Below are 112477 nucleotides of genomic sequence, written 5' to 3' on the forward strand. Positions count from 1 at the left end.
TGTAGGTGCGGCGCATGTAGGCGAGGAGATCGGCGATCTGGCCGTCGTCGAGGGCGCCGGCATAGCCCGGCATGATCGGTCCGCGCTCGCCTTCCGGCGCCGGGATGCCGTTGAGGACGACGTTGATCGGATTGGCCGGTGTCGGACCGGAGATCGCGGTGGAATGGTCGAGGCGCAGGCCGCCGTAGGGCAGTGGGCGCCCGGCGTCGTGGCAGGTCGAGCAGGCGGCGGCATAGATCGCGGCGCCCCGGTCGGATGGGTCGTGCGCGACCGGCACGCTCTGGCTGCCGGCCGACGGGACCACGGCGCCCGGCGAATGGGTCGTCGCCTCGGCCGTCAGAGCCTCGGCGCGCTGCCGCCGCTCGGGCGACGGCTCACCCATCAACGAGACGATGTAGGTCGCGATGGCGCGGGACTCGGCCTCGGGCAGCGTGCCGAGATTGGCGTTCACCGGCGCCATCGGCCCGCGTGCCACGCCGTGCCGGGCCTCCCAGCCCTTGTGCAGGTAGTGGGTCAGGCTGTCGACGTCCCACGGGATCGGCGCGGGAGAGGCTCCATTCAGGGCGTAGGCCGTCCAGCCTTCGGACTCGCCGCCCGCCAGATGGTCGTCGCCGCGCTTCTCGGCGCCCAGAAGGTTGCGCGGCGAATGGCAGGCGCTGCAATGGCCGAGGCCCTCGGCGAGATAGGCGCCGCGGTTCCACACGTCGTCCTCTGCGGGATCGGCTTCGAACGTGCCCTCGCGGAAGAACAGGAGCTTCCAGCCGGCCAGCACCAGGCGCACGTTGAGCGGGAATGGGAGTTCGTTCGGCGGCGGTTCGGCGATCACCGGCTCGCGCGTCATCAGGTAGGCGTAGAGCGCGCGGTTGTCGGCGTCCGAGACCCGCGTGAAATGGTCGTAGGGAAAGGCGGGATAGAGGTGCCGCCCCTCCCGGTCGACGCCCTCGCGCATCGAGCGCGTGAAGGCCGCCTCGCTCCAGCGGCCGATCCCGGTCTCGGGGTCCGGGGTGATGTTGGTCGCATAGATCGTGCCGAAGGGCGTCGGCAGCGGCAGTCCGCCTGCGAAAGGCTTGCCGCCCGGCGCGGTGTGGCAGACCACGCAGTTTCCGACCGCCGCCAAGTCCGCCCCCTGTTTCACCAGCGCGGGCTCGAACCCTTCTCTCGAGGCGCTTTCGACGGGGGCGATCTCGCTTTCCCACGCATAGGCCGTGAAGCCGACCGCGCCGACGACGATGATGGCAAGGAGGCCGAGGCCGGCGTGGCGCAGTTTCATCGGCGGCTCGATTTCAGGCACCGCCAGATTGGAAGCGCTACAAACGATCAGCTAGCGGGATGCCGCTCCCCTCCAAGGCCCGGCCGCGACAGACTGCGTGTGCGGCCATTCAATAAAAGGAGAAAGCGGCCGCTACCGGCGCGCCGCACCAGCGCCGATCACCCTTGTGCGACGAGATGCCCCTCGCCCACATCCGTCAGCACCAGGCGCGCCGGCGGGTCGCCTGCCCGGCGCACCGCGCTCGGAATGTCGCCGACGAGGCGCGGGAAAGCGCCGCGGCGGCGCGCGGGGTCGGGGACCGGCACGGCCTCGATCAGCCGCCGCGTGTAGGCATGGCGCGGATCGCCGAAGATCTGCGCGGCCGTTCCGGTCTCGACGATCTGGCCGAGATACATCACGGCCACCCGATCGGAGATGTTCTCGACCACGGCCATGTCGTGACTGATGAAGAGGTAGGCGATGCCGAACTCGGCCTGAAGCTCCTTCAGGAGCTCGAGCACGCGCTTCTGCACCGACACGTCGAGCGCCGACACGCTCTCGTCGGCGATGATGAGTTTCGGCCGAAGCGCCAGCGCGCGGGCGATGCAGATGCGCTGGCGCTGGCCGCCCGAGAATTGATGGGGGTAGCGGCGCATCGCGTCCGGCTGAAGGCCGACGCGCTCGAACAGGGCCGCGACGCGCTCGCGGCGCTCAGTGGCGGACCCGATGCCGTGGACCGCCAGCGGTTCGGCGACGAGATCGCCGGCCCGCCAGCGCGGGTCGAGCGAGGCGAACGGGTCCTGGAAGATCATCTGGACGTCGCGGCGCAGCGCCTTGCGCTCCGACGTCGACAGGTCCTGCCCCGACCGGCCGCCGACCGCGAGGTGCCCTTCGTAGGGCACGAGCCCGGCGATCGCCTTGGCGGTGGTGGACTTGCCGCAGCCGCTCTCGCCGACGAGGCTGAGCGTCGCGCCCGCCGGCACGTCGAACGAGATGCCGGCGACCGCATGGACCTCGGCGACCGTTCGGCCCAGCAGGCCACCCTTCAGGGGAAAGCGCACCTGAAGATCGCGAACTTCGGCGACGGGGGCCTGTGGCGCGACGGTCCTGCGGCCGCTACCGTCGCCCATGCGCGGCACGGCGGCGAGAAGCGCGCGGGTGTAATCCTCCTTCGGCGCGGCAAAGAGGGGCGCGACGGCCCCCGCCTCGACTTCCCGCCCCTGCCGCATGACGACGACCCGGTCGGCCATCTCGGCGACGACGCCCATGTCGTGGGTGATCAGGATCAGCGCAGTGCCGCGCGTCGCCTGGATTTCCTTGAGAAGACCGAGGACCTGCGCCTGGATCGTCACGTCGAGCGCCGTGGTAGGCTCGTCGGCAATCAGGACATCGGGCTCGAGCGCCAGCGCCATCGCGATCATCACGCGCTGGCGCATGCCGCCGGACAATTCGTGCGGATACTGCCCCATCCGCCGCTCGGCCTCGGGGATGCGCACGGCCTGCAACGCTTCCAGCGCCAGGCGTCTCGCCTCGGCGGCGGACACGTCGCGATGCGCGTCGATCGCCTCGACAAGCTGGCGCCCGACGGTGAGCACCGGGTTCAGCGAGGTCATCGGCTCCTGGAAGATCATCGCGATCCGGTCGCCGCGCACGCGCCGCATCCGGCTCTCGGACGCTTCGGTCAGGTCCTCCTCGCCGAGACGGATCGAACCGGCCGCGACCACCGGCCCCGGCTGCGGCAGAAGGCCCATGATCGCGAGCGAGGTCAGCGACTTGCCCGAACCGGACTCGCCCGCGATGCAGAGCGTCTCGCCGCGTGCAAGGTCGAAGGACAGCGCCTCGACCAGCACGCGCGCCCGCGCGCCCTCCCCGACCGAGATCGTGAGGTTTCGGACCGAGAGCACCGAGGCGGCGGCCGCGGCCACCGCCTCGCGCGGCAGGACCTTGCCCATCATCACTCGAACACGACCCTCGGGAAGTAGAACGAGACGACCCAGTTCGGCATGTCGACGATCTCGGAGATGCGAAGATCGCCGCAGGTCGAGACGAGCATATAGGCGTCGACCGGGTTGAGGTTGTAGCGCTGCGCCAGAAGCTCCACCATGTCGGCGACCGCCTGCCGCGCGCCGGTCATCAGGTCCGGGCCGACGCCCGTCGTCACCTCGTAGCCCTTGGCGTCGAGATGGCGCGTGACGGGACCCGGCGTCGTGAACCGGGGCATGGCGAGATTGGCGCCCTTCAGGAGGTCGAGCGTCAGCACCGCGTTCATCGGGCTTTCGATCGCCGTGCCGCACACCTCGCCGTCGCCCTGCGCGGCGTGGGTGTCACCGACGGAGAAGAGCGCGCCCGCGACCTCGACCGGCAGGTAGAGCGTGGTGCCGGCCGAAAGATCGCGGATGTCGAGATTGCCGCCGACGCGGCGCGGGGGCACCACCGAATGGTGCCCCGGCTCGGCCAGCGCATTGCCGATCGTGCCGGCGAAGGGCTTCAGCGGCACCCGCCCGTGCTGGCCGAAGGCGGCCGGCTCGAGCGAGTTCGGGTCATAGGTCCAGATCGTCAGCGCCGGATCGGTGAACTGGTCCGCCAGGAGGCCGAAGCCCGGAATGTTGGCGGTCCAGCCGAAGCCGGACGGCTTGAAGCCCTCGATCGTCACCTTCAGCGCGTCGCCCGGCTCCGCGCCCTCGACGAAGATTGGCCCCGAGACCGGGTTGATCTTCGAGAAGTCGAGAGCGGTGACGCTCTCGACGGTCGAATCCGGCGTCAGCTGGCCGGCCGAGGAGTCCCGGCACTCGAACTCGATGGTCGCGCCCGGCGCCACGCGCAGCGCCGGTTCGAACGAGTTGTCCCAGCCGAAATGATGCTGCCGGCCATGGATCGTGTAGTCGCACGCCTTGCACATCTCACTTGGTCTCGACGTAGCGGTAGTTCATCGGGGTGTTGACCGGGTCGATGTAGAGCGCGTCGTCGCCGCCCATCCGGGCCGAGCGCATGGTGTAGCGCTTTTCGTTGAACACCGGCACCCAAGGGGCATCGGCCATGACGCCCTTGTAGACCTCGCCCCAGGCGCTCGCCCGCTCAGCAGCCTTCGCCGGATCGACCATCGCGTCGGCGGCGGCCGCCTTCTCGTCGAGCGCCTCGTTGCAGTACTTCGCCCAGTTCCAGCCGCCGTCCGCCGCGCCCGCGCAGCCGAGGATCGGACCGTAGAAGTTCGACGGGTCGGGGAAGTCGGCGATCCAGGCCATGCCGCCCGACCAGATCATCGGCGCGCCCTCGGCCGAGCCGCCGGCGGCGATGACGTTGGCCTGCGCGAGGCTCTGGAGCGAGGCCTTGATGCCGATGGCGGCGAGATCCTGCTGGATCGCCTGCGCGATGCGCGGCTGCGGGTCGACATTGGCGACGAAGAGCTCGGTCTCGAAGCCGCCTTCATGACCCGCCTCGGCCAGGAGCTTCTTGGCGGCCTCGACGTCGTACTTGTAGCCCTCGAAATTCTGGATGTAGCCGGGCATCGTCGGCGGCAGCGGTTGGTTGGCGGGCGTCGCGCGGCCGTTGATGATCTGGACGATGCGGTCCTTGTTGATCGCCATGTTAACGGCCTGGCGAACCTTCAGGTTGTCGAAGGGCGCGGCCTTGGTGTTCATGGTGATGTAGCCGGTGTGGAGCTGCACGCCCTCGACCACCTGCGCGGCCTCGGCCGGATTGCCCATCACCTCGCGGAACTTGGCCGGCGGGATGCCGTCGCCCGGCACGTCGACCTCGCCGTTCTGCACACGCAGGAGCGAGACCACCGGCTCCTGGCCGATCTCGAAGGTGATGCCGCCGAGCTTGGGCGCGCCTTCGCGGTAGTAGTCCGGGTTCTTCTCGAGGACCAGACGCTGGCCAAGCGTCCACTCGGCGAGTTTGAAGGCCCCGGTGCCGACCGGGTTGCGCCCGAAGTCGGCGCCCGACTTCTCGACCTCCTCCCGCGGCACGATGAAGGAAAAGTTCAGCGCCATCACCGACAGGAAGGTCGCGTCGGGGCGCGACAGCGTCACCTGCACCGTCTTCGGGTCGAGGATCTTCACGCCCGACAGCTCGGTGGCCGTGCCGCCCTGCATCGCCTCGAAGCCCTCGATCGAGCCGAGGAAGCCTGCGCCCGGCGACTGGGTGGCCGGGTTCACCGTGCGCTCGAACGAGTATTTCACGTCCTCGGCCGTCATCGCGCGGCCGTTATGGAATTTGACGCCGTCGCGCAGCTTGAAGGTGAAGACCTTGCCGTCCGGCGAGATCTCGTAGGACTCCGCCAGACCCGGCCGCAGCTTGGCGGTGCCGGGCTCGTAGTCCATCAGCCCGTCGAAGATCGCCTTGATCATCGAGAAGTTCTGCCAGTCGTAGCCGATCGCGGGATCGAGCGTCGCGATGTCGTCCTTGTAGGTGACGGTGATCGTGTCGCCGTCCTGCGCAAGCGCCACCATCGGCGCGGACAGGACGGCGGCGGAGATGGCGAGCGCTGCGGCGCCGCGCTTGAGACGAGCGAGCATGAGCGGGCTTCCTTTCACTGGAGCTTGATGCGGGGGTCGACGAAGGGGGCGACGAGATCGGCCACGAGGTTGCCGATCACGATGGCGAGGGCGGAGACGAGCGTGACGCCCATGATGATCGGCAGGTCGACGCGCTGGATCGCCTGCCAGGCAAGCTGCCCGATGCCCGGCCAGCCGAAGACGCTCTCCACCACCACGATGCCGCTCATGAAGAGGCCGATGTCGATGCCGATCATCGCGATGATCGGCAGGATGGCGTTGGGCAGCGCGTGGCGCAGGAGAATGGTCCAGCGCTTCAGGCCCTTGGCGCGGGCGGTGCGCATGTAGTCCTGGCGCAGGACGTCCACCATCGAGGAGCGCATCATCCGCGCGTACCAGCCGGCGCCGAGGATGCCGAGCGTCAGCGCCGGCAGCACGAGATGGGAGACGGTGCCGTAGCCGCCGATCGGAAACCAGCCGAGCTTGACGGCGAAGACGTAGAGGAGAAGCAGCCCGACCACGAACTGCGGCGCCGAGACGGTGACGAAGGACGTCACCATCAGCGCGTGGTCGCTCGCCCGCCCGCGCCGCACGGCGGCCAGGATGCCCATCGTCAGGCCGAGCACGAGTTCGCAGACGATCGCGGCCAGCATGAGGAGGAGGCTGGCGGGAAGCCGCGCCCAGATGAGGTCCGCCACCTCCGAGCGCTGAAGGTAGGAGCGCCCGAGGTCGCCCTGCACGAGGTTGCCGAGATAGCGCGCATACTGGATGAAGAACGGCTGGTCGAGCCCGAGCTGGCTGCGAATGTTGGCGACCTGCGCGGCGGTCGCCGTGCGACCCGCGATCTGCCGCGCCGGGTCGGCCGGCAAGAGGTAGAGAAGCACGAAGGTGATGAGGCTGACGCCGATCAGGATGAGGACGGCCTGCACGAGCCGCCGCGCGAGATAGACCGCCATCAGCCGCGCCCCTCTTCGGTCGGGTCGAGCGCATCACGCAGCGCGTCGCCGACGAGGTTGAAGGCGAGCGCGAGAAGGAGGATCGCCGCGCCCGGGAAGAAGACCAGCCAGGGGGCCGCCTGGAAGTAGGTCTGGTTCTCGAAGATGATGTTGCCCCACGAGGCGTCCGGCGGCTGCACCCCGACGCCGAGGAAGGAGAGCGTCGCCTCGAGGAGAACCGTCGTCGAGATGCCGAGCGTGCCGTAGACGATGACCGTCGAGGTGAGGTGCGGCAGAACGTGCCGGAACAGGATGCGCGAGGAACTGGCGCCGAGCGTCACCTCGGCCTGGATGAACTCGCGCTCGGCGAGCGAGCGCGTCTCGGAATAGACGACGCGCGCCACCTGCACCCAGTTCACGAGCGCGATGACGAGCGCGACGATCCAGAGGCTCGGCCGCAGCACGGCGGCGAGGCAGATCGCCAGAAGCAGCGCCGGGAACGCCATCATCAGGTCGGTGAAGCGCATCAGGAGGGAGCCGACGACGCCGCGATAGTAGCCGGCGACGACGCCCACCAGCGTCCCGATGACGAGCGCCGCCCCGTTGGCGACGATGCCGATGACGAGCGAGTTGCGCGCGCCGTAGAGGAGGCGCGAGAAGAGGTCGCGGCCGAGAAGGTCGGTGCCGAGCCAGTAGGTCGCCGACGGCGGCAGCGGCGAGCCTTCGAGCGACAGGCCGTCGAAGAACTGCTCGTTCGGGTCGAACGGGGCGATCATCGGCGCGAAGATCGCGGCCAGCACCACGACCGCGATGACGACGAGGCCGAGGACGCCGAGCTTGCGCGACAGGAGGCGCTTCAGGACGCCCTCGCCGCCGACCGGCGCGGAGGGCGGGACTGCCGAGGTGTCAGGCGAGACGAGGACGCTCATCCGAGGCCTCCGTGGTCTTGAGTTCGACGATGCGGCGGGCGGCGTCCTCGAGGCTGACCTGCCAGCCCATGGCGAGCGCGCGAAGCTGCGCATAGGCCTGCTCCTCGCCGATGCCGGCCCCCGACAGCGCGACGACGGCGCGCACGATGGTCTGGCGCTCGCCGATGCGCCGGCGAAGCGAGGCGATCTCCTCGCTGAGCCGCCGCCGCTCGTCGAAGGCGCGCCGCGCGATCAGGAGCGCCGAGTAGACGCCCGCGTTGCCGACGGGTTTGACGATCTGCGCGTCAGCCTGCAGCGACAGCGCCCATTCGATGCGCCCCGGCGCTTCCGAACCGATCAGGGCGACGAGCGGCATCGGCGCCTCGCCGGCCTTCCAAGGAAACTGCTCGTCGAAGCCGTGGTCGACGTCGAAGAACAGGAAGTCCGCACCGGCGGCGGTCGCGGGGAGATCGGGCCAGGCCTGCTCGACCTCGAGGCCGATCGCGCCGAGCTGGCGGATCAGGACCTCGACCGAGGCGTGCTCGCGATGGAGGACGACGGCCCTGGCGCCGCCGAGATGGGGAATGCGCGCGCGCCGGGTCATTTCACCAGCCTCAGCGAGGGCCGGAAGGTGGCCACCGGATCGTAGTGCGACAGGTAGGGGTCGGGCTCGACGCGCCCGCGGCTTTCCTCCAGCACCTCGAACCCTTCGCCGCGCACGCGGGCGATCCGAACGGGCAGCGCCGTGTGCTGCGTCAGCGGATCGACGCGGATGGGCCCGAGCGCCGTCTGACGGATGCCTGCCCCCATCGCACGGCGGACCGCCGACGGCTCGTCCGTGCCTACGGCCTCGATCGCGTCGGCGAGCACGGTGACCGCGGCATGGGCCGCCGCCTCGAAGGACGAGCGGGGTCCCGGCGCGCCATCGTGGACGAAGGGAAGCGAGGAGAGGTGCCCGTCGCCAAAGGGCGCGATGGAGGGCAGTTCCGCCTCGGTCAGGTTGCACGAGACGATCGGGCGCCGCTCGGGCCGGAAGCGCTCGTCATCGCGCCCGAGCGCCGCATAGGCCTCATAGAACGCATAGGAGGACGGGCCGATCAGGTTGTTGAGAACGAAGTCCGGCGCGGTCGCGCGGATCTCGGCGACGAGCCGGCCGACGTCGGTGTCGCCGAGCGCGAGGTAGCGCTCGCCCCTCACCTCTCCGCCGGCATCGGCCACGAGATCGCGGGCGATGCGGTTCATCTCCCAGCCCCAGATGTAGTTCGAACCGACGAGAAAGGCGTCGCGCCCGTATCGCGCGGCGACATGCGCCACGAGCGGCACGAGGTGCTGGTTGGGCGCGGCGTTCAGGTAGACGACGTGCTCGTTCGCCTCGAAACCCTCGTAAGGCGCGGGGTACCAGAGCAGGCCACCGTGCTTTTCCAGAACCGGAATGACGTCCTTCCGGCTCCAGGAGGTGATGCAGCCGACGACGTGGCGCACGCCCTCGGTGACGAGGAGATCGGCGCAGAGCGGTGCATAGGCTTCGATCCGTCCGGCCGGATCGCGCTCGGCAACGCGGAAGCGGATGCGCCGCGCGGGATCGGCATTGACCGCCTCGATCGCCCCCATCGCGCCCTCGCTGCATGCCTCGCCGAGCCGGTCATAGCTGCCGGAGCGGGAGAACAGGACGCCGATGTCGATGGGTTGTTTCAAGTCCGCAGTTCCCGAAACGAAAAAGCCCCGCAGGCGCGCCGCGATGCCGGAGGGGCGTCGCGTCGGACCGACGGGGCTCGAATGCCGTCCGGCAGGCAAGGCCGGTATGTCCCGTGATCCTGCGACAGGATCACGACGACGTCAACCACTTTGATGAGAACGAAGGCCTGCCTATTTTATAGGCAGAGTGGTAGACGACCGTCGCACGGCGGATATCGCCGAGAGGATTGGTGAGCGTGCCACGGCGCCGGTCCCTGCACAACTCGGCAAGCCCCAAGCCCGGCGCCGTGATCCACGCCTGTCGTCATAGCGAGGCTTGACCGCCCCTTGCCCGGTTTGCTCTACGAAGACCAATTATGGGACCTCATCTCGATCTCGTCGCCAGCGACACGCGCGTGCCGGCCAAGGTGGATTTCGTCGTCGTCGGCGGCGGCATCATCGGGGCGGCGGCCGCTCTTCATCTTGTCGAGGCCGGCCATTCCGTCGTCCTGTGCGAAAAGGGCCAGGTGGCCGGCGAGCAGTCCAGCCGCAACTGGGGCTGGTGCCGGCAGGCCGGGCGCGACGAGCGCGAGGTGCCGCTCATCGTCGAGAGCCTGCACCTGTGGCGCAGGATGGCTGAGATGGTGGGCGCCGATGTCGGCTTTCGCCAGCACGGCACACTCTTCGTCGCCGAGACCGCCGAAGAGGAAGCCTCGTTCGAGGCCTGGGCCCGGATGGCCCGGCCGCAGGGTGTCGACGCCGAGATCCTGACGGGCGCGCGCCTGCGCGAGGTGACGCGCGACGCGCCGCTGCGCCAGCGCCTCGGCCTCTTCGTCGCCAGCGACGGCCGGGCCGAACCTCAGCTCGCCGTCCCGGCCATCGTGCGCGCCGCCAAGGCCAAAGGCCTGACCGTTCTCGCGCCCTCGGCCGTCACCAGCGTCGAGCGGTCGGGCGGACGGGTCGATGCCGTCCTTACCGAGCACGGGCGAATCGAATGTTCCGGCGTTCTCGTGGCGGCCGGCGCTTGGTCCAGCGCCTTCTGCCGCAGCCTTGGCCTGCGCCTGCCGCAGCTGAAGGTCCTCGGCTCCGTGTGCCGCACGTCGGCGGTCGAGGGTGGCCCCGAGGCCTCGATCTGGATCGACAAGATCGGCGTCCGCAAGCGCCTCGACGGCGGCTACACGATCGCCGACAGCTCGACCTACGATGCGCCGCTGACGCCCGACAGCCTCCGCTTCCTGCGCGAGTTCGCGCCGATGCTGCGCCAGCAGGGTCGCGGCATCCGTCCGCACATCGCGCTCCAGTCCTTCCGCGAGACGCTGGCGCCTCGATCCTATACCGGCGCGCGGATGCTCGACCCCCGACCCCGCGCCGGCGACGGAGGGGCCCTTCTGCGAAAGGCCGCCGGCTTCTTTCCGGCGCTCGGCGGCGCGCGGATCCTCCAGCGCTGGGCCGGCTATATCGACGTCACCCCCGACGCGATCCCCTATATCGACCGGATCGAGGCCGATCCCAACGTCGTTGTGGCGACCGGCTTCTCGGGCCACGGCTTCGGCATCGGGCCGGGGGCGGGACGCCTCGCCGCCGAGGTGCTGACCGGCCGCCCGACGGTGGTCGGCACGGAGGATTACGCGATCCCGCGCTTTTCCGACCTCAGCCGCATCAAGCTCGGCACCGCCGTCTGAGGGCGGCTGGGCGGGCGCGGTAGCCCGCCGAGTCGCACCCGCCTCTCGTCAGAAGCGGTACTTCAGGCCGATCTCGCCGACATGGCTGGTGTCGATGTCGGAGCTGGTGCCGTAGGAATAGCGGCCGGTGAGCGACAGGCGATCGGTCAGGCCCGCATCGGCGCCGACACCCGCCACGAAACCGCGGGCGGCCAGATCGTCGAGCGCGCTGGAGCGTGCGCGGGTGATGCCGCCGGTGATCGCCGCCGAAACGCGCGCGTCGTCCTCGGTGAGGATGTCCTCGTAGCCGATGCGGCCGGTCAGCGCGAGCGGACGCCCGCCGAGATCGGTGACATAGCCGAGGTGCAGGTTCGCCGAGCCGAGCAGCGCGTTGCGCTGCGTGTCGCCATAGACGATTTCGGCCGCCGCGCCGCTCTCGGCATAGCCGTCCGCGTCGGAATAGAGATAGTCGAGCCCGAGCGCGGGCGTGATCGTGAAGGCGCCGGCCTGGAAACCGTACCCGGCCTCGAGGCCGATATTGGCCGACACGCCGTTGGTGTCCGTGCCGCGATTGGTGACGGTCGAGACCAGCGTGCGCCGGTCGAGATCCTCGTAGTCGTGATGCGCGACGCCGCCCGACAGGGTGACGTAGGCCGGGCCGAACAGCGCGGTGGCGTAGAGGTCGGCGGCGAAGGACAAGGTGTCGTAGGTGAGGCGCGCATCGTCCACCTCGCCGGCCGCGGCCGACAGCGCGCCGCCGATCAGGACCCGGTCGTTGAGGCGATGGTCGTAGCCGATGCGGACCGAGCCGTTGTCGAAGCGATAGTCTCGCGCGCCATCGCGCTCGAAGCGGCTGCCGCCGAGCGAGACGTAGAGGTCGGAGAACGGCACGGCGATTGCCGCGTCCGAGCCGGTGGCCGGCGGCGGCAGGCGAAGCGCTGCGACGCGGGCCCGGTCGCGCACCGCCTCGTTCGCGCTCATGCGGTCGAGCAGCGCGGTCTCCATCAGCGAGCCGACCGCCGCGGCGGTGGTTCCGACCGACAGGTAGTCCTCGACGAGCTGAGAGAACAGGCGGTGGACGCCGGTCGTCGGATGGATGCCGTCCCAGTAGAGATAAGTGTTCTGGACGCTCGCGGGCGCGGCCGCGCAGGCCGGCGTCGACAGGCAGGCGTCGCGGGTGTTGAGGATGCCGAAACGTGCCGGATCGCTGGCGACCAGCGCCCCGAGGCGCTGGACGTCGACGAGGACGACGTCGGTGTTCGGCAGCGCCGTTGCGACCTGCGTCACGCCGGCCCGCAGCGCGGTGTTGAAGGCGTTGGTGGCGAGCGTTCCGGCCACCGACCCCTGGAGCGTGCCCGAAAAGGCCGGCGTCGCGCCGATGTCGGGTAGGTTGAGAACGGCGACCGTGGGCGCGCCGAGACGACCGAGGCGGGCGAGCGAGGCGGCGACATCACCGGCCGACGCCACGGCTTCGGCGCCGACCAGCGCGGCGGTCGCGCCGGGCGTGTTGATCTCGTGGATGATGTTGTTGGCGCCGCCGAAGAGGGTGACGACGTCGCTCGCGCCGAAGCGCCCGTCCTGCAGTTCGAACGCGTCGATCTGCGCGGGGATTCCCGGCGGCAGCAGGCCGTCCAGACGATCGGTGCGGGCGTTGCCGAACGCATAGTTCTGCGACAGCTCGGGATTGATCCGCACGCCCGCCAGGGTCGCCGCGCCCGCCTGCTGCATCGGACCGCCGTTGAGGTATTCGGTGAAGACCGGCCCGTTCGAGAAGCGACCGGCGAAGTAGGGCGGCGATGCGGGCCGGCCGGTCAGAAGGTAGAGGTTGCCGTTGTCGGACAAGGAGTCGCCGAAGCTGATGACGGGCCCGGCGACCTGCGCCAGCGCGGGCAGCGCGGTACCGGCGACGAGAAGCGCGGTGGTGGCGGCCAGAACGGCCCGGCAATCGATACGGCTCATGCGTAACGTCCCCCTCCGGCAGGCCCCCGCAGCCGGTCCGACGGGAGCATGCAAGACGGCGCGGTGCGGCGACAGCGGATTGTGAAAACACCCCGTGCCGCAAGGCCCGATTGTGGCGGCCCTGTGGCCGCGCCGCCGCAGGCTTTCCCCGCTGCGGCAGCTCGGCTTCGCTTAGCGACGGCGCAACACCATGCCGCCATGTTGCAGCGTATCGGCGTCGACGAAGTCGCCGTCGGCGGTGAAGCCGGTGTCGTCCCAGTACTCGATATGGGTGCCCGATACCTCGTACCGTCCCCGATAGTCGCTCTCGCGCGTGCCGCGCGCTTCGTCGTAGCGACCGTTCGGGAGAAGCTCGTGGCGCACGTGGCCGTCGTCGGTCACCCACAGGCCGACATAGGGATGGCTCTGGTCCGGCATGCCGGCCTCCTCGGCATGAGACGGAAGGACGGACGCCGCGAGGGCGGCGCCCGCAAGGACGAGCCGGCGCATCAGTGCGCCGACCGGAGCGGGCGCACGACCACCTCGCTGACGTCGACGTCCGCCGGCTGCTCCAGTGCGAAGCGCACCGCGCGGCCGATGGCGTCCGGTTTGAGCGCGATCGAGCGATAGCTCTCCATCAGCGTCGCCGCGTCGCGGTCGGTGATGGTGGAGGCGAGTTCGCTCTCGACGACGCCCGGATGGATGCAGGTCACGCGGATGTCCTGCCGCTCCTGCCGCAGCCCGTCCGAGATGGCGCGCACCGCGAACTTGGTCGCGCAGTAGACCGCGGCCGTCGGCGACACGGCGAGCGCACCGATCGAGGCGATGTTGACGACGTGGCCGGAGCCGCGCGCCGTCATCTCCGGCAGGACGGCCGCGATGCCGTAGAGGACGCCCTTCACGTTGACGTCGATCATCCGGTCCCACTCGTCGACCTTCAGCGCGGCGAGCGGCGACAGCGGCATGACGCCGGCATTGTTGACGATCGCATCGACCCGGCCGAAGGCGGCACGTCCGGCCTCGGCGAAGGCCGCGACGTCGGCGCGGTCGGTGACGTCGAGGCGGCGGTTCGCCACGCGCGCACCGGTGCGGCGGAGTTCGTCGGCGAGCGCATCCAGCCGATCGGTTCGGCGGGCCCCCAGCATCAGCGTGGCGCCGGCGCCGGCAAGTTCACGCGCGATGCCTTCGCCAATGCCGGAGGAGGCGCCGGTGATGAGAACGACCTTATCGAGAGCCATGGGTGATGTCCTTTCAGAAGGGGGATGGACCGCGCCGGATCCGGCTCGGACGCCGTCAGGAGCGGTTGCCAGGGAGATAGACCCGCGCCATTGTCGCCAGAAGCCGGCTTCTGCTTCACGCGCTGGTAAGGCGAACTCACCAATGCGGGACGACCTCAACACCCTCGCCGTCTTCGCGGTCATCGCCGAGGAGACGAGCCTGCGCGCCGCCGCCGATCGCCTCGGCGTCACGCGGTCGGCGATCAGCCAGTCGCTCCGTCGTCTCGAGGCCGAACTCGGCGTGTTGCTGGTGCGCCGCACGACCCGGAGCATGAGCCTGACCGAGGAAGGCGAGCGGCTGCGCGACGAGATCGCGCCCGCGATCGCCGACATGCGCGCCGCGCTGGACGGCGTGCGGGCCCATCGCGCCAAGGTGCGCGGTCAGTTGCGGCTGGCCGTCTCGTCGATCGCCGAAGGCGTGCTCTCGGGTTCACTGCTGGCGAGCTTCTCGGCGGCCCATCCGGCGGTTCAGCTCGACGTCCTCGTCACCGACGAGGAGTTCGACATCGTCGCCGAAGGGTTCGATGCCGGGGTGCGGCTCGGCGAGGTGATCGAAGCGGACATGATCGCCGTGCCCGTGTCCGGCGATCAGCGACAGGTCGCGGTCGCGACACCCGGCTACCTCGCAAGAGCCGGCGCGCCGGCTCACCCGCGCGAGCTGGTCAACCATCGCTGCATCGGCTGGCGCCCGGCACCACGCGCCGCGCCCTATCGCTGGGAGTTCACGGAGGACGGGCGCGATTTCGCGGTCGCGGTCGAGCCCGAGATCACCACGAACGACATGCGCCTGATGGTGCAGCTGGCGCGGGCCGGCGCGGGTATCTGCTTCGGCATGGAGGAGACGTTCCAGGCCGATCTGGCGAGCGGCGTCCTCGTCCCGGTTCTGGAGCCCTTCTGATCGTCGTTTCCGGGCTTCTTCCTCTACTACCCCAGCCGACGTAACATGCCGCCGCGCCTGCGCGCCTTCGTCGACCACCTCGCGCAGCATCGCCGGGCGCAGCGCTGAAGACACCCCGCTGCGCTGGCCCGAAAACTTTTATACCCACCGGTAAATTATCCCGTTGACAGGGCGCGGATGAAGCCTTAGCTCTTTCCATACCGATCGGTAATGAACCGAAGGGGTCGCGGTTTCCAAGAATCGCCGGTCCTCTCGCGTCGACCGACGGCATTCGAAGCCGGCGCATTCCGCGGCCGGCAGGGAGAGGTCGCGCGTCCTGCGTTGCGCCTCTTCGATCCCGCACCGCGAACCCGCCAAGCCCGCGCACCCTCCCATGTCGCGGCAGCGGACACTTGCGCCCCAATTTCTGGAGATCGTTCCATGCCCCGCCTTCTTCTCTCTGCCTCTGCCGCACTCCTCCTGTCCGCCGGCTTCGCGTCCGCCGCCGATCTCGTCCCCGGCTCCGATCTCGGCGTCCGCGACGCCCAGGCCGTCGCGGACCATTCGGTCGTGACCGGCCGCGCCGGCGCGCGCGACCGTTCGGAAAGCTCCTACGGCTACCAGGGCGGCCGGACGGTGCGTTCGCAGTCCTTCGTGCCGGCCGGCGACGCCGGGACCGGCGAGGCCCGCGTGACGGCCGGCTTCGCCCGCGGCGGCGCCATCGTCCCGGGTTCCGACAGCTTCTGACGAAGCGGCCGCCGGCGGCGTTCCCGCGGCCGTCCGGCGGCCCCCTCGCCTCTCGCCTTTCCGCCTCGATGAAGGAAGTCCCATGTCCAAACTTCATGTCGTCCTGAACGGCATCGCCGCCGTCATGGCCAGCCTCGTCGCGGCAGCCTTCGCCTTCACCTTCCTGGGGCTGGGCGTGATCGCGCACGAACCGCGACCGGCGGCCGGGGCCGAAACCACACAGGCCTCGCCCCCGCCCGCCGTGCCGGCCTCGGTCGCCCGCGTCGAGCGCCGCCCGGTCGAGCTCTGGTCCCGCCATTCCGGCCGCCTCGAGGCCGTGGAGCGGGTCGATATCCGCTCGCGCGTCGCGGGGGCGGTGCTCGCCACCCATTTCTCGGAGGGTGCGCTGGTCGAGAAGGGCGCGCTCCTCGTCACCATCGATCCCGAGCCCTACCGGACCGCCGTCGAGCGGGCCCGGTCGGACATCCAGGCGGCACAAGCGCGACTAGCCTTCGCCGTCGGTGAACGCGATCGCGGCGCTCAGTTGCAGGGCAACCGGACCATCGCCGGTTCGGAATACGAGCGCCGGGTGCAGGCCGCAGCGGAAGCCGAGGCCCAACTCGCCGCCGCCGCCGCGACCCTGCGCAGCGCCGAGCTCGACCTCTCCTACACCGAAATCCGCGCACCGGTTTCCGGGCGGATCGGCCGCCTCCTCGTCACCAGCGGCAACCTCGTGTCCGCCGGAGCCGCCTCGCCGGTCCTCGCCCGCATGGTGTCGGTCGACCCGATCTACGCCACGATCGATGCCGACGAGGCGAGCGTGCAGCGCCTCCTCCAGTCGGCTGGCGGCATGGACGGGCTCCAACACGTTCCGGCCCGGCTCGATCGCGAGGCCGGCGAGAGCGTCGAGGGTCACATTCAGTTCGTCGATCCGACCGTCGACCCCGCCAACGGGACCGTCGGCATCCGCGTCGCCTTTCCGAACGCCGACGGTACGCTGATGCCCGGCCAGTTCGCCAAGGTCCGGCTCGGTGAGCCGCGCTCGGAGCCGGCGATCCTCGTGTCCGAGCGGGCGGTCGGCACCGACCAGGACAAGCGCTACGTGCTGGTGGTCGACGACACGGACACGGTCGAATATCGCGAGGTCCGCCTTGGCGCCGCCACCGGCGACATGCGCGTCGTCGAGAGCGGCCTCGCTGCCGACGAGCGCGTCGTCGTCAACGGCCTGCAGCGTCTGCGCCCCGGCGCGAAGGTCGCCCCCCAGATGGTCTCGATGGAGACCGGCCGCAGCCTCGACCGGCAGGCCAGCGCGGACGGCCCCGCCACGCGCTGACCCCGAGGCCCCCGGCGGAGTGTCTCCCGCTCCCCCGGGGCCGCCCCTCGTCCATCCACTTCGAAAGCGTAAGCCCGTGAACATTTCCCGGTTCTTCGTGGACCGTCCCGTCTTCGCGGGCGTCCTGTCCGTCATGATCTTCCTTGGCGGCCTCCTGTCCATCTTCGCGCTGCCGATCTCGGAATATCCCGAGGTCGTGCCGCCCTCGGTCGTCGTGCGCGCCGCCTATCCCGGCGCCAACCCGGCCGTGATCGCCGAGACCGTGGCGACGCCGCTCGAGGAGCAGATCAACGGCGTCGAGGACATGCTCTACATGTCGAGCCAGGCGACGACGGACGGCACGCTGCAGCTCACCGTCACCTTCCGCATTGGCACCGATCCCGACCAGGCGCAGCAGCTCGTCCAGAACCGCGTCGCGCAGGCCGAGCCGCGCCTGCCCGAAGAGGTCCGCCGCCTCGGCGTGTCGGTGGTGAAGTCCTCGCCCGACCTCATGCTGGTCGTTCACCTCACCTCGCCCAACGGGCGCTACGACCTCACCTATCTTCGCAACTACGCCCTTCTCAACGTACGCGACCGCCTCGCGCGCATCGACGGCATGGGTCAGGTCCAGCTCTTCGGCTCGGGCGACTATTCCATGCGCATCTGGCTCGACCCCGAGAAGACCGCCGCCCGCGGCCTGTCGGCGAACGACGTCGTGACCGCGATCCGCGAGCAGAACGTGCAGGCCGCGGCCGGCGTCATCGGCGCCTCGCCGAGCGTCGCCGGCGTCGAGTTCCAGCTGTCCGTCAACGCGCAAGGGCGCCTGCGGGACGTCGAGGAGTTCGCCGACATCATCGTGCGCACCGACCCCGAAACGGGCGCGATCACGCGCATTCGCGACATCGGCCGCGTCGAGCTCGGCGCCTCGGAATACGCCCTGCGCTCGCTCCTTTCCAACGAGCCGGCGGTCGCCATCCCCGTCTTTCAGGCGCCCGGCTCCAATGCCATTGCGATCGCCGACGAGGTGCGTCGCACCATGGCCGAGATCAAGCAAACGATGCCGGACGGCGTCGACTACGAGATCGTCTACGACACGACCCAGTTCGTGCGCGCCTCGATCGAGGCCGTGGTCGACACGCTGCTCGAAGCCGTGGTGCTGGTCGTGATCGTCGTCGTGGTCTTCCTTCAGACCTGGCGCGCCTCGATCATCCCGCTTCTGGCCGTGCCGGTCTCGATCGTCGGCACCTTCGCGGTGATGCATCTCCTCGGCTTCTCGATCAACGCGCTGTCGCTCTTCGGCCTCGTCTTGGCGATCGGCATCGTGGTGGACGATGCGATCGTCGTCGTCGAGAACGTCGAGCGCAACATCGAGAACGGCCTTTCCCCGCGCGAGGCGACCTATCAGGCGATGCGCGAGGTATCGGGGCCGATCGTCGCGATCGCGCTGGTGCTCGTCGCCGTGTTCGTGCCGCTCGCCTTCATCTCGGGACTCACCGGCCAGTTCTACCGGCAGTTCGCGCTGACGCTGGCGATCTCGACCGTCATCTCGGCCTTCAACTCGCTCACCCTGTCGCCGGCGCTCGCCGCCCTCCTCCTGCGGGGCCACGATGCGCCGAAGGATCGTCTGACGCGCGTCCTCGACGGCGCGCTCGGCTGGTTCTTCCGCGGCTTCAACCGCTTCTTCGGCGCCTCGTCGCGCCGCTACGGCAACGGGCTGGGACGCCTGATCACCCGCAAGGGCATGATGCTCGGCGTCTATATCGTGCTCGTCGCGCTGACGGTCGTGCTGTTCCAGAAGGTGCCCGGCGGCTTCGTGCCCGCGCAGGACAAGCAGTATCTCGTCGGCTTCGCGCAGCTGCCCGACGGCGCCTCGCTCGACCGCACCGAAGCCGTAGCGAAGCGCATGGGCGAGATCGCCCTGAAGACGCCCGGCGTCGAATCGACGATCGCCTTCCCGGGCCTATCGATCAACGGCTTCACCAACTCGTCGAACGCCGCGGTCGTCTTCCTGACGCTCGCCCCGTTCGAGGACCGCAAGACGCCGGAGCTCTCGGCCGGCGCCATCGCGCAGTCGCTGAACGGCCAGTTCGCCGGAATCGAGGAGGCTTTCACCGCGATCTTCCCGCCGCCGCCCGTCCAGGGCCTCGGCACCATCGGCGGCTTCAAGCTGCAGATCGAGGACCGCTCCGGCCAGGGCTACAAGGCGCTGGACGACGTGGTGAAGGGCTTCCTCGCCAAGGCCTATCAAGCGCCCGAACTGACCGGCATGTTCACCGGCTACGGCATCGACGTGCCCCAGCTCTTCGCCGATGTCGACCGCGCGCGCGCCCGGCAGCTGAACGTGCCGATTACCGAGATCTTCAACACGCTGCAGATCTATCTCGGCTCGCTCTACGTCAACGACTTCAACGAGTTCGGCCGCACCTACTCGGTGCGGGTCCAGGCCGACGCGCCCTATCGCGCAAGGGCCGAGGACATCGGCCGCCTCAAGGTCCGCTCGACCACGGGCGAGATGATCCCCCTGTCGGCGCTCCTGTCGGTCGACACGGTGGCCGGGCCGGAACGGGCGCTGCGCTACAACGGGTTCCTCGCCGCCGACGTCAACGGCAACGCCGCGCCCGGCTTCTCGTCGGGACAGGCACAGGCCGCGGTGGAGCGGATCGCCGCGGAGACACTGACGCCGGGCTTCGCCTTCGAGTGGACCGAGCTGACCTACCAGGAGATCATCGCGGGCAATTCCGGCATCGTGATCTTCCCGCTGGCGCTGCTCCTCGTCTTCCTCGTGCTCGCCGCACAGTACGAAAGCCTGACGCTGCCGATCGCGATCCTCCTGATCGTGCCGGCCGGCCTGTTCTCGGCGCTGGCGGGCATCTGGCTGACGGCGGGCGACAACAACATCTTCACCCAGATCGGCCTGATCGTGCTCGTCGGCCTGTCGGCGAAGAACGCCATCCTGATCGTCGAGTTCGCGCGCGAACTCGAAGCCGAGGGGCGCAGCCCGCGCGAGGCGGCGATCGAGGCGGCGCGGCTGCGCCTGCGGCCGATCCTGATGACCTCGCTCGCCTTCATCATGGGCGTCCTGCCGCTGGTCCTGTCGACCGGCGCCGGTGCCGAGATGCGCTCGGCGATGGGTGTCGCGGTCTTCTCCGGCATGCTCGGCGTCACCGTGTTCGGCCTGTTCCTGACGCCCTTGTTCTACGTCCTCGTGCGCCGGGGCGCGCGCAAGCCGGCAGCCGCCGGGCGGGAGCCGCACGCCGTCCTCCCCCACGCCTCCTGAGGCGCGGAGGCCCAAGCGCTCGCTCGTCAGCCCACGCGGGCGAAGAAGGCGAGCGCCTCGCGGATGCTGCCGGGGATCGAGCCCATATGGTCGCCCGGCACGACGCGATGTTCGGCCGTCTGCCCGGCGGCGCGGGCGCGCGCCACGGTCAGGTCGATCGCGCCGCTCGACCGCGTCTCGCCGTCGCCGTGCGACATGAGGATCGGGCAGCGGAAGCCGGAGGCGAAGCACACGGCCGAGCGCATCTCGACCTCGCGGGGGTCGGCGATGTCGAACGGCACCTCGTCGGCGAAACGCCGGAAGAAGGTGCGCGTGTCGGGGGACGCCGACAGGGCGGCCGCCGCACGAAAATCGCCGGCGAGCGCGCCGAGAAGCGTCAGCGTGCCGCCGATGCTGTGGCCGCTGATGTAGACGCGCTCCGGATCGACGTCGGGGCGTGCTCGCAGAACGGCGGCTGCGGCGAGCACGTCGTCGGTCTCGTCGTAAAAGGCCGAGAAGTCGCCAAGCTGCCCGTTCTCGCCGCGCATCGTGGGCATCAGCGCATGAAAGCCCGCGGCCACGTAGGGTGCGGCAAGGTCCTGCCAGTGACCGTGCCAGATCGCGTTGCCGCCGTGGAGCACGAGGACGGCCGGCTTGCGCGCCGAAGCATCGCCCGGCGGACTCGCCCAGGCGACGAGCTCGCGCGGGCCCGACGGGTAGCTGAGCGCCACTGCGCCGTCCGGGGCCGTCAGCGGATCGCCTTCGTCAGGTGCTGGTCCACGCTGAAGAAGCTTGGTCCGGAAGCCGGCGCGGGCCGCTCGGTAGTCGCTGCCGAGAAGCGGCGGGTCGGAGAGAGGCTCCGGCGTCGCGGCGTGGGCGGACGCGAGGCCGAGGGGCGCGAGCGCCATGGCGGCGAGGAGGGAACGACGATCGAGAACCATGGGTGCACTCCCGAGATCGGAGCGGAGCCTACGCCCGATCGGAGCGGCTGGGTAGCCGCCCGGCCCCGCGGTCAATCGGCGCGCAGGAGGCCCGAGCAGAGCTGCCGGAAGGCGTCGACGGCCTTGCCGAGGACCGCGCGCGGATCCTCCGCCGCCGCGATCCAGAGCGCCGCGTTGAGAGCCGCGCCGTTGATCAGCCTCGCTGCGGCCTCCGGGTCGACGGGCTTCACGACACGCGCGGCGATCAGGTCCTCCAGGGTGCGGATCGTCGTTCGCAGGCAGCTGTCCTGCGAGGGCCAGCGCGAGGGATCTCCGAGCACGGCGGGCCCGTCGAGAAGCACGATCCGCTGCACCTCGGGCTCCAACGCCAGCTCGATATAGGCGATGCCCTCGGCGAGCAGCGCCTCGAAACCGCCACCGACGGCGGCCGCGTCGCGCTTCGCCCGCTCTGCCATCTCGCCGTCGATCTGGTCGACCACGGCCTGAAGCAGGCCCTTCTTGTCGCCGAAGTTGTGGTAGAGCGCACCGCGCGTCAGGCCCGCCTGCGCGGTAAGCTCGTCCATCGACGCCGCCGCATAGCCCTTCTCGGCAAAGGCCGCGCGCGCGGCCGCGATCAGCCTGGCGCGCGTCGCTTCCATCTGTTCCGCCCGTCGACCCGCTGCCGCCATCGCGAATGCTCTCCCGCCCGAGCGCTTGACATACGTCGCGTATGTATGCGACCAATTCACATACGCCGCGTATATCAAATGCGCGGGAGGAAGTGAAGCGCGCGCAAGCGCCTCCACGCCCGCTCCTCCTTATCTATGTCAGGAACCGACCCATGCTTCAGCGCCAGGCCATCATTCCCGCCAACCGCCACGCCCTCTACGACGCCCATCGCTATTCTGCGGCCATCCGCTCGGGCGACCTCCTGTTCGTGTCGGGTCAGGTCGGCAGCCGCGAGGACGGCTCGCCCGAGCCCGACTTCGAGGCGCAGGTCCGGCAGGCCTTCACCAACCTCGCCAACGTCCTCGCCGCCGCCGGCTGCACCTTCGGCGACGTGATCGACGTCACCACCTTCCACACCGACCCGGAAGCGCAGTTCGAGGCGATCATGAAAGTGCGCGACGGCGTGATCGGCGCGGCGCCCTATCCCAACTGGACGGCGGTCGGCGTCACGTGGCTGGCGGGCTTCGACTTCGAGATCAAGGTGATCGCGCGCGTGCCGGCAAGTGCCTGACGCGGCGGCTCAGACGGCCTGCCGCAGGTCTCTGACGTCTCGATCCTCGGCGAGAACCTCGCCGAGGATGCGGGCGACGAGTTCGGCATGGGCCGTCACCTGCGGCAACCCCATCAACTCGCCGAACGTGCCGCGTGCCAGCGGCCCGGCGATGAGAAGACCCGGCACGACCGCGCCGTCGCGCCCGATGGCGCGGTGGGCGGCATCGACCCGCAGCCCGAGGCCGACGCGGTCGAGATCGACCAGTCCTGCCTCGTAGAGGGAGCGGACCGGCTCGCGGTCCACGACGGCGCGGTGAGCGGGCCCGGTCGTGTTGACGACGACGTCGAAGCGCCCCGTCTCGACGGCTCGCCGGCCGCGCGGCCGCCACGCGACGTGGAGCCCGTCCGCCTCGGGCCGGGAGGAGACGAGCGAAGCGGCGACGAGGCGAAAGCGGCCCTCGCCGTCCAGACGGTCGAGAACATCAGCCACCTGCGGCGCGATGCGGAACCGGTGCACATCCCAGAAGCTGCGCAGTCGATGCACCACACGGCGTCGCTCGGCCTCCGGCAGCGCGCCCCAGATTGCCGCCCCGTCGCCGCGCAGGGCATCGAGAACGGCGTGCCAGCTGATCCCCTGCCCCGTCGCCTCCGCGATCGCCTGCCGGGCGCGGCGGATGAGTTCGCTCGCCGTGCGGGCGGGGACGGACGTAAAGTCCCCGAACGGCTCGACCGCCGACGGGGCATGGCCGCGCGAGCGCAGTCCGTTGCGCGACAGCATCAGGATCGGGCCGCGATGCCCGCGCCGGTCGAGCGAGGCCACCATGTCGGCGGCCGTCAGCCCGCTGCCGACGACGAGGACACGCGCGTCCGACGGCACGCCATCCAGCGCGTCCGGCTCGCCGGGATCGGCGACCAAGCGCGGATCGCCGGCGAGAGGCCGCAGCGCAGCCGGCACCGCCGGCGGCGGATGCGTCGTCGCCACGACGAGGAGATCGGCTTGGAGCGAGCCGTCCGCGAGAGCGACGTCGAACGTCCCGTCGGCGCGGCGCGCGATCGCCTCGGCCGCGGTGCGGCGATGGACGATCCGGCCGCTCGCGACGAAGGGCGCGAGGGCGTCGGCGACGTAGCGCCCGAAGAGGCCCCGCTGCGGAAAGGCCTGGCCCGACGCGATCACGGCGTCCGGGTCGTCCGCGATAGTGCCGGTCGTCCGGAGCCAGCGTGCGAAGGCGTCCGGGTCCTGCGTGTCGAGGCTCATCCGGTCGGCGGGCACGTTGATGCGATGGGCGGGATCGCGCGTCCCATAGGCGAGCCCCGCCCCCAGGACCTCGCGCGGCTCGACGACGACGATTTGCGCCCGCCGCCCCGCCGGGGACCGCGCGAGATGGTAGGCGACGGCCGCGCCGGTGAAGCCGCCGCCGATGATCGCAATCGTCGTCACGACTGGCTGGCGATCCGCGTCGGGCGGCTGTCGCCGGCGATCGTCTCGCCGAAGGGCCCGGTGTTGACCCCGGCCGAGCGCGTGCGCAGCGGATGGTTCAAAGGCAGGCGCGGCAGGACGAGCTCGGCGAAGCGATAGACTTCCTCCAAATGCGGGTAGCCCGACAGGATGAAGCTGTCGATGCCGAGGCGGCGGTACTCGTCGATGCGCTCGGCCACCGTGTCGGGGTCGCCCACCAGCGCCGTGCCGGCGCCGCCGCGCACGAGGCCGACGCCCGCCCAGAGGTTCGGGCTGACCTCCAGCTTGTCGCGGCGGCCGCCGTGGAGGCGGCTCATGCGGGCCTGGCCGACCGAGTCCATGCGCGAGAACACCTCCTGCGCCTGCGCGATCGTCGCGTCGTCGAGGCGGCTGATCAGGTCGTCGGCCGCTTCCCAGGCCTTGGTCGTCGTCTCGCGGACGATCACGTGGAGGCGGATGCCGAAGGAGACCTCGCGCCCCTTCTTCTCCGCCAGCGCCCGCACGGTCTGGATCTTCTCGGCGACGAGCGCCGGAGGCTCGCCCCAGGTCAGATACTTGTCGATCTGTTCGGCCGCGACGTCGTTAGCCGCTTCCGACGAGCCGCCGAAATAGAGCGGCGGATAGGGGGTCTGGATCGGCGGAAAGAGCAGCCGGCCGTCCGAGATGCGGAAGTGCTTGCCTTCGTGATCCACCGTCTCGCCTGCGAGCACGCGCTTGTAGATATCGAGGAACTCGCGCGTCACCTCGTAGCGCTCGGCATGGCTGAGGAAGATGCCGTCGCCGCCGTTCTCCTTCGGATCGCCGCCGGTCACGACATTGATCAGGAGCCGGCCGTTGGAGATCCGGTCGAGCGTCGCCGTCATGCGCGCGGCGAGCGTCGGGGACTGGAGGCCGGGACGCACGGCCACGAGAAAGCGCAGCCGCTCCGTCAGCGGCGCGAGCGCCGAGGCGATCACCCAGGAATCCTCGCAGGAGCGACCGGTCGGCAGCAGCGCGCCGTAATAGCCGAGCTGATCGGCGCCCTGCGCGATCTGCTTGAGATACAGAAGATCGACGGCGCGGCCGCCCTCGCTGGTGCCGAGATAGCGGCTGTCACCGTGCGTCGGCAGGAACCAGAGGACGTTGATCGCGTCGGGAATGGAAAGGGGCATGGGCTCGGGACCTTTTTCGATCGATGCGCCGGGCGTCAGACGGCCGCGCGATAGGCGCCGTAGCGGCCATGGCTGTAGACGAGCGGATCGCCCGCCCCGAGGCGCACGGCTCGTACCGCGCCGAAGACCAGCGCATGGCTATGATGCTCGATGATCCGCTCGACCTCGCAGTCGACCACCGCAAGCGCACCTTCCAGAAGGCTTGCGCCGGTTTCGAGGATGGTCCAGTCGGCGCCGAGATAGCGGTCGGCGCCCTTCGCCCCGCCGCGCCCGGCGAAGCGGTCGGCGATGCCCTCGTGGTGTGCCGCCAGGAGGTTGACGCCGTAGTGGCCGAAGCGGCGGACCACCGGAAGCGTCGAGGACGAGAGGTTGAGCGAGACCAGCATGGTCTCCGGCTCCATCGACAGGGAATGGGCCGAGGTGACGGTGGCGCCCGTCCGATCCGCGCCGGTGCCGGCGGTGATGACGCAGACACCGCCGACGAGATGACGCATCGCATCCTTCAGGCCGGGCTCGATCGGGGGCACGGCGAGCCCGCCGGCGAGGGAATGGCTGAGGATGAAGGGAGCGGTGACGGACATCACGAGACCTCAAGCGACAGATGGGAGGAGGGCACAGCGGCAGCCGCCGTGCGCGCGGACAGATGGGAGGACACGCCGGCATGACGCGCGGTCAGGCGATCGCCCTCGCCCAAAAGGCGGCGGCGCAGCGTGCCCTCGGCATAGGCGGTCTTGTAGCGACCCCTCGCCTGCAGGGCGGGAACCACGAAGCGGCAGACATCGTGCCAGCATTCGGGCACGACGGTTCGGGTCAGGTTGAACCCGTCGATCTCGCCCTCGTCGACCCAGCGCGCCATCTCGGCCGCGACCGTGTCGCCCGAACCGACAAGGAGCGGATAGCGGCCGCCGAGCTTCAGCCCGTCGAGAAGCTGGCGCTTCGATAGGCCCTTGCGGCGCGCCGCAGCGGTGGTCGACTGGATGGCGTTGGTCGGGCCGTAGGCGATCTCGTCGTCCGGGCCGTAGCGCGAGAAATCGATGCCGCTGCCGGCGGCGAAATGCGCAAGGCCCGCCTCCGGGCTGGCATGGGCGACGTAGTCGAGAAGTCGCTCCTCGGCCTCGGCGTCCGTCGCGCCGGTGACGACGCTGAGGCCGACGAAGATGCGGATGTCGTCAACCCGGCGCCCGGCCGAGACCACGGCCGCGCGAAGCTCGCGCGCGGTGCGGCGCGCGGCCTCCGGGTCGGACGCCGAGATGAACACGCATTCGGCATGGCGCGCGGCGAAGCGCTGTCCCCGGCCCGAAGTGCCCGCCTGGAAAAGGACCGGCGTGCGCTGCGGCGAGGGCTCCGACAGGTGATAGCCCCGCCCTTGGTAGTACGGGCCTTCGTGCCGGATCTCGTGGATCGCGGCGGGGTCGGCGAAGACGCGCGCCGACTTGTCGCGGCGCACGGCGTCCTCGTCCCAGCTCGTTTCCCAGAGCTTGTAGAGGAAGTCGAGATAGTCGTCCGCCCGGTCGTAGCGCTCGTCGTGCTCGGCCATGGCGTCGCGCCCGACCGCGCGCGCCGCACTGTCGAGATAGCCGGTGACGATGTTCCAGCCGATCCGCCCGTCCGTCAGGTGATCGAGCGTCGAGAAGCGGCGCGCGAAGGTGTAGGGGTGTTCGACCGCCGTGTTGACAGTGACGCCGAAGCCGAGATGCTCGGTGACGGCGGCCATCGCCGGCACCAGCAGCGTCGGGTCGTTCACCGGCAACTGGATCGCTTCGCGCGCCGTCAGGTCGATCGAGCCGCCATAGACGTCGTAGACGCCGACGATATCGGCGATGAACACGGCATCGAAGAGACCGGCCTCCAGCGTACGCGCGAGTTCGGTCCAGTAGCCGATCGTCGTGTAGTCCTGCGACCGGTCGCGCGGGTGCGTCCACAGGCCGTGGTTGATGTGGCCGACGCAGTTCATCGTGAACGCGTTCAAAAGGATCTCTTTGCGGGCCGTCATGCCGTTTGCTCCTCGGGTCGCGCCGCGGCGCGAGAAGCAACGGTGCGCAGGAAAGTTATGGTCGCAGGCGCTCTTCCGCCACGTCGAGAGGCCGAGAACGGGGTCGCCGCGACGGACGCGGGCGGGTGGAAGCGGATCATCGCCGTGTCCCTCCTCAGCGAGTGCGCAGGCGGCGGACGGCGACATCGCCCGCGAACTGCACCACCGAGACCAGCGCCACTAGGATGACGATGACGACCAGCATCAACGTCGTGTCGAAGCGCTGGTAGCCGTAGCGGATCGCGAGATCCCCGAGCCCTCCGGCCCCGACCGCGCCGGCCATGGCCGACGCGCCGATCATGGTGACGAGCGTCACCGTGAAGCCGCCGACAAGGCCCGGCAGCGCTTCGGGCAGGAGAACGTGGTGGATGATGTGCCGCCGCCGGCATCCCATCGCCTGCGCCGCCTCGATCAGACCGGCGTCCACCTCGCGTAGCGATACTTCCGCGATGCGCGCGAAGAAGGGCGTCGCCGAGATCGACAGCGGGACGATCGCCGCCCAGACGCCGATCGTGGTGCCGGTGAGAAACCGCGTCAGCGGCAGGAGCGCGACGAGAAGCACGATGAAGGGCGTCGCACGGAAGCCGTTGACGATCGACGACAGGACGCGGTGCGCCACGGGGGCGGCGGCGATGCCGCCGGGCGCCGAGAGGACGAGGAACAGGGCCAGCGGAACGCCGGCCAGAAGTGCGATCCCCGCCGAGATGCCGACCATCGAGAGCGTGTCGAGAAACGCCTGCTGGAGGCGTGTGATCATCGCGTCAGACATAGCCGAGAACCTTCGCCTGCGTGTTCGGGATGGCGTTCAGATCGAGCCGTCCGGCGCCAAGCCTGACGGCCAGGAGGAGGCGCCCTTGCGTGTGGCCGCCGATCCGCTCGAGTGCCGCGTCGACGAGGCGAAGGCTGCCGGGGAAGCGCGCGGCGAGGAGCGCGAGATCGGGCTCCGCCGCGCCGAGATAGCGAAGTTCGACCAGCGCCTCCTCGTCGTCCGTACCGCGCGGCTCGGGCGTCAGGCGTGCCGCGAGATCATCCGGCAGGCCGCGCGTCAGCGGCGCCAGCAGCGCCTTCGTCGCCGGATGGGCCGGTCGCCCGAAGACCTGCCAGACCGGCCCGGTCTCGGCGACCTCGCCGCGGTCGAGCACCAGCACGCGGTCGCAGATCTCGCGGATCACGCTCATCTCGTGGGTGATCAGGATGATCGTGAGCCCGAGCGTGCGGTTGATGTCTTTCAGGAGCGACAGGATCTGCAGCGTCGTCTCGGGATCGAGCGCCGACGTCGCCTCGTCGCAGAGAAGGATCTCGGGGCCGGACACCAGCGCCCGCGCGATGCCGACGCGCTGCTTCTGACCGCCCGACAGGCGTGAGGGATAGACGCTCTCCTTGCCCTCGAGGCCGACCAGCGCCAGCACCTCGGCGACGCGCCGGTCGATCTCGGCACGCGGGGCGCCGGCGACGCGCAGCGGCAGGGCGACGTTCTCGCGCACCGTCTTGGCCGAGAGGAGGTTGAAGTGCTGGAACACCATGCCGACCCGGCGCCGGAAGGCGACCAGCGCGTCGGTGCCGAGCGCGGCGACATCCTCGCCGTCGACGAGGACGCGGCCCTCGGTCGGCTCCTCCAGCCGGTTCACCAGCCGCAAGAGGCTCGACTTGCCGGCACCGGACCGACCGATGATCCCGAACACGGAGCCCTCGGACACCTCGACGTCGATGCCGCCGAGCGCCCTGACGTCGCCGGACGCGGCGCGATAGGTCTTGCCGACGCCCTCGAAGCGCACCGAACCGGCGCGACGCCCGACGAGGGGGCGCTCCACCGTCCTCGATGCCTCGCGTGCGACCGGGGGAAGCGAAGCGGCAAAGCCCGATCGGGCGAGGGGAAGGGCGAGTTCGGACATGGCGAAACCTTCGGATCGGAACCGGGACAAGGCGGTGGGCCGGGCTCTCAGTTCTCCCAGGCGATCGTGTAGAGCTTCGGATCGTTGGCGAACGCCGTGCCGATCGCCTCGCGCACCCGGGGCGAGGTCTGGAAGATCTTCACGAACCGCGCGATGTCCGGGTCCGCGGCGCGGTCCTTGGCGACCACGAAGCGGATCGCGAACTGGCGGTCGTCGATGCCGGAATAGATGAGGCCGCTCGCCGGATCGAAGGCCTTGGCCGCGACGATGAAGTGCGGATAGCCGAGCGCGAGGTCGACGTCGCCGGTGACGCGCACGAGTTGCGGCCCCTCGACTTCGGTGAAGCTGAGGTTCTTCGGGTTCTCGACGATGTCGTCGAGCGTGCCCTTGAAGCCGACGCCGTCCTTCAGCTTGATGAGGCCCGCCTTTTCCAGAAGCAGCAGGCCGCGCCCCTGGTTCACCGGATCGTTGGCGATGGCGACCGTTCCGTTCTCGGGGATCTCGTCGAAGCTTTTATGCTTCAGCGAATAGAGCCCGATATTGGCGAGCGTGCCGGTGCCCACCTCGGCGAACTCGTAGCCGCGCTCGGCCACGGCGTTGTCGAGGAAGGGCTTGTGCTGGAAGTAGTTGACGTCGATGTCGCCGGCCGCAAGCGCGATGTTGGGCGTCGTCCAGTCCGAGAACTCGACCACCTCGACGTCGAGCCCCTCGGCCTTCGCCTCCTCGGCGGCCGCCGCCACGGAATCGGCATAGGCGCCCGGCGTGACGCCGACCTTGAGCGCGTCGGCATGAGCCAAGGAGGACAGCCCGAGGACGGCGGTGGCGATGCTGGCGAGAAGAAGCGTCTTCATGGGTTCCGGGCTCGAGCTTGCGTTGAGTGGCATCAGCCCGCGCCGTGCTGACGGCGTCGAACATGCCATCAGGGTAAGCCTTCAATATCTACCGACAAAGTATATTATTCTGTTTCCGTCGGACGGGACGGATTCCTTTTTCGGCGTTCTGAACCTCTCGGCGTCGGAGGGATGCAGCAAGCTCCAGGTGCCGCAGCGGGGCTGACGGTGGATCGCCGCGGACGGCCGGGCGAGGCCGGCTTCGACCCGGTCCACCGGCTGTACGAGCCTACGGAAACCGCGCACATACGCGCGAACTCGACGCCTGCGGCTCTAATGTCGGACGAGAACGGTGCGACCCTCGATCCGCAACATCGACCGACCCGCTTCGTGCTCCCGAGCGTCCGATCGACTGCCCGAAATTTGCGTCCCGGCCATCGAAATGAATAAAATCTACCTGTGAAGTAGATAATAGCCGCGTAAGCTTTCAGGCATCCAGCGACCTGAGGGGTTCCGCTCATGACCGTCCGCATTCTCGGCATCTCCGGCAGCGTCCGCCGCCCGTCGCGCACCACGACGCTGGTGGCGCAGCTGACCCGTCGCATCGCCGGTCCTCTCGGCGGAACGGGCGAGGTGATCGAACTCGTCGACGCCGCGCCCCACCTCCTCTCGGCGCTGGAGCGCGATGCGCTCGGCGAGATCGGGCAGGACCTGATCAACCGGATCGAGACCGCCGATGCGCTGGTCGTCGGCACACCGGTCTATCGGGCCTCCTATACCGGCGCTCTCAAGCACCTCTTCGATCTCGTCGATCACCGGGCCCTCTCGGCTCGGCCGGTCGTCCTCGCCGCGACGGGCGGCAGCACGCTGCATGGCCTCGTGACCGAGCACCAGCTTCGCCCGCTCCTTTCCTTCTTCGGCGCGCTGACGCTGCCGACGACGCTCTACGCCACCGAGGCAGACTTCGAGAACTTCGCGCTCACCGACCCCGCCATCGCCGCGCGCGTCGAGCGCGCCGCGCGCGAGGCCGCTCAGTTGATCGAGGCGCAGCGTCGCGTTTCGACCACCCATCCCGCCCCGATCGCCATCGGCGGCTGATCCAACCGTTCCGCCAGGGAGAACCGACATGAGCCATTCCGTCGACAACCAGCCCACGAAGTTCGCCTACTGGGTGCCGAACGTGTCCGGCGGCCTCGTGATCTCGAACATCGAGCAGCGCACTAGCCACGACCCGCAATACAACGTCGAGCTGGCGCAGGTCGCCGAGGCCGCGGGCTTCGACTACGCCCTCAGCCAAATCCGCTTCACGGCCGGCTACGGCGCCGACGAGCAGCACGAGAGCGTCTCGTTCAGCCACCATCTCCTGGCGCACACTACGCGCCTCAAGGTCATCGCGGCCATCCTTCCCGGCCCCTGGAACCCGGCGCTGGCGGCCAAGCAGATCTCGACGATCAACATCCTCACCGGCGGACGCGTCGCCGTGAACATCGTGTCCGGCTGGTTCCGTGGCGAGTTCCATGCGATCGGCGAGCACTGGCTCGACCACGACGAGCGCTACCGCCGGTCGGAAGAGTTCATCCGCGCTCTGCGGGGAATCTGGACCGAGGACGCCTTCACCCTCCGCGGCGACTTCTACCGCTTCAACGATTATTCGCTGAAGCCGAAACCCGTCGATCCGCAGCCGGAAATCTTCCAGGGCGGCTCGTCGCGCGCCGCGCGCGACATGGCCGCGCGCGTGTCGGACTGGTACTTCACCAACGGCAACACGCCGGAAGGGCTCGCTGCGCAGGTCGAGGATATCCGGGCCAAGGCCGCCGAGAACGGCCGGTCGGTGAAGGTCGGCATCAACGCCTTCGCGATCGTGCGCGACACCGAGGAAGAAGCGCTGGCGGTGCGCGACGAGATCGTCGCCAAGGCGAACCCGGACGCCGTCCACGCCTTCGGCCACGAGGTGAAGAACGCCGGCAAGGCCTCGCCCGAGGGCGAAGGCAACTGGGCGAAGTCCACCTTTGCTGATCTCGTCCAGTACAATGACGGCTTCCGCTCCAACCTGATCGGCACGCCGCTCCAGGTCGCCGAGCGCATCGTGGCTCTCAAGCGGGCGGGCGCCGACCTGATCCTCCTCGGCTTCCTCCACTTCAAGGAAGAGGTCGAATACTTCGGCCGCACCGTGATCCCGCTGGTGCGCGAGCTCGAGGCTGCGGGCGAGGCCCGGGCCATCGCGGCCGAATAGCCCCCCACCGGCCGCCGCGAGGGCGGCCGTCTCCCTCCCATCGTCAGGACCACCGAGATGACGGCTTTCCTTCTGGACGCCGCGCAGGGCTTGCCTGCGCCGTCCGACCAGTCCGGCGCGCGGGCCGAACCTCAGGCCGCACTCATGGAGCGCGGCGGCGCGGCGCTCGCCCTGTCCGGCATTTCACTGTCGTTCGGCGGCGTCAGCGCCCTGTCGGGCATCGACCTTGCCGTGCGTCCCGGCGAGATCCGCGCGATCATCGGCCCGAACGGCGCCGGCAAGAGCTCGCTCGTCAACGTCCTCAGCGGCCTCTACCGGCCCGACCGCGGCGAGATCGCGATCGGCGGCGCGAGATTCGCCCGCGTGCCGGCCGGCCGCCTGGCGCATCTCGGGGTCGCGCGGACCTTCCAGAACCTTGCGCTGTTTCGCGGCCTGTCGGTGCGCGACAACGTCGCCACCGGGCTCGCGCATCGCCGCCGCGCCACCTGGCTCGGCAACGTCCTCGGGACGCCCGGCTCGCGCCGCGACGCGCGCGCCGTGGCGTGGGCGGTCGACGAGGTGCTGACGGAGCTGCGGCTCGGCGCGATCGCCGATCGGCCGGCCGGCGCCCTGCCCTACGGCCTCCAGAAGCGGATCGAGCTTGCCCGCGCGCTCGTCGCGCGGCCGAAGGTCCTGATCCTCGATGAGCCGATGGCCGGCATGACCGCGACGGAGAAGGCCGAGATAGCCGCCGACATCCGGTCGGCCCATGCCCGCCTCGGCTGCACGATCGTCCTCATTGAGCACGACGTCGGCATCGTCATGAGCCTGTCCGATCGCGTCGCGGTTCTCGATTACGGGCGCAAGATCGCCGACGGCACGCCAGACGCCGTCTCGACCGATCCCGCGGTCATCGACGCCTATCTCGGCACCGTCCACGCGGAGGCCGCGTGATGACCGACGGCTTCGACTGGCTGTTCTTCACCGAAGTGCTCGTCGGCGGGCTCCTGTCCGGCGTCATGTACGCCCTCGTCGCGATCGGCTTCGTCCTGATCTACAAGACGTCCGGCGTCCTGAACTTCGCGCAAGGGGCGATGCTCCTCTTCTCGGCGCTGACCTTTGTCAGCCTGGTGGAGCGCGGCGTGCCCTTCGCCCTCTCGCTCGTCGCCACGCTCCTCGTGATGGCGCTTCTCGGACTTGCGATCGAGCGCACGGTCCTGCGACCGCTCACCAACCGACCGCCGATCACCCTGTTCATGGCGACGCTCGGCCTGTCCTACGTGATCGAGGGTGCCGCGCAGCTCCTCTGGGGCACGCAGGTCCACGCCCTCGACCTCGGGATCGAGGACCTGCCCTTCGATGTCGGCGGCGTCTTCGTCTCGCAGTTCGATCTCTTCGCCGCCGCGACGGCCGCGACACTGGTCGCCGCCCTCATCGCCTTCTTTCGATGGACCCGCGTCGGGCTCGGCTTCCGGGCCGTGGCCGACGACACCTACGCCGCGCTCGCGGTCGGGCTGAAGCTGCCCGTGATCTGGGCGAGCGTATGGACGGCGGCGGGCGTCGTCGCCCTCGTCGCGGGGCTTCTCTGGGGCGCGCGCCTCGGCGTCCAGTTCTCGCTGTCGCTGGTGGTGCTGAAGGCCCTGCCCGTCCTCGTCCTGGGCGGCTTCGACTCGATCCTCGGCGCGATCGTCGGCGGCCTCCTGATCGGCGCCGGCGAGAAGCTCGCGGAGGTCTATCTCGGCGAATATTTCGGCGGCGGCATCGAAAGCTGGTTCGCCTATTTCGTCGCCCTCGCCTTCCTTCTGGTTCGTCCCGGCGGCCTCTTCGGCAAACCGGTGGTGGAGAGGTATTGACCCATGTCCACCATCGCCCCAGCTAGCGCCTCGATCGGCCAGCCCGCGGTCCGACCCCGCCTGCAGGTCCCCCTCCTTCCGCTCGCCGCCCTCGCCATCGCCTACGGCGTCCTGCCGTTCGTCGGCACCGACTATCTCTTCGACGCCCTCCTCACCCCGTTCCTGGCGCTCAGCCTCGCCGCGCTCGGGCTGAACCTCCTGACCGGATATGCCGGGCAGCTCTCGCTCGGCTCGGCGGCCTTCATGGCGGTCGGCGCGTTCGCCGCGTTCAACGTCGACCTGCGGGTCCCCGGCCTGCCCATCCTCGCCTCGATCTTGCTCGGCGGCCTTGCCGCCGCGGCCGTCGGCCTCGTCTTCGGCCTGCCGAGCCTACGCCTGCGCGGGTTCTATCTCGCGGTCTCGACGCTCGCCGCGCAGTTCTTCGTCGCCTGGGCGCTGACGAAATTCGGCTGGTTCTCCAACGACAGCCCATCCGGCGTCATCGACGCGCCGGCGCTGCGGGTCGCCGGATACACGTTCGCCTCGCCCGTCGAGCGCTACCTCTTCGCCCTGACGCTCGTCGCCGGCCTGACTGCCGTCGCGTGGCGGTTGGTTAACTCGGCCATCGGTCGCGATTTCATCGCCGTGCGCGACGACGAGACGGCGGCCCGCATTATCGGCGTGCCGGTGCTGCGCACCAAGCTCCTCGCCTTCGCCCTGTCGTCCTTCGTGATCGGCGTCGCCGGCGCGCTCTGGGCCTTCGCCTACCTGCGCACCGTGGAGCCGCACGGTTTCAACCTCGACCGATCGTTCCAGATCCTCTTCATCGTCATCATCGGCGGGCTCGCGACCCTTCGCGGCGCCTTCCTCGGGGCGGCGCTCATCGTCGTCTTCCCGCTTCTCCTGTCGCGCGCCGGCCAGGCCCTCTTCGGCGGCGTCTTCGACAGCGGCGCGCTGGAGATGACGCAGCGGATGATCCTCGGGGCGCTCATCATCGCCTTCCTGATCCTCGAGCCGAACGGCCTCGCCGCTCTCCTCGACCGCCTGACACGGCGCCAGCGCCCGTCCGCCTGACGCCCCACCGACAAACCCGAACAACAACGGAGCCGGAGCGGTGTCGCTTCGGACCACAGCTGGAGTCTGCCCCATGACAAGCCTCAAACGCCTGCGCACCGCGGCCCTCGCCACCGCGCTCGCCCTTTCCGCGGTCGGCCTCGCCGTTCCCAGCCATGCGCGCGCCGACGAGCAGAATTTCCCGCTCCAGAGCTATCGCGTCGGCCCCTATGCCGCCGGCGGCACCGGCTTCTTCGGCGGCTTCATCGACTACCTCAATCTCATCAACACGCGCGACGGCGGCGTGAACGGCGTCAAGCTCACCTGGTCGGAGGGCGAGACGCAGTACGAGGTGGAGAAGGGCGTCGAGGTCTACGAGCGCCTGAAGAACGAGCCGAACATCGCCGCCTGGAACCCGCTCTCGGTCGGCATCGCCTACGCGATGATCGACCGGATCACGCAGGACAAGGTGCCGCTCGTCACCATCAACCACGGCCGCACGGACAGCACCGACGGCCGCGTGTTCCCCTACGTGTTCCCGCTTCTCCTCAACCCCTACAGCGAGACGTCGGGCATCGTGAACTACATCGCCTCCAAGGAGGGCGGGCTCGACAAGCTGAAGGGCAAGAAGATCGCCGTCCTCTATCACGGCTCGCCCTACGGCAAGGAGACGATCCCGATCTACGAGCTGCTCGCCGAGAAATACGGCTTCACGCTGACGCAGATCGAGGTGCCTCACCCCGGCAACGAGCAGCAGGCGCAGTGGCTGACGATCCGGCGCGCCAAGCCCGACTACGTCGTCCTGCGCGGCTGGGGCGTGATGAACCCGGTGGCGCTGAAGACCGCGCAGAAGACCGGCTTCCCGGTCGACCACATCGTCGGCAACGTCTGGTCGAACTCGGAGGAGGACGTGAAGCCGGCGGGCGACGCCGCTAAGGGCTACACCGCGATCACCACGCAGGCCTCGGGCAACAGCTATCCCGTGGTGCAGGAGATCGTGCGCACGCTCTACGACAAGGGCGAAGGCAACCTCGCCGACAAGGAGCGCATCGGCTCGGTCTACCACAACCTCGGCATCGTGAACGGCATCCTCAACGTCGAGGCCATCCGCATCGCTCAAGAGAAGTTCGGCCAGCGCACGCTGACGGGCGACGAGGTACGCTGGGGCTTCGAGCACCTGCAGCTCGATCCCGCCCGCGTCGAGGCGCTGGGCGCCAAAGACCTCTTCCACTCGATCAACGTCACCTGGGACAACCACGAGGGCGACGGCTACGTGACCTTCCAGCAGTGGGACGGCGCCAGGTGGAACGTCGTCTCCGACTGGATCGCGCCGGATTGGGCGCTGCTTCGCCCGATCATCGAGAAGTCCGCCGAAGCCTATGCCGCCGAGAAGGGCATCACCCTGCGCACCGCCGCCGACGCCGAGACCGTGGCGAGCGGCAAGCAGGCGGCCGCGCAGTAAGGCGCCGCGGGGAGCCGCGCCGCCCGCGGCTCCCCCTCTTTCGAACCACCGGAGGCCCGCATGTCCGCTGCCGCACCGCCGATCCTCGCGCTCGAGGCGCTCCACGCCGTCTACGACGCGTCGATCCTCGCCCTCTCCGGCGTCTCGCTCGCTGTCGGACATGGCGAGATCGTCGCGATCCTCGGCTCGAACGGGGCCGGAAAGTCGACCATCCTGAAGGCGGTCTCGCGCCTCCTCAAGGCCGAGCGCGGGCGGCTGACGGACGGGCGCATCCTCTTCGAGGGCGAGGACACCGCGTCGCTCTCGCCGGGCGATCTCGTGCGACGCGGGCTCGTGCCGGTGCTGGAGGGGCGCCACTGCTTCAAGTCGCTCACCGTCGAGGAGAACCTCGTGACCGGCGCGATCGGCCGCGGGTCCTCGCGGAGCCAGACGGCCGAGGATCTCGCCCGCGTCTATGCGACCTTCCCGCGCCTTGCCGAGAAGCGTCGGCTCGCCGCCGGGCTCGTGTCGGGCGGCGAGCAGCAGATGGTGGCGATCGGCCGCGCCCTGATGGGGCGCCCCCGCCTCCTTGTCCTCGACGAGCCGTCGATGGGTCTGGCGCCCAAGGTCGTCGAGACGATCTTCGCCGCGCTCACCGAACTCAACCGCCGCGACGGACTGTCGATCCTCGTCGCGGAGCAGAACTCGGCGGTCGCGCTCCGCCATGCCGATCGTGCGGTCGTCATCGAGCACGGCGCATCCGTCCTCGCGGGCACCGCCGCCGAGCTTCGCGCCCGCGACGACATCCGCGCCTTCTATCTCGGCCTCGGGTCCGCCGCCCCGGCCACCGCACCCCATCCCTGATTTTTGACGACAAGGAGCCGATCCATGACGATCGCCGGACAGAAGATCGAAGCCGCCGGACAAGCCGTTCCGGGCGTGCCGCGCCCGACCGCGCCCGCCCACATCATCGGGGACGACGCGGAGGCCATCGCGGTCGCCCACGCGATCGCCGAGCGCATCCGCCCCGGCGCCGCCCGGCGCGATGCCGAGCGCATCTGGCCGGTCGAGGAACTCGACGCCTATTCGCAGTCCGGCCTCTGGTCGATCAACGTGCCCAAAGCCTTCGGCGGCCCCGAGGTCTCCTACGCGACGCTCGCCAAGGTGATCGAGATCGTCTCGGCCGCCGATCCGTCGATCGGCCAGATCACGCAGAACCATCTCGGCGTCGTGGCCGCGATCCGCACCGTCTCCGACGAGGCGCAGAAGGCGCTTCTCTTCTCCGAGGTCCTGAAGGGCGTGCGCTTCGGCAATGCCTTCTCCGAGTTCGGCTCCAAGCGCGCGGCCGACTTCGAGACGCGGTTCGTCGATGCCGGCGACCACGTGGTCGTGACGGGTCGCAAGTTCTATTCGAGCGGCGCCCTCCTTGCCCATCTCGTGCCGATCGTGGCGCTCGATGAGGAGGGTCGCGCCTGGTACGCCATCGCCGACCGCAACGCCGAGGGCCTCACCGTGATCGACGACTGGTCCGCCTTCGGCCAGCGCACCACCCTGTCGGGCACCGTCATCCTCGACGTGGTGAAGGTGCCGAAGACCCATCTCGTGCCGGGCTACAAGGGCTACGAGGTGCCGACGGCCGACGGCGCGATCTTCCAGATCATCCAGGTCGCCGTGGACACCGGCATCGCGCGTGCCGCGATCGAGGACACGATCGACTTCGTGCGCACGAAGTCGCGCGCCTGGATCGATTCCGGCCTGGAGCGGGCCTCCGACGATCCCTATACGATCCAGGCCGTCGGCTCGCTGACCGTGCGCCTCCACGCCGCGCAGGCGCTGCAGGACCTGGCCGGCCACGCGGTGGACCGCGCGGTGGCAAACCCGACCGCCGAGAGCGTCGCGGCGGCGCAAATCGCGACGGCCGAGGCCAAGATCCTGTCGACCGAGATTGCGATCGAGGCCACCAACAAGCTGTTCGAGCTCGCCGGCACGCGCTCGACGCTCGCCGAGCACGGCCTCGACCGCCACTGGCGCAATGCCCGCACCCACACGCTGCACGACCCGGTGCGCTGGAAATACGCGATCGTCGGCCAGCACGCCCTCAACGGCGTCAACCCGCCGCTCCACGCCTGGAGCTGATCGCCTCCCTTTCGAAGGATTGTCCCATGTCGGAACACAGCTATAAGCTCGTCGAAGTGGTCGGCTCCTCGCCGGTCTCGATCGAGGATGCGATCTCGAACGCGATCGGCGACGCCTCGCGGTCGCTGCGGCACATCCGCTGGTTCGAGGTCGTCGAGACCCGCGGCCATGTCGAGGACGGAAAGGTCGCCCATTATCAGGTGACGCTGAAGATCGGTTTCACCCTCGAGAGCTGACGGCGCCAAGGCCCGCCGTCACAGCCATCCAACGGAGCGTTCCATGCCCGAATCCCGCTTCGCCTTCGTCAAGGCGCAGTGGCACGCCGACATCGTCGACCGTGCGCTTCTCGGCTTCACCGAGATCATCCCGTCCACCCAGGTCGACGTCTTCGACGTGCCCGGCGCCTTCGAACTGCCGCTGATGGCGCGCGATCTCGCCGCGACCGGCCGCTACGACGCGGTCGCGGCCGCCGCGCTCGTCGTCGATGGCGGCATCTATCGCCACGACTTCGTGGCGCAGGCGGTCGTCGACGGGCTGATGCGCGCGGGGCTCGACACCGGCGTGCCGGTGCTGTCGGTCTCGCTGACGCCGCATCACTACCAGGAAACCGACCACCACCGCGGCATCTTCCAGGCGCATTTCGTCGAGAAGGGCCGCGAGGCGGCGCGGGCGGCACTCGCGATCGTCGCGCAGCGTCGGCGGCTCGCCGCCTCGCCGCGCGACGTCGCCCCCTTGCGCGAGGTCGGCCGCTAGACGCTCGCGGCCGGGCGCCCGGCCGGTTGCACGGACGCCCGGCATCGCTACATCCGGTCCGGCAACGAGGCCGCCAACCTTTCGAGGACCAACCCGATGAGCGATCCCGCCGCGACCGAATTTGCCGCTTGGCGCGAGCGGCGGCTCGCCGATCTGGCGCGGCCCGACGGCTGGCTCAACATCGTCGGCCGCTATCCCTTGGAGAACGGCACGTTCCGCATCGGAGCCGCGCCGGACAACGACATCGTGCTGCCGGCCGGCCCCGCCGAGGTCGGCACGCTGACGCAGGACGACACGGGCGTGCGCTTCCAAGCCACGGGAGACGCTCAGGAGCAGCGCCTCGCCCTGTCGAAGTCGGCGCCGCCGCGCTTTTCGAGCGGCAACCTCCTTCTCGAGGTCACGACGCTGAACGGCGAGAACGCGCTTCGCGTGCGCGACACGACGCCGATCGAGGGTGAGCGCCTGCCCCGTCTGACGGCGTTTGCCTACGATCCGTCCTGGCGGATCGTCGCCCGGTGGGAGCGGCTCGACGCGCCGCATTCGGTCGAGATCGACACGAGCCGCAGCATCCGCACCGAGGTCGAGGCGACGCACCGTGCTGTGTTCGAGCGGGAGGGCGAGCGATATGAGCTTCTGGCCACGCACGGCACGCCCGAGCGCCCGCAGTTCGTCTTCCGCGACGCGACGGCCAGGACCAGCGAGACCTATCCCGCCGCGCGCTTCCTGTTCGGCGAGGACGTCGCGGACGACACCATCGTCCTCGACTTCAACCACGCCGTCAGCCCGCCTTGCGCCTTCACCGACTTCGCGGTCTGCCCGCTGCCCCCGCCCGGCAACGTCCTGCCGATCCGCATCGAGGCCGGCGAGCACGCCCCGGCGGCGCACGGAACCGCGCCGAAAGCGGGATACGCAACGGAAGACGACCGATGAAGATCACCTTCTACGCCCATGCGAGCTTCCGGCTGGAAGCGGACGGCCTTGCGGTCGTCACCGACCCCTATACGCCGGCGCCCGGCAACAGCGGCTTCGACCGCATCGACGAGCCGGCCGACATCGTCCTGATGAGTTCGGCGACCGACCGCTTCCATTCCGATCCAAGCCATGTCCTTGGAAACCCGGCGGTGGTCAACGCGCTGGAACTGCCGCCGGAGGGCGCGGTGGTGAAGGGGCTCGCCGTGCGCTCGTTCCCGGCCTACGAAAGCCTGACCTTCGACTTCCGGAAGGAATTCAACCGCGATCCCGATGCCAACGCGCTCTACCTCTTCGAGCTCGGCGGCATCCGGGTCCTCCACATGGGCGACATCGGCAACCCGGTGGCGGACGAGCATCTCGAGGCGCTGGCCGGCAAGGTCGATCTCCTGTTCGCGCTGACCGGCGAGCATGCGACGATCGCGCTCGACGATCTCGACCGTGCGATCGAGCGCATCCGTCCCGGCGCGATCATCCCCATGCACTACTACAGCGCCAAGGGCGTGCTTGCGATCGAGCCGGTGGAGCGCTTCCTCGATCGCTTCCCAAGCGATCGCGTGCACCGCGTGGGGTCCAGCAGCATGGACCTGACCCGCGACATGCTGCACGCGGAGGCGCCGCCGGTCTTCGTTCTCGAGCAGTCTCGCTGACGCGCGTCAGGCGGTGTCCGCCTGGGGCATCCGGGATCGGGCCAGCGACAGGACGACGGCACCGGCGATCCCCGAGGCGACCGACCCCAGAAGCACGCCGAGCTTCACCTCGTCCTGCAGCAGCGGATCGGTCGGAAAGGCGAGAAGGCCGATGAAGAGGCTCATCGTGAAGCCGATGCCGCACAGGAGCGAAACGCCGTAGACCTGAACCCAGGTCGCCCGCTCCGGCAGGCTCGCCCAGCGCGCCTTGACCGCCAGGGCGACGAGCCCGAACACGCCGATCTGCTTGCCGAGGAAGAGGCCCGCCGCGACGCCGAGCGGCACCGGATCGAGAAGCGCCGAGGGGCTGAAACCCGCGAACGAGACGCCCGCATTGGCGAAGCCGAAGATCGGGACGATCGCGAAAGCGACCCATGGCTGGATGGCGTGCTCCAGCTTCAGGAGCGGCGGCTCGTACTCCTGCAGCCCCGGCGTCTCGACGACGAGCGGAATGGTCAGCGCCAGGATGACGCCGGCAAGCGTCGCGTGGATGCCCGACAGGAAGACGAGCCCCCAAAGCACCGCGCCGAGCGCGAGATACGGCAGAAGACGCGTCACCCCGGCCCGGTTCAGGCCGACGAGGACCGCGACGACGACCGCCGCGCCGGCGAGCGCCGCGATGTTGAGATCGGCGGTGTAGAAGAAGGCGATGATGAGGACGGCGCCAAGATCGTCGATGATGGCGAGAGCCGTCAGGAACACTTTGAGCGAAAGCGGCACGCGCTTGCCGAGGAGCGACAGGACGCCGAGCGCGAAGGCGATGTCGGTCGCGGCGGGAATGGCCCATCCGCCGATGCTCTGCGGGGACGCGGCGTTGAAGGCGACATAGATGAGGGCGGGCGCAGCCATGCCGCCGAGCGCGGCGAGACCCGGAAGCGCGCGCGCCTGCCAGGTCGACAACTGCCCGCCGACGACCTCGCGCTTGATCTCGAGTCCGACCAGCAGGAAGAACACGGCCATCAGCGCGTCGTTGATCCAGTGGAGGACCGAAAGCCCTCCAACATATACGTGCAGGGCCTCGAAATAGGCGGGAGCGGCAGGCGAGTTCGCAATGATCAGCGCCAGCGCCGCGGCGGCCATCAGGACGAGGCCGCCCGCAGCCTCGCTGCCCATAAAGCGGCGTAGGAGACCGGACGGGCGAAGGCTGCGGCTGTCGGCGACGGGCGGAGAGGACATGGCTCTGCGATCCTTCTTGCGAAAGGTTGATCCAGTTCTCCGTCGGTTTTGGGAAGCCCAGGGCGCACGCAGCACACGCCTCTGACCGCCAAGATAGGTCGGTTTGCCGGCCGTGGCCAGCAAAACCGGTGGTGATCGGCCGGAAATCGGCTCGGGCGACGCGCTACCAGCCCATCGTGCCCGGACCGCCCTTGAACGGGCCGGCGACCTTCGAGGTGATCCAGCCGCCGTAGAAGGGTCCGGGTTGCGGCGTCACCGTCTCGCCGTCGACGAGACATCGGTCGAAGGGCCGCGCATAGAAGGCGACGTGATCGCGTAGCACCTCGAAGGCCGGCGTCGGCGCCGCGTAGCTCCAGCCAACCGAGGCGAGCACCTCCCCGTCGACGACCACGTCCCAGTAGGTCGCGGCGCCCTTCCATTCGCAGATGGACCGCCCGGCGCCACGGCGAAGGATGCCGGGCGCGATGTCCTCGACCGGGATGTAGTAGGTCGGCGGATGGCTGGTCTCGAGCGTGCGCACGGTGCGGCGGCTGTCGGCGATGCGCCGGCCCCTGTGCTCGATGACGACGTGGGCGCTGCACCGTTCCGCGATCGCGGGGCGCGGATAGTCCCAGACGCTTTCCTGGCCGTCGCGGGTCGGGTCGGGTGTCGGTCTCATGATCTCTCCCATCGCAAGGCCAGTCGCTGAAGGCGCGGGCGCACGCGCAGGAAGCCCCGGTACAGCACCTCCAGCACCGCCAACGCCGGGCGGCTGCGGAACACGAGCCCGAGCGGACGCAAGGCAGGAATGGCGCGCCACATGGCAGCGAAGGCTGCCGCGCCGCTGAGGATGCGCCCGTCCTCGCGCGCATGGAAGCGGGCGAGAAGCTCGGCCCGGTCGATCGGACAGTCGGCCCCCTCGCCGGCTGCGGCGTCGACGAAGCGGATCGCACCGCGCCGGTCGAGACGCCGCATCAGCGCGATCTCGCGCCGGCACAGAGGGCACGAGCCGTCGTGCCAGACCGTGAGTTCGCTCATCGCACCTCGCAGGCGTCGAGGACGTCGGGGATCGCCGAGCGCAGCCGGGAGTAGCCGCGCGTCGCGTGCGGCCAGGCCGCCTCGTCCCAGCGGCGCCGGATGCGCAGGCAGTCCGCCGGCAGCGCGGCGGCGCTCGGCCCGACGGGCGCCCACGGGGTGACGACCGGCAGGCCACCGGCCCAGCCGTCGTCCAGCGCGACCACCGGACAGTCGAACCGGGCCGCAGCCCGCTGAAGGCCGTCCTCCAGCGCCACGCGATCGGCCGCCCTCACCGGATCGGCCGCGCCGTCGCCATGCGCGAGGAGTCCGGCCACCCGCCCGACGCGGCCGAGGGGAAGCGTCTCAGGCGTCAGATCGTCGAGGTGGAGAAGCAGCGCGACCTCGCCCGCAGGCGCCTTGTCGGCCGCCGGCAAGGGTACCTCCGCGGGTGTGCGGTCCTCTTCGAGCGACGCCGGATTCTCGTCGAGCCCCTTGGCCTCGAACCGCCCGTCGGTGTAGCGGCGGATGTTCTCGGCCCGCGCGACATAGTGCTTGCCGCGCGTGTGGAGCCCGGCCACCCAGCGCCAAGAGAGAGTGTTGCTCGCCGGATCGCCGTCGAGGAGATGGCGCATGAAGAAGTCCGCCCCGAGCGCCCAGGGCAGGCGGAGCGTGAAGATCCAGATCGAGGCGAACCACATGCGCGTGTGGTTGTGCAGCCAGTTCGTCTCGACGAGCTCGCGCGCCCAGGCGTCGAAGCAGTCGATGCCCGTGCGCCCCTCGATGGCGGCCGCGTGGGCCCGTCGCAGACCGGCTTCCGCGTCGAGCCGCTCCTGCCCGGCCCGCGCGAGCGCCAGACAATCGCTCCAGATGCCGGGATGCGTCTCGAGATAGCCCTTGAAGTAGGTTCGCCAGAACACCTCGGAGACGAACTTCTCGGCACCCCGCTCGCCGAGCGCGGAGCGCGCTGCCGCGACCACCTCCCGCTCGTCCAGCAGCCGCCGGCGGAGGAAGGGCGACAGGGCCGAGGTCGTCGGCTGGGCATCGGGACCGCGGTCGGTGTTGCGCATCGCGGCGTAGCTTGGTGCATCCTCGCGCAGGAAGGCGTCGAGGCGTTCGAGGCCGGCCGGCCGGGTGAGAAGGGTCGGTGCGTTCATGCCGCCGCTAGATGGCAATCCACGCCGCGCCGTCGATGCGACCGATGCGCCGATGCCCACTCCCCTTTTCAGGTCCAGTAGAGGATCCGCATCGCGGGAAGACGTGCGGCGATCTCGGTCTCGAAGAAGCGTTTCAGGGCGCCCATGGTCGGCGCGTCGTAGACCTGCTTCACGGCGCCGAAGCGCGTCCGCTTCTCGCGCCGGTGGGCGCCGCTCATGTCGAGGTCGGACCCCGGATACCAGCTGTCGAGCACCGCCTTTGATCCCGGCGTGTAGCGATGGGTGATGAGTTCCACGGTCGGATCGGCCGTCGCCGGAAGGTCGCCGAGCACGGCGGCGATGTCGCCGATCAGACCGCCATAGGCGTCCTGCCATCCGTCGGCGGCGATGATCGGCGCGATCGTGAGCCCGATCGGATAGCCGGCCTCGGCCATGCGTCGCAGCGCCTGAAGGCGCTCCGCGACGCGGCTGGTGCCGCCCTCGAACCGCGCGAAGGCGGCCGGGTTCAACGAGGCGCGCATGCGCGTGCGGCCGCGATGGTCGAGGTCGAGCAGCGGATCGACGGAGGCGAACTTGGTGGTGAAGCGCAGCTGGACGGGCGCCTCCCAGCGCCCGAACGACGAGATGAGCGCGGACAGCGACCCCGTGACCGGCTCGATCGCCAGCGGATCGGTGTAGCAGGACGCCTCGAACGTCGTGCCCTCGGCGGCGCGCTCCGCACTGCGCGACGTCACCGCGCCCTGCCCGAGATAAGCCGGCAGCGCCGCGACGATCTCGTCGAGATTGGCATAGACGCGCGTGATCGGAGGCCCCTTCAGCGAGCCGGCGAGATAGCAGTAGCTGCAATGGGCGGGGCAGCCTTCCGCCAGATCGACCCGCCAGTCGGCGCTCGGCGCGATCGGCTGGAGGCGAAGCTTCGAGGGCGGCGCGACGACGACCGCGAGCGTCGACTTCGCCCGGGCATAGGCCTTGCGCGCGTCCTCGCCGCGATCGACGGGGAGACGGTCGGAGCGAAGCCGCTCGACGGCGATCCCTATGGCCTCCGCCCGCTCGGCGATCGATCGGCCGTGGCGATGCGCCAGAGCCGAGGCCGTGACGAGAACCCGTCTCGGACGCCAGATCGGGGTGGAACGCCGCGAGGGGCGCGGATCGTGCAGCATCCCCACCAACGCGCCGGGGCGCCGCGCGTTCATCGCGTCCGCTGCGGCCGATCGCGCACGGCGACAACGGTCGATCGGAATGTCGGGGACCGCGCTGATCGTTGTGGCGATGGTGGGGCCCGACGTCTAATCTGCCCCGCTTGCGGCAATGCTGCAGGACGCGCCGGGGAGCTGGGAAACCCCGTGCGCCGCCCGGCGACACGGGCGTGAGGTTGCGGGGGAGGTTCATGGACGATCACGGGCGGGCCGGTGCCCCGACGCTTCGCGATGTCGCCCGGCGGGCCGCGGTGAGTCTTGCCACCGCCGACCGGGTCGTGAACCGGCGGCCGGGCGTGCGCGCGGCGACGATCGAGCGCGTCGAGGCGGCGGTCCGCGAGCTCGGGTTCGAGCGCCATGCCGGTGCGGCGGCCCTCGCCCGGCGCTCGGGCTTCCACGTGACCGCGATCCTGCCGCGCTTTGCCAATCCGTTCGTCGCCGGGCTCGCCGAGGACCTGAGCGAAGCCTGCCGCGCCGAGGGACAGCGCCGCCTGACGCTTGAACTCGACGAGGTCGACCGTTTCTCGCCCGCCATCCTGGTGGACGCGCTGGCGAGGGCCGCGCACGAGGCCGACGCCGTGATCACGATGGGGCTCGACGACCCCCGCGTCGCCGAGGCCATCGACGCGGCCGTCGCCGGCGGCGTGCCGGTGGTCACGCTGGTGTCGGATGTGCCGGGATCGAAGCGCCATCGCTATGTCGGCATCGACAACCGGGCGGCCGGGCGTGTTGCGGCGACGATCATCGGGCGGTTCGCCGCCGATCCTACGGGACAGGTCCTCGTGGTTCTGGGCTCGCAGAACCTGCGCGACCATCGCGACCGGCTGGAAGGCTTCCGCGCGGCCCTCCGAGAAGGCTTTCCCGGCATGAGCGTCTCGGCCGTCCTCGAAGGCGCCGACGACATCGATCGGACGCGCGCGGTCGTCCACGATGCGCTGGCGGCGGGCGCAAACCCTTGTGCGATCTACAACGCGGGGGCCGGTTCGTCGGGCGTCGCCGCGGCGATCCGGGCGGCGGGGATCGCGCCCGTCGTGATCGGCCATGAACTGACCGCGGAGACGCGCCCCCTCCTCGAGGCGGGCATCCTCGACGCCCTCATCGTGCAGGATCCGGGGCACGAGGCGCGCTCGGCCGTGCGCAGCCTGATGGCGGCGCTGACCGGCACCGCGCTCAACGAGAACCAGGAGCGCATCCGCATCGAGGTCCTCTTCCCCGACAACCTGCCATAGGCCGTGTTGCCACCTGCCGTCAGTTGGGTTACCCAAGTCGAGGAGATTTGAGGTACGTAGCTCAAGACGGCGGGAACGGTGGCGGCGCTGCCGCCCGGATGCGGGAAGGCGGGCTCGCGAGGCACCGGATGGAGGTCCGGTCGCGATGCTCGCAGCGATGCACATCCAAGACGTCGCCGACGCGGCCCTGGCCGGGGAGCCGGACTTCAAGACGACGGAACAGGGTTGCCGGGGGAGGACGGATCGCGGGATCCGGCATCGGCACCCAACACGGGAGACACACGATGAACCGCAGAACCATGCTTCTGGCCGCGACCATGCTCGGGCTCGGCCTCGCGACGCTCGGTGCGTCGGCGCAGGACAAGGGCACCGTCGGCGTCCTGATGCCGACGAAGTCCTCGCAGCGCTGGATCCAGGACGGCGACAACATCGTCAAGCAGCTGCAGGAGCGCGGCTACAAGACCGACCTGCAGTATGCCGAGGACGACATCCCGACGCAGATCAGCCAGCTCGAGAACATGGTGGCCGCCGGCGTCCAGTCGCTGGTGATCGCCTCGATCGACGGCACGACGCTGACGGACGTGCTGCAGCAGGCGCACGACAAGGGCATCAAGGTCATCGCCTACGACCGCCTGATCCGCAACTCGCCGAACGTCGACTATTACACCACCTTCGACAACTTCAAGGTCGGCGTCCTGCAGGCGACCTCGATCGCCGACAAGCTCGACCTGAAGGGCGGCAAGGGCCCCTATGCCATCGAGCTCTTCGGCGGCTCGCCGGACGACAACAACGCCTTCTTCTTCTACAACGGCGCGATGAGCGTGCTGCAGCCCTACATCGACAGCGGCAAGCTGGTGGTGACGTCGGGCGAGATGGGCATGGACAAGATCGGTACCCTGCGCTGGGATCCGGCGGTCGCCCAGGCCCGCATGGAGAACCTCCTGTCGTCCTATTACGGCAGCAAGCAGATCGACGCCGTCCTGTCGCCCAACGACAGCCTCGCGATCGGCATCATCTCGGCGCTCACCGCCAACGGCTACGGCGGCAGCGGCAAGCCGATGCCGGTGATCTCCGGCCAGGACGCCGACCTGCCGTCGGTGAAGGCGATCCTGGCGGGCGAGCAGTACTCCACCGTCTTCAAGGACACCCGCGACCTCGCCAAGGTCACCGTCGACATGATCGACGCGATCGGCCAGGGCAAGGAGCCGGTCGTCAACGACACCAAGACCTACGAGAACGGGGTGAAGGTGGTGCCCGCCAACCTCCTGACGCCGGTGCTCGTGACCAAGGACGACATCCAGAAGACGATCGTCGAGAGCGGCTACTACACGGCCGACCAGCTGAAGTAAGCCACACGCACAGAGCAAGAGGACGCCCGTCGATCCTGTCGGCGGGCGTCCTTGCGACCGCCCCCCTTATTTCGGGGTCCTGCGAGCGATTGGCCGCACGGCGCGGGGCGCGACTTTGGCCGAGGCGTCCCCATCTCCCCTGCGATGACGGAACCGACGATCCGACGTGGCCGCAGCGATCGTTCGCCTCGCGGCGCGCCGGGCTCGATCGGACAGTGCAGGATGAGGAAGCGATGAGCGGGTGGGACAACGGTTCGAAGGGCCGGTCGGTGCCGAGCGGTCGTCTGTCGCGGCTCGGACAGTTCGGGCGGCTGGCGGGCGGGATCGCCGGCGGCATGCTCGCCGAAGGGGCCAGGCGCCTCGCGGACGGCCAGCGTCCGAGGGTCGGCGACATGCTGCTGACGCCCGGCAATCTCGTGCGCGTCGCCGACCGCCTGTCGCACCTTCGCGGCGCGGCCATGAAGCTCGGCCAGATGATCTCGCTGGATGCGGGCGACACGCTGCCGCCGGAACTCTCCGAGATCATGGCGCGGCTGCGCGCCGAGGCCGACCCGATGCCGCGCGTCCAGCTCGAGCGGGTGCTGACCGCCGAGTGGGGTCGCGAGTGGCGCATCCGCTTCGAGCGCTTCGACGACCGTCCGATCGCCGCCGCCTCGATCGGACAGGTGCATCGCGCGCGCACGCTCGACGGCCGCGATCTGGCGATCAAGGTCCAGTATCCCGGCGTGCGCGGCAGCATCGACGCGGACGTCGACAACGTCGCGACGCTTCTGCGCGTCTCCGGCCTCCTGCCGCCGCAACTCGACATCACCGCCCTTCTCGCCGAGGCGAAGGCGCAGTTGCACGAGGAAACCGACTACCGGCGGGAGGGCGCTGAGATGGAGGCCTACGGCCGCCTTCTGGACGGCAGCGACGCCTTCATCGTGCCGACCGTCGCCGCCGACTTCACGACCGACAACGTGCTGGCCATGTCGTTCATCGAAGGCGTGCCGATCGAGACGACCGCGGGACGCTCGCAGGAGGAGCTCAATCGTATCGCCGCCCGCCTCATCGGCCTGACGCTCGACGAACTCTTCCGCTTCGGGCGGATGCAGACCGATCCGAATTTCGCCAATTTCCGCTACCAGCCGGAGACCGGCCGGATCGTGCTTCTCGATTTCGGTGCCGTGCGCCCGGTCACGGCCGAGACGTCCGAGGCCTACCGCAGGCTTCTGGCCGCAGGACTGTCCGGGGATCGCGCGGCGGTGAAGCGCGCCGCGGTCGAGGCCGGCTTCCTCGGCGAGGCGGCGGTGCAGCGCCACGCGGATCTCGTCGACCGCATCATCGACCTCATCGTGACGGAAGCCTCGCGCGCGGGGCCGTTCGACTTCGCGGACCGACGTCTCGTCCCGATCATCCGCGAGCATGCGACCGTGATGGCGAGCGACCGGGCGACCTGGCACATCCCGCCGACCGACACGCTCTTCGTCCAGCGCAAGGTCAGCGGCATGGCGCTGCTCGCGGCACGCCTCGAAGCGAGGGTCGACGTTCGCTCGATGGTGTCGGCCTATCTCTGACAGGCCGGCCGACACGCCCTAGAGCACGGCCTCCTGCTTGCGCCGCCACTGCGAGGGCAGCGCCCACCAGGGCACCCAAGGCTGGTCGTGGTGCTCGTGGTGATAGCCGAAGTGGAAGCAGGACAGGAGCGAGGCGAGGTAGCCGAACTCGTTGGAGCGCGCGTTGTGGCCGTCCACGAAGCCGCTCTCCTCGTGGCGATGCGGGCGGAACGTCCCGAAGTAGAAGAGCTGGATCGACGACAGGAGCGAGGGCATGCCGTAGAACAGGACGACGTTGGCGACCGACGCCCCGAAGACGACGATGTAGAGCGTCACGACGGTGCTGACGAAGAGGATCGACCGTCGGCCGAAGTAGCGCATGAAGAAGGTGCGGAACCACGGCCAGAAGCGGTCGGGCTCGTCCGCGAAGAAGTCGGGGTCGTCGATCGTGCCCGGCGCGTCGTGATGGGCCATGTGGGCGGCGCGGATGCGCGCCCAGGCGAAGCCCGCATAGATCGTCAGGATGAACGTGCCGATCGCCGCGTTCAGCCGTGGCCATCCCGGAACCAGCGAGCCATGCATGGCATCGTGCGCCACGATGAAGAGGCCGACGGTGAGCCAGCACTGCAGGGCGACGATCAGCGGGACGAGCGGCGCGGTTGCCCAGTCGAGCTTCAGAAAAAACACTGCGCCGAAATGGATGGTCAGCCAGGCAACGAGGATCACGGCCGCAAGGGTCAGTCCGATCGCGGCCTGGAACGGGCGAAGCGCCGGGCGCGCGGACGCGGCCGGGGCGCGCCGGGCGATCGCGTTCATCTCGGTCAGGGCGGTGTCTTCGTGCATCACGCTCAACCTACCTCGCTCGCCCCGCCCGAACAGCGCCATGCGACACCATGCCGGCCGAATGCGGCTGTTTCCGGGGCATCGGCTCCCGCGTCCTGCCACTGGACGGCGCGGGAGGGAAGCCGATTTCCTACGGCCCGGGCGCTGCGATCACGACGCTGCGAGCCGCAGCCACGGATCCGCGCCGTTGCCGCGCCGCCTCCTGTGGCGATAGGGCGCGATCGGGAAATGCTTGGCAGCGGCGCGGTCCCTTGCCATACCCTAGCCCCGTTCGGCATCGACAGACATGTGGGACCTCACCAGCGAAACGGCCATGACCCTCGACATCCTCTTGTATGCCCTGATCGCCCTGGTGACCGTCGTCGCGATGGAGGGGTTCGCCTGGGGCGCCCACAAATACGTCATGCACGGGCGCAGCGGCTGGGGCTGGCACAAATCGCACCACGAGGAGACCGAAGGGCTGTTCGAGAAGAACGACCTCTACGCGGTCGTCTTCAGCGTCTTCGCGGTCGCCCTGTTCTTCGTCGGGCATTACCTGTCGCCGATCCTCCTCGCCATCGGCTGGGGGATCACGATCTACGGCCTGCTCTACTTCGTCGCCCATGACGGGCTGGTGCATCAGCGCTGGCCGTTCCACTACGTGCCGCACCGCGGCTACGCCAAGCGCCTCGTGCAGGCGCACCGCCTGCACCATGCGGTCGAGGGCCGCGACCACTGCGTCTCGTTCGGGTTCCTCTACGCGCCGCCGATCGACAAGCTGAAGGCGGAACTTCGCCGCTCGGGCGTGCTCGACCGCGAGCGGATCGAGCGCTCGGTGGTCGCGCAAGGGGCGGCGCACGCCCCCGTGCGCGACTGAGGCGCCGCCGACGGGCCGCTGCCCCTCGCCGCTTCTGTCGGGACAACCAGCGCCGTCTCAGGCGGTCGCGCCGGAGAACTTCGCCCGGAGGTATCGCAGGTACGGCTCGGCCGACAGCGCCTCTCCCGTCGCATCCCGCAGGAGTTCGTCGCGCGTGCGCGAGCGACCGTGGCGGCAGACGGCATCGGTCAGATGCGCGCGCAGCCGATCGTAGTCACCCTCGGCAAGGCTCGCATCGAGCCCTGCGTCGCGCGCCTTGAGCGCTTCCATCAGCTGGGCGGCCATCGCGTTTCCAACCGTGTAGGTCGGGAATGAGCCGAAATAGCCGGACGACCAGTGAACGTCCTGCAGGCAGCCCCACCGATCGTCGGGCACCTCGAGGCCGAGATCGCGGCGCACCGCCTCGTTCCAGGCGCTGGGAACGTCGCGTGGCGCGAGCGAGCCGTCGAGCAGCGCTGCCTCGATTTCCGTCCGCAGCATGATGTGGAGATCGTAGGTGAGCTCGTCCGCCTCGACGCGGATGAAACCGGGCTCCACATGGTTGACGGCGCACGTGAAGCGCTCCGGCGACACGTCGTCGAGCCGGCCGGGGACATGCGCGCGCAGCCGACCCATGTTCTTTTGCCAGAACGCCAGCGAACGCCCGACGTGGTTCTCCCACAGGCGGGACTGCGACTCGTGCGCGCCGAAACTCGTGCCGCCGACCGCATAGAGAAGGATCAGATCGGTCGCGAAGACCGTGCGGGTGAACGCGTCCGCGATGTTCTGCTCGTAGAGACCGTGGCCGGCCTCGTGCAGCGCCCCGAACAGGGCGCCAGGCAGGAACTCCTCGCGGTAGCGCGTCGTGATGCGCACGTCGTTGCGCGTGAACGATATCTCGAACGGGTGCACCGCCGTGTCGAGGCGACCGCGCCCGAAGTCGTAACCCGTCAGTTCGGCGAGGTCCCGGCAGAGCGCGCGCTGCGCCTCGGCGGGAAAGCGCCGGTGAACGACATCGTCGCGCTCGCGCCCGCGCGCCTCGTCGAGAATGGGAAGGATGCCGGCGCGCAGCGTAGCGAAGAAGCGCCGGATGGAGGCGGCGGTCTCGCCGGGCTCGTAGAGCGCCACCATCGCGCTGTAGGGATGGCCGTCATGGCCGATCGCCGCCGCGCTCTCGCGCGCCAGCGCGACGCTCTCGTCGAGGAAGGGCAGAAAGACGGCAAAGTCGCTGGTCTCGCGCGCCGTCGCCCAAGCCGCCCCCGCGACGGGGCCGAGTTCAGCCTGCCGGCGCAGCAACGCGGCGTCGAGCCGCCTGTGATGATCGATCGCAGCCTGCACCGTCAGGGCCGCCCGCCGGTCGAGGTCGGTGTCCGCCCGCCCCTCGGTCTCGGCGAGGAGATCGTCCGTCGCACGCCGGGTGGCGTCCGACAGGATGCGCTCGCGCGCGATGCCCTTCAGCGTCGCGATCTGGTTGCCGCGCGTCTGCGCGCCGCCGGCCGGCATCATCGTGCGGTTGTCCCACTGGAGGAGCGCCACGGCACACAGGATATCGTTGACGGCGCCGATCTCCTCGGCGAGGGCCTGCGCTGCGCGGCTCATGCCGTTCCTCCCGTGCCGCCGTCATGGAGGTGGCAGGCCGCTCGGTGGCCCGGCGCCGCCTCCTTCAGCTTCGGGATCTCGACCCGGCAGCGCGGTCCGGCGTGGGGGCAGCGCGGATGGAAGGTGCAGCCCGGCGGCGGATCGATCGGCGACGGGATCTCGCCCCGGATCGGCCGGAACCGCGCGCGGCCGGCGCCGATGCGCGGCACGCTCTCGAAGAGCGCCTGCGTATAGGGATGCAGCGGCGTGTCGTAGATCGCGCCGACGGAAGCGATCTCCACGACGCGCCCGAGATACATGATCGCCACGCGGTCGCTGACATGGCGCACGACGCCGAGGTCGTGGCTGACGAAGAGCGCGGTGAGCCCCAGCGACGTGCGCAGGTCCTGGAAGAGGTTCAGCACCTGCGCCTGGATCGACACGTCGAGCGAGGCGACCGGCTCGTCGAGGACGAGGAGATCGGGACGCATGGCGAGTGCGCGGGCGATCGCGACGCGCTGGCGCTGCCCGCCCGAGAACTGGTGCGGCAGACGATCCGCGTAGTCGGCGTCGAGGCCCACCTGCGAGAGGAGGCCGCGCACGTAGGTCGCGGTGTCGCGCCCCGTCACGAGCCCATGCACCGCCGGGCCCTCGCCGATCGTTTGCCCAACCGTGCGACGCGGGTTGAGCGAGGCGAAGGGGTCCTGATGGATCATCTGGACCCGCGTCGTCAGCTTCGACACGTGGCCGCGCCGCTCGGCGGCCACCGGGCCGCCGTCGAAGACGAGGCGCCCGTCGCTCGGCACGGTGATGCCGGAGACCATGCGCCCGAGCGTCGATTTCCCGCAGCCGGACTCGCCGACGATCCCGATCACCTCGCCTCGGCGCACGGACAGGTCGACCTCATTGACCGCCCGGACGACGACCGGTCTGGCGCCGCCCCGGAAGGCGCCAGCGAGGCGCTCGCCAAGGCCCGGGCGGCGCGCGAAGCGCTTGGAGACGCCCTCCAGCGACAGAAGGACTTCGCTCATGCGGCAGCTTCCAGCGGATGGTGGCAGAGGACGGCCTGCGTGCCGAGGGTGACCAGCGGCGGCTCCTCGACGCAGCGCTCGGTGCGGCGCGCGCAGCGGGGCTGGAACGGGCAGCCGGCGGGAAGATGGGCGAGCGAGGGCGTCGAGCCCGGGATCTGGGGGAGCCGGCTGCCGGGTTCGTGCTGGCCGGGCACGGAATCGAGAAGCCCGCGCGTGTAGGGATGGCGCGGCCGGGCGATCACGGCGTCGGCCGGGCCGCGTTCCACGATCCGCCCCGCATACATCACGCACAGGTCGTCGGCGAGGCTGGAGACGACGGCAAGGTCGTGAGTGATCCAGACCACCGCCGTCCCCGTGTCGTCGGCGAGGCGTCGGATCTCGGCGAGGATCTGCCCCTGGATCGAGACGTCGAGCGCGGTGGTCGGCTCGTCGGCGATGATCACGGCCGGCTGATGGAGGAGCGCGATGGCGATCGCCACGCGCTGGCGCATGCCGCCCGAGAGTTGGTGGGGATAGGCGCGCAGGCGCTCCGCCGGCGACGGGATGCCGACCGCCTCCAGCGCCCGGCGCGCGCGCTCGCTCGCCTCCGCCTTCGAGACCTTCGCATGCGCGCGCACGGCCATGCGCATCTGGTCGCCGACCGTCAGGACGGGGTTGAGCGTCATCATCGGGTCCTGGAACACCATCGCCACGCGATGGCCGCGCATCCGGCGCTGCTCGGCCGGCGAAAGGGCGCGCATGTCGACGCCCTCGACCCGCACCTCGCCGGCCGCGACCTCGCCCGGCTCGTCGATCAGGCCGAGGATCGAGAAGCCGGTGACGCTCTTGCCGGAACCGGATTCGCCGACGAGCCCGAGGATGCGGCCGCGCTCGACGCTGAAGCTGACGCCGTTCACCGCGGTCAGCGGGCCGGCACGCGTGTCGAAGCGGGTGACGAGGCCGCGCACGTCGAGGGCGGGCGCGCTCATCGACGACCCCTCGGATCCAGAAGATGCCGCACGCGGTCACCCACGAGGTTGATCGCGACGACGGCGACCATCAGCGCGACGCCCGGATAGATCGACAGCCAATGGCGGTCGGAATGAATGTACTTGAAGCCATTGGAGATCAGCGAGCCGAGCGAGGGTTCGGTGAGCGGCAGGCCGACGCCGAGAAAGGACAGGGTCGCCTCGAGCGCGATGGCGCCGGCGACCTGCACGCTCGCCACGACGATCAGCGGCGGCAGGACGTTGGGAAGGAGATGGCGGAAGAGGACGCGGGACGCCGGCAGCGGGGTCGAGCGGGCGGCCTCGATATAGTCCTTGCGCCGCTCGGCGATCGCGGCGCCATGGGTGGTGCGGGCGAAGTAGGCGTACTGCGCGACCACCAGCGCCGCGACGATCTGGGCGAGTCCCTGCCCGAGCACGGCGACCAGCACCAGCGCCAGGAGGATCGCGGGCATCGACAGCTGCAGGTCCACGATCCGCATCAGGAGCGCTTCCCACCGGCCGCCGAAATAGGCCGCCGACAGCCCGACGAGGACGCCGAAGGCGAGCGCCAGGAGATTGGCGGTCAGGCCGATCACGAAGCTCGTGCGCAGGCCGTAGAGGATCGCCGACAGCATGTCGCGTCCGACATTGTCGGTGCCGAGCCAGTGGACATAGCCGCCCGATCCCGTTTCGCCGGGCATCAGGAACGCGTCCGCCCAGTCGAGCGAGGCCATGTCGTAGGGGTCCTGCGGCGTCAGCCAGGGCGCACCGAAGGAGGCGACGAGGAGGACCGCGATGACGACGAGCGCGAGGACGGCCAGCGGCGAGCGGCGGTAGTCGCTCCAGACCTGCCGCAGCCGGACGCCGCGCGTCTCGGTCGGAGGGGCGATGGCAAGGCTCATTCGGAATTCCCTCCGAGCCGGACGCGCGGGTCGAGGCGCGCGTAGACGAGATCGACGGTGAAGTTGATCAGCACGAAGAGAATCACGACGAGCACGAGGTAGGCGACCATGACGGGCCGATCGAGCTGGAGGATGGAATCGATGATCAGCTTGCCGACGCCCGGCCAGTTGAAGACGCTCTCGGTGACCACCGCGAAGGCGAGCGTCGAGCCGAGTTCGAGGCCAAACACGGTGACGAGCGGGATCGAGATGTTCTTGAGGACGTGGGAGCCGACGATGCGGCCCTCGGACAGGCCTTGCGCGCGGGCGAAGCGCACGTAGTCGGCGCGCATCGCCTCCACCATGCCCGCGCGCGTCAGGCGGATCATCAGGCCCATGTTGAAGAGCGACAGGTTGATCGCGGGCAGGATGACATGGCTCCAGCCGTCGCGCGTGACGAGCGAGGTGGACAGGCCGAGAAGCGAGCCGACCTCGCCCCGCCCGCCGGACGGCAGGACGCCGAGCCCCACCGCGAAGGTCATGATCAGGAGCATGCCGATCCAGAAGGTGGGGACCGAGAAGCCCAACACCGAAAAGGCCATGATCGCCTTGGCGCCCGGCGACTGCGGCCGGTAGCCGGCATAGATGCCCGCCGGCACGCCGATCAGCGTCGCGAGCGCGACGGAGACGAGGACGAGCTCGAGCGTCGCCGGCAGGCGCGAGAAGATGAGATCGACGACGGGAACGTTGTAGATCAGGCTCCGCCCGAGATCGCCCGTCGCCACCCCGCCGAGGAAGTTCACGTATTGCCGCCACAGCGGCAGGTCGAGCCCGTACTGGGCGATCAGCGCGGCGCGCGTCGCCTGGTCGGCGCCCGGATCGATCAGGACGTCGATCGGGTTGCCGATGGCGTAGACACCGAGGAACACGATGATCGACATCGCGAAGATGACGATCATGGCCTGCGCCAGACGCTGGAGGACGAAGCCGGCCATCGCGATCCTTCAACAATCGGAAATTCGTGGCCCGCGCACGCCGTCGGCGGCGGCGCGGGCGGCGGCGCGCGTCAGGACGCGGGCTTGATGAGGTAGGCGAGCGTCTCCTGGTCGACGCGCGGCTGGAAGCTCACGGTTCCGGCCTTCGCCGCCCAGACGGTCTGCAGGATCACGGTCGGAATGATCGCCCGGTCCTCCATCGACATCTTCGAGGTCTCTTCGAAGATCGCGCGGCGCTTGTCGTCGTCGAGCGTCCGCTGGCCTTCCTCGAACCGCGCGTCGAAGGCCTTGTTCGAATAGCCCGTGCGATTGAAGGCGCCGAGGCCGATGTTCGGGTCCGCCGTGTGGATCAGGGAGCCGTAGGTGTAGGACGCCTCGCCGGTGATCGTGCCCCAGGCCGACATCTGGACCGAATAGTCGCCGCGCTGCGAGGCGGGGAAGAAGACGGTGCCGTTCAGCGCATTGGCGTTGACCTTCAGCCCGGCGCGCGACCACATCTGCGCCAGTGCCTCGCAGACCACGGAGTCGCCCGGCACGCGGTTGTTGGTGCAGGTGAAGTCGAACTCGAAGCCCTTGGGATAGCCCGCTTCGGCCAGAAGCGCCTTCGCACCGGCCAGATCGTATTCGGGCGCCGGAAGATCGGCGGAATAGCCGAAGAAGCCTTCCGGCATCAGCTGGTTGGCAGGCTTGCCGAGACCTTCCAGGACGACGCGCACGAGCGTCTTGCGGTCGATCGCCTTGTCGAGCGCCGTGCGCACCTTGAGATCGGCGAACGGGTTGGCATCGATTTCCTTGCCGTCGACCTTCACCTTCTGCGGCAGCGTCTCCTTCTGCACGGGCTGGACGTTCAGGATGTAGAGCGAGTCGGAGATGAAGGTCTCCATGCCCCCGTCGCCCTTCAGCGACGGGTAGTCGCTCGCCGGCACGTAGTTGATGAGATCGACGCCGCCCGAGCGCAGCGCCGCCACGCGGGCCGCGTCGTCCGGGATCTCGCGGCGCACGACGCGCTGCCAATGGGGCTTCTCGCCCCAATAGTCCTCGTTGCGCTCGGCCACGAAGTCGCCCTTCGGCGTCCAGGACACGAACTTGTAGGGCCCCGAACCGATGGCCTTGGCGCCCGAGTTGAAGTCCTCGTTGCGCGCCTCCGCGCCGGTCGACTTCGGCACGATGAAGAGGCGGATGAAATCGTTGGGCAGCGAGGGGGCGGTGCCGTTGGTGGTGACTTTCAGCGTGGTGGGATCGACGACCTCGACCGACTTCACGCGCTTCGTGTAGATCGTCATCGACATCGGGCCGGTGACCTGCGGAATGCGCTCGATCGAGAACTTGACGTCCTCGGCGGTCAAGGGCTCGCCGTTGTGAAACTTGACGCCCTCGCGGATCTTGAACTCCCAGGTGTCCTCGCCGGTCGGCGTCCAAGACGTGGCGATCGCGGGCTGGAGCTGGAGGTTGTTGTCGACGCCCACCAGCGTGTCGAAGACGTGGCGCAGGGTTTCGGCCTGGCTGCCGAGCGTCGACCAGTGCGGGTCGATCGAATCGGGGCCGGCGCGCACACCGATCGTCAGCGTCTGGGCTTCGGCCGCCAGTGGCGCCGCCATCATCAGCGCGAGCGTGGCGATCGAAGCGTGCAGGAACTTGCGTGACATGCCGGCGAACCCCTCAAGTGTTACGGTCATCTGTAACACTAGGAACCGTTCTCGGCTGCGGTCAAGTCCAAATTCGCGCCAGGATTATGCTGCAATTGCACAACACCCGACCACGCAGCCGGCTTGATGCGGCCGATGTAATGGTGCACTGATACATTCATGAGCAGTCTCGACACCCAGCTGGAGCAGGCGGCAAACCGCATCGCGGCGGCGATCGACCGTGGCCTGTCGGTGCCGATCAGCGTCCAGCTCCGCGGCGCGCTCGAATACGGCATCGCGTCGGGCGACCTGCCGGCCGGCTCCCAGCTGCCCTCGGTGCGCGCGCTCGCGGCCCGCCTCGGCGTGTCGCCGGTCACCGTCTCGGGCGCCTATGCCGCGCTCCGCTCGTCGGGACTGATGGAAGGGCGCGTCGGGGCCGGCAGCTTCGTCACGCGGGGCGCCAGCCCCGCCAGCGGGGCTGGCGACGCACACCGCATCCTCCAGTCGCGCATCGAGGACCTCGTCGAACTCGCGGAAGGTCTCGGCCTCGACCGCCAGGAACTCGTGCTGCGCGTCGCCAACGCGCGAGCGCGCCCCCGGGCCCTGCGCATCCTGATGCTCGGCATCTTTCCGGAAGCGACGGAAAGCTATGCGGCCGTCCTGCGCACGCACCTGCGGGAGCGCGACGAGGTGCTGGCGGCCACGCTTCGGGACGCCGAGGACGCGCGGCCCACCGGCGTCGATCTCGTTGTGACCCCGCTCAACGTGCGCGCCGAGGCGCAGCGCCTGTTTCCAAACGTGCCGGTGGTCGGCATGACCTTCATCCCGACCGAGACGACGCGGATCGAGCTGGCGCGGATCGCGCCCGAGGCGCGCGTCGCGGTGGTCTCCTACTTCGCCGAGTTCCTAGCGCTCATGCGCGCCGGCATCCTGCGCTTCGCCCCGCACGTCTCGGCGACCGACGCGTGCCTGTGGAACGCGCCCGAGATCGACGAGGTGCTCGACCGCTGCGAGGTGCTGATCTTCGCGACCGGCGCGGAGAGCCTGCGCGAGCGACTGCGCCCCGGCCAGAGGGCCATCGAATACCGCCACACCCCCGATCCCCACGCGATCCGAACCGAACTCCTGCCGGCCATCCAGGCGCGGCGCGAGACGCCCAGCATCGAGGAATCCTCCGTTGAAGATAGACGACAGCAACTGGTTCGAGATCGAAGCCTATCTGAAGCATGACGACCGCTGCGTGCTGCCGCTCGGCTCGACCGAGCAGCATGCCTATCTCAGCCTGTCGGTCGATTCGATCCTGGCCGAGCGCATGGCGGCCGAGGCGGCGGAACCGCTCGGCGTTCCGGTCTTTCCGGTCCTCGCCTACGGCCTGGCGCCCTATTTCAATGCCTATCCCGGCACGGTCTCCTTGCGCACGGTCACCTACATGGCCGTGGTGCGCGACATCCTCGACAGCCTCTACCGCAGCGGGTTCCGCCGGGTCCTTATCGTCAACGGCCACGGCGGCAACTCGCCGGTGCAGCCGGTCACGATGGAATGGATGGACGAGCGGCCGGGCGCGCGCGCGCGCTTCCACAACTGGTGGAACGCCCCGCGCGCCTGGGCCAAGGTGCAGGAGATCGACCCGAAGGCGAGCCACGCCTCCTGGATGGAGAACTTCCCCTGGACGCGCCTGCCCGGTCGCCCCGTTCCCGGCGAGCAGAAGCCGATGGCCGATTTCGACCGCCTGAAGGACCGGTCCGCCGAGGGCGTTCGCGAGCTTGTCGGTGACGGCAACTACGGCGGCTACTACCAGCGCGACGACGCCGAGATGGAAGCGCTCTGGCGCGTGGGCGTCGAGGAGACCCGTTCGCTTCTGGACGGAGACTGGCGTTGAGCCGGCCCGGCGAGCCGATCCTGATCTGGGGCGCCGGCGCGATCGGCGGGGTGCTCGGCGCCTATCTCCAGAGGGCCGGACAGGACGTCCTCCTCGTCGATGTCGCCGCCGATCATGTCGAGGCGATGAATCGCGAGGGCCTCACGATCGAAGGACCGGTGGAGGCCTTCCGGCAACACGTCCGTGCCTGCCGCCCGGAGGAGGTGGAAGGGCGGTTCCGGCGCACGGTCCTCGCCGTCAAGGCGCACCACACGGAAGGCGCGCTCGACCAGCTCGCGCCGCATGTCGCCGACGACGGCTTCGTCGTGTCCGCCCAGAACGGACTGAACGAGAGGGTCATCGCCGAACGCCTTGGCGCGGCGCGCACGATGGGCTGCTTCGTCAATTTCGGTGCCGACTGGCAGGCGCCCGGGCGCATCCTCTACGGCAACCGCGCCGCCATGGCGCTCGGCGAGCTCGACGGCACGATGACGCCGCGGCTGGCCGAGATGCACGCGCTGTTCCAGCTGGTCGAGCCGCAGGCGGTGATGACCGACAACATCTGGGGCTATCTCTGGGGCAAGCTCGCCTATGGCGCGCTGCTCTTCGCCACGGCGCTGACGAACGACTCCATGGCCGACGCGCTAGCGCGGAACGCGCATTTCCCGGTCTATGACGCGCTCGGCCGCGAGGTCATGCAGCTTGCGCGGGCCGAGGGCGTCGAGCCGCTCGGCTTCAACGGGTTCGATCCGGACGCCTTTTCCGGCCCGCCCGGCTCGGCCGCCGCGCGCCGTTCGGTCGCCGCCATGGCCGAGCACAACCGCCACACGGCCAAGACCCATTCCGGCATCTGGCGGGATCTGGCCGTGCGCCGGCGCCAGACCGAGGTCGATGCGCAGGTCCTACCCCTCACCGTGATCGGCGCGCGTCATGCAATCGCGACGCCTGCCCTGTCGCGCCTCGTCGAGCTCGTGCACGACCTCGAGGCCGGCCGACGCGAGCAGTCGCTCGCAACCCTCGATGAAATGCTGCCCGCATGCGCCTAAGCCTTTCCGACCGACGCTTCGTCGTCACCGGCGCCTCGCAGGGCATCGGTCGCGCGATCGCGCGCCAGCTCGTCGCCAGCGGCGCGAAGGTGGCCGTGCTCGACATCGACGCATCGGGCCTCGATGCGGTCGAGAACGCGGCCGCGCGGGTATCCGTCGATCTCGGCCGGCGGGACGATGCGCACCGCGCGATCCGCGAGGCGGCCGACGCGCTCGGCGGCCTCGACGGCCTCGTCACGTCCGCCGGCGGCGTCCGCGGCCAGATCGGTCGCCCCTTGGAAGAGATCGGCGAGGCGGACTTCACGGCGATCCTCGACGCCAACCTGATGAGCGCTCTCTGGTGCGCGCAGGCAGCGGTGCCGTTTTTGAAGGGCTCCGATGCCGGCCGCATCGTCACCATCTCGTCGGGCGCCGGCCTGCGGCCGAGCCTCACCGGCATCCAGGCCTACGCCTCCGCCAAGCACGCGCTGGTCGGACTAACGCGCCAGCTCGCCCTCGAACTCGGACCCGCCGGCGTCACCGTCAATTCGGTTGCCCCCGGCTTCGTCCTCTCCAATCCCTCGACGGAGCGGCAGTGGGAGGCCTTCGGGCCGGACCGGCAGGCAGAGGTGATCGAGGGCACCCATCTGCGCCGCCTGGGACGCCCGGCCGACATCGCCAACGCCGTCCTCTTCCTTCTCAGCCTCGAAGCCTCCTGGATCACCGGGCAGATCCTGTCGGTGGACGGCGGGCGGGCCTGAAACCTTCATCGGGAACCACAGCATGTCTCAGACCTTCGCCCTCGCCATCCACGGCGGCGCCGGCACGATCCGGCGCTCGGCGCTGACGCCGGAGATCGAGCAGGCAACCCATGCGGGGCTCGCCCGCGCGCTGGAGGCCGGGTCCTTGATCCTACGCGACGGCGGGTCGTCGCTCGACGCGGTGACCGCCGCGGTCTGCGCGCTGGAGGACGAGCCCCTCTTCAATGCCGGGTGCGGCGCGGTCTTTACCAGCGCGGGGCGTCAGGAGATGGATGCGGCCGTGATGAACGGCGCCGACCGGCGTGCAGGCGCGGTGGCCGGGCTCTTCGGGCCGCGAAACCCGATCCGCGCCGCGCGCGCGGTCATGGAAGCGAGCCCGCATGTGATGATGATCGGCGAGGCGGCGGCGCGGATCGCGCGCGAGGCGGGTCTCCCCTTCGAGGAGGCCAGCTATTTCTTCACCCAGAACCGTTGGGACGCGCTCGAGGAGACGCTGGCGCTGCGGGCGCGCGGCGAGACGTCGTCCGATGCGGCCGTGCGGCACGGCACGGTGGGTGCTGTCGCCTGCGACCGGCACGGGAACCTCGCGGCCGCGACCTCGACGGGCGGCATGACCGGAAAAGCGCCGGGTCGCGTTGGCGACACACCGGTGATCGGGGCGGGAACGCTGGCGGACGACATCTGTGCGGTGTCCGGCACCGGGCACGGCGAGGTCTTCATCCGCTATGGCGCGGCGGCCGAGATCGCAGCGCGCATGCGCCACCTCGGCGAGAGCCTCGATGCGGCGGCTGATCATGTCGTGCACCGGGTGCTCGCACCCAACGACGGCTCGGGCGGCCTCGTCGCAGTGGATCGCCACGGCAACGTCGCGCTGCCGTTCAACTCGGAAGGCATGTATCGCGGTCACGTGCGGTCCGGCGAGGCGCCGGTCACCGCGATCTACTGAGCGCCCAATCAGCGGGCGCTCTTGAAGCCCGCGCGCCCGCCGGCGGCGATCGCTCGCCGCCGGGAATTTCGACTTAGAACGTGTAGGCGAGGCCGACGCGGCCGATGAAGCCGTCGTTGTCGAAGCCGTAGGAAATCCGCTGGCCCGGGAAGGCGACCGGGTCGGCCGCGTTCACGGTCGTGTTCTCGAGATCGTAATACAGGCCTTCGGCGCGCAGGCTGATCGACTGCGTCAGCTTGTGCTCGATGCCGCCGCCGACGACGTAACCGTAGAGCGTGTCGCTCGTGCTCCAGTCCGGCGAGTTGTAGCCGAATTCCGGAATCGACAGGGCGAAGCGGTTCGTCACGTCGCCGATCGCAAGGCCGCCCGTCGCGTAGACGAGGGTGCGGTCGAAGGCCACGCCGAGGCGGGCGCGCACGGTGCCGAGCGCTTCCACGTCGGTCTCGTAGGACGTGATCGTCTGGACGTTGTTGAACTGCGGATCGGGATTGGGATCGCGCAGGTTCAGCCCGGCGCGCGGGTTGAGGTCGAGCCAGGAAATGTCCGCCTCGACGCCGGCGACGAACTGGCCGAACTGGTGGTTGTAGCCGACGCTGACGCCGCCGAGGAACCCGGTATCGCTGTCGTCGATCGACTGGGGGAACAGGCCGTTGCTAACGTCGAGACGGATCAGTGATCCGTCGTAGGCGCCAAGATCCGCCTGGCCGTCGGAATAGGCCGCGCCGAGGAACCCGCCGACGGTGAAGCCGGTGAAGTCGATCGGGGCTTCCATCGGAACGACGGCCACGGGCTCGGGCATCGTCAGGTCCGCGGCGGCTGCCGGCGCCGCCATCAGAAGCGATGCGAGCGCAAGTTTCGTCGTCAGGGTCATGGCCGGTCCCACCGCGTGGATACGTCTCTCTTGCGACAGGATTATCGTCCGGATTTGAAGGAATGGTTAATACTGCTGCGCGATAGCCTCTGCCTCATTAACGCGCAGGCAAGCGGCTCGCGCAGATGGTGGTGCGATCAGAAGGTGCCGCGGATCGCGGCGCCCTTCCCGTCCAGCGGATGCGCCATGTCCAGCCGAGCGTTCTCAGACGCCTATTTCCGCCTGCTTCAGCGCTTCATCCCGCCCGAGATCGCGCAGCACCGCGAAGCGGCCAACTGCGCCCGCATGTTCCTGATCAGCCATACGTTCGGTCCGATCCTCGGCAATTCCGTGCCGCTGGCGCTCTATCTCCTCGATCCGACGCCGGGCTGGGACCTTCTCGCCCTCGGCCTCTCGATCAACGCGTTCTGGCTCTTCCCCTTCCTCCTGAAGGCGGGGATTTCCTACACGCGTCTCGTGTCGGCCTCGGTGCTGAACCTCAATTTCTGCATCCTTCTCAGCCTCTACCACAACGGCGGTGTGACTTCGCCGACGACGCCCTGGATCCTGATCATCCCGATCCTGTCGCTCTTCTACATCGGCGGCGACCCGAAGGTGCGGGTGCGTCTGCTCCTGATCTCGGCGGCCTGCTTCTCGATCTTCTTCGCGCTCTACCTGTGCATCCAGCCGGAGCGCAACGACCTGCCCGAATACGCCCAGCATGGTCTGGGCATCGTCTCGACGCTCGCCGCGCTCTGCTATGTCGCGACGATGGCGATCTATTACGGGCGCATCTTCGACGCGAGCCGCGAGCTCGAAGCCGAGGTGCGCCGCCGCCGGGGCGTGTCCGAGGAACTGCGCGGGGCCGTGATCGCGATCGAGGCGGCGACCGCCGCCCGCTCGGAGTTCCTCGCCCGCATGAGCCACGAGTTGCGCACCCCGCTCAACGCGGTGATCGGATACGGCCAGATCCTGAAGGAGGACGCGGTCGACGAGGGCGACGCTATGATGGAGAAGGACGTCGACAAGATTCTCGACGCCGGCCAGTACCTCCTGCGCCTCATCAACATGATCCTCGACCTCTCGAAGATCGAGGCCGGCCGCATGACCTTCGATGCCCGGCCGCTCGCGATCGACGCCGTTCTGGCGGGCGTCGCCGATCGCCACCGCGAGCGGGCGGGCGCGGCCGGCACCCGGATTGCGGTGACGTGCGCGGCCGATATCGGCCCCTTGCGCGGCGACGAGCAACGGGTGATCCAGATCCTCGATGCGGTGGTCGAGAATGCCGTGACCCACACGCCGGGCGGTCTCGTCAGTGTCAGCGCGGAACCCTGCGCCGACACCGCCCTGTTCCGCATCTGCGTCACCGACACGGGCGCGGGCATCCCGCCGGAGGTTCTGGCAACCCTGTTCGAAACCTTCAGCGTCGACCGCGACGCGGCGGACGGACGATACGGCGGCACCGGCCTCAACCTCACGCTGGTCCACCGCCTCGCCAAGGCGTTGGGCGGCACCCTCGAGGCTGAGAGCGTCGCCGGTTCGGGCAGCACGTTCACGATCACCCTGCCGCGCGGTGCGGTGGTCGAGGCGCGCGTTGCGTCCCGCACTGTCCGCGATCTGGCCCACGCGGCCTGATCACCTGCGCGCCCAGTTCGGGGGTGCGTTAACCATTCTTCATCCTCTGATGGATAGAGAATACGGGAATCGACCGGGTGGTGGCGACGCGCCGGGTCGGACCACGGGTTCCCATCCTTCCGCAGGATCGCGCCAAGGCTCCGCCATGACGAGGCATCTCTTCTCCCTTCTCCTTTTCTCGCTCTGCCTCTCGGCGAACGGCGCGAGGGCAGCCGACGTCGTGGACGCATCCGCCGGCGAACCGGTCGCGGCGGCACCGGCCGGCTCCGGCCCGTCCCGCTTCTTCGTCCGCACGGGCGTCGCGAGCATCATGCCGAGCGAGGGCGCGGTGATGAAGGTCGGCGGCGCGGTCGTTCCGGGCGCGACGATCTCGATCGACGACCATCTGACGGGCCTCGTCGAGGTCGGCTACCGGCTGAACCCCAACATGTCGCTCGCCTTCACCGGCGGCTTCCCGCCCGACATCGACATCGACGGTGCGGGCACGGCCGCCCCGTTCGGCCGCGTCGGCGGCATTCTCTACGGACCCACCGCCCTCACGCTGCAGTATCAGGTGCGCGAATGGGGCTGGTTCCAGCCCTATGTCGGCCTCGGCCCGATGTTCATGTTCGTCTTCGACAACAAGGACGGGGCGATGAGCGGCCTCGACGTCGATCCGGCCGTCGGCATTGCCGCGCAGGTCGGCGTCGACATGATGGTCAACGACCGGTTCGGCGTCTTCCTCGACGTCAAGAAGGCGCGGCTTCGCACCTCGGCCAAGGGGTCGCTCGGCGGCGCGCCTGTGGAAGCGGACGTCAAGCTCGACCCGCTGGTGCTCTCCGGCGGCATCACCTTCCGCTTCTGAGCCCGACGCACCCATCAGGCATTCGGCATCTCTCCAAGGCCGCCCGTCTCGAAAGAGCCGGGCGGCCTTTTCGTTTGGCGCGACCCGCTCCGCAGTATGCACGCCTCCGTTGCAGGCGTATCGACATTATTTACTATGGTCGTCTTTGCAATACAGCATACTCGACTTGCTTCCCTCGTTAGCAATTCAGTATCCAATCCTCCAATGACTTCTTCCGTTCACCGAACTTTATCTCCCACGCGATAGGATCACGGCCAAACAACAAGACAAGACCCTTCAACAGGAGCACCGACGATGACGAGCGAAAAGGCGCTGACGGGCAGCATGCGGGACTTCCGCGTGATGGAAGACACCAACCTCCTCGACCGCTGCGAACGCTTCTTCGACTGGCAGGACGAGCGGCGGCGACATGGCGTCTGGCCCTTCTCGCGCGCCACCGAGACCGGCCCCGCCTCGACCTGCGGCGTGCGCGACGACAGCGGCGTCCTGATGGAGGGCGTCAACTTCGCCTCGCAGGACTATCTCGGCCTCTGCGCCCATCCGGCGGTGCGCGCGAGCGCCCACGCCGCGATCGACGAGATCGGCGTCCACTCCGCGGGCTCGCCCGCCCTCGTCGGCAACACCGCGAGCTCCCTCGTCCTCGAGCGTGCGCTCGCCGACTTTCTCCGGATGGACGAGGTGGTCCTCTACCCGACCGGCTGGGCGGCCGGCTTCGGCGTGATCAAGGGCCTCGTGCGCTCGCACGACTACATCGTCATGGATGCGCTCGCCCACGCCTGCCTCCAGACCGGCGCGCAGGCCGCGACCCGCAACGTCGTTCTTTTCCGCCACCTCGACAACGAGCACTGCCGCGAGCGGCTGCGCACGATCCGCGCCCGCGATCCCAAGGCCGGGATCATGATCGTCACCGAGAGCCTGTTCTCGATGGACAGCGACACGCCCGACATCGCGGGCCTTCAGGCTCTGGCGAACGAGTTCGGCGCGACGCTGATGGTCGACGTCGCCCACGACCTCGGATGCCTCGGCGCCGACGGCACCGGCCACATCGGCCTGCAGGGCATGCTCGGGAAGGTCGATCTCGTGATGGGGTCGTTCTCCAAGACCTTCGCCTCGAACGGCGGCTTCGTCGCTTCGCGAAAGCGCGCGGTGAAGGAGTACCTGCGCTTCTACAGCCCGTCCTGCACCTTCTCCAACGCGCTCTCGCCGGTGCAGGTCGCCATCATCGGACAGGCCCTGTCGATCGTGCGCTCCGCCCAAGGCGCGGCGCTTCGCGATCGCCTGATGGACAACGTCCTGTCGCTGCGCCGGCAGATCGAGGAGCGCGGCATGGGCGTCTACGGCGATCCGTCGGCCATCGTCTCGGTGAAGACCGGCGACGAGAAGCTCGCGCGCCTGACCGCCAAGATCCTGCCGACGCTCGGCCTCGTGTCGAACCTCGTCGAGTTCCCGGCCGTCGGCAAGGGTCTCGCCCGCTTCCGCCTGCAGGTGATGGCGACGCATTCGGCGGCCGAGGTGGCGCTCGCCGCCCAGCACATGGAGACCGGCATGCAGGCGGCGCGCGCCACGCTCGCCCGCGGCGAGGGACCGCGCTTCGCGATCGCTTCCTGATCGGGCAGGCTCAGCAGCCGGGACGACGCGAAAACGAGGGGGAGACGTCTTGAACGCCTGGATCGACGGAGTTTTGGCCTGGTTCGCACCGGGTTCGGCCGGCCGCAGCCGGTCCGAGAACGAGATGATCCGGGTGTTCGTCTTCACGCACCTGTTCGGCCCGATCATCGCGCAGCCGATGGGGCTGTTCCTCTTCTTCACCTCGCCGAGCGTCGACGCGCCGCTCATCATCATGATCGCGGCGATCTGCTCGTTCTGGACGCTGCCGTTCCTCCTGCGCGCCACCGGCGACATCAAGCTCGCCTCGTTCCTGTCGTTCGAACTCCTCACCGCGACGGCGCTCTTCGGCACCTTCTTCTACGGCGGGTTCAGCTCGCCCTTCCTGCCCTGGCTGATCGTCGCCCTCCTGCTCGGCCTGTTCTATCACGGCGAGCGCCAGCGCCTGATCCTGACAGTGTTCGCGCTCGACATCCTGATCTTCCTGATGGCGGCCGAATACTGGGGCCTCGCCCCCATCGTGCCGACTGCGGCGCTGCGCATCCTCGGCTGGCTGTCGATCGCCGCGGCGACCGTCTACATGAGCTGGATGGCGATCTACTACGCCAGCGTCACGGCGCTGCGCGACGAGATGGAGACCGAGGCCGAGCGCTACCGCCTGGCCGTCGTCGAGCTCGAGAAGGCACGCAGCGCCGCCGAGCGCAGCAGCCAGGCGCGCCGCCGCTTCTTCTCCAAGATGAGCCACGAGCTGCGCACGCCGCTCAACGCCATCATCGGCTTCTCCGAGATCCTTCTCGAGGAATGCGACATGAACGCCCCGTCCGCCGACACGAAGGCCTCCGACATCCGCAAGATCAACATGGCCGGGCGCCATCTCCTGTCGTTGGTGTCGGACGTCCTCAACCTCGACGGCGAAGGCGCCAGCCAGCAGCCGGTGAAGCCCTCGCGCTTCACGCTGCGCGAGCTGTGCGACGACGTCGTCGCCAACACGCAGCCGATGGTCGAGAAGAACGGCAACCGCCTCGTCCTGATCTGCCCCAACGCCTCGGCCAGCGTCACGACGGACCGCACGGTGGTCCGGCAGATGCTGCTCAACCTTCTCAGCAACGCCGCCAAGTTCACCGCCAACGGCACCATCCAGCTTTCGGTGACGCTGAGCGGGGGCGCCGAGAACACACTGACGCTCGCCGTCACCGACAGCGGTATCGGCATGCGCAAGGAAGCGCTCTCGCGCATCTTCGCCGACTACGAGCAGGCCGAACTGTCGACCAGCAGCCGATACGGCGGCACCGGCCTCGGCCTGTCGCTGACCAAGCGGCAGGCGATCCTCTTGGGCGGCGAGATCTCCGTCGCCAGCAAGCACGGCGAGGGCTCCTGCTTCACCCTCCGCCTGCCCGCCCACCTCGAAGCGGAACCGCGGTGCCACGAGCCCGACACGCCGTCGGAGCTGATGCGATCCGGCGCCGCCGAGTTCGCCGCATGACCAGCCCCTCCCCTTCGACAAGTCTTCGAGATCCGATCATGTCGTCCCAGATGATCCCCCTCCCGCGCGACACGTCCGCCGCGGCGACCTCGGCAGCGCCTCGCATCCTCGTGGTCGACGACGTCCAGGACAACCGCGAGATTCTCACACGCCGCCTCGTGCGGCGCGGCTTCGAGGTGGTCGAGGCGAGCGGCGGCCTGCCCGCGCTCGAGGCGGTCGAGACGCAGCGCTTCGACCTCGTGCTCCTCGACATCATGATGCCGGACATGTCGGGCCACGAGGTGCTGCGCCGCATCCGGCAGACCCGCTCGCAGGCCGAGTTGCCGATCGTCATGGTGAGCGCCAAGTCCGAAAGCGCCGATGTCGTGGCGTGCCTGGAGGACGGGGCCAACGACTACGTGACGAAGCCGGTCGACTTCGCGATCGCGTTCGCCCGCATCCAGACGCAGATCTCGCGCAAGCAGGCGTTCGACGCCGCCCGCGCCGAGCAGGCGGCGCTGGAGACGCGCGTCGAAGAGCAGCGCGACAACCTCAGCCTATCCGAGGACCGCCTGCGCTTTCTCGCCTATCACGACGCCCTGACGCAGCTTCCCAACCGCTCGGCCCTGCGCGAGCGCCTGGCGAGCGCCCTCGCGCGCAGCAACGAGGCGACGGCGGCGCTGCTTTTCCTCGACCTCGACAACTTCAAGGCGGTCAACGACGAGCGCGGCCACGAGGTCGGCGACGTCGTGCTCGCGGGGGTCGCGGAGCGCCTCGCCGCGTCGATCCGCGCGCCCTCCTTCGCCGCGCGGCTCGGCGGCGACGAATTCGCCATCGTTCTCGAGGGCGCGGACGCGCCGGACGCCGAGCGTGTCGCGAAAGCCCTCGTCGAGCGGCTGTGCCAGCCCTTCGATCTCGGCGCCTTCTCCTGCGAGATCGGCGCGTCCTGCGGCCTTGCCCTCCTCTCGCCGGCCTTCGGCGACATCGACGAGGCGCTGAACGCCGCCGACACCGCGATGTATGCGGCGAAAGCCGACGGCAAGCGGGGCGTGAAGGTGTTCCATCCGGCGATGCTGGAGGAACGGCGCACCCGCCGCATCCTGGAAATGGACCTGCGTCACGCGGTGCAGGACGGATGCCTGGAGCTGAACTTCCAGCCGCTCTTCGATGCCCAGACCGCCAAGCTGAAGTCCTTCGAGGCGCTGGTGCGCTGGCACCACCCGACGCAGGGGACGATCGCCCCGGACCAGTTCATTCCGCTGGCCGAGGAGACCGGGCTGATCGTGGCGCTCGGCGACTGGGTGCTGCGCGAAGCCTGCACCGAGGCGGCGGAATGGCCGGAAGACATCGGCATTGCCGTGAACGTCTCGGCGCTGCAGATCGGGCACGGCGAGATGCTGCCGGTCCTCGTCAACACGCTGGCGGCGACGGGCCTCGACCCGAGCCGCCTCGAGCTCGAGATCACGGAAAGCTCGCTTCTGGCCCTCAAGCCCGAGACGGTCGGCTTCCTGCGTTCGGTCCAGGAACTGGGTGTGCGCGTGTCGATCGACGATTTCGGGACGGGCTATTCCTCGATGAGCTCGCTCCAGAACTTCCGCTTCGACAAGATCAAGATCGATCGCAGCTTCGTGCAGGCGATCAACGGCGACGCCAAGAGCGTGGCGATCATCAAGTCGATCCTCGAACTCTCGTCGAAGATCGGCGTGACCACCACGGCCGAGGGCGTCGAGACCTCGGCCCAGCTCGACTACATCTCCGCCAACGGCTGCACGGAAGCGCAGGGGTTCCTGTTCGCCAAGCCGATGACCAAGGCGGCCGCGCGAGAATTCATCCGGCAGAACATCTGACGGCGGGTGCGGGGGCGGCCCGACGGCCGGCCCCGCTACCGCGCATCGTCGAGGAACGAGAGGGTCGCCTCGAGCAGCACGCTCGCGCCGGCCGACACGAAACGCGCCTCGACATGCTCGGCCTCGTTGTGGCTGATGCCGTCGCGGCAGGGACAGAAGATCATCGCCGCCGGGGCGCAGCGCGCGAGATAGAGCGCATCATGGAAGGCGCCCGACACGATGCGTCGCGAAGCAAGGCCGATGCGCCGGGCGCTGGCTTCGATCCGCTCCACCATCTCGGCCGGAAAGGCGATCGGCGGCATGTCGACCAGACGGCGGATCGACAGGCCGCATCCGGCGGCCGCACAGACCCCCTCGCAGACACCGGCGATGCGATCGGCGAGATCGCGGAGCACGCCGGCGTCGGGATGGCGCAGGTCGATCGTAAAGCGGACGCGCTCGGGGATGGCGTTGACCGAGCCCGGCCGCGCCTCGATCCGCCCGACGGTGAAGCGGGCGTCCTCGTCGCCGGGCATGATCGAGCCGTAGAGCTCGGTGAGGATCGCGGCAGCGGCCCGCATCGGGTCGCGCCGGAACGCAAGGGGCGTCGTACCGGCGTGGGCCGCCTGCCCCTCGATCTCGATCTCCAGCCAGAGCGTGCCCTGGATGCCGGTGACGACCCCGACCGGGATGTCCTCGCGCTCCAGCACCGGCCCCTGCTCGATATGGAGCTCGAGATAGGCAGCGATGGGGAAGCCGAGCGGCGCGGCGGGAACGGCAAGCGAGACAACCGTTCGGTCGAGTTCCTCGCCGAGAACCGCCCCGTCCGCGCCGCGCGCCGCCAGCCACTCGGGCGGGATCGCGCGGGCGGCAAAGGCCTGCGAGCCCATGGCGCCGGGCGCGAACCGGCTGCCCTCCTCGTTGGTCCAGACCGCGACCTCGACGGCGCGCTCGCTCGACAGGCGCGCATCCTCCAGCGCCTCCAGCACCTCGAAGGCGGCGAGAACGCCGAGCGCCCCGTCGAAGCGGCCGCCCGTCGGCTGCGTGTCGAGGTGACTGCCGAGGATGAGCGGCGGCAGGTCCGCGTGCGCACCCTCCCGCCGCAGGAAGAGATTGGCGGCCGCGTCCTGGCGCACGCTGAAGCCCCGGTCGCGCGCCAGACCGGCGAGAAGCGCGCGCGCCTCGCGATCGCCCGCGGTGAGCGCCTGCCGGTCGACGCCGCCCTTCGGCGTCGCGCCGATCCCGGCGAAACGCTCGAGGCGCTCCTGCAGGCGGTCCGGCCGGATCGCCGGCCGCCCGGTCATCGTCCGAGCCTGGCCGTGAACGCCTTCACCCGGTCCGGATCGACCTGGTTCCACCAGACGCCGTCGTATTTCAGCGAGCTCGCGACGATCACACCGTCGGCGACCGAGAGGATGTCACCGACGTTCTCGGGCGTCACGCCGCTGCCGACCAGCGTCGGCAGGTTCGCCGCCTCCTTGATCATGCGGATGTAGGACAACTCCGCCACGTGGCCGGTGCGCTGGCCGGTGGCGATCACGACGTCGGCGTCGAAGAAGACGAGGTCCTTGACCTGCTCCTCGACCGGCCGGTCGGCGACGATGGCGTGCGCGCCGTGCTTCACATGCGCGTCGGCGAAGATGCGGATGCCCTTGGCCCGCAGCTGCGCGCGGTAGCGCATGGCGCGCGCCGCCTCGCCTTCCACGAAGCCCTCGTTGGCGACATAGGCATTGGCCCACTGGTTGACGCGCACGAAGGCGGCACCGGCGGCGCTGGCGATGGCGAGCGCCGGAATGGCGGCATTGGCGAGGACGTTGATGCCGATCGGGCGGCCGAGCTCGCGCCGGATGCGGTCGGCGACCACCGACATGTGCGCAGCCGTCTCGGGGCCGATCGCGTCGGGCTTGGAGAACGGCACGTCGCCGTGGTTCTCGACGATCACCCCGTTGCAGCCGCCCTCCAGATAGGCGCGCGCATCGTCGAGGCCGCGCTGGTAGATCGTCTCGACCGCCTCGCCGTCATGGCGCGGGCTTCCCGGCAGCGGCGCGAGATGCACGACGCCGATGATGGCGCGGCGACTGCCGAAGATGTCTTGGAGCGCATCGCCGGATGCCTGTCCGATGGGCTTGGATGGGGTGCTCATGCGCTCTCTCTCGAATGCCATGTGTGAAACTCGTCGCAGCTCGGGCCGCAGCCGAAGGTGCCGGCCCGCGTGACGGCCACCGCGGCCGCCCGGGCCGCGAGGCGAAGGGCCGGCTCGAAGGCGTCGCCGAGCGACAGCCGGGCGGCCAGCGTGCCGCAGAACACGTCGCCCGCCCCGCTCGTGTCGAGGGGTTCAGCGCGAACGGCGGGATGAAATCGGGGCGCCGCGGCGGGGGCCGCTACCGCGACATACCCTTGCGCGCCGAGCGTGACCACCGCCGCGCCGCCGCCCATGCCGGCGAGGCGCTCCGCGATCCGGCCGGGCTCGCGCTCGCCGGTCAGCGCCTCGCCCTCGCCGCGGTTGACCACGGTGACGGCCGGCGCGCCGGGAAGGCCGTCGGCGCATTCGCCCAGCGGACTTGCGTTCAGCACCGTCAGGAGGCCGAGCGCCCGCCCCGCCTCGAGCGCCGCGCGCGTCGCGCCCGGGGTCAGGTTGCCCTGCAGAACGAACGCGTCGCCCGGCCGTGCCGCGGCCTGCCAGCCGCTTCGTGCCGGATCGAAGGCGCGCGCGCAGGCGACGGCGCTCACGATCTGATTCTCGCCCTTCTCGTCCACCATGATGGCGGAGCGGTCGGTCGGCAGCGGCAGGGCGGTGAGGCCATGATCCGAGAGACCGGCCTCGACGAGCCCCCGGCGGACGAGCGTCGCCTCGGCGTCGGAGCCGACGGCCGACCAGAGCATGACCTCGGCGCCCGCGCGCCACGCGGCGAGCGCCTGGTTGGCGCCCTTGCCGCCGAGCGCGACGCTGCAACCCTCGGCATTCAGCGTCTCGCCTGGCCCCGGAAAGCGGGCGAGACGGAATGTCGTGTCGAGACAGACGTTGCCGACGACATGGACGGCCATTCGCGCCGGACTCCTTACTTCGCCGTCGCCCAGTCGAGCATCGCGCCGAAGAGCTTTGCATAGCCGTCCCACCGGATGAATTCGCCCGGCAGCCAGTGCGGGCCGACGTCGGAGGTCCAGACCACCGAGCGGCCCTGCCCATACGTGCCGGTGACGAGGAGCGGCTGCGAGCCGTAGTCGGCCGAGACCGTCGCCAGCACCTCGGCGCCCGGCTTCAGCTCCACCTCATTGTAGCCGAGAAGCACCGGCCAGTCCGAACCCAAACCGTTCAGGATCGGATGCGAGGCCTCGCCAGTCACCACGGGCGAGAAGCCCTCGGGCACCTCGACGCGGTCGTCGAAGCGCAGGCAGGTGACGGGCAGGACGTCCTCGACCGGCGTGCGGGCATAACGCGCGCCGCCGTTGATGCCCTGGAAGGAATAGTAGCCGCCGAACATCAGGAGCGCGCCGCCCTGATCGACGTAGTCGCGCAGGAGCTTCAGCCGGTTCGGCGTCGTCTTGGAGTGGATCCAGGTGTCGGGATGGAGCAGCAGCGTGTTGGCGCCGATGTCGGACAGGATCACCGCGTCGAACTCGCGAAGGGCTTCCATGGTCTGCGGGAAGTCCTTCTGCGCCGCATGGGCGGGCATGAAGGTGATGTCGTAGGCGCTGTCCTTCAGCGCGGCCAGAAGCTCGTCGGCGCCCTGGTGATAGGTCACGGTCGGGAACTGGTCGAAGCCCTTGATGTGGGTCGCGGTCGACACCCAGCTCTCGCCGGCGAGGAGCACCTTCTTGCGGGTCATATCGAATTTCCTTGAGCAAAGGGAAAAGGATCAGGCGGCCGCGAAGACGGCGCGCGGATTGTCGGTCATGATGGCGTCGATCACCGCCTCGGGCACGCCATGGCGCTTCAGGCGCGGCACGAAGTGGCGCAGCACGTGGGCGTAGCCGAAGCCGCCGTAGCGCGTCAGCATCATCTTCAGGAAGACGTCCTGGCTGAGGAGGATGCGGTCGGCGAAGCCCTCGTCCACCAAGGTGCGGATCGCGCGCGCGTTCTCTTCGTCGAAGGGGCACTGGGCGTCCTGATCGGCGTAGTAGTAGTCCATGCCGATCATGTCGTATTCCAGAAACGCGCCGCGCCGCGCCAGGCTCGTCTGGTAGGGGATGTCGTCGTGGCTCGGGTTCATGTGGCAGAGGACGGTGTGGCGGAGGTCGGCGCCCTCGCCCTCCACGACGTCCAGCACCTCGTGCGCCAGGCGCTCCCAGCCCGGCAGATGGATCGAGAGCGGCACGCCCGTGCGCGCCGAGGCCCGCGCCGCGCCGCGCAGCGACTTGCGCTCCTCGGACGTGAAGTCCTTGGAGACGCCGACCTCGCCGATGATGCCGGCCATGATCTCCGGCCGGTCCTCGGCGCCGCCGACATCGCGCACGATCAGTTCGGCGACCTCGTCGACGTCCATGCCCTTCAGCCAATCGGGATGGCTGAACTCGAGGTAGAAGCCCGAGCCCATCACGATCTTCAGCCCGCTCATGCGCTGGATGCGCCGCAGCCCTTCCGGGTCGCGCCCGATGCCGAAGTTCGTCGGGTCCACCACCGTGTGGCCGCCGAGCGCCTGGAACATCTTCAGTTCCGACAGCGCGAGATCGCCGTCGTCGAGCGAGACGTTGTCGCGGTTCATGTAGGGGTTCATGCGCAGTTCGCCGATGATCTCGATGCGCACGGGGCCTTCGTGTCGCACCGGGTCGGGCGGATGGCACGGACAGCGCCAGGACTTGGCGCCGTCGAGGAAGACGTGCTCGTGCATCAGCGTGACGCCCATGTCGGACACGGGGGACGGGCCGTCCACCGTCATCACATGACCGGAGCGCACGCCGATGCCGGATGGCGCCGCGCGCCGGCTGGCCGGATCCCGGAAGTCGAGCGCCATCGGATCAGCGCCCGCGCGAGGCGCCGCGGAACAGGCGGAAGTTCAGCCAGATCGCGACAAGGATGATGCAGCCGGTGATGATCGGCGTCAGGAACGGCGACATGTGGGCGAGGATCAGGCCGTTGGCGATGACGGCGACTGTCAGCGCGCCGAGCACGGTGCCGACCATCGTCCCGCGTCCGCCAAAGAGCGACGTGCCGCCGAGCACCACGGCCGCGATGACGTCGAGCTCGAACCCTTGGCCGGAGTTCGACGAGCCCGAGCCGAGCCGCCCGGCAAGGACGACGCCGGCGAGCGCGGCCGCCGTCGACGAAAGCATGTAGACGCTGAGGAGCGTGCGCCGGACGTCGACGCCCGCGCGCCGCACCGCCTCCTTGTTGGCGCCGATGCCTGTGACGTAGCGGCCGAAGCGCGTGCCGTTGAAGGCGAGATAGGCCGCGAGCAGCACGGCGAGCGCGATCCAGGCCGGGATGGGGACGCCGAGGAACCAGCCGCGGCCGAGCGTCACGAACATGCTGTCGGGCTCGATCGGGATCGAATAGCCGCCGGTGATCAGGAGCGCGACGCCGCGGATCACCGAGAGGCCGGCGAGCGTCACGATGAAGGCCGGGATGCCCTCGTAGGCGATGAAGAAACCCTGCAGCGCGCCGATCAGGGCGCCGAGCGCCAGCATGGCGAGGATCGTCAGCGGCCAGGGCAGGCCCCACTGGAGGAGCGCCGCCGAGAGGGCACAGACGAGGGCAAGGACGGAGCCGACCGACAGGTCGATGCCGCCCGTCGTGATGACGAAGGTCATCGAGGCCGCGACGATGAGGAGCGGCGCGGACTGGCGGACGATGTTCAGGAGGTTGGGCGCCGAGAGGAAGGCGCCGGTGGTCAGGCTGAACAGGAGGCAGACCAGGATGAAGAAGATCGCGATCGAGCCCACCGCGCCGTTGGCGATGAAGCGGTCGCGAAGGGTGGCCTTGCGCACCCGCGGCGGCGCTGCCGCATGGAGATGGGCGCTGCCGCCCGCGACGCTGGAACTCATGCCCGTGCTCCTTGCCCGTCTTCGCCGCGCGCCGAGCGCGCCTGGAACTTGCGTCCGACGATGAGGTTCACGACCTCCTCGATATTGGTGTCGGCGATGCGCCGCTCGGCGACGTTGCGGCCCTCGTACATGACCTGGATGCGGTCGCAGACGAGGAAGAGGTCCTGCAACCGGTGGGTGATCAGGATCACCGAGACGCCGCGCGCCGAGACGGTGCGGATGAGCTCGAGCACCGCCTCGACCTCGGCGACGGCGAGCGCGGCCGTCGGCTCGTCCATGATGAGGACCTTCGGCTCGAACGAGGCGGCGCGGCCGATCGCGATCGACTGGCGCTGCCCGCCCGACAGGTTCTCGACCATGAGGCGCGTGTCGGCGATGACGATGCCGAGCGTCTCCAGCATGGCCCTCGCCTCGTCGTGCATCCGCCGCTTGTCGAGGAGGTTGAGCCCGACAAGCCGGCGCCGCGGCTCGCGGCCGAGGAAGATGTTGCCGGCGACATCCACCGTGTCGCAGAGCGAGAGGTCCTGATAGACCATCTCGACATGAGCGGCGCGGGCGTCCGCCGGCGAGGCGAAGGCGACCGCCTGCCCGTCGATCTCGATCGTGCCACTGTCGGGCACGACCGCGCCGGACAGGACCTTCGACAGGGTCGACTTGCCGGCCCCATTGTCGCCGACGAGGCCGAGCACTTCGCCGGGCGCCAGATGCAACGACACGTCGCTGAGCGTCTGGATCGGGCCGTAGCGCTTGCAGATGCCGGTCATCCGGACACGGTCGGGGGTGGCTGGCATGACGCCGCTCCGTCTGGAGGAAAACGGGGAGCGGACGGGCCGGAGCCCGTCCATCGGGCCGCTTTCGCGGCGGCGGCCTTACTTGAACATGCCCCGGAACTGGTCGACGTTCGCCTTGGTCACGATCGTCACCGGGATGTTGATGATCGGCTCGACGGTTCCGCCCTTCTTCAGCTTGGCGAGCGCCTCGACCGCGGCCTTGCCCTCGCCGGCCGGGTCCTGCTGGACGACGGCGGCGACCCAGCCTTCGTCGATGCCCTTGACCGCCTGCGCGGTGAGATCCCAGCCGAAGACCTTCACGTCGCTCTGGCGACCCTGGCTCTCGACCGCCGAGACCGAGCCGATCAGCGCCGGCTCGCCGGTCGCGTAGAGCGTCGTCATGGTGGGATTGGCGGTCATCAGGTTCTCGGCGGCGCCGAGCGCCACGTCTTGGACGTTCTGGCCGTCCACCGTGTCGAGGAACTCGACCTTGGCGCCGCTCTCGCCGACCGCCTTCTTGAAGCCGTCGAGGCGCTGGTTCTGGATGAAGGAGTTGAGCGCGCCGACGACGCCGACGGTCGCCTCGCCCTTCATCTGCGACTTGACGTAGTCGGCGTAGAACTTGCCGATCTCCTCGCCCGCCTTCATGTTGTCGACGCCGACGAAGGCGACGTTGTCGCCGTTCGGGATCTGCGCGTCGATCGCGATCACCGGGATGCCGGCCTTCTTGGCCTCGGAGATGGCGGGCTTCACGCCGTTCACGTCGATGGCGATCAGGATGATGCCGTCGACCTTCTGCGTGATGTAGTTCTCGATCGCCGTATTCTGCGCGGCCGGCACGTTGTTGGCGTCGAAGATCACGAGTTCGGCGCCGGCGGCCTTGGCCGCGGCCTTCGCGCCGTCGTTGATCTGGTTGAAGAACAGGGCCTGCTGGTTGATCGTCACCAAGGCGTAGGTGTCGGCGAGCGCCGCCGAGGCGTTGCCGGCCAGAACCGTCAGGGCGACGGCGGTGCCGGCAAGGAAATGGGAAAGGCGCATTTTCCGATTCTCCATGATCGAGGGCCCGATCCAGGGGCCATGCCATCCGCGGCATCGGAAGAATTCAAGAGACTTGAACGCTTGTCAACTGAATTGCGCAAGCGATCGGCAGACGCAAGAGATGCCCTCGCATTGTGCAGTGCCGCAGGGGGATTGTGCGCTGCGTTTCCTGCGCCGATCCCGGCAACACCGTCTTCGCCGTCCAGAGAAGTCGTCGCGACCTGCCTAGAAGGTGGGCGGCGTATTCACCCAGAAAATGCTCGCGCGCTTCGTCCCGTTGTTGCGGTAGTGATGGGGCCGCTCGGACTGGAAGGCGAAGGAATCCCCCTCGCGAAGCCGAAACGACCGATCGTTCACGATCAGTTCCACCTCCCCCGCCACGACATAGCCGACCTCTTCTCCCACGTGCCGGATCGGCCCGGCGCTCGCACCGCCGACGTCGATATGGTGGATGTTGCACTGGAGAAGATGACCGGCGGAATAGGGGATGACGCGCTCGAGCGTGACGCCGTCGCCCTGCCGCAGCGGATCGAGAGTGATCATCGGCCGCTGGCCGGCACGAAACACGATGCCCTCTTCGCCGTCGACCTCCTCGAACATGCGGCCGATATTTGTATCGAGCGCCTCCACCAGCCGGTGCAGCATTGGTAGCGAGGGCGACGCCTTGCCGTTCTCGATCTTGGACAGAAGGCTTTCCGAACAGCCGGCTGCCGCCGCGAGCCCCTTGAGGGTCATGCCCTTGGTCTGGCGCGCCAGCTTCAACCGGACGCCGAGCTTGGCGGACGCCTCGCCGGCCCCTCGCGCCGCATCCACGGGCAGTGTGTTCGTGTTCATCGCCGTCGATCCCGGAGCTCTTCTGCAGGAACTAGACGGGAACAGGGAAGTATTTTCAAGTCTGTTGAACACAGTGCAACGCGGCGGCGTCACGATCCGTCGTCTATGTCGCCGCCACGCGCTTCGAGCGGTCCGGCGCCAACGAACTCTTGAACCGCGCCGCCCAAAGGTCCAGATTTTTGCAGCCGGACGAACGCGTCCGGCCAAGCGCGGCGCCGGCGGCGCTCCGCACCGTATCCATGTTGACCGCAAGGAGGATGTGGCATGCGAAACCCAAAGCTCCCCCCGACGCTGTTCGGCCCGCTGGACGAGGATGCCGACAGCATCGACATCTCACGGCCGACCGACGACCGGAGAGGGGTCTGCACCTTCAACCACCCGGACAACGTCCTGTCCGACGAGACGCTCTCGACGGCCCGAAAGCGGGCGATCCTGGCATCCTGGGCTTCCAACCGACGCGCCGTTCCGAACAGGCCGTCTCAGAGGCAGCTCGACAGCGGCGCCGTCGTCGAGATCGACGAGATCCTCGCGGCGATCTGCGCGCTCGACGGCGTGGCCGACGGCGGCCGGTCGGGCACCGGCGTCAGGATCGGTCACGGCTTTCGCCGTGGGCACTTCGCCGCAAATCCGGGCGGACGCGACGACGATCCGCCCCCGCGCGGCGCGGCGGCGGCCCGCCCCTTCCGTCCGATCCACGTCAGAGCCGTTTCGCGCTTCGCCGCCTGACGGGACGAGCCGAGCTTCGGCGCCGTGACGGAGGCCGGGCGTTCAGACCGAGGCCCAGACTTGGCCGGCCATGCCTCGACCGAGGAGGGCAACACGCCTCCAAGGCGTCGATTCCGCAGGGCAAGCGCGCCTGGGGCATCGCGACGGACCGGCGAACCGCGTCATGCGGCCGTCGGTCCGTCGTCGCCGACGAAGGCTCAGCGGGCGACGATTCGGTCCGCCTTCACGAGCGAGAGCCAGTCGCCCTCGATCTCGGCGGAGGCCTTGGCCCAGAACTCGTGCTCGTGGCCCCAGGGACGGCCCGCCGCCTCCCAGAGTTGATAGGCGCGATCGCGCACGCGCTTCGTCGTGTCTTCCAGGCAGCCGGTGGAGATCGAACAGGCGGCGCCTGACAGGGGGTGATGGCTCAACAGTGTCATGGTCGGCCTCCGCGGTTCCTGCGGCGCGATCGGACGTTCGCGCCACCCGCATGATCGGAAAGAACCTCTACATCGGGCCCACTCTCGACTTGTCGAGACGCGTGCCGAAATTGTCTGTGTTCCTCCCTAAAAGACTGACGCGTCAGGCAAGGGGGCTTGCCGCTAGGTCCAGGCTTCGGTGGGCTCGTGATGGATGTGGAGGGTCACCGAACGCAAGGTTGCCGGGCCGACCGCGCAGACGGAACGCGCGAACCGAGGCCATCTTTGTCTCCTTGGGAAGACGCGTCGGGTGGCGGGCATCCTCTTGCGAATGCGGCCCGATCTTGCGCAGCCGGCACAGCGCCCCTCTCCTCGCCTGCCGGTGCTCAAACGGAGCGTTTGCAGACGGGGTCAGACATCGCCGTCGAAGGGGCCGCCTGACCGACCGTTGTGAGCCTGGAGCGCGAATGCGGCGGGATCGCCCGGCGCCCGTGGCGGGCGGAGCGCTGCCTTTCGCGCATACATCGCAGCGTCCGCGGCCATGAGCGTGACGGCAACGTCGTCGCCCGGGTGCCAGACCGCTCCGCCGGCCGAGACGGTGACACGCAATGCCCCGTCCGGCCTTGCCAGTTCGAGGCCCGCCGCCTGCCGGAGGCATTGGAGGCGTCCGTCGAGGGACGCCTGCGTCGTTTCCTCGACGATCAGATGGAACTCGTCGCCGCCGACGCGCGCGACCACCTCGCCGGGGCGAAGCATTGCCGCGAGCCAGGCGCCCACCCGTCGGATCGCCTCGTCCCCCGTACCGTGGCCGTACGTGTCGTTGATCGCCTTAAGGCCGTTCAGATCGACGACCGCCAGCGAGAAGTTGCGGCGCGAATAGACCGCCTCGTCGCACCGATCGGTTACCATCGTGTCGAACCCGCGCCGGTTTGCGAGACCCGTCAGCGCATCCTTGGACGCAGCCTTCGCCAGACGCTTCGTCGGGGTGATGTTCTGGCAGATCGTGAGGATGCGGAAGACCTCGCCGGTCTCATCGTCGATGCAGGGCGAGAGCGTCGTCCGGTACCAGTCGCCGGTCGGCGACATCTCGCCCCGCTCCTCGAACTGCATCGAGCGGCGCGTGCGAACGCACACCCCGTAGCGATCGGTCAGCATGCTGGCCTTGGCCGACGGCGCGCAGTCCTCGAAGCTCAGCCCGGCGAGACTGTCGCTCGACCGGCCGGTCTCGTTCTCGGCCGCGCGGTTCATGCCGACGATGCGAAAGTGCGGCCCGGGCTCGACGTCGACCACGAAGATCGGCACGTCGATGGCGTTCAGGCTGAGAGTCAGGTCCACGCCACGCCCCCGGGTTGCCGTCGCGTCACATTGCTCGAACCGTATTTGAGAAATGGCTAACCACAGGTCGGTCGACGTGTGGCTGGCTCACCTTCGATCACGACCCCAGCGCCCGCGAGACATCGTGGAAATCCGAATTGCATCGGTTTGCTTTCGCCGCGCGACCGGACCGACGCTTCCCGGCTTGGCCGATCATCGAAGAGGGCGCCGACGAGCTGACGTCCGGTCTCGGCATACGCGAGACGTCCCGACCGAACGCCCCGGCTTTGTGCAGCGCACACGCTTGCCGCCCGTTTCATCATCGCATAGCGTCCCCTCACCGGGACGTGACGGGATTCCCTCTCGCCGCTCCTGCTCGCTCCACGAACCCGACGAGGTCGCCCGTGTCTTCTTCTCTCCGTTCGCTCGCCTGCCGCCTGTTTGCCGGGACCGTGCTTCTGGGATCGGTCGCCGCGGGTTCGGTGGCCTTGGCCGAGACCCCGGCCGACACGCTGGTGATCGCCAACGGCATCGACGACATGAAGTCGCTCGACCCGGCCGAAAGCTTCGAGTTCTCAGGGCAGGACCAGATCAACAACATCTACGAGACGCTGGTCGAGATCGACCCGCAGACGCTGAAGCCGGTGCCGGGTCTGGCCGCCAGCTGGTCGGTAAGCGACGACGGCCTGACCTTCACCTTCAAGATGGCCGAGGGGCGCAAGTTCGCGTCCGGCAATCCGGTGACGGCGGAGGACGCGGCCTTCTCGCTCCAGCGCGTCGTGAAGCTCGACCAGACGCCGGCCTTCATCCTCACCCAGTTCGGCCTGACCAAGGACAACGTCGACCAGACCGTGAAGGCGGTGGACGCCTCGACGCTGCAGATCGTCACCGACAAGCCCTACGCCCCGTCCTTCCTCTACAACGCGCTGACCGCCGAGGTCGGCTCGATCGTCGACAAGGCGGTGGTGATGGAGAACGCCGGCGAGGATTACGGCAACACCTGGCTCGACACCCATTCGGCGGGCTCGGGTCCCTATGTCCTGCGCGCCTGGAAGCCGAACGAGTCCGTGGTGCTCGACGCCAACCCGAACTTCGACCGCGAGGTCGCGATGAAGCGCGTCTTCGTGCGCCACGTCGTGGAGCCCGCCACGCAGCTTCTCCTTCTCCAGAAGGGCGACGTCGACGTCGCGCGCAACCTCGGGCCGACCGACATCGCCTCCGTTGAGAAGGACCCCAACCTCAAGGTCCAGACCGAGCTGCGCGGCCAGGTCTACTATCTCTCCGGCAACCAGAAGGACGAGATCCTGTCGAAGCCGAAGGTGATGGAGGCGATCAAGTACCTGATCGACTACGACGGCATCACCAGCCAGCTCCTGAAGGGTCAGGAGCAGGTGCACCAGTCCTTCCTGCCCGCCGGTTTCCTCGGCGCGATCGAGGACAAGCCGTTCAAGCTCGACGTCGCCAAGGCCAAGGCGCTTCTGGCCGAGGCCGGCTATCCCGACGGGTTCGAGACCGAGATCCTGATCCGCAACGAGAAGGAGCGCGTCGACATCGCGCAGGCCATTCAGGGGACGCTCGCCCAGGCCGGCATCAAGGCCTCGCTCCGCTCGGTGACGGGCGCCGAGGCGCTCTCGATCTACCGCGCGCGCAACCACAAGCTGACGCTGCAGACCTGGGGCCCGGACTATCCGGACCCGCAGACCAACGCCTCGGTCTTCGCCGCCAACGCCGACAATTCCGACGCGGGCGCCCTCGTCGGCAACCTCGCCTGGCGCAACGCCTACGCCGCCACGGAGACGACGCCGCAGGTTGCTGCCGCCGTGGTCGAGAAGGACGAGGCCAAGCGCGCCAAGCTCTACGAGGACATGCAGCGCCACGAGCAGATGGCCTCGCCGATCGCGGTCCTCTTCCAGCGCTCTGAGCAGCCGGCCGTGCGCAAGGGCGTCGACGGCTTCAAGACCGGCAGCGCGGTGGCCTCGGCCTTCTACTGGACCGTCACCAAGACGGCGCAGTAAGCGTGATCGCCAGGACCGTGGGGGCGGGCCGTTGAGCCCGCCCGTGATCGACGAGCCGGCGCTGCACGGCGCCCGCTCGGGGCTGCGCGCCTTCGGCCTGCCGCGCTTCGTCTCGCGCGGCGCGAGCCTCCTGTCCAGCCTGCTCTTGACGCTCTTCGGCCTCCTCTTCGTTACCTTCCTCATCGCGCGCGTCGTGCCGGTCGATCCGGTGCTCGCGATCGTCGGCGACCGGGCGACGCAGGCGCAGTACGATGCCGCGCGCGTCTCGCTCGGTCTGGACCAGCCGCTCCCCGTGCAGTTCGTGCGCTATCTCGGCGACGTCGCGACGGGCGATCTCGGACGCTCGAACCTCACCTCGCGCCCCGTCGTCGAGGACATCGCCTCGGCCTTTCCGGCAACGCTGGAACTCGCCACGCTCGCGACGCTGATCGGCGTCCTCATCGGCGTGCCCGCGGGCGTCGTCGGCGCGGTGCATCAGGGGCGATGGCAGGATCAGGCGATCCGCGTCGTCGGGCTTCTCGGCTATTCGATGCCGGTCTTCTGGCTCGGCCTCATCGCGCTTCTCGTGTTCTACGGGCAGCTCGGCTGGGTCGGCGGTCCCGGGCGGCTCGACGTCTCCTACGAGCTCGCCTACGAGTTCGACGTGACGCCGGTGACCGGCTCGATCCTCATCGATTCCGCGCTGTCGGGCGCATGGGACGTATTCCGCAACGCCCTGTCGCACTTGATCCTGCCGGCCCTGGTGCTCGGCTACTTCTCGCTCGCCTACATCTCGCGCATGACGCGCTCGTTCATGCTGGAGCAGCTGTCGCAGGACTATGTGACGACCGCGCGCGTCAAGGGCGTGTCGGAGCGTCGCGTCGTCTGGGTCCATGCGCTCGGCAACGCGATGGTGCCGCTCGTCACCGTGATCGCCCTCTCCTATGCCGCACTTCTGGAGGGCTCGGTGCTCACCGAAACTGTCTTCGCCTGGCCCGGCCTCGGGCTCTACATCACGCAGGCGCTCTTCGCCGCCGACTTCAACGCGGTGCTCGGCGGCACGCTGGTGATCGGCGCGGTCTTCGTCGTCCTCAACATCCTGTCCGACCTCGTCTACACGCTGGTCGATCCGAGGGCGCGATGAGCGGGGCGGCCTCGACCTCCGCCGGCTGGATCGGCTGGCTGACGACCGACACGCCGCGCTCGCGGCTGCAGGCGCGCGCCGTCTCGCTGTACCAGGGATGGCGCATCCTCAGCGGCAATCCGCTGGCGATGATCGGCCTCGTTCTCATCGCGACCCTTCTCCTGATGGTGGCCTTCGCGCCGCTTTTCGCCACCCACGATCCCAACGCGCAGAACCTCTCCACGCGCCTCCTGCCGCCCGGCGCCGGACATTGGCTGGGGACCGACGAACTCGGCCGCGACGTCTGGAGCCGGCTCGTCTACGGCTCGCGCGTCACGCTCTACGTCGTCGCGCTGGTCGCGCTGACGGCGCCGGTGCTCGGCCTCGTGATCGGCACCGTCGCCGGGACGCTCGGTGGCTGGACCGACCGCGTATTGATGCGCGTCACCGATATCTTCCTTGCCTTCCCCCGCCTCGTGTTGGCGCTCGCCTTCGTCGCAGCGCTCGGGCCCGGCATCGAGAACGCGGTCCTCGCCATCGCGCTGACCGCATGGCCGCCCTATGCCCGCGTCGCGCGCGCCGAGACGCTGACCGTGCGGCGCTCCGACTACATCGCCGCCGCCCGGCTGCAGGGGGCGGGCACGCTGCGCATCATCACCGGTCACATCATGCCGATGTGCCTGTCCTCGGTGATCGTGCGCATCACCCTCGACATGGCCGGCATCATCCTGACGGCGGCCGGTCTCGGCTTCCTCGGCCTCGGCGCGCAGCCGCCGCTCGCCGAATGGGGCGCGATGATCTCGTCGGGCCGCCAGTACCTCCTGACCCACTGGTGGGTCGCGACGATCCCCGGCATCGCGATCCTGCTGGTCAGCCTCGCCTTCAACCTCCTCGGCGACGCGCTTCGCGACATCCTCGATCCCCGGAGCGGCCAGCAATGAGCGGACCCGTCTCGTCCGACGCGCCGCTTCTCGAAGTACGCAACCTCACGGTCGGGTTCGATACGCGGCGCGGACTGGTGGAGGCCGTGCGCGGCATCTCCTTCGATGTCGGGCGGGAGCGGGTCGCGATCGTCGGCGAATCTGGTTCGGGCAAGTCGATGACGGGGCGTGCGATCCTGCGTCTCGTGCGCCCGCCCGGGCACGTGGCGGCCGACCGCCTCGCCTTTCGCGGCACCGATCTCATCGGCCTGTCCGAAAAGGAGATGCGCGCGGTGCGCGGCCGGCGCATCGCCATGGTCATGCAGGACCCGAAATATTCGCTGAACCCGGTGATGCGGATCGACCGGCAGCTCGGCGAGGCGCTGCGCGCGCACGGGCGCATCTCGTCCACGGAAGCGCGGCGCCGCATGATCGCGATGCTGGAGGACGTGCAGATCCGCGATCCCGAGCGCGTCCTGCGATCCTATCCGCACGAATTGTCGGGCGGCATGGGGCAGCGCGTCATGATCGCGATGATGCTGATCCCGGAGCCCGAACTCCTGATCGCCGACGAGCCGACCTCGGCGCTCGACGTCACCGTACAGCTCGAGGTCCTGCGGATCCTCGACGGTCTCGTACGCGGGCGCGGCATGGGGCTCCTCTTCATCAGCCACGACCTTCGCCTTGTCTCGACCTTCTGCGACCGGGTGCTCGTGATGTATCGCGGGCGGATCGTCGAGGAGATCGAGGCCGACCGGCTCGGCCAAGCGCGCCACCCCTATACGCAGGGGCTTCTCGCCTGCCTGCCGCGCATCGGCGGCGGACACGACACCCTGCCGACGCTCGACCGCCGACCGGAATGGCTGAACGCATGACGACGAGCCCCCGCATCGAAGTCCGCGATCTCGTGGTGACGCTCGGGGAGGGCCGCAACCGCGTCGACGCGGTGAAGGGCGTGTCCTTCCGGGTCGAGACGGGCGAGTCCTTCGGTCTCGTCGGGGAATCGGGTTCAGGCAAGTCCACGATCCTGCGCGCCATCTGCGGGCTGGCGCCGATCTCGTCGGGCGAGATTCGGGTCGATGGCGAAAGGCTGGGGGAGCGGCGCGACAAGCGCTTCGCCGCCCGCGTCCAGATGGTGTTTCAGGACCCCTACGGCTCGCTGCACCCGCGCCACACGATCGACCGCATCCTGTCCGAGCCGCTGGCGATCCATGGGCTGAAGGATCGCGACCGGCGGGTCCTCCAGGCGCTGTCGGATGTCGGGCTCGACCCGGCCTTCCGCTTCCGCCTGCCGCACCAGCTTTCGGGCGGACAGCGCCAGCGCATCGCGATCGCCCGCGCGCTGATCCTCGAGCCGTCGGTCCTGCTTCTCGACGAGCCGACCTCGGCGCTCGACGCCTCGATCCAGGCCGAGGTCCTGAACCTCCTGACGCGTCTTCGCGCCGAGCGCGGCCTGACCTACCTTTTCGTCAGCCACGACCTCGCCGTGGTCGACCACATGTGCGAGCGCCTCCTCGTCATGCGAGGCGGCGAGGCGGTGGAAGCGCTGGAGGAGGGTCGCCTCGCAACGCGCGATGTCGCGTCCGATTACGCGCGGACGCTGATGACGGCGAGCGACGGTTTCGTGCGCCCGCCCGCCGCCTAGGCAGAACCGGCGGCGGGCGCATCCCCTGCCCCCTTCGGAGCGTAGGGCCGGACCAGCGCTTACCGCCCCGCAGCCGGAGCGACTGCGGGGCGGTGGCACGGGTCGTCGAAGCGTTGCGCCGTTACGGGATGAGCCGGTCGGCGCGCAGGCGTTCGAAGAGGTCGAAGAAGGCGTCGTCGGTCGGCTGGTAGTCGAGAAAGCCGAGGCGGCGCGACTTGCCCATGTCGGTCATCACCTCGAACGGACGGCCGAGGTCGGCATCCGTGTGCCAGGGCGAGGCGAGACGATCGAGGTCCGCTTCGGCCAGCCCCTCANCGAGTTGTTGTCGAACTCGCGGTCCGCCGAGGCGCCGAGGAAGCCGAGGCGGCGCGACTTGCCCATGTCGGTCATCACCTCGAACGGACGGCCGAGGTCGGCATCCGTGTGCCAGGGCGAGGCGAGACGATCGAGGTCCGCTTCGGCCAGCCCCTCACGCTCGGCAATGCGACGCCACACCGGCGCGTCGTCGCGCATCTGCTCCTCCAACGGGATGACCGTGCCGTCGAACGGGGCGGGCTCCAGCCCGAACCAGTCCGCGATGCGCGCCCACATCCACTTCCAGCGGAAGACGTCGCCGTTGACGATGTTGAACGCCTCGTCGGCCGCCTGCGGCGTCGTCGCCGCCCACAGGAGATGGCGCGCCAGCTGGCTGGCGCTCGTCATGTCGGTGAGGCCGTTCCACTGCGCCGCCGAGCCGGGGAAGCGGAACGGGCGGCCGGTCTCGCGGCAGAGCGTGGCGTAGACCGCGAGCGTCGTGCCCATGTTCATCGCGTTGCCGACCGCCTTGCCNGAGCCGGGGAAGCGGAACGGGCGGCCGGTCTCGCGGCAGAGCGTGGCGTAGACCGCGAGCGTCGTGCCCATGTTCATCGCGTTGCCGACCGCCTTGCCGATCACCGTGTGCGGGCGGTGGACGCTCCAGGTGAAGCCGTCGCGCCGGGCGGCGGCGAAGACCTCGTCCTCCTGCGCGTAGTAGAAGTTGGCGACGTCGAGGCGGCCTTGGCTTTCGCGGAACGGGGTCTCGGGCAGCTCGCCCTTGCCGTAGGCCTCGAAGGGTCCGAGGTAGTGCTTGAGGCCGGTGACGAGCGCGACGTGGCGCACCCCGCCGCCTGCGGCGCGCAGGCCGTCGAGGAGGTTGCGCACCATGCCAGCGTTGACGCGGATGTTCTCGGCCTCGGTCGGCTGACGCAACCAGGTCGTGATGAAGACGCTGTCGGGTTTTAGGTCGCGCAGAGCGTTCGCCGTTCCGGCCGCGTCCTGCAGGTCGGCGGCCACGGGACGGACGCCCGGCTGCTCCACCGGCCGGCGGGCCAGCCCATGCACCGTCCATCCCTCCGACAGGAGACGCGAGGCCGTCGCGCTGCCCACGATCCCGCTCGCTCCCACAACCAGCGCTGTCTTCTTCATCATGCAACTCCTTGATCTGTGAAAGTCAAACGGGTGCCGGCTGTCGCAGGAGCTCGCCGATCGCCGATCCAGCGTCCGCCAGCGCCGCGTCGACGCTCTTGTCGCGCGACAGCGCGGCATGGATCTCGCGGCCGATCACGGCCTCCATGCGCGTGTAGACCGGCAGGTTCGGGCGCTGCCACGTGGTCAGGAGCTGGCGACGCGCGAGACCGTCGACGAAGCGCACGATCGGCGAGCCGGCGCTAGCCTCCGGGTCGGCGCTGGTCGAGAAGCGCGGCGCCACGGGAAAGCCGTTGCGCACATGCGCATGCATCGCCTTTTCCGACGTCATCCAGGCGATCGCCTCAGCGGCGAGGCCGACGCGATCCTCCGGCAGATTGGCGGGGATCGCGAGCAGGAAACCGCCGATCGGCGAGGCGCGACCGCCGCCGGGTCCCGCCGGCTGCGGCAGGTACTCGACCTTGCGCTTCACCACCGACTGGACGTCGTATTCCATGCGTGAGGCGCGCATGGTCCAGCAATAGGCCATGGAGGCGCGGCCCGACAGGAACAGGGAGAGGTTCTGGTCCCACGCAAGATCGAGCGCGTCGGGCGGCGCGATCTCGAGAAGGCGTCGCATGTAGTCGAGCGCCGCGCGGCCCGCCGGCCCGTCGATCAGCGAGACCATCTCCTCGGCGTCGCCCGCGCGGATGGGGCCGCCGCCCTTCGGCGCGATCGGGGGCGAGCCGCAGGCGCCGAGGAAGAACAGGAAGGTCGAGGCGATCGGCATGCCACGCGCGCCGTCGAAGACGATTCCGTAGCGGCCCTGTTCGGGCTGATGGAAGCGCCGGCCGCTGTCGATCACGTCGTCGAAGGTCTTCGGGAACGCGAGGTTGCGCTCCTCGAACAGGTCCTTGCGCGCCGCCAGGATCGCGATCGTGCAGTAGATCGGCACGCCGAACGTCTCGCCCTGCCAGTCGGCGGTGGACTGGATCACCGGATGGAAGTCGGTGAGATCGAGGACGCCGGACGAGATCAGCGGGTCGAGGGGGCGCAGGAGCCCCTGCCCCGCCATCTCGCCGAGCCAGGGCATGTTGACCGTGACGACGTCGTAGCTCGACACGGGACGCTGCGCGTTCGCCAGAAGCTCGCGGTGGAGATCGGGCAGCCGACGCAGGCTGAAGTCGCGCGAGGCGGCGAGATTGCTGCGCAGATCCACCCACATGTTGCGCATGGCCGAGAAGTAGTTGTCGTCGTTGAGCAGGAAGCGGATGTCGGGTCCCGCGCCGGCGCGCCGCTCCATCAGGCGCGGCGGCGGCGGCGGGTGCGAGGCCAGCGGCGTCCCGCCGAAGTAATACTGCTCCTCGTCCTCGCCCGACCCGCGCAGTCCCACCGTGCGCGCGATCAGCGCCTTCATCGACCGCGCATAGGCGGTGAAGGCGCGACGCATCTCGTCGCCCGGATGGAGCGAATGGCTCTTGCCGGTGCGCCCGCGCGGCACGCGCAGGATCACGCCGCCGTCCACCATGCGCCCGATCAGCCGCATCGACGTCGCGTAAGGCACGCCCGTCACCTGCGCCAGCATCGACACGGTCACCATCTGGCCGCGGATTTCCGACTTCATCAGGAAGGCGGTGATGTTCCAGATCGGCTCGTCGTCGCAGAGCGGCATCGTCTCGCGGAACGGCGCGCGCGTCTGCTCCAGGAACTCGATGACGCGAAGGATCTCGTATTCGTTCAACGCGGGGCCTCAGCGACGATGTGCGGCGGCCTGCTGCCGGTCGTCGCTCGCGCCCGTCGACGCCTCCGTCGGCGCAAAGCCGGCCTGCCGCTCGCATTGCTCGAGGAGCACGAAGAAGTCCTGGCCCGCAAGCCCGGCCGCGTAGGCGCCCTCATATTGCTGGCGCACCAGCGCTGTCAGATGCATCGGCACGTGGTCGTGACGCGCGGCGCCGAGGATCAGATCGAAGTCCTTCATCATCTGCTCGACCGTGAAGGCCGGGTCGAAGTCGCGCGACACGAGGAGGTCGCGCTTGTAGGCGAGAAGCGGCGAGGCGACGGCGCTGTGCGCGATGACGTCGAGCATGGTGGCGGTGTCGAGGCCGCCCTTGCGCCCGAGCGTCAGAGCCTCGGCGACGAGCGCCGACATCGACCCGACCAGCGCGTTGAGGACGAGCTTGAGATAGCGCGCCTCCTCGGCGTTGCCGACGTGGAACTGGTGGGCCGAGAAGCAGGCGAGCACCGGCCGTGCGGCATGGAAGGCCGCCTCGGGACCCGACACGATCACCGAGAGCTGTCCGCTCGCCGCCGTCGCGGTCGAGCCGGACACCGGTGCGCGCAGGTAGGCGACGCCCCGTTCGGCAAGGGTCGCGGCCAGCCGCGCGGAGATGTCGGGCGAGACCGTGCTCATCTCCATCAGGATCTGGCCGGGACGCATCTGGTCCGCGAACCCGCCCGCGCCGAGCGCCAGTTCGTCCAGCACCTCGTCGTTCGGGATCGTCAGCGCCACGATGTCGGCGGCGGCCAGAAGATCGGCGAGCGTATGGGCGACCTCCGCCCCTTCCGCCACGAGGCTCGCCCGGTTCTGCGCGAGCGGCTCGTAGATCGTGACGGGCATTCCCGCGTTCAGGACGCGCCGGCTCATCGGGCGCCCCATCTTGCCGGTGCCGATCCATCCGACGCGCGGTGCATCCTCGCTCATGTCGAAGCTCCTCCCCTCCGGCGCCGCCCGTCTTTTCGCGGGTCCGCGCGGTGAGCCCAAGTTGTGAACGATGCGCCGGGCGCTGTTGAGACGAACGATATCCATTTTGGACAAATCGAGGTTTGTTCTTGGCACGGCTCAATCATTAACGTGGCGTCAGGGTCGAACGAAGGCCCGTGGGAGGACTACAGCTTTGTTCGTCGAATATCTTGCGGTGCGATAACAGCACTCGCAGGAGCGAACACTTGCGCGCCTTCCAGACATTCCGTCGCTTTGGGAGGAGCTGCATATGATAACGGGTTTCAGGCGATATCTCTTGAGTGCCGTCGCCGCCATGGCCGGCATCTGCTCGGCCCATGCGGGGCCCTACGAGGGCGCGCCGCGCACGTTCCTGTTCAATCCGGCGCAGGACATCTGCTTCAAGGACACGTCCCAGTACAAGAAGGACGGTCCCTACATCATCGGCTTCTCCAATGCGGGCCTCGGCGACAGCTGGCGCGTCGTGATGCAGCATTCGGTGATGAAGGCGGCGGCCGAGCACAAGGACAAGATCAAGCAGCTGATCATCACCGATGCCGGCCACGACGACGCCAAGCAGGTCGCCGACATTCAGGACCTGATCTCGCGCCAGGTCGACCTTCTCCTCGTCAGCGCCAACACCGAGCAGGCGCTTGATCCCGCGATCAGCCGGGCGATGCAGCGCGGCATCCCGGTGGTCATGGTCGACCGGCGCATCGCCTCCGACAACTTCATCTCGTTCGTGACGGCCTCCGACACGATGATGGGCCGCCTCTTCGCCCAGTGGATCGTCGAGAAGCTGAACGGCCAGGGCAACGTCATCATGCTGGCCGGCCAGGCAGGCTCCAGCCCCAACGAGATCCGCACCCGCGCCGCCATGCAGGTGTTCAACCAGCATCCCGGCATCAAGATCCTCGACACGGTCTATTCCGACTGGAGCCCGGTGAAGGGCAAGCAGGTCATGCAGGCCGCGATCTCCAAGTACGGGAAGCAGATCAACGCCGTCTGGTCGGCGCACGGCCTGCAGACGCCGGGTTCGATCGAGGCCTTCATCGAGGCGGGCTGGAAGGACGGCGAGATCCCGCCGCACACGACGTCCGACGTCAACGGCCCGCTGCAGCTCGCGCTCCAGCACAAGGTGCCGATGCTCGAGGTCGGCTACCCGCCCGCCATGGGGGGCGTGGGCATCGACGTCGCGCTGAAGGTGCTCGACGGGCAGACCGTGCCCTGCACCTACGAGATCAACTCGCAGATCGCGACCACGGACGGTGACGAGACCGCATCGATCCGCCGCGACCTGCCGATCTCGGAGGTGGTGGTCCCGAACGGCCCAGCCGACATGCTGGTCACCGGCGGCATGGGCCCGGACTACAACCCGACGACCTACAGCGTCGACTACCCCCGCTGATGTCGAACGGCGGCCCGGCTCCGGCCCGGCCGCCCATCCCCCAGTCTGTCGCGGGAGACCGGCCATGCTGATGCTCAAGGGTATCGCCAAGGGCTTTCCGGGCGTGCGCGCCCTCAACGATGTCGACTTCGAAGCGCGATCGGGCGAGATCCATGCGCTGGTCGGCGAGAACGGCGCGGGCAAGTCGACGCTGACGCGCGTGATCGCGGGCGTCCACCAGCCCGATGCCGGCACGATCACCTTCGACGGACAGCCGACCGTCTGGAAGGGGCCGGGCGACGCCAAGCGGCACGGCGTCCACGTGATCTACCAGGAGTTCGTGCTCTTCCCGCATCTCAGCGTCGCGGAGAACATCTTCATCGGCCACGAGCGCCGCAACCGGCTCGGCCTCATCGACCACCGGCGTACCCGCGCCGACGCCAAGGCACTGCTGGAGCGGTTCGGCATCGACATCGATCCGCGCAGCCGCGTCCGCGATCTGTCGGTCGCCGACCAGCAGATGGTGGAGATCGCCAAGGCGCTGATCCACGACGTCAAGCTTCTGATCCTCGACGAGCCGACCGCCGTCATCTCCGGCCGCGAGGTGGACGTCCTGTTCGAGCGCCTGCGCCGCCTGCGCGATGCCGGCGTCGCCATCGTCTACATCTCGCATCGGCTGGAGGAGATCTTCGCCCTCTGCGACCGCGTGACCGTCCTGAAGGACGGCGGCTTCGTCGCCAGCCGGCCGATCGGCGAGGTGACGCGCGACCAGCTCATCGCGCTCATGGTCGGTCGCAACCTCGCCGAACTGTTCCCGAAGCGCCGCGGGCCGAAAACGCCCGGTCCCGTCGTCGTCGAGGCGCGCAACATCGACGTGCCCGGACGCGTTCGCGGCGCCTCGATCGCACTGCGGGCGGGCGAGATCACCGGACTTGCCGGCATGGTCGGCGCCGGGCGCTCGGAACTCGCGCTCGCCCTGTTCGGCGCCCTGAAGAAGACCGGCGGCGAGGTTCTCGTGGACGGCAGGCCGGTCGACATCGGCTCGCCGCGCCGCGCGATCGAGCTCGGGATCGGCCTCGTGACCGAGGACCGCAAGGGCCAGGGCCTCGCCATGCTCCTCGACGTCGCCGCCAACGTGTCGGCGTCGACGCTGCCCGAATTTACGCGGGCCGGCCTCTTCGACCGGCGCCGCGAGGGCGCGGTGGCCGACGAGGCCATCGCCTCCTTCCGCATCGCCTGCCGTGGTCCCGAGACGCCGGTTGCGGTGATGTCGGGCGGCAACCAGCAGAAGGTGATCGTCGCCCGCTGGGCGCGCACCTCGACCCGCCTCCTGATCCTCGATGAGCCGACGCGCGGCGTCGATGTGGGCGCCAAGACCGAGATCTACCGCATCATGCAGGAGCTCGCCGACCGCGGCGTCGCGATCCTGATGATCTCGTCGGAACTGCCCGAGATCGTCGGCATGTCGGAGCGCGTCGTCGTCATGCGCGAGGGCGTCGTCACAGGCGAACTCGGGCCCGGCGAAATCACCGAGGAAGCCGTGGTCGAACTCGCCACGCGCCGCATGGCCGGCTGAAGGAGGCAGAACGCATGTCCACCGCCCTGTCGCGCGCCCTGACCGGAAGCCGAACCGGCCTTCTCGTCGTCCTCGCGCTCCTCGTCGCCCTGTTTGCCGTCGGCGCCTTCGTCTCCGACCGGTTCGCCACAACGGGCAATATCCTCAACGTCTACGAGCAGTCGACGGGCCTGGCGCTCGTCAGCCTCGGCCAGACGCTGACGGTGCTGACCGGCGGCATCGACCTGTCGGTCGGCTCGGTGGTGAGCCTCCTGTCGATGCTGACCTCCGGCCTCATCGACGGGCGTGCCGAAATGGTCGTGCCGGTGCTGGCCGGCGTGCTCGCCCTCGGCACGTTGATCGGCGCCCTGAACGGCGGTCTGATCGTCGCGACCGGCGTCCATCCACTGATCGTCACGCTCGGCACGGGCGCGATCGTGCAGGGCATCGCCCTTCTCTACGGTCTCGGCCCGGTCGGCGGGGTGCCGCTGGAGTTCGACGTTTTCGCCTACGGCACCTTCGCCGGTGGCCTGTCGATCGGCGCGACGATCGCGCTTGCGCTGTTCCTTCTCGTGTCGTTCTTCCTGAACAACACCCGCACGGGCCGACGCATCTATGCCGTGGGCGACGATGCGCACGCGGCCGACCTGATGGGCCTGCCGCGCCGTCGCATCCTCGTCGGCGTCTATGCGGCCTCGGGCTTCTTCGCCGCCCTCACCGCGATCTACCTCGTCAGCCGCTTCAGCGCCGGCCAGCCCTACACCGGTGCCAACTACACGCTCGCCTCGATCACGCCGGTCGTGGTCGGCGGCACCATGCTGACGGGCGGGCGCGGCGGCGTGATCGGCACGCTGCTCGGCGTCTACCTCGTCTCGCTTCTCAACAACATGCTGAACTTCCTCGACATCTCGAGCCACTACCAGCTCGTTGTGCAGGGTCTCGTCATCATCCTGGCCGTGTCGGTCTACGTGGAAAAGCAGCGGGGACTGGCATGAGCGAGGCACGGACCACCCTGGTGAAGCCGCTCGACGCGGCCCTCGCGCCCGCACCCTTCCGTCAGCACCTGTCGCGCTATGGCATCCTGATCTTCCTGCTTCTCGTCCTCGCGGTCGGCGGGTTGGCGGCTCCGGGCTTCCTGTCGGGTGCCAACGTCTCGAACATGCTGCTGCAGTTCGCCCCGCTCGGCATCGTGGTGATCGGCCAGACCTTCGTGATCCTGGTGCGCGGCCTCGACCTGTCGGTCGCTTCGGTCATGGCGACGGCCGCCGTCACCGCCACCGCCTTCAACGGCGTCAACGCCGACGTGCCCTTCGTCTTCGCCACCGCAATCGCGATCGGCATGGCGGTCGGCCTCGTCAACGGCCTTCTCGTGACGCGCCGCCGCGTGTCGCCGTTCCTGGCGACGCTCGCCACGATGATCGTGCTGCAAGGCGCGCGCACGGCGTGGACGCAGGGCGCCCCGTCGGGGAACGTGCCGCCCCTCTTCCGCACGATCGGCGCCGGCACCTTCAACGGCATCCCCTACAACATCGTCTTCCTCGTTGCGGTGGCGATCCTCGCGGCCGCCGCGCTCCACCGCAGCGCCTTCGGCCGGCGCGTCTTCATCACCGGCGGCAATCCCGTCACCGCCCATCTCGTCGGCATCCGCGCCGACCTCGTCACCCTCCTCGCCTATGTCGTCAGCGGTGCCTGCGCGGCCATAGCGGGACTGGTGCTCGCCGGCTTCGTCGGGGTCGTCGACAACTTCGTCGGCCGCGGCTTCGAACTCGACTCGATCGTGGCGGCCGTGGTCGGCGGCATCGCGCTTTCGGGCGGCAAGGGAACGGTCGCCGGAGCCCTGACGGGTGCAGCCATCCTCGTCGCCATCTCCAATCTCGTCGTGATGCTCGGCCTGCCCGTGCAGATGCAGATCATCCTGAAGGGCGTCGTCATCATCGTGGCCGCCAGCTTCTACGTGAAGCGCGGACGCTGAGCGGAGCAACGGACATGACACACGCACTCGACGGCCGCAGCGTCATCGTCACCGGAGCCGGGCGCGGCATCGGCGAGGCCATCGCCCACGATCTCGCCGCCAAGGGCGCCAGGGTCGCGGTGGCCGATCTCGACGGCGCGCGCGCCGGGGCGGTCGCGGACACCATCCGCCGCGACGGCGGCACCGCGATCGGGATCGACGTCGACGTCTCGCGGCGCGACAGCGTGCGCGCCATGGTGGAGCGGACTGTCGCCGAGTTCGGCCGGCTCGACGTCCTCTTCAACAACGCCGGCATCAGCCAGACCTGCCCCTTCATGGAGGTGAGCGAGGCCGACTTCGACCGCATCATGGCGGTGAACGGGCGCGGCGTCCTGATCGGCACGCAGGAAGCCGCCCGGCAGATGATCCGCCAGGGCGGCGGCGGCAAGATCGTCAACACCGCCTCGATCGCGGGCAAGCAGGGCTACCCGCTCTTTGCCCATTACTGCGCCTCGAAGTTCGCCGTGGTCGCGCTCACGCAGGCCGCCGCCCGCGCGCTCGCCGAGCACCGCATTACGGTCAACGCCTTCGCGCCGGGCGTCGTGGCGACCGAACTCTGGCAGCAGCTCGACCGCGAGTTCATGGACCACGGCCTGACCGAGACGCCCTCGCAGGCGATCAACGAATTCTCGCAGTCCATTCTCATCGGCCGGCCCTCGACGCCCGCCGACATCGTGGGGACCACGGCGTTCCTCGCCTCCCCCGCCTCCGACGCCATGACCGGCCAGACGGTGATGATCGACGGCGGCATGGTTCTCACCTGACCCCGGAACGGGTCCGGCTCCACAGGAGCCAACACGATACAGACGCAATCGAACGGGAGGACATCATGGCACGGCTCGAAGGAAAGGTGGCGATCGTCACCGGCGGCGGCACCGGCATCGGCGAGGCGACGTGCCATCGCTTCGCCGAAGAAGGCGCACGCGTCGCCGTGTTCGACGTGGTCGAGGATGCCGGGCGCGAGACGGTGGAGGCGATCCGCCGGACGGGTGCCGACGCCGAGTTCCATCGCTGCGACGTCTCGAAGGAGAGCGACGTCGAGAGTGCGGTCGGCGCCGTCGTCTCGCAGTGGGGCACGCTCGACGTCCTGGTCAACAACGCGGCCATCACCGGCGTCAACAAGCTGGCGCACGAGGTCGCGGTCGAGGACTGGGACCGCATCTTCGCCGTCAACGTGCGCGGCGTCTTCCTCTGCACCAAGCACGCCGTGCGCGCGATGATGGAGAAGAAGCGCGGCTCGATCGTCAACTTCTCGTCGATCTACGGCCTCATCGGCAACGACGACCTGCCGCCCTACCACGCCACCAAGGGCGCGGTGCTCGCGATGACCAAGACGGACGCGATCTGCTACGGCCAGCACGGCATCCGCGTCAACGCGGTGCATCCGGGCTCCACCAAGACGCCGCTCTTCATGAAGGCCGGGGAGACCTATCCGGGCGGGCTCGATCATTACCTCGAGATGATGTCCGCCAAGCACGTCCTGCCGCTGGCCGAGCCCGTCGACATCGCGAACTGCGTGCTCTTCCTCGCCTCAGACGAATCCCGCTTCGTGACGGGCGCGAGCCTCGTCTGCGACGGCGGCTACACCGCACAGTAAGGGGGAGACGAGCGATGAAGGCCATCCGCTACCACGCCCGGCGCGACATCCGCCTCGAAGACGTCGCCCCGCCCTCCGAAGACCTGAAGCCCGACCAGGTGCTGGTCGAGCCGCTGGTCTGCGGCATCTGCGGGACCGACCTGCACGAATACGTCGCCGGGCCGATCGTCACGCCGGTCGAGCCGCATGTCTATTCCGGTGCGACGCTGCCGCAGATCCTCGGCCACGAGTTCTCGGCGCGCGTCCTGGCGGTCGGCGCCGACGTCACCCACGTCGCGCCCGGCGACCGGGTGTCGATCCAGCCGCTGATCTCGCCGCGCGACGACTACTACGGCCGCCGTGGGCTCTATCACCTCAGCGAGAAGATGGCCTGCGTCGGCCTGTCCTGGGACTGGGGCGGCCTTGGCGAGCGCGCCGTTCTCAACGGCTACAACGTGTTTAAAGTCCCCGACACGATCACCGACGTGCAGGCGGCGATGATCGAGCCGGCCGCGGTGGCGCTCTACGGCGTCGATCGGGGCGGCGTGGAGGCCGGATCGAGCGTCCTCGTCTCGGGCATCGGACCGATCGGGGCCCTGACGCTTCTGGCCGTGAAGGCGGCGGGCGCGGCGACCATCTTCGTCTCCGAGACCAATCCGAACCGCCGCGCGCTGGCAAAGGAGCTCGTGCCGGAGGCCGTCGTCTTCGATCCGACCGCGGGCGACGACATCCTCGCGACCATCCGCGCGGCGACCGAGGACGGCGTCGGCGTCGACGTCGCGCTGGAATGCGTCGGCGCCGAAGCCTCGCTCAACCTCTGCGCCGAGGCGGTGCGCCGTCGCGGCACCGTGGTCCAGGTCGGCCTCCACACCAAGCGCGCGGCGATCGACGCCATGCTATGGGCGCTGAAGGACATCACCCTCGAAGCCACCTGGTGCTATCCGACGACGATCTGGCCGCGCGTCGCCACGATGATCGCCTCCGGTCGCTTCCCGGTCGAGCGCATCGTCACCGCGACGATCCGCCCCGAGGAGGTCGTCGACAAGGGCTTCGAGGCGCTGCTCGATCCGACCGGCCGCAACATGAAGATCCTCGTCGCGATGGGGAGCGGCGCGTGAGCGCCACCGACCGCTTCCGCCTCGACGGGCGCTCGATCGTCGTCACCGGTGCGGCCGGCGGCATCGGACGCACCACCTGCCGGCACCTGGCGACGCTAGGCGCCAGGGTCGTCGCGGCCGATCGCGACGAGAGCGTGCGTGGCGTCGCGGACGCGCTTTCGGCCGAAGGCCTTTCCGCCGACTGGATCGCATTCGACGTCGCCGACCCCGCCTCGGTGAACGCCGCCCGCGACGAGATCCTCTCGCGCCACGGCGCGGTCGACGGGCTCTTCGCCAATGCCGGCATGGCCTACGAGCGGCCGGGCGCCGAGCATACCGACGACGACTGGCGCCGCGTCATGGGCGTCAATCTCGACGGCGTCTTCTGGACCATCCGCGCCTTTGCCGCCGGGATGCTGGAGCGGGGCCGCGGGGCGGTCGTCGCCACCTCGTCGATTGCGGGCGTCAAGGCCGTGCGCCCCGAACTTCACGTCGGCTACGACGTGTCGAAGGCCGGTGTCGCCCACATGGCGCGAGTCCTCGGCGTCGAATGGGCGCGGCGCGGGGTGCGCGTCAACGCCATCGGCCCCGGCTACACCGATACGGTGATGCTGGCCGAGGTCGGCATCTCGCAGCCCGACGTCATGGCGCGCTGGATGGACGACCAGCCGATCGGCCGCCTCGTGTCGCCCGACGAGATCGCCGCCACCGTCGGATTCCTCCTGTCGGACGCGTCGAGCGGCATCACCGCGCAACTTCTCATGGTCGACGGCGGCTACTCGGCCGCCTAACCCCTCACCAGTCGCAAACGGACCCCTGCCATGCACTTCATCGTCCATTGCCTCGACCGGCCGAACGCCGTCCAGGACCGGCTTGCGCACTACGACGCGCACAAGGCCTATCTCGCGTCCGCCTCCGTCAGAAGCGTGATTTCCGGCCCGCTCGTGGCCGACGACAACGAGACCATGATCGGCTCGCTCTTCCTCCTCGAAGCCGACACCAAGGACGAGGTCCTCGCCTTCAACGCCGCCGATCCGTTCAATCGGGCCGGCATCTGGGAAAAGGTGGAGATCCACCCGTTCCTGAAGCGCGTCGACAACCGCTAGGAGCCACCGCGATGGAACCCGTCAAGACAGCGATCGTCGGCCTCGGCTGGTGGGGCCGCAAGATGACCCACCTGATGTCGGGGGGCGACGCAGGACTGAAGCTCGTGCGCGCGGTCGACCCCGCACCGGAGGCCGCCGAGTTCGCCGCGCAATACGGCATGGCCTTCTCGGCCGATCTCGAGACCGCGCTCGCCGATCCCGAGGTCGAAGCCGTGATCCTCGCGACCCCGCACGCCCTGCACGAGGCGCAGATCGAGGCCAGCGTCGCGGCCGGCAGGCATGTCTTCTGCGAGAAGCCGCTGGCGCTCACCAAGGCGGGCGCGGAAAAGGCCGTGCGGCTCTGTCACGACGCCGGCCTCGTGCTCGGCATGGGACACGAGCGCCGCTTCGAGCCGCCGATCGCCGAGATCCTCGATCTCGCGCGCGAGGACGGTCTCGGCCGCATCCTGCAGATCGAAGCCAATTTCAGCCACGACAAGTTCCTGTCCCTGCCGGCCGAGAACTGGCGGCTGAAGGCGGACCAGGCGCCGGCCGGCGGCATGACGGCGACCGGCATCCACCTGACCGACCTCGCCGTGAAGCTGATGGGCCCGGCGTCCGACGTCCGCGTGTCCTGCGAGAACCTCGCGTCCAGCATCCCGCAGGGCGACACGATGAGCGCCCATGTGCGCTTCCGGGGCGGCGGCTCGGCCTACGTCTCGGCGACGCTCGCCACGCCCTTCGTCTCGCGCTTTGCCGTGTTCGGCACCAAGGGCTGGATCGAGGTGCGCGACAAGACCCATGTCGAGGCGCCGAGCGGCTGGATCGTCACGCGCGCCTCGACGGGGACGCCGATCACGGTCGCCGAAGTCGGCGCCGCCGAGCCGGTGCGCGACAACCTGCGCGCTTTTGCCCGCGCGGTCCGGGGCGAGGCGCCCTATCCGATCACCGGCGAGGAGATGATCGCCAATATCGCGCTTCTGGAAGCCATCGTCCGCTCGGCGGAAAATGGCGCCGTCGAAGCCGTCCACTAGCCGCGTCCCGGGAGAGACACGCCATGAAAGCCCTGATCTTCGAAGCCCCCGAGAAGCCCGTCGTCGCCGAGGTGGAGATGCCGCGGATCGCCCCGACCGAGGTCCTGGTGAGGACGCGCGCCGTCGGCATCTGCCATTCCGACTACGAGCTCCTCGCCGGCCGCTACATCATTCCGATCTCCTATCCGGTGACGCCCGGCCACGAATGGGCCGGCGAGATCGTCGAGGTCGGCCGCGACGTGAAGGGCTTTGCGGTCGGCGATCGGGTGGTGGGTGAATGCGTGGTGCGCACGCCCGAACGGCTCCACCACTTCGGCTTCTCGCTCAGCGGCGCCGACCGGGAATACTTCAACGTCAACCCGGAATGGCTGCACAAGCTGCCCGACGCCGTCGACGACAAGAAGGCGTCGCTGATCGAACCCTTCACCTGCGGCTTCTACGCGGTTCAGCGTGCGGGCGGCACCAATGCCAGCGAGACCGTGGTGGTCTCGGGCGGCGGCACGATCGGCCTCGTCTCGGCGGCGGCGGCGATCGGCATGGGCGCGCGGGTCATCGTGGTCGACCCGATCGCAAAGCGCCGCGAGGTGGCACTCGCCCTCGGCGCCGACCAGGCGATCGACCCGTCGGACGGCGGCGCGGTCGAGCGCGTGATGCAACTGACCGGCGGCCGGGGTGCCGATCTCGTCATCGAGGCGGCCGGCCACGACGCCTCGCTCGCAGCGACCTTTGAGTTCGCGCGCGAGGAAGGCCGCGTCTCGATGGTCGGCATCAACATCGGGCGCAAGGTGTCGGTGAACCTCGGCCTGATCCAGATGAAAAACCTCGAGGTGAAAGGGTGCATCGGCTCGCCCGGCGTCTGGCCGGCCGCGATCCGCTTCCTGGAGCGCACCGGGCTCGACCTGTCGCCGATCCAGACGCACGAGTTCGCGCTGACGGAAGCCGTCGAGGCCTTCCGCCTCGGCGCCGACCCGCAGGCCTGCATCAAGGTCACGCTGCTGGCGGCCTGACCTCCCCCCACGAAGCCTGATGACGACACGGAGACCGTCCGGCCCGGCCGGCGGTCCAGTCGAAGGAGACGCGATGACCGACGCAACCGATCCGACCGCCGGCGACGGCTACTTCACGGAAGAGAACTCCGCCGAGGTCGTCATCGCGCGCAACCGGGATGCCCGGGACGAGCGGCTGAAGACCGTGATGGACAGCGCGGTGCGCCACCTCCATGCCTTCGTGAAGGAGGTGGAGCCGTCGAACGCCGAATGGATGCGGGTGATCGAGTTTCTCACCGCCACCGGGCACATCACGAGCGACTGGCGGCAGGAATGGATCCTCCTGTCCGACATCCTCGGCGTCTCGATGCTGGTCGACGCGATCGACAACCGCAAGCCGCGCGGCGCCACCGAGACGACGGTGCTCGGGCCCTTCCACGTCTCCAACGCCCCGCACTACGAGAACGGCCAGGACATCTGCCTCGACGGCAAGGGCGAGAAACTGCTGGTGACCGGGCGGGTCGTCGACACGGACGGGCGTCCGATCGCCGGCGCGACGCTCGACGTCTGGCAGGCCAACGACGAGGGCTTCTACGACGTGCAGCAGCAGGGTGTGCAGCCGGACTTCAACCTGCGCGGCATCTTCACCTCGGGCCCCGACGGCGCGTTCTGGTTCCGCTCGGTCAAGCCGCGCTTCTACCCGATCCCGGCCGACGGCCCGGTCGGCCAATTGCTGGGAGCGCTCGGCCGCCACCCCTATCGTCCCGCCCATATCCACTTCATCGTGGGTGCGCCGGGCTTCGAGGAGGTGACGACCCACCTCTTCACGCCGGACTGCCCGTATCTGCACACCGACGCGGTGTTCGGCGTGAAGGCCGACCTCATCGCCGACTTCCAGACGATCGACGACGCGGCCAAGGCCGCCGAACTCGGCTTCCCCAACCCCTTCACGGCGGTGGACTGGACCTTCGTGCTGGCCCGGTCCGAGGAAACGCCGGACGATGCCGGCAAGGGCGACCGCGATGCGTGATTTCGTCTACAACGCCCACCCGGCCCGCGTGATCTTCGGCTCCGGTACGCTCGCGCGCCTGCCGGAAGAGGTCGAGCGCCTCGGCCTGTCGCGCGTGCTCGTTGTCGCGACGCCCGAGCAGGAGGCCGACGCGCGCCGCATTGCCGGGCGCATCGGAGAGCGGGCGGCCGGCGTCTTTGCCGGGGCCCGGATGCACACCCCGACCGACGTCACCGCAAGGGCCATGGAGGTCGTCACGGCCGAGCGCATCGACGGGCTGGTGGCCGTCGGCGGCGGTTCCACCACCGGGCTCGCCAAGGCCATCGCGCTGCGCACCGACCTGCCGCAGATCGTGGCCCCCACGACCTATGCCGGCTCCGAGATGACGCCCATCCTCGGTGAGACCGAGAACGGCCGGAAGGTCACGAAGTCCGATCCGCGCATCTTGCCCGAGGTCGTCATCTACGACGTCGACCTCACGCTGACGCTGCCGGTCTTGATGTCCGTCACCAGCGGCATGAACGCCATCGCCCACGCGGTCGAAGCACTCTATGCCCGCGAGGCGAACCCAATCATCTCGATGATGGCCGAGCGCGCGGTCGCAAGCCTGGCCAGGGCGCTGCCCGTCATCCACGAGCGCCCGGACGATCGCGAGGCCCGGTCGGACGCCCTGTTCGGAGCCTGGCTCTGCGGCGTCTGTCTCGGCAGCGTCGGCATGGCCCTTCACCACAAGATCTGCCACACGCTCGGCGGCACCTACAACCTGCCGCATGCCGAGACGCATACGGCGGTCCTGCCCCACGCGATCGCCTACAATGCCGGCGCCGCGCCGGAGGCGATGCAGGCGCTGCGGCGCGCACTCGCAACGGACGACCCGGCGGGCGCGACCTTCGATCTGGCGGAACGGCTCGGCGCGACCATGGCGCTGTCATCCTTCAAGCTTCCCGAGAAGGCGGTCGACGAGGTGCCGGACCTCGTGCTCGCGAACCCCTACTGGAACCCGGCCCCCCTCGATCGCGCCGCGCTGCGGACGCTCGTCGCCGACGCCTTCGCCGGACGACGACCGTCGGCGGATTGAGATCGTCATACCGGACCGCGCGCCGGCCAACGCCTGGTTCAGGAGGCTTGCGCGTTGGGGACGACGGACCGACCGGGTCCTCGATCGCACGGGTCGGCACCTCCTGGCGCCTCGCCACCCTCAACGAGGCCGATCATGCGAGGCGACAGGATCTGTCGGGCGTGTCCCTGCGGCACGAGGCCAAGACCCTCCGCCCTTCGACCATCGGCACCGATCGCGTGCGGCTCGTCGAACGCCGTGACGACACCCTAGTCGCCATCGTTCCGGCCTTCGGCGTCGCCTGCCTCCTCGTGTCGGAGGAAGACGCGAGCGACCGCCCGCACGCCGGGCATCGCCGCGGTCGTCGACGGATGGACATTGGGCGTCGGCGATCTGGCTCCCGTTCCCATCGCCGTCGATCGCGGCTGGAAAATCCCGGGCTTCCCGTTCTTCTCAGGGAGTGGCCTCTATCGGACGACGTGACCGTGCCGGACCAGTTGGACAGAACCGCCTGGCACCTCGAACGTGCCGCGATACATGTCTTCGGCGAGCTTTGGATCGACGATCTCCCTGTTGGCCGGTTCCTCGACAGTCCTTCGATCTTCCCGCTGCCGTCCCATCCGGGCGGCGTGCTTTTGGGCCGCGATCCGCGTTCGCAACACCGCCATCCCGTATGCAAGTGAGGCTAACAGGAGGCCGGAAGGACGGGCGCGAGTGCGGCAAGCTGCATGCGCACCATGATGCCGACGGGGGCCGCCCCGTCCGCGTCCGAACCGACCGGCGAGAGCACGTCGGCGTCCCTCCTTTCGCCGCGACCGCGCTGTCCGCCCTTCTTCCCTCCAAGCGCGATCGGGAAATGGCGTCGGTTCCGTGGCGGGAGACGCGATAAGGCCTTGAGGGCTCGCGGCTGAGCGACGCCGGGTTAGTGCGACCGCGCCCCCAGGACGAAGTCGAAGAGCAGCTTCACGTTCAGGAGCGCGATGGCCACCGCGATCAATACAGCGAGAGCCGACAGCCAGCGCGGTGTGACGAGGTCGCCCATCTTGCCACGGTCCATGGTGAACATGACCAGCGGGAACACCGCGAACGAGAGCTGGAGGCTGAGGACGACCTGTGTGAGGATCAGGAGCCGCGCCGTCCCGCTGTCGCCGAACCAGATCGTCACCGACGCGGCGGGCACGATGGCGATGATCCGCGTGACGAGGCGCCGCAGCCAGGGCGCCAGCCGGATGTCGAGAAACCCTTCCATCACGATCTGCCCGGCGAGCGTGGCGGTGACGGTCGAGTTGATGCCGCAGCACAGGAGGGCGATGCCGAAGAGGGTCGGGGCGACGGCGGCGCCGAGGATCGGCGCGAGCAGGCTGTGCGCCTCCCCGAGTTCGGCGATCCCCGTGCGCCCGGATGCATGGAAGGCTGCGGCCGAAAGGATCAGGATCGACGCATTCACGAGGAGGGCGAAGCACAGCGCGACGGTGGAATCGATGGTCGCAAAACGCAGCGCCTGGCGCTTTTCCGGCAGCGTCGTGCCGTAGTCGCGTGTCTGGACGATCCCCGAATGAAGGTAGAGGTTGTGCGGCATCACGGTCGCGCCGAGGATGCCCAGCGCGAGGTACAGCATCTCGGGGTTCGAGACGATCTCGGTGGTCGGCGCGAAGCCCCGGATCACGTCCCCCCAGTTCGGGTCGACCATCGCGATCTGGACGGCGAAGCACACCGCGATGACCCCCAGAAGCGTCACGATCAGCGCCTCGACCCAGCGGAAGCCGAGCTTCTGGAGCCAGAGGATCAGGAACACGTCGATGGCGGTGATGAGGACGCCGATCTCGAGCGGGATCCCGAACAGGAGGTTGAGGCCGATGGCCGTGCCGATCACCTCGGCGATGTCGGTGGCGACGATGGCGATCTCGGCGAGGAACCAGAGCGGCAGCGCGACATAGCCGGGATAGGCGTCGCGGCACGCCTGCGCGAGATCGCGGCCCGACGCGATCGCAAGACGCGCACAGAGCGACTGCAGCACGATCGCCATGATGTTGGACAGGAGGGCGACGAAGAGCAACGTGTAGCCGAAGGCGGAGCCGCCGGCGATCGACGTCGCCCAGTTGCCGGGGTCCATGTAGCCGACGGCGACGAGATAACCGGGCCCGAGGAAAGCCGCCGCCTTGCGCCAGGGCGGGGCGTTCCGGTCGACGCGCACGGTGCGGTGAACATCGAGAAGCGACCCGTCACCGCGGTCCCGCCGCCAGCCCGCATCGTCCGCGCGTTCGTTCGAACCGGTCATCGTTCCGTGCCTTGCCCCGACCCGCATAGATTTGTTCCACGACACAGGGTTTGTCCAGTGACAAACTTTGTGCGCACGCTGGCATCCTGCTACCGTCGCGCCATGGGCGGGAACACCAGATGACGGCTGAGCGAGACGGACCCCGGACGGCCCCCATCGCCGCGCGGTTCGCGCGCGTGCGTCTGGCCAATCAATCCGAGCTGTCGGAGGACTACGTCGAGATGATCGACGACCTGATCGGCGAGTTCGGGGAAGCGCGGGCGACCGACCTCGCGGAACGCTTCGGCGTGTCCCCCGGAACCGTGGCGCGCACCATCCAGCGCCTAGCCCGCGACGGCCTCGTGGAATCGAAGCCCTATCGTGCGATCTTCCTCACCTGCGAGGGCAAGGCGCTTGCCGAGCGGGTCAGGGAACGCCACCGGCTGGTCGTCGACTTCCTGATCGCCGTCGGCGTCGCGCCGGACGCGGCCGAGATGGACGCCGAGGGGATCGAGCACCATGTCGGCAAGGACACCCTGGAGGCGTTCCGCAGCTTCCTGTCGCGCTGACGACGGAGCGAGGGGACGTCACGTCGGCCCGTGGCGGGGACCGCGCAACGAGGTCCATCTCCCCTCAGCGCTCGGCGTCGGCGGGGTCGTCCACCAGGGCGTCCGGCCGGCTTACCTCAACGGCGGTCATCGACGTCTTCACCGCGAGTTCCTTGGTGCCCAGCCGCTTCAGCATGTCGCGGAACTGCGGGTGCATGCCCCCGTCGACATAGGCCATCGGCATGCCCGCACGCCCTTCCGACAACAGCGACTGGAGCAGTCTGTCGTCACGCTCGCGCCTGGCGGCCACCTCGGGCGAGACGCGCGCCTCGAGCGGCGGGCAGGCCGCGGCCGGATCGAGCGGCCGGCCGTCCTTGCGGCGGGAATCGAACACGTAACGGCCCCCGCAGGCCGCCACGTCGGGCTCCTTCCGCGTCACGTCGAAGATGTCGTAGCCGAGCTTGAGGTTGCGCCAGAAGGCGATGTTCGGGTCGCTCCTGTGGCGCGCCATCTGCGCGGCCGTCATCCGGAACGGGAAGGACTGGACCTGGAAGTCGCCCTGGCCGATCGAGAACGCCTTCTCCGCGTCGGCATACACCTCGTCGACGCCCTCGTCGGTCATGGCGAAGCATCCCGACGACGAGCAGGCGCCGTGCACCATCAGCGAGTCGCCGGTGTAGCCGAGCGACGTCTCCAGCGGGTTCGGGTAACCGAGGTTGAAGGAGCGATGGTACTTCGAGTTCGGGTTCATCAACGACCGCGTGACCCGGTAGAACCCCTCGGGTGCCTGGCGGTCGCCGTTCGTCGTCTTGGGACCGAGCTTGCCCGACCAGCGGCAGAGCGGATGCGTCTTGTGCAGGGCGTAGCGCCCGTCCGCGCCCAGCTTCCAGACCTCGAGCTCGCTCTCCTCCTTGAAGATGCGAATGAGGATCGACCCCTGCGGCCGGGCCTTCGTCTCGGCATAGGCCGTCGGCACGAGGTCCTTGTAGGTCTCGTCCGACATCGACATGCAGCCGCCCGCCGACGCGAGACCGAGAAGGGCGACCGCCAGCGCAGCTCGGCGCGTGGCGGTGCGGGCGCGGTGTCGGGCAGGAGGGGGCATTTCGTTCCAAGGGCTGGTCGTGGCAGGTCTCCCGTGCATCATCGACGGTCGGGCTGTCGCGGGAATGACCTGGAGGCCGCAAGCGTCCCGACCGCCAAGAGAGGGCTCGATCCGGCGGAAGTGAGGCGACCGGGACGGCCGGTCCTCAATGCGTCTCGTGCAGGCACGCGCCGTGATCGCCGAGCACCTCGATCACCCGGCACTCGGCGACGGAATGGTTGCAGCAGTCGGTCATGCGGGCGACCTCGGCCCGCAGCGCTGTCAGCCGGGCGATCTTGTGGTCGATGTCGGCGAGATGCGCGGCCGCGATCCGGTCGGCGCTCTCGCAGGGATGGTCCGGCTCCCCGGCCAGCGCCAGCAGTTCGCGGATCGGCCCGATCTCGAAGCCGAGCTCGCGGGCATGGCGGATGAAGCGAAGACGCCGGAGGTCGCCCGCGTCATAGAGGCGGCGGTTGCCCTCCGTGCGCGGCGGGGCGGCCAGGAGGCCGATCTGCTCGTAGTAGCGGATCGTCGGCACCTTGATGCCGCTCGCCCGCGATGCCTCGCCGATCGGAACGCCGCCCGTCATTTTTCCGCTTGCTCCTCTAGCCACTGGAGGAACTACGCTTTTCCCGAGACGCAAGCAAGGAGAGCGCCATGAGCACGGTGGCGGACGAGAGCCGCTTCAGGGTCACGGGCATGGACTGCGCGGCCTGTGGCAACAAGGTCGAGACGGCGATCCGACGGCTGCCGGGCGTGGAGGACGTCACCGTCTCGGTGACGTCGGGGGCGGTGAAGGTCCGCCATGGCGCGGGCTTCGACGCGGCGGCCGTGACGCGGCAGGTCCGGAACCTCGGCTACGGCGCCGAGGCGGCGAACGGGGCGGCCACTCCGGCCGAACGGCACGCCCATCGCGACCACGATCATCCCGCGCCCGTCGGAAGCGACCACGCGGGCCATACGCATGACGACCCTGCGGAAACGGGCCTGCCCTGGTGGCGGACGAAAAAGGCTCGGGTGACGGCGGCCTGCGGCGCGGCGCTGCTCGCAGCCTACGTCCTCGGCCACCTCGCGCCCGCGTTGGAGCGTCCGGCGTTCCTCGCGGCGCTCGCCGTCGGGCTCGTCCCCGTGGCCTGGCGCGCGGTCGCGGCCGCCCGGTTCGGCACCCCGTTCTCGATCGAGACGCTGATGACGATCGCCGCCATCGGCGCCGTCTTCATCGGCGCCGAGGAGGAGGCGGCGGCCGTCGTCCTCCTGTTTCTGGTCGGCGAGATGCTGGAGGGGCTGGCGGCGAGCCGCGCCCGGGCGAGCATCCAGGGCCTTACCAACCTCGTACCCAAGACGGCGCTGCTCGAGAGGGACGGCCGGACGACCGAGGTGCCGGCGGAAAGCCTCGCGGTCGGCGCCACCATCCTCGTGCGCCCCGGCGACCGCATCCCGGCCGACGGCTCGATCGTCGAAGGATCGGGCGATATCGACGAGGCGCCGGTAACGGGCGAGAGCGTGCCCAAGCGCAAGGCGGTCGGCGACCCCGTCTTTGCCGGCACGGTCAACGCAGGCTCGGTCCTTCGTGTCCGCGTCACCGCCGCGGCCGCCGACAACACGATCGCCCGCGTCGTGCGTCTGGTGGAAGAAGCGCAGGAATCGAAGTCGCCGACCGAACGCTTCATCGACCGCTTCTCCAGGGTCTACACGCCCGCCGTGCTCGTGGTCGGCTTCCTCGTCGCCGTCGTGCCGCCTCTGGCCGTCGGGGCGGACTGGAACGAGTGGATCTACAAGGGTCTCGCGATCCTCCTGATCGGTTGCCCCTGCGCGCTCGTCATCTCGACGCCCGCCGCGATCGCGGCCGGCCTGTCGGCGGGCGCCCGCCGCGGCCTCCTGATGAAAGGCGGCGTGGTGCTGGAGACGCTCGGCAGGATCATGGCCGTGGCCTTCGACAAGACGGGGACGCTGACCGCCGGCAAGCCCGTCGTGACCGACGTCGTCGCGGTCGGGCGACCGGCGCGGGACGTCCTGTCGCTTGCGGCCGCGCTGGAGACGGGGTCGAGCCATCCGCTGGCGCTCGCCATCCTCGAGAAGGCCAAAGTGGAAAAGGCGCCCGTACCGCCCGCCTTCGACGCCAACGCCATCCCCGGTGAGGGCGTCGAGGGCCAGGTCGGCGGCGAGGCGGTGTTCCTCGGCTCGCCCTTGGCCGCGGGCCGCCGTGCTCCCCTCGAGGACAAGCAGACGGCCGCGATCGCCGCGCTGAATGCCGAAGGCAAGACCGTATCGGTCGTGCTCGCGCGCGACGGGGTCGCAGGCTACATCGCCATGCGCGACGAAGCCCGGCCGGACGCACGCGAGGCGCTGGCCGCCCTGAAGGCGGACGGCATCCGCACCGTGATGCTGACGGGCGACAACCGCACGACGGCCGAGGCGGTCGCCGCGGGCCTCGGCATCGAGGCGCGGGCAGAGCTCCTGCCGCAGGACAAGCAGCGCATCGTGCGCGAGCTCCAGGCCGAAGGCTTCACGGTCGCCAAGGTCGGCGACGGCATCAACGACGCCCCGGCGCTGGCCGCCGCCGACATCGGGATCGCCATGGGCGGCGGCACCGACGTGGCGCTGGAGACGGCGGACGCGGCGGCGCTGCACGGGCGGGTGCGGGACGTGCCGGACATGATCGCCCTCTCGAAGGCGACCATGGGCAACATCCGGACGAACATCGCGATCGCGCTCGGCCTGAAGGCGGTGTTCCTCGTGACCACCGTCCTCGGCATCACGGGCCTCTGGCCGGCGATCCTCGCCGATACGGGCGCGACCGTCCTCGTGACGGCCAATGCCATGCGGCTCCTCGGCTGGCGGCCCCGATGACCGCCGCCGTCGACGATCTCCTCCGCTTCGGCCCGGCGGTCGTCCTCGCCGTCACCGCGGCGTGGCTCGCGCTCGCCACCCGCCGGACGTCCCGGGAGATCGCGGGGCGGGCCTACGGCTTCGGCAGGAGCCTGAGTCAGAGGCTGGCGCGTGTCCTGTTCGCCGCGGCCGTCGTCGGCGGCCTCGCGGCCCTCGCGCTCCATGCTGCGGAAAGCGCGTCGGCCGCGTTCGCACCGCTGGCGGGCGAGGCCAGCGCCATCCGCTTGGCCGGGCTGGCGCTGGCCGTCGCGGGGCAGGTCCTGACGGTCGCGGCCCGAAGCGGGATGGGCCGACGCTGGCGGGTCGGCATCCCCGCCGAGGCGCCCGATGCCTTGGTCACGACGGGTTTATTTGGCCTCAGCCGCAACCCCGTGTTCCTCGGAATGCTGGCGATGGCGGCGGGCCTTGCGGTCGCCGTGCCCTCCCCGACTGTCATTACCTGCGCGCTCGCCTTCTGGATCGCCTGCGAGATCCAGGTGCGGGACGAGGAGCGTTTTCTCGAACGCTCGTTCGGCCCCGCCTACACCGCATATCGATGCGCCGTCCGGCGCTGGATCTGACGACGCTCGGAAAAAGGATGAACCGATGAAACTTGCATGGGCGGCGCAGCTCGCCGCCGTCACCGTCGGTGTCGCCCTCCTCGGCCCCGCCGCGGCGCACGAGTTCAAGGCCGGCGACCTCACGATCGACCATCCCTCGTCGCGGCCGTCTCCACCCAGGGCGAGCGTCGGCGTCGGATACGTCTCGATCCGCAACGACGGGACCGAGGCCGACCGATTGATCGGCGGTTCGGCCACCGTCGCCGCACGGTTCGAGATCCACGCCTCCACCGTGGAAGACGGGGTCGCGCGCATGCGCCGCGTCGAGGACGGGATCGGGCTGGAGCCCGGCGCGACCGTGAAGCTCGCCTCCGGCGGAGCC

At 69.4% G+C, this 112477-nt stretch carries 105 protein-coding genes and 4 pseudogenes (2 of these 109 running past the window's edge); 57 read left to right on the top strand and 52 right to left on the bottom strand.

Annotated features, from left to right (window positions below):
- The 8 genes from ASF65_RS10740 to ASF65_RS10775 all read right to left on the bottom strand — a co-directional run.
- A protein-coding gene (locus ASF65_RS10740) for a cytochrome c (protein WP_055888711.1) crosses the window boundary here: on the bottom strand, positions 1 to 1270 show its 5' portion. The gene continues 137 nt to the left of window position 1, outside the view; only the first 1270 of its 1407 coding nucleotides appear in the window; its start codon is at positions 1268 to 1270; its stop codon lies beyond the left edge, outside the window.
- Between the two features lie 158 nt (positions 1271 to 1428).
- Complete coding sequence (locus ASF65_RS10745) at positions 1429 to 3204, bottom strand: ABC transporter ATP-binding protein (RefSeq protein WP_055888713.1); 1776 nt, start codon at positions 3202 to 3204, stop codon at positions 1429 to 1431.
- Positions 3204 to 4148, bottom strand: coding sequence for an acetamidase/formamidase family protein (locus tag ASF65_RS10750; RefSeq protein WP_055888715.1), 945 nt, complete (start codon positions 4146 to 4148; stop codon positions 3204 to 3206). Before ASF65_RS10750 ends, ASF65_RS10745 begins: the two co-directional genes overlap by 1 nt.
- Position 4149: 1 nt before the next feature.
- A complete protein-coding gene (locus ASF65_RS10755; RefSeq protein ID WP_082505397.1) occupies positions 4150 to 5766 on the bottom strand; it encodes an ABC transporter substrate-binding protein in 1617 nt (538 codons plus the stop codon).
- A gap of 14 nt (positions 5767 to 5780) precedes the next feature.
- Complete coding sequence (locus ASF65_RS10760; RefSeq protein WP_055888717.1) at positions 5781 to 6701, bottom strand: ABC transporter permease; 921 nt, start codon at positions 6699 to 6701, stop codon at positions 5781 to 5783.
- Positions 6701 to 7609 carry an ABC transporter permease gene (locus ASF65_RS10765; protein WP_055888718.1) on the bottom strand — a complete coding sequence of 303 codons (909 nt, stop codon included), beginning with the start codon at positions 7607 to 7609 and terminating at the stop codon, positions 6701 to 6703. Before ASF65_RS10765 ends, ASF65_RS10760 begins: the two co-directional genes overlap by 1 nt.
- A complete protein-coding gene (locus ASF65_RS10770) occupies positions 7587 to 8192 on the bottom strand; it encodes an ANTAR domain-containing protein (RefSeq protein ID WP_055888719.1) in 606 nt (201 codons plus the stop codon). Before ASF65_RS10770 ends, ASF65_RS10765 begins: the two co-directional genes overlap by 23 nt.
- Positions 8189 to 9283: a transporter substrate-binding protein gene (locus ASF65_RS10775; RefSeq protein ID WP_055888720.1), complete on the bottom strand. Its 1095-nt coding sequence runs from the start codon at positions 9281 to 9283 to the stop codon at positions 8189 to 8191. Before ASF65_RS10775 ends, ASF65_RS10770 begins: the two co-directional genes overlap by 4 nt.
- A 356-nt stretch (positions 9284 to 9639) precedes the next feature.
- Between ASF65_RS10775 and ASF65_RS10780 the strand changes: the two genes are divergently transcribed.
- Positions 9640 to 10944 carry an FAD-binding oxidoreductase gene (locus ASF65_RS10780; protein ID WP_055888721.1) on the top strand — a complete coding sequence of 435 codons (1305 nt, stop codon included), beginning with the start codon at positions 9640 to 9642 and terminating at the stop codon, positions 10942 to 10944.
- 48 nt (positions 10945 to 10992) lie between these two features.
- Here ASF65_RS10780 and ASF65_RS10785 read toward each other — a convergent pair whose 3' ends face one another.
- The 3 genes from ASF65_RS10785 to ASF65_RS10795 form a co-directional block, all read right to left on the bottom strand.
- Positions 10993 to 12882, bottom strand: coding sequence for an autotransporter domain-containing protein (locus ASF65_RS10785; RefSeq protein WP_055888722.1), 1890 nt, complete (start codon positions 12880 to 12882; stop codon positions 10993 to 10995).
- A gap of 171 nt (positions 12883 to 13053) precedes the next feature.
- Entirely contained in the window at positions 13054 to 13371 is a 318-nt protein-coding gene (locus tag ASF65_RS10790) for an Atu4866 domain-containing protein (RefSeq protein WP_082505398.1), read from the bottom strand.
- Entirely contained in the window at positions 13371 to 14099 is a 729-nt protein-coding gene (locus ASF65_RS10795; protein WP_055888723.1) for an SDR family oxidoreductase, read from the bottom strand. Before ASF65_RS10795 ends, ASF65_RS10790 begins: the two co-directional genes overlap by 1 nt.
- Positions 14100 to 14241: 142 nt before the next feature.
- On the opposite strand from ASF65_RS10795, the pseudogene ASF65_RS10800 reads away from it, so the two are divergent.
- The 4 genes and pseudogenes from ASF65_RS10800 to ASF65_RS10815 all read left to right on the top strand — a co-directional run bounded on the left by ASF65_RS10800 (position 14242) and on the right by ASF65_RS10815 (position 20330).
- Positions 14242 to 15144: pseudogene (locus tag ASF65_RS10800) on the top strand (LysR family transcriptional regulator).
- Between the two features lie 312 nt (positions 15145 to 15456).
- Positions 15457 to 15762: a hypothetical protein gene (locus tag ASF65_RS10805; RefSeq protein ID WP_055888725.1), complete on the top strand. Its 306-nt coding sequence runs from the start codon at positions 15457 to 15459 to the stop codon at positions 15760 to 15762.
- A gap of 82 nt (positions 15763 to 15844) precedes the next feature.
- On the top strand, positions 15845 to 17074 hold the full coding sequence (locus ASF65_RS10810) for an efflux RND transporter periplasmic adaptor subunit (RefSeq protein ID WP_055888728.1): 1230 nt from the start codon (positions 15845 to 15847) through the stop codon (positions 17072 to 17074).
- A 76-nt stretch (positions 17075 to 17150) separates the two neighbouring features.
- Positions 17151 to 20330 (top strand): multidrug efflux RND transporter permease subunit, encoded by a 3180-nt coding sequence (locus ASF65_RS10815; protein ID WP_055888730.1) that lies wholly within the window; start codon positions 17151 to 17153, stop codon positions 20328 to 20330.
- 26 nt (positions 20331 to 20356) lie between these two features.
- On the opposite strand, the gene ASF65_RS10820 is transcribed toward ASF65_RS10815, so the two are convergent.
- Positions 20357 to 21250 carry an alpha/beta fold hydrolase gene (locus tag ASF65_RS10820; protein ID WP_055888732.1) on the bottom strand — a complete coding sequence of 298 codons (894 nt, stop codon included), beginning with the start codon at positions 21248 to 21250 and terminating at the stop codon, positions 20357 to 20359.
- 71 nt (positions 21251 to 21321) lie between these two features.
- Entirely contained in the window at positions 21322 to 21888 is a 567-nt protein-coding gene (locus ASF65_RS10825; protein WP_055888734.1) for a TetR/AcrR family transcriptional regulator, read from the bottom strand.
- Positions 21889 to 22070: 182 nt separating this feature from the next.
- Between ASF65_RS10825 and ASF65_RS10830 the strand changes: the two genes are divergently transcribed.
- Positions 22071 to 22469 (top strand): RidA family protein, encoded by a 399-nt coding sequence (locus ASF65_RS10830; protein WP_055888735.1) that lies wholly within the window; start codon positions 22071 to 22073, stop codon positions 22467 to 22469.
- Between the two features lie 9 nt (positions 22470 to 22478).
- On the opposite strand, the gene ASF65_RS10835 is transcribed toward ASF65_RS10830, so the two are convergent.
- From ASF65_RS10835 to ASF65_RS10865, 7 genes are all read right to left on the bottom strand, one after another.
- Positions 22479 to 23888 (bottom strand): FAD-dependent oxidoreductase, encoded by a 1410-nt coding sequence (locus ASF65_RS10835; protein WP_055888737.1) that lies wholly within the window; start codon positions 23886 to 23888, stop codon positions 22479 to 22481.
- Positions 23885 to 25057: an FMNH2-dependent alkanesulfonate monooxygenase gene (gene ssuD, locus ASF65_RS10840; RefSeq protein WP_055888739.1), complete on the bottom strand. Its 1173-nt coding sequence runs from the start codon at positions 25055 to 25057 to the stop codon at positions 23885 to 23887. Before ssuD ends, ASF65_RS10835 begins: the two co-directional genes overlap by 4 nt.
- 35 nt (positions 25058 to 25092) lie before the next feature.
- Entirely contained in the window at positions 25093 to 25638 is a 546-nt protein-coding gene (locus tag ASF65_RS10845; protein WP_055888741.1) for a flavin reductase family protein, read from the bottom strand.
- Positions 25638 to 27050: an LLM class flavin-dependent oxidoreductase gene (locus ASF65_RS10850; RefSeq protein ID WP_055888743.1), complete on the bottom strand. Its 1413-nt coding sequence runs from the start codon at positions 27048 to 27050 to the stop codon at positions 25638 to 25640. Before ASF65_RS10850 ends, ASF65_RS10845 begins: the two co-directional genes overlap by 1 nt.
- Before the next feature lie 154 nt (positions 27051 to 27204).
- Positions 27205 to 27858 carry a methionine ABC transporter permease gene (locus ASF65_RS10855; RefSeq protein ID WP_055888745.1) on the bottom strand — a complete coding sequence of 218 codons (654 nt, stop codon included), beginning with the start codon at positions 27856 to 27858 and terminating at the stop codon, positions 27205 to 27207.
- Positions 27851 to 28981, bottom strand: a complete 1131-nt coding sequence (locus ASF65_RS10860; RefSeq protein WP_055888747.1) for an ATP-binding cassette domain-containing protein — start codon at positions 28979 to 28981, stop codon at positions 27851 to 27853. Before ASF65_RS10860 ends, ASF65_RS10855 begins: the two co-directional genes overlap by 8 nt.
- 47 nt (positions 28982 to 29028) lie before the next feature.
- Positions 29029 to 29832, bottom strand: coding sequence for a MetQ/NlpA family ABC transporter substrate-binding protein (locus tag ASF65_RS10865; RefSeq protein ID WP_055888749.1), 804 nt, complete (start codon positions 29830 to 29832; stop codon positions 29029 to 29031).
- On the opposite strand from ASF65_RS10865, the gene ASF65_RS21685 reads away from it, so the two are divergent.
- The 13 genes from ASF65_RS21685 to ASF65_RS10930 all read left to right on the top strand — a co-directional run bounded on the left by ASF65_RS21685 (position 29831) and on the right by ASF65_RS10930 (position 40857).
- Positions 29831 to 30037, top strand: a complete 207-nt coding sequence (locus ASF65_RS21685) for a hypothetical protein (protein WP_055888752.1) — start codon at positions 29831 to 29833, stop codon at positions 30035 to 30037. The two genes, ASF65_RS10865 and ASF65_RS21685, sit on opposite strands and share 2 nt — an antisense overlap.
- Positions 30038 to 30330: 293 nt before the next feature.
- Positions 30331 to 30909: an FMN reductase gene (gene msuE / locus ASF65_RS10875; protein ID WP_055888754.1), complete on the top strand. Its 579-nt coding sequence runs from the start codon at positions 30331 to 30333 to the stop codon at positions 30907 to 30909.
- A gap of 28 nt (positions 30910 to 30937) precedes the next feature.
- Entirely contained in the window at positions 30938 to 32044 is a 1107-nt protein-coding gene (sfnG, locus tag ASF65_RS10880; protein WP_055888755.1) for a dimethylsulfone monooxygenase SfnG, read from the top strand.
- A 144-nt stretch (positions 32045 to 32188) separates the two neighbouring features.
- Entirely contained in the window at positions 32189 to 32977 is a 789-nt protein-coding gene (locus tag ASF65_RS10885; protein ID WP_244486630.1) for an ABC transporter ATP-binding protein, read from the top strand.
- On the top strand, positions 32977 to 33876 hold the full coding sequence (locus ASF65_RS10890) for a branched-chain amino acid ABC transporter permease (protein WP_055888759.1): 900 nt from the start codon (positions 32977 to 32979) through the stop codon (positions 33874 to 33876). The genes ASF65_RS10885 and ASF65_RS10890 overlap by 1 nt, the downstream gene beginning before the upstream one ends.
- A gap of 3 nt (positions 33877 to 33879) precedes the next feature.
- Positions 33880 to 34929 (top strand): branched-chain amino acid ABC transporter permease, encoded by a 1050-nt coding sequence (locus ASF65_RS10895; RefSeq protein WP_055888760.1) that lies wholly within the window; start codon positions 33880 to 33882, stop codon positions 34927 to 34929.
- Between the two features lie 73 nt (positions 34930 to 35002).
- Positions 35003 to 36370 (top strand): ABC transporter substrate-binding protein, encoded by a 1368-nt coding sequence (locus tag ASF65_RS10900; RefSeq protein WP_055888761.1) that lies wholly within the window; start codon positions 35003 to 35005, stop codon positions 36368 to 36370.
- Positions 36371 to 36430: 60 nt separating this feature from the next.
- Positions 36431 to 37213, top strand: a complete 783-nt coding sequence (locus ASF65_RS10905; RefSeq protein ID WP_055888763.1) for an ABC transporter ATP-binding protein — start codon at positions 36431 to 36433, stop codon at positions 37211 to 37213.
- 24 nt (positions 37214 to 37237) lie between these two features.
- Positions 37238 to 38485, top strand: a complete 1248-nt coding sequence (locus ASF65_RS10910) for an SfnB family sulfur acquisition oxidoreductase (RefSeq protein ID WP_055888765.1) — start codon at positions 37238 to 37240, stop codon at positions 38483 to 38485.
- Between the two features lie 26 nt (positions 38486 to 38511).
- A complete protein-coding gene (locus ASF65_RS10915) occupies positions 38512 to 38721 on the top strand; it encodes a dodecin (protein WP_055888766.1) in 210 nt (69 codons plus the stop codon).
- 43 nt (positions 38722 to 38764) lie between these two features.
- Positions 38765 to 39238 carry a 6,7-dimethyl-8-ribityllumazine synthase gene (locus ASF65_RS10920; RefSeq protein ID WP_055888768.1) on the top strand — a complete coding sequence of 158 codons (474 nt, stop codon included), beginning with the start codon at positions 38765 to 38767 and terminating at the stop codon, positions 39236 to 39238.
- Positions 39239 to 39334: 96 nt separating this feature from the next.
- A complete protein-coding gene (locus ASF65_RS10925; RefSeq protein ID WP_055888770.1) occupies positions 39335 to 40168 on the top strand; it encodes a DUF1684 domain-containing protein in 834 nt (277 codons plus the stop codon).
- The gene (locus ASF65_RS10930) at positions 40165 to 40857 is read left to right on the top strand and encodes an MBL fold metallo-hydrolase (RefSeq protein ID WP_055888772.1); all 693 of its coding nucleotides are present in this window, start codon (positions 40165 to 40167) and stop codon (positions 40855 to 40857) included. The genes ASF65_RS10925 and ASF65_RS10930 overlap by 4 nt, the downstream gene beginning before the upstream one ends.
- Before the next feature lie 6 nt (positions 40858 to 40863).
- On the opposite strand, the gene nhaA is transcribed toward ASF65_RS10930, so the two are convergent.
- The 5 genes from nhaA to ASF65_RS10955 form a co-directional block, all read right to left on the bottom strand.
- A complete protein-coding gene (gene nhaA, locus ASF65_RS10935; protein ID WP_055888774.1) occupies positions 40864 to 42072 on the bottom strand; it encodes a Na+/H+ antiporter NhaA in 1209 nt (402 codons plus the stop codon).
- A 163-nt stretch (positions 42073 to 42235) separates the two neighbouring features.
- On the bottom strand, positions 42236 to 42730 hold the full coding sequence (locus ASF65_RS10940) for a DUF427 domain-containing protein (protein WP_055888776.1): 495 nt from the start codon (positions 42728 to 42730) through the stop codon (positions 42236 to 42238).
- Entirely contained in the window at positions 42727 to 43089 is a 363-nt protein-coding gene (locus ASF65_RS10945; RefSeq protein WP_055888777.1) for a DUF393 domain-containing protein, read from the bottom strand. The genes ASF65_RS10940 and ASF65_RS10945 overlap by 4 nt, the downstream gene beginning before the upstream one ends.
- Positions 43086 to 44222 (bottom strand): FAD-binding domain-containing protein, encoded by a 1137-nt coding sequence (locus ASF65_RS10950; RefSeq protein WP_055888779.1) that lies wholly within the window; start codon positions 44220 to 44222, stop codon positions 43086 to 43088. Before ASF65_RS10950 ends, ASF65_RS10945 begins: the two co-directional genes overlap by 4 nt.
- A 68-nt stretch (positions 44223 to 44290) precedes the next feature.
- Complete coding sequence (locus ASF65_RS10955; protein WP_055888781.1) at positions 44291 to 45382, bottom strand: radical SAM protein; 1092 nt, start codon at positions 45380 to 45382, stop codon at positions 44291 to 44293.
- Positions 45383 to 45609: 227 nt separating this feature from the next.
- Here ASF65_RS10955 and ASF65_RS10960 point away from each other — a divergent pair, with 227 nt between their 5' ends.
- From ASF65_RS10960 to ASF65_RS10970, 3 genes are all read left to right on the top strand, one after another.
- Positions 45610 to 46647, top strand: coding sequence for a LacI family DNA-binding transcriptional regulator (locus tag ASF65_RS10960; protein ID WP_055888783.1), 1038 nt, complete (start codon positions 45610 to 45612; stop codon positions 46645 to 46647).
- A gap of 299 nt (positions 46648 to 46946) precedes the next feature.
- Positions 46947 to 47996, top strand: a complete 1050-nt coding sequence (gene chvE / locus ASF65_RS10965; protein WP_244486631.1) for a multiple monosaccharide ABC transporter substrate-binding protein — start codon at positions 46947 to 46949, stop codon at positions 47994 to 47996.
- A 233-nt stretch (positions 47997 to 48229) separates the two neighbouring features.
- Positions 48230 to 49552 (top strand): AarF/ABC1/UbiB kinase family protein, encoded by a 1323-nt coding sequence (locus ASF65_RS10970; RefSeq protein ID WP_055888787.1) that lies wholly within the window; start codon positions 48230 to 48232, stop codon positions 49550 to 49552.
- Between the two features lie 18 nt (positions 49553 to 49570).
- Here ASF65_RS10970 and ASF65_RS10975 read toward each other — a convergent pair whose 3' ends face one another.
- Positions 49571 to 50374 (bottom strand): fatty acid desaturase, encoded by an 804-nt coding sequence (locus ASF65_RS10975; protein ID WP_082505400.1) that lies wholly within the window; start codon positions 50372 to 50374, stop codon positions 49571 to 49573.
- Positions 50375 to 50687: 313 nt separating this feature from the next.
- Between ASF65_RS10975 and ASF65_RS10980 the strand changes: the two genes are divergently transcribed.
- The gene (locus ASF65_RS10980) at positions 50688 to 51230 is read left to right on the top strand and encodes a sterol desaturase family protein (RefSeq protein WP_055889143.1); all 543 of its coding nucleotides are present in this window, start codon (positions 50688 to 50690) and stop codon (positions 51228 to 51230) included.
- Positions 51231 to 51287: 57 nt separating this feature from the next.
- On the opposite strand, the gene ASF65_RS10985 is transcribed toward ASF65_RS10980, so the two are convergent.
- The 6 genes from ASF65_RS10985 to ASF65_RS11010 form a co-directional block, all read right to left on the bottom strand.
- Positions 51288 to 52808, bottom strand: coding sequence for a carboxypeptidase M32 (locus ASF65_RS10985; RefSeq protein ID WP_055888790.1), 1521 nt, complete (start codon positions 52806 to 52808; stop codon positions 51288 to 51290).
- Complete coding sequence (locus tag ASF65_RS10990; RefSeq protein ID WP_055888791.1) at positions 52805 to 53818, bottom strand: oligopeptide/dipeptide ABC transporter ATP-binding protein; 1014 nt, start codon at positions 53816 to 53818, stop codon at positions 52805 to 52807. The genes ASF65_RS10985 and ASF65_RS10990 overlap by 4 nt, the downstream gene beginning before the upstream one ends.
- Positions 53815 to 54786 (bottom strand): ABC transporter ATP-binding protein, encoded by a 972-nt coding sequence (locus tag ASF65_RS10995; protein ID WP_055888793.1) that lies wholly within the window; start codon positions 54784 to 54786, stop codon positions 53815 to 53817. The genes ASF65_RS10990 and ASF65_RS10995 overlap by 4 nt, the downstream gene beginning before the upstream one ends.
- A complete protein-coding gene (locus ASF65_RS11000; RefSeq protein WP_055888795.1) occupies positions 54783 to 55688 on the bottom strand; it encodes an ABC transporter permease in 906 nt (301 codons plus the stop codon). The genes ASF65_RS10995 and ASF65_RS11000 overlap by 4 nt, the downstream gene beginning before the upstream one ends.
- Positions 55685 to 56662: an ABC transporter permease gene (locus tag ASF65_RS11005; protein ID WP_055888797.1), complete on the bottom strand. Its 978-nt coding sequence runs from the start codon at positions 56660 to 56662 to the stop codon at positions 55685 to 55687. Before ASF65_RS11005 ends, ASF65_RS11000 begins: the two co-directional genes overlap by 4 nt.
- A gap of 71 nt (positions 56663 to 56733) precedes the next feature.
- On the bottom strand, positions 56734 to 58338 hold the full coding sequence (locus ASF65_RS11010) for an ABC transporter substrate-binding protein (protein WP_244486615.1): 1605 nt from the start codon (positions 58336 to 58338) through the stop codon (positions 56734 to 56736).
- Positions 58339 to 58467: 129 nt separating this feature from the next.
- On the opposite strand from ASF65_RS11010, the gene ASF65_RS11015 reads away from it, so the two are divergent.
- The 5 genes from ASF65_RS11015 to ASF65_RS11035 are packed head-to-tail and all read left to right on the top strand — an operon-like array spanning position 58468 to position 62877.
- Positions 58468 to 59517: a GntR family transcriptional regulator gene (locus ASF65_RS11015; RefSeq protein WP_055888804.1), complete on the top strand. Its 1050-nt coding sequence runs from the start codon at positions 58468 to 58470 to the stop codon at positions 59515 to 59517.
- On the top strand, positions 59465 to 60166 hold the full coding sequence (locus tag ASF65_RS11020) for a creatininase family protein (RefSeq protein ID WP_055888806.1): 702 nt from the start codon (positions 59465 to 59467) through the stop codon (positions 60164 to 60166). The genes ASF65_RS11015 and ASF65_RS11020 overlap by 53 nt, the downstream gene beginning before the upstream one ends.
- Entirely contained in the window at positions 60163 to 61191 is a 1029-nt protein-coding gene (locus tag ASF65_RS11025; protein ID WP_055888807.1) for a 2-dehydropantoate 2-reductase, read from the top strand. The genes ASF65_RS11020 and ASF65_RS11025 overlap by 4 nt, the downstream gene beginning before the upstream one ends.
- Positions 61182 to 61931 carry an SDR family oxidoreductase gene (locus ASF65_RS11030; RefSeq protein WP_055888810.1) on the top strand — a complete coding sequence of 250 codons (750 nt, stop codon included), beginning with the start codon at positions 61182 to 61184 and terminating at the stop codon, positions 61929 to 61931. Before ASF65_RS11025 ends, ASF65_RS11030 begins: the two co-directional genes overlap by 10 nt.
- A 22-nt stretch (positions 61932 to 61953) precedes the next feature.
- Positions 61954 to 62877, top strand: coding sequence for an isoaspartyl peptidase/L-asparaginase (locus tag ASF65_RS11035; RefSeq protein WP_055888811.1), 924 nt, complete (start codon positions 61954 to 61956; stop codon positions 62875 to 62877).
- Positions 62878 to 62950: 73 nt separating this feature from the next.
- Here the strand turns inward: ASF65_RS11035 and ASF65_RS11040 are convergent, their stop codons facing one another.
- A complete protein-coding gene (locus ASF65_RS11040) occupies positions 62951 to 63748 on the bottom strand; it encodes an outer membrane beta-barrel protein (protein WP_055888813.1) in 798 nt (265 codons plus the stop codon).
- A gap of 186 nt (positions 63749 to 63934) precedes the next feature.
- On the opposite strand from ASF65_RS11040, the gene ASF65_RS11045 reads away from it, so the two are divergent.
- From ASF65_RS11045 to ASF65_RS11065, 5 genes are all read left to right on the top strand, one after another.
- Complete coding sequence (locus ASF65_RS11045) at positions 63935 to 65362, top strand: HAMP domain-containing sensor histidine kinase (RefSeq protein ID WP_055888815.1); 1428 nt, start codon at positions 63935 to 63937, stop codon at positions 65360 to 65362.
- 145 nt (positions 65363 to 65507) lie between these two features.
- On the top strand, positions 65508 to 66206 hold the full coding sequence (locus ASF65_RS11050; protein WP_055888817.1) for an OmpW family outer membrane protein: 699 nt from the start codon (positions 65508 to 65510) through the stop codon (positions 66204 to 66206).
- Between the two features lie 294 nt (positions 66207 to 66500).
- Positions 66501 to 67814, top strand: coding sequence for an aminotransferase class I/II-fold pyridoxal phosphate-dependent enzyme (locus ASF65_RS11055; RefSeq protein ID WP_055888819.1), 1314 nt, complete (start codon positions 66501 to 66503; stop codon positions 67812 to 67814).
- Between the two features lie 49 nt (positions 67815 to 67863).
- Positions 67864 to 69294, top strand: a complete 1431-nt coding sequence (locus ASF65_RS11060) for a HAMP domain-containing sensor histidine kinase (protein WP_055888821.1) — start codon at positions 67864 to 67866, stop codon at positions 69292 to 69294.
- A 38-nt stretch (positions 69295 to 69332) separates the two neighbouring features.
- Positions 69333 to 71120 carry an EAL domain-containing protein gene (locus ASF65_RS11065; RefSeq protein ID WP_055888823.1) on the top strand — a complete coding sequence of 596 codons (1788 nt, stop codon included), beginning with the start codon at positions 69333 to 69335 and terminating at the stop codon, positions 71118 to 71120.
- 35 nt (positions 71121 to 71155) lie between these two features.
- Here the strand turns inward: ASF65_RS11065 and ASF65_RS11070 are convergent, their stop codons facing one another.
- The 9 genes from ASF65_RS11070 to ASF65_RS11110 form a co-directional block, all read right to left on the bottom strand.
- Positions 71156 to 72403: a Zn-dependent hydrolase gene (locus ASF65_RS11070; RefSeq protein ID WP_055888826.1), complete on the bottom strand. Its 1248-nt coding sequence runs from the start codon at positions 72401 to 72403 to the stop codon at positions 71156 to 71158.
- The gene (locus tag ASF65_RS11075; protein WP_055888829.1) at positions 72400 to 73242 is read right to left on the bottom strand and encodes a BtpA/SgcQ family protein; all 843 of its coding nucleotides are present in this window, start codon (positions 73240 to 73242) and stop codon (positions 72400 to 72402) included. The genes ASF65_RS11070 and ASF65_RS11075 overlap by 4 nt, the downstream gene beginning before the upstream one ends.
- Positions 73239 to 74144: a PfkB family carbohydrate kinase gene (locus ASF65_RS11080; RefSeq protein ID WP_055888831.1), complete on the bottom strand. Its 906-nt coding sequence runs from the start codon at positions 74142 to 74144 to the stop codon at positions 73239 to 73241. The genes ASF65_RS11075 and ASF65_RS11080 overlap by 4 nt, the downstream gene beginning before the upstream one ends.
- A 14-nt stretch (positions 74145 to 74158) precedes the next feature.
- Positions 74159 to 74926: a glutamine amidotransferase gene (locus ASF65_RS11085; RefSeq protein WP_055888833.1), complete on the bottom strand. Its 768-nt coding sequence runs from the start codon at positions 74924 to 74926 to the stop codon at positions 74159 to 74161.
- A gap of 30 nt (positions 74927 to 74956) precedes the next feature.
- Complete coding sequence (locus tag ASF65_RS11090; protein WP_055888835.1) at positions 74957 to 76051, bottom strand: phosphotriesterase; 1095 nt, start codon at positions 76049 to 76051, stop codon at positions 74957 to 74959.
- A gap of 4 nt (positions 76052 to 76055) precedes the next feature.
- The gene (locus ASF65_RS11095; protein ID WP_055888837.1) at positions 76056 to 77081 is read right to left on the bottom strand and encodes an ABC transporter permease; all 1026 of its coding nucleotides are present in this window, start codon (positions 77079 to 77081) and stop codon (positions 76056 to 76058) included.
- A complete protein-coding gene (locus ASF65_RS11100; RefSeq protein ID WP_055888839.1) occupies positions 77078 to 77872 on the bottom strand; it encodes an ATP-binding cassette domain-containing protein in 795 nt (264 codons plus the stop codon). Before ASF65_RS11100 ends, ASF65_RS11095 begins: the two co-directional genes overlap by 4 nt.
- Before the next feature lie 78 nt (positions 77873 to 77950).
- On the bottom strand, positions 77951 to 78889 hold the full coding sequence (locus ASF65_RS11105; RefSeq protein WP_055888841.1) for a substrate-binding domain-containing protein: 939 nt from the start codon (positions 78887 to 78889) through the stop codon (positions 77951 to 77953).
- Between the two features lie 225 nt (positions 78890 to 79114).
- Entirely contained in the window at positions 79115 to 79723 is a 609-nt protein-coding gene (locus ASF65_RS11110) for a cupin domain-containing protein (protein ID WP_055888843.1), read from the bottom strand.
- A 264-nt stretch (positions 79724 to 79987) separates the two neighbouring features.
- On the opposite strand from ASF65_RS11110, the gene ASF65_RS11115 reads away from it, so the two are divergent.
- Positions 79988 to 80449, top strand: coding sequence for a hypothetical protein (locus tag ASF65_RS11115; protein WP_055888846.1), 462 nt, complete (start codon positions 79988 to 79990; stop codon positions 80447 to 80449).
- A gap of 197 nt (positions 80450 to 80646) precedes the next feature.
- Here ASF65_RS11115 and ASF65_RS11120 read toward each other — a convergent pair whose 3' ends face one another.
- Positions 80647 to 80868: a DUF2934 domain-containing protein gene (locus ASF65_RS11120; RefSeq protein ID WP_055888848.1), complete on the bottom strand. Its 222-nt coding sequence runs from the start codon at positions 80866 to 80868 to the stop codon at positions 80647 to 80649.
- 390 nt (positions 80869 to 81258) lie between these two features.
- Positions 81259 to 82182, bottom strand: coding sequence for a sensor domain-containing diguanylate cyclase (locus ASF65_RS11125; protein ID WP_055888850.1), 924 nt, complete (start codon positions 82180 to 82182; stop codon positions 81259 to 81261).
- 383 nt (positions 82183 to 82565) lie between these two features.
- Here ASF65_RS11125 and ASF65_RS11130 point away from each other — a divergent pair, with 383 nt between their 5' ends.
- The 5 genes from ASF65_RS11130 (at position 82566) to ASF65_RS11150 (ending at position 87843) form a co-directional block, all read left to right on the top strand.
- A complete protein-coding gene (locus tag ASF65_RS11130) occupies positions 82566 to 84176 on the top strand; it encodes an ABC transporter substrate-binding protein (protein WP_055888852.1) in 1611 nt (536 codons plus the stop codon).
- Between the two features lie 97 nt (positions 84177 to 84273).
- On the top strand, positions 84274 to 85299 hold the full coding sequence (locus tag ASF65_RS11135; RefSeq protein ID WP_244486632.1) for an ABC transporter permease: 1026 nt from the start codon (positions 84274 to 84276) through the stop codon (positions 85297 to 85299).
- Positions 85296 to 86219, top strand: coding sequence for a nickel transporter permease (gene nikC / locus ASF65_RS11140; RefSeq protein WP_055888854.1), 924 nt, complete (start codon positions 85296 to 85298; stop codon positions 86217 to 86219). The genes ASF65_RS11135 and nikC overlap by 4 nt, the downstream gene beginning before the upstream one ends.
- The gene (locus ASF65_RS11145; protein WP_055888856.1) at positions 86216 to 87073 is read left to right on the top strand and encodes an ABC transporter ATP-binding protein; all 858 of its coding nucleotides are present in this window, start codon (positions 86216 to 86218) and stop codon (positions 87071 to 87073) included. The genes nikC and ASF65_RS11145 overlap by 4 nt, the downstream gene beginning before the upstream one ends.
- Complete coding sequence (locus tag ASF65_RS11150; RefSeq protein WP_055888858.1) at positions 87070 to 87843, top strand: ABC transporter ATP-binding protein; 774 nt, start codon at positions 87070 to 87072, stop codon at positions 87841 to 87843. The genes ASF65_RS11145 and ASF65_RS11150 overlap by 4 nt, the downstream gene beginning before the upstream one ends.
- Positions 87844 to 87964: 121 nt before the next feature.
- Here ASF65_RS11150 and ASF65_RS22040 read toward each other — a convergent pair.
- From ASF65_RS22040 to ASF65_RS11165, 5 genes and pseudogenes are all read right to left on the bottom strand, one after another.
- A pseudogene (locus ASF65_RS22040) lies at positions 87965 to 88157 on the bottom strand (NAD-dependent dehydratase); the annotation flags it as partial.
- 1 nt (position 88158) lies between these two features.
- Positions 88159 to 88671, bottom strand: a pseudogene (locus tag ASF65_RS22045) (NAD-dependent dehydratase); the annotation flags it as partial.
- A gap of 1 nt (position 88672) precedes the next feature.
- Positions 88673 to 89286 (bottom strand): annotated as a pseudogene (locus ASF65_RS22050) (NAD-dependent epimerase/dehydratase family protein); the annotation flags it as partial.
- A gap of 25 nt (positions 89287 to 89311) precedes the next feature.
- Complete coding sequence (locus ASF65_RS11160; RefSeq protein ID WP_055888860.1) at positions 89312 to 91006, bottom strand: extracellular solute-binding protein; 1695 nt, start codon at positions 91004 to 91006, stop codon at positions 89312 to 89314.
- 9 nt (positions 91007 to 91015) lie between these two features.
- Positions 91016 to 91966, bottom strand: a complete 951-nt coding sequence (locus ASF65_RS11165; RefSeq protein ID WP_055888861.1) for an NAD(P)-dependent oxidoreductase — start codon at positions 91964 to 91966, stop codon at positions 91016 to 91018.
- 316 nt (positions 91967 to 92282) lie between these two features.
- Between ASF65_RS11165 and ASF65_RS11170 the strand changes: the two genes are divergently transcribed.
- From ASF65_RS11170 to ASF65_RS11235, 14 genes are all read left to right on the top strand, one after another.
- Entirely contained in the window at positions 92283 to 93392 is a 1110-nt protein-coding gene (locus ASF65_RS11170; RefSeq protein ID WP_244486616.1) for an ABC transporter substrate-binding protein, read from the top strand.
- Between the two features lie 64 nt (positions 93393 to 93456).
- On the top strand, positions 93457 to 94947 hold the full coding sequence (locus ASF65_RS11175; RefSeq protein WP_055888865.1) for a sugar ABC transporter ATP-binding protein: 1491 nt from the start codon (positions 93457 to 93459) through the stop codon (positions 94945 to 94947).
- A 14-nt stretch (positions 94948 to 94961) separates the two neighbouring features.
- Positions 94962 to 95921 (top strand): ABC transporter permease, encoded by a 960-nt coding sequence (locus ASF65_RS11180; protein WP_055888867.1) that lies wholly within the window; start codon positions 94962 to 94964, stop codon positions 95919 to 95921.
- Entirely contained in the window at positions 95918 to 96898 is a 981-nt protein-coding gene (locus ASF65_RS11185) for an ABC transporter permease (protein ID WP_082505408.1), read from the top strand. Before ASF65_RS11180 ends, ASF65_RS11185 begins: the two co-directional genes overlap by 4 nt.
- Before the next feature lie 14 nt (positions 96899 to 96912).
- Positions 96913 to 97701: a glucose 1-dehydrogenase gene (locus ASF65_RS11190; protein WP_055888869.1), complete on the top strand. Its 789-nt coding sequence runs from the start codon at positions 96913 to 96915 to the stop codon at positions 97699 to 97701.
- 65 nt (positions 97702 to 97766) lie between these two features.
- Positions 97767 to 98534, top strand: coding sequence for an SDR family oxidoreductase (locus tag ASF65_RS11195; RefSeq protein ID WP_055888871.1), 768 nt, complete (start codon positions 97767 to 97769; stop codon positions 98532 to 98534).
- 14 nt (positions 98535 to 98548) lie between these two features.
- Positions 98549 to 99631, top strand: coding sequence for a 2,3-butanediol dehydrogenase (locus ASF65_RS11200; protein WP_055888873.1), 1083 nt, complete (start codon positions 98549 to 98551; stop codon positions 99629 to 99631).
- On the top strand, positions 99628 to 100401 hold the full coding sequence (locus ASF65_RS11205; RefSeq protein WP_055888875.1) for an SDR family NAD(P)-dependent oxidoreductase: 774 nt from the start codon (positions 99628 to 99630) through the stop codon (positions 100399 to 100401). The genes ASF65_RS11200 and ASF65_RS11205 overlap by 4 nt, the downstream gene beginning before the upstream one ends.
- Before the next feature lie 30 nt (positions 100402 to 100431).
- On the top strand, positions 100432 to 100716 hold the full coding sequence (locus ASF65_RS11210) for a YciI family protein (RefSeq protein ID WP_055888877.1): 285 nt from the start codon (positions 100432 to 100434) through the stop codon (positions 100714 to 100716).
- An 11-nt stretch (positions 100717 to 100727) separates the two neighbouring features.
- Positions 100728 to 101729, top strand: a complete 1002-nt coding sequence (locus ASF65_RS11215) for a Gfo/Idh/MocA family oxidoreductase (protein WP_055888880.1) — start codon at positions 100728 to 100730, stop codon at positions 101727 to 101729.
- 23 nt (positions 101730 to 101752) lie between these two features.
- The gene (locus tag ASF65_RS11220) at positions 101753 to 102736 is read left to right on the top strand and encodes a zinc-binding dehydrogenase (RefSeq protein ID WP_055888882.1); all 984 of its coding nucleotides are present in this window, start codon (positions 101753 to 101755) and stop codon (positions 102734 to 102736) included.
- A 73-nt stretch (positions 102737 to 102809) separates the two neighbouring features.
- Positions 102810 to 103745: an intradiol ring-cleavage dioxygenase gene (locus ASF65_RS11225; RefSeq protein WP_055888884.1), complete on the top strand. Its 936-nt coding sequence runs from the start codon at positions 102810 to 102812 to the stop codon at positions 103743 to 103745.
- A complete protein-coding gene (locus tag ASF65_RS11230) occupies positions 103738 to 104802 on the top strand; it encodes a maleylacetate reductase (protein WP_055889153.1) in 1065 nt (354 codons plus the stop codon). The genes ASF65_RS11225 and ASF65_RS11230 overlap by 8 nt, the downstream gene beginning before the upstream one ends.
- Positions 104803 to 104849: 47 nt before the next feature.
- Positions 104850 to 105464 (top strand): hypothetical protein, encoded by a 615-nt coding sequence (locus ASF65_RS11235; protein ID WP_055888886.1) that lies wholly within the window; start codon positions 104850 to 104852, stop codon positions 105462 to 105464.
- A 239-nt stretch (positions 105465 to 105703) separates the two neighbouring features.
- On the opposite strand, the gene ASF65_RS11240 is transcribed toward ASF65_RS11235, so the two are convergent.
- Entirely contained in the window at positions 105704 to 107059 is a 1356-nt protein-coding gene (locus ASF65_RS11240; protein WP_055888887.1) for an Nramp family divalent metal transporter, read from the bottom strand.
- Positions 107060 to 107178: 119 nt separating this feature from the next.
- Between ASF65_RS11240 and mntR the strand changes: the two genes are divergently transcribed.
- Positions 107179 to 107607, top strand: a complete 429-nt coding sequence (gene mntR, locus ASF65_RS11245; RefSeq protein WP_055888890.1) for a manganese-binding transcriptional regulator MntR — start codon at positions 107179 to 107181, stop codon at positions 107605 to 107607.
- A gap of 64 nt (positions 107608 to 107671) precedes the next feature.
- On the opposite strand, the gene ASF65_RS11250 is transcribed toward mntR, so the two are convergent.
- Positions 107672 to 108688, bottom strand: a complete 1017-nt coding sequence (locus ASF65_RS11250) for a murein L,D-transpeptidase family protein (protein WP_055888892.1) — start codon at positions 108686 to 108688, stop codon at positions 107672 to 107674.
- A 145-nt stretch (positions 108689 to 108833) separates the two neighbouring features.
- Complete coding sequence (locus tag ASF65_RS11255) at positions 108834 to 109256, bottom strand: helix-turn-helix domain-containing protein (RefSeq protein WP_055888894.1); 423 nt, start codon at positions 109254 to 109256, stop codon at positions 108834 to 108836.
- Positions 109257 to 109324: 68 nt separating this feature from the next.
- Here ASF65_RS11255 and ASF65_RS11260 point away from each other — a divergent pair, with 68 nt between their 5' ends.
- The 3 genes in view from ASF65_RS11260 to ASF65_RS11270 are tightly spaced (at most 25 nt apart) and all read left to right on the top strand, a layout consistent with a single transcriptional unit that may run on beyond the window.
- Positions 109325 to 111517, top strand: coding sequence for a heavy metal translocating P-type ATPase (locus ASF65_RS11260; RefSeq protein ID WP_055888896.1), 2193 nt, complete (start codon positions 109325 to 109327; stop codon positions 111515 to 111517).
- On the top strand, positions 111514 to 112116 hold the full coding sequence (locus ASF65_RS11265; protein WP_055888898.1) for an isoprenylcysteine carboxylmethyltransferase family protein: 603 nt from the start codon (positions 111514 to 111516) through the stop codon (positions 112114 to 112116). The genes ASF65_RS11260 and ASF65_RS11265 overlap by 4 nt, the downstream gene beginning before the upstream one ends.
- A 25-nt stretch (positions 112117 to 112141) precedes the next feature.
- On the top strand, positions 112142 to 112477 hold the 5' portion of the coding sequence (locus tag ASF65_RS11270) for a copper chaperone PCu(A)C (protein WP_055888899.1). It continues 159 nt past the right edge of the window; only the first 336 of its 495 coding nucleotides appear in the window; its start codon is at positions 112142 to 112144; its stop codon lies off the right edge, out of view.

This window comes from Aureimonas sp. Leaf324 (assembly GCF_001423245.1).
In the GTDB taxonomy this organism is placed as follows: domain Bacteria; phylum Pseudomonadota; class Alphaproteobacteria; order Rhizobiales; family Rhizobiaceae; genus Aureimonas.

Coding starts and splice junctions, on each gene's coding strand:
- ASF65_RS10745 (WP_055888713.1), bottom strand. CDS start 3,204: ATGATGGGCAAGGTCCTGCCGCGCGAGGCGGTGGCCGCGGCCGCCGCC.
- ASF65_RS10750 (WP_055888715.1), bottom strand. CDS start 4,148: ATGTGCAAGGCGTGCGACTACACGATCCATGGCCGGCAGCATCATTTC.
- ASF65_RS10755 (WP_082505397.1), bottom strand. CDS start 5,766: ATGCTCGCTCGTCTCAAGCGCGGCGCCGCAGCGCTCGCCATCTCCGCC.
- ASF65_RS10760 (WP_055888717.1), bottom strand. CDS start 6,701: ATGGCGGTCTATCTCGCGCGGCGGCTCGTGCAGGCCGTCCTCATCCTG.
- ASF65_RS10765 (WP_055888718.1), bottom strand. CDS start 7,609: ATGAGCGTCCTCGTCTCGCCTGACACCTCGGCAGTCCCGCCCTCCGCG.
- ASF65_RS10770 (WP_055888719.1), bottom strand. CDS start 8,192: ATGACCCGGCGCGCGCGCATTCCCCATCTCGGCGGCGCCAGGGCCGTC.
- ASF65_RS10780 (WP_055888721.1), top strand. CDS start 9,640: ATGGGACCTCATCTCGATCTCGTCGCCAGCGACACGCGCGTGCCGGCC.
- ASF65_RS10785 (WP_055888722.1), bottom strand. CDS start 12,882: ATGAGCCGTATCGATTGCCGGGCCGTTCTGGCCGCCACCACCGCGCTT.
- ASF65_RS10790 (WP_082505398.1), bottom strand. CDS start 13,371: ATGCGCCGGCTCGTCCTTGCGGGCGCCGCCCTCGCGGCGTCCGTCCTT.
- ASF65_RS10795 (WP_055888723.1), bottom strand. CDS start 14,099: ATGGCTCTCGATAAGGTCGTTCTCATCACCGGCGCCTCCTCCGGCATT.
- ASF65_RS10805 (WP_055888725.1), top strand. CDS start 15,457: ATGCCCCGCCTTCTTCTCTCTGCCTCTGCCGCACTCCTCCTGTCCGCC.
- ASF65_RS10810 (WP_055888728.1), top strand. CDS start 15,845: ATGTCCAAACTTCATGTCGTCCTGAACGGCATCGCCGCCGTCATGGCC.
- ASF65_RS10820 (WP_055888732.1), bottom strand. CDS start 21,250: ATGGTTCTCGATCGTCGTTCCCTCCTCGCCGCCATGGCGCTCGCGCCC.
- ASF65_RS10825 (WP_055888734.1), bottom strand. CDS start 21,888: ATGGAAGCGACGCGCGCCAGGCTGATCGCGGCCGCGCGCGCGGCCTTT.
- ASF65_RS10830 (WP_055888735.1), top strand. CDS start 22,071: ATGCTTCAGCGCCAGGCCATCATTCCCGCCAACCGCCACGCCCTCTAC.
- ssuD (WP_055888739.1), bottom strand. CDS start 25,057: ATGCCCCTTTCCATTCCCGACGCGATCAACGTCCTCTGGTTCCTGCCG.
- ASF65_RS10845 (WP_055888741.1), bottom strand. CDS start 25,638: ATGTCCGTCACCGCTCCCTTCATCCTCAGCCATTCCCTCGCCGGCGGG.
- ASF65_RS10850 (WP_055888743.1), bottom strand. CDS start 27,050: ATGACGGCCCGCAAAGAGATCCTTTTGAACGCGTTCACGATGAACTGC.
- ASF65_RS10855 (WP_055888745.1), bottom strand. CDS start 27,858: ATGTCTGACGCGATGATCACACGCCTCCAGCAGGCGTTTCTCGACACG.
- ASF65_RS10860 (WP_055888747.1), bottom strand. CDS start 28,981: ATGTCCGAACTCGCCCTTCCCCTCGCCCGATCGGGCTTTGCCGCTTCG.
- ASF65_RS21685 (WP_055888752.1), top strand. CDS start 29,831: ATGGGTTCCGGGCTCGAGCTTGCGTTGAGTGGCATCAGCCCGCGCCGT.
- ASF65_RS10865 (WP_055888749.1), bottom strand. CDS start 29,832: ATGAAGACGCTTCTTCTCGCCAGCATCGCCACCGCCGTCCTCGGGCTG.
- msuE (WP_055888754.1), top strand. CDS start 30,331: ATGACCGTCCGCATTCTCGGCATCTCCGGCAGCGTCCGCCGCCCGTCG.
- sfnG (WP_055888755.1), top strand. CDS start 30,938: ATGAGCCATTCCGTCGACAACCAGCCCACGAAGTTCGCCTACTGGGTG.
- ASF65_RS10885 (WP_244486630.1), top strand. CDS start 32,189: ATGGAGCGCGGCGGCGCGGCGCTCGCCCTGTCCGGCATTTCACTGTCG.
- ASF65_RS10890 (WP_055888759.1), top strand. CDS start 32,977: ATGACCGACGGCTTCGACTGGCTGTTCTTCACCGAAGTGCTCGTCGGC.
- ASF65_RS10895 (WP_055888760.1), top strand. CDS start 33,880: ATGTCCACCATCGCCCCAGCTAGCGCCTCGATCGGCCAGCCCGCGGTC.
- ASF65_RS10900 (WP_055888761.1), top strand. CDS start 35,003: ATGACAAGCCTCAAACGCCTGCGCACCGCGGCCCTCGCCACCGCGCTC.
- ASF65_RS10905 (WP_055888763.1), top strand. CDS start 36,431: ATGTCCGCTGCCGCACCGCCGATCCTCGCGCTCGAGGCGCTCCACGCC.
- ASF65_RS10910 (WP_055888765.1), top strand. CDS start 37,238: ATGACGATCGCCGGACAGAAGATCGAAGCCGCCGGACAAGCCGTTCCG.
- ASF65_RS10915 (WP_055888766.1), top strand. CDS start 38,512: ATGTCGGAACACAGCTATAAGCTCGTCGAAGTGGTCGGCTCCTCGCCG.
- ASF65_RS10920 (WP_055888768.1), top strand. CDS start 38,765: ATGCCCGAATCCCGCTTCGCCTTCGTCAAGGCGCAGTGGCACGCCGAC.
- ASF65_RS10925 (WP_055888770.1), top strand. CDS start 39,335: ATGAGCGATCCCGCCGCGACCGAATTTGCCGCTTGGCGCGAGCGGCGG.
- ASF65_RS10930 (WP_055888772.1), top strand. CDS start 40,165: ATGAAGATCACCTTCTACGCCCATGCGAGCTTCCGGCTGGAAGCGGAC.
- nhaA (WP_055888774.1), bottom strand. CDS start 42,072: ATGTCCTCTCCGCCCGTCGCCGACAGCCGCAGCCTTCGCCCGTCCGGT.
- ASF65_RS10940 (WP_055888776.1), bottom strand. CDS start 42,730: ATGAGACCGACACCCGACCCGACCCGCGACGGCCAGGAAAGCGTCTGG.
- ASF65_RS10945 (WP_055888777.1), bottom strand. CDS start 43,089: ATGAGCGAACTCACGGTCTGGCACGACGGCTCGTGCCCTCTGTGCCGG.
- ASF65_RS10950 (WP_055888779.1), bottom strand. CDS start 44,222: ATGAACGCACCGACCCTTCTCACCCGGCCGGCCGGCCTCGAACGCCTC.
- ASF65_RS10955 (WP_055888781.1), bottom strand. CDS start 45,382: ATGCTGCACGATCCGCGCCCCTCGCGGCGTTCCACCCCGATCTGGCGT.
- ASF65_RS10960 (WP_055888783.1), top strand. CDS start 45,610: ATGGACGATCACGGGCGGGCCGGTGCCCCGACGCTTCGCGATGTCGCC.
- chvE (WP_244486631.1), top strand. CDS start 46,947: ATGCTTCTGGCCGCGACCATGCTCGGGCTCGGCCTCGCGACGCTCGGT.
- ASF65_RS10970 (WP_055888787.1), top strand. CDS start 48,230: ATGAGCGGGTGGGACAACGGTTCGAAGGGCCGGTCGGTGCCGAGCGGT.
- ASF65_RS10975 (WP_082505400.1), bottom strand. CDS start 50,374: ATGCACGAAGACACCGCCCTGACCGAGATGAACGCGATCGCCCGGCGC.
- ASF65_RS10980 (WP_055889143.1), top strand. CDS start 50,688: ATGACCCTCGACATCCTCTTGTATGCCCTGATCGCCCTGGTGACCGTC.
- ASF65_RS10985 (WP_055888790.1), bottom strand. CDS start 52,808: ATGAGCCGCGCAGCGCAGGCCCTCGCCGAGGAGATCGGCGCCGTCAAC.
- ASF65_RS10990 (WP_055888791.1), bottom strand. CDS start 53,818: ATGAGCGAAGTCCTTCTGTCGCTGGAGGGCGTCTCCAAGCGCTTCGCG.
- ASF65_RS10995 (WP_055888793.1), bottom strand. CDS start 54,786: ATGAGCGCGCCCGCCCTCGACGTGCGCGGCCTCGTCACCCGCTTCGAC.
- ASF65_RS11000 (WP_055888795.1), bottom strand. CDS start 55,688: ATGAGCCTTGCCATCGCCCCTCCGACCGAGACGCGCGGCGTCCGGCTG.
- ASF65_RS11005 (WP_055888797.1), bottom strand. CDS start 56,662: ATGGCCGGCTTCGTCCTCCAGCGTCTGGCGCAGGCCATGATCGTCATC.
- ASF65_RS11010 (WP_244486615.1), bottom strand. CDS start 58,338: ATGACCGTAACACTTGAGGGGTTCGCCGGCATGTCACGCAAGTTCCTG.
- ASF65_RS11015 (WP_055888804.1), top strand. CDS start 58,468: ATGAGCAGTCTCGACACCCAGCTGGAGCAGGCGGCAAACCGCATCGCG.
- ASF65_RS11030 (WP_055888810.1), top strand. CDS start 61,182: ATGCGCCTAAGCCTTTCCGACCGACGCTTCGTCGTCACCGGCGCCTCG.
- ASF65_RS11035 (WP_055888811.1), top strand. CDS start 61,954: ATGTCTCAGACCTTCGCCCTCGCCATCCACGGCGGCGCCGGCACGATC.
- ASF65_RS11040 (WP_055888813.1), bottom strand. CDS start 63,748: ATGACCCTGACGACGAAACTTGCGCTCGCATCGCTTCTGATGGCGGCG.
- ASF65_RS11045 (WP_055888815.1), top strand. CDS start 63,935: ATGTCCAGCCGAGCGTTCTCAGACGCCTATTTCCGCCTGCTTCAGCGC.
- ASF65_RS11050 (WP_055888817.1), top strand. CDS start 65,508: ATGACGAGGCATCTCTTCTCCCTTCTCCTTTTCTCGCTCTGCCTCTCG.
- ASF65_RS11055 (WP_055888819.1), top strand. CDS start 66,501: ATGACGAGCGAAAAGGCGCTGACGGGCAGCATGCGGGACTTCCGCGTG.
- ASF65_RS11065 (WP_055888823.1), top strand. CDS start 69,333: ATGTCGTCCCAGATGATCCCCCTCCCGCGCGACACGTCCGCCGCGGCG.
- ASF65_RS11070 (WP_055888826.1), bottom strand. CDS start 72,403: ATGACCGGGCGGCCGGCGATCCGGCCGGACCGCCTGCAGGAGCGCCTC.
- ASF65_RS11075 (WP_055888829.1), bottom strand. CDS start 73,242: ATGAGCACCCCATCCAAGCCCATCGGACAGGCATCCGGCGATGCGCTC.
- ASF65_RS11080 (WP_055888831.1), bottom strand. CDS start 74,144: ATGGCCGTCCATGTCGTCGGCAACGTCTGTCTCGACACGACATTCCGT.
- ASF65_RS11085 (WP_055888833.1), bottom strand. CDS start 74,926: ATGACCCGCAAGAAGGTGCTCCTCGCCGGCGAGAGCTGGGTGTCGACC.
- ASF65_RS11090 (WP_055888835.1), bottom strand. CDS start 76,051: ATGGCGCTCGACTTCCGGGATCCGGCCAGCCGGCGCGCGGCGCCATCC.
- ASF65_RS11095 (WP_055888837.1), bottom strand. CDS start 77,081: ATGAGTTCCAGCGTCGCGGGCGGCAGCGCCCATCTCCATGCGGCAGCG.
- ASF65_RS11100 (WP_055888839.1), bottom strand. CDS start 77,872: ATGCCAGCCACCCCCGACCGTGTCCGGATGACCGGCATCTGCAAGCGC.
- ASF65_RS11105 (WP_055888841.1), bottom strand. CDS start 78,889: ATGCGCCTTTCCCATTTCCTTGCCGGCACCGCCGTCGCCCTGACGGTT.
- ASF65_RS11110 (WP_055888843.1), bottom strand. CDS start 79,723: ATGAACACGAACACACTGCCCGTGGATGCGGCGCGAGGGGCCGGCGAG.
- ASF65_RS11115 (WP_055888846.1), top strand. CDS start 79,988: ATGCGAAACCCAAAGCTCCCCCCGACGCTGTTCGGCCCGCTGGACGAG.
- ASF65_RS11120 (WP_055888848.1), bottom strand. CDS start 80,868: ATGACACTGTTGAGCCATCACCCCCTGTCAGGCGCCGCCTGTTCGATC.
- nikC (WP_055888854.1), top strand. CDS start 85,296: ATGAGCGGGGCGGCCTCGACCTCCGCCGGCTGGATCGGCTGGCTGACG.
- ASF65_RS11145 (WP_055888856.1), top strand. CDS start 86,216: ATGAGCGGACCCGTCTCGTCCGACGCGCCGCTTCTCGAAGTACGCAAC.
- ASF65_RS11150 (WP_055888858.1), top strand. CDS start 87,070: ATGACGACGAGCCCCCGCATCGAAGTCCGCGATCTCGTGGTGACGCTC.
- ASF65_RS11165 (WP_055888861.1), bottom strand. CDS start 91,966: ATGAGCGAGGATGCACCGCGCGTCGGATGGATCGGCACCGGCAAGATG.
- ASF65_RS11175 (WP_055888865.1), top strand. CDS start 93,457: ATGCTGATGCTCAAGGGTATCGCCAAGGGCTTTCCGGGCGTGCGCGCC.
- ASF65_RS11180 (WP_055888867.1), top strand. CDS start 94,962: ATGTCCACCGCCCTGTCGCGCGCCCTGACCGGAAGCCGAACCGGCCTT.
- ASF65_RS11185 (WP_082505408.1), top strand. CDS start 95,918: ATGAGCGAGGCACGGACCACCCTGGTGAAGCCGCTCGACGCGGCCCTC.
- ASF65_RS11190 (WP_055888869.1), top strand. CDS start 96,913: ATGACACACGCACTCGACGGCCGCAGCGTCATCGTCACCGGAGCCGGG.
- ASF65_RS11195 (WP_055888871.1), top strand. CDS start 97,767: ATGGCACGGCTCGAAGGAAAGGTGGCGATCGTCACCGGCGGCGGCACC.
- ASF65_RS11200 (WP_055888873.1), top strand. CDS start 98,549: ATGAAGGCCATCCGCTACCACGCCCGGCGCGACATCCGCCTCGAAGAC.
- ASF65_RS11210 (WP_055888877.1), top strand. CDS start 100,432: ATGCACTTCATCGTCCATTGCCTCGACCGGCCGAACGCCGTCCAGGAC.
- ASF65_RS11215 (WP_055888880.1), top strand. CDS start 100,728: ATGGAACCCGTCAAGACAGCGATCGTCGGCCTCGGCTGGTGGGGCCGC.
- ASF65_RS11220 (WP_055888882.1), top strand. CDS start 101,753: ATGAAAGCCCTGATCTTCGAAGCCCCCGAGAAGCCCGTCGTCGCCGAG.
- ASF65_RS11225 (WP_055888884.1), top strand. CDS start 102,810: ATGACCGACGCAACCGATCCGACCGCCGGCGACGGCTACTTCACGGAA.
- ASF65_RS11230 (WP_055889153.1), top strand. CDS start 103,738: ATGCGTGATTTCGTCTACAACGCCCACCCGGCCCGCGTGATCTTCGGC.
- ASF65_RS11240 (WP_055888887.1), bottom strand. CDS start 107,059: ATGACCGGTTCGAACGAACGCGCGGACGATGCGGGCTGGCGGCGGGAC.
- mntR (WP_055888890.1), top strand. CDS start 107,179: ATGACGGCTGAGCGAGACGGACCCCGGACGGCCCCCATCGCCGCGCGG.
- ASF65_RS11250 (WP_055888892.1), bottom strand. CDS start 108,688: ATGCCCCCTCCTGCCCGACACCGCGCCCGCACCGCCACGCGCCGAGCT.
- ASF65_RS11255 (WP_055888894.1), bottom strand. CDS start 109,256: ATGACGGGCGGCGTTCCGATCGGCGAGGCATCGCGGGCGAGCGGCATC.
- ASF65_RS11260 (WP_055888896.1), top strand. CDS start 109,325: ATGAGCACGGTGGCGGACGAGAGCCGCTTCAGGGTCACGGGCATGGAC.
- ASF65_RS11265 (WP_055888898.1), top strand. CDS start 111,514: ATGACCGCCGCCGTCGACGATCTCCTCCGCTTCGGCCCGGCGGTCGTC.